Origin of the sequence: Microbacterium sp. LMI13-1-1.1 (genome assembly GCF_040815625.1) — a bacterium.
Lineage (GTDB): Bacteria > Actinomycetota > Actinomycetes > Actinomycetales > Microbacteriaceae > Microbacterium > Microbacterium forte.
Map to the genome: position 1 here is coordinate 112,471 of NZ_JBFPNL010000007.1, position 104,150 is coordinate 216,620.

Sequence of the window (104,150 nt, forward strand, 5' to 3'; positions counted from 1 at the left end):
GTGGCTGGCGTGGAGCGGGCAGCGCCCTCAGCTGAGCCGAGGCACGATCGCGGCGAACGTGGCGCTGGGCGATGCGGACCCGGATGCCGACCGCATCCGCCGGGCACTCGACGATGAGTGCGCGCAGGAACTGGATCCGACGTTCGAACTCGGCGTGCAGGGCAGCGGGCTGTCGGGTGGCCAGGCGCAGCGGGTCGCGGTCGCACGGGCGCTGTATCGGCAGGCCGGTCGCCTCGACGCGGTGCTGGCGCTCGACGAGCCGTCCAGCGCGCTGGATCCTGAGACCGAAGCGCGGCTCTGGGCGTCGCTGCGTGCGCGCGCGGATGCCGGCGCGACGGTGCTGCTCGTCTCGCACCGCCGATCGGCGAGAGACATCTCCGACCACGTCGTGGAGCTGGGGGTGAGCCCGTGAGCGCCGACTCCGCTCGCATCCGCGGCATCCTTCGCCTGGCGCAGCCGCCTGTTCGTCGCTTCCTCCCCGGCCTGATCTGGGGCTTCCTCTCGGCTGGTGCCGCGGTGAGCCTGCTCGCGGTCAGCGGCTGGCTGATCGTCAGCGCATCGATCGTGGACTCGCTCGTGCCGCTGTCGATCGCGGTGGTGGGCGTGCGGTTCTTCGCGGTGTCGCGGGCCGTGACGCGCTACCTCGAGCGTCTGAGCGGACACGATGCGGCGCTGCGTCAGCTCACGTCGACCCGCGCCGACATGGTGCGGCGGCTGACTCCGCTGTCGCCGGCGGGGCTCGGGCGCACCGACCACGGCCGGGTGCTGTCGGCCCTGGTCGACGATGTCGAGAACCTGCAGAACCTGCCGCTGCGGGTGGTGCAGCCGCTGGCCGTGTCGGGGCTCGTGGCGCTCGGCGCCGTCGGATTCCTCGTGTTCGTCTCGGTGCCCGCGGCTCTCACCCTCGCAGCATGTCTGGTCATCGCTGCCGCTGCGGCGATCGGTCTCGGCTGGTTGTTCGGCTCCCGCGCCGAGGCAGCCGTGTCGAGTCGCCGCGGAGATCTGTCCGCCGCGCTCATCGACTACTTCGGCTCGCTCGACGTGCTGCTCGCCTATGGAGCTGAGCCGCAGGCCCGCGAGCGCGTGCGACAGGCGGATGCCGAGCTGCGTCGCGCCGTGAGCACCGCCTCGCTCGCGCAGGCGATCGCCGCCGGGATCGTGTCTGCGGTGGCGGGTGCTGCATCGGTGTGGGCACTGGCGGTGGCCGCGCCGGGTCTGCAGACCGGTGCGATCGACGGGCCCTGGTTGGCTGTCGCTGTGCTGGTGCCCATGGTCGTGTTCGAGGTCTTCGGCGCGGTGCCGATCGCGGCGGCATCCTGGCGGAGCGTGCGGTCGAGCGCCGAGCGCATCGTCGACGTGCTGCCCTCCGAGGTGCCGGGCGAACTACGGTCGGACGACGGCGAGGATGCCGAGATCGTCGGCGTCCCGGCGCTAGGGCTGCGGGGCGTGCGGGCATGGTGGCCTGGTGGGGCGCCGGCGTTGCGTGGAGTGGATCTCGATCTGCATTCGGGCGAGCGCGTGCTCGTGTCGGGGCCGAGTGGGGCGGGCAAGAGCTCTCTGGCTGCCGCGCTCGTCGGATTCCTGCGGGTCGAGGGCGAGTATTCCGTGGGCGGCATGGATGCGGCGGCGCTGTCGGGTCCCGCGCTCCGCCGCACGATCGGGCTGTGCGAGCAGAGTCCGCAGCTGTTCGACGAGGACATCCGGCAGAATCTGCTGTTCGCCCGCGACGATGCGACCGATGATGAGCTGCTCGCCGTGCTCGACCGTGTCGGACTCGGGTCGTGGGTGCGCGAGCGCGGGGGACTGGATGCACGGGTCGGCGACCGGGGCGGCCTCGTGTCGGGCGGTCAGGCGCAGCGCATCGCCCTGGCTCGAGCGCTCCTGCGGGGATTCCCGGTGCTCGTGCTCGACGAGCCGACCGCGGGGGTCGATCCCGACGCATCCGATGCCCTGCTGCGCGACCTGCTGCAGGCGGCGGGGGAGCAGTCGGTGCTGCTGATCTCGCACGTCGCCCCTCCGGCCGGAACCGTCGACCGGGTCGTCAGGTTGGAAGAGGGGCGCACCGTATCGGGGTAGCCGGCGGTCAACTGTGTCCGCGGGGCCGGCCCGCGGGCGCAGCGTCGCATGACGGGCGCGGCGCCGTGGCATCCGTCGTCTCGTGCGGTGTGTCGGTCTCTGCGTCCCAAGGTGTGCTCGCTGGCGCGGTGACGATCTCCGAACCTCGTGTCCGTGTGCAGGACGCAGGCACGGATGCCCTCTCAAGATCGGGGTTCCGATCCTGCAGATGTGCCTCGGTCCTGCGATCGGTACGCGTGGACGGTCCCCGGGGTGGCGGTTCCGGGGGGTGGCCGGTGCGGCTCGGTCGTTGAGCGAGGAGCGCAGCGACGAGACGAAACGCGGTGAGCGTCCCCGTCAGACGCTCAGGTCGGCCCGGGGCTCCATCACGATGCCCTGGGCTTCGAAGACGCGGCGGCGTTCTTCGATGCGGCGGTGCAGCTCGACCTGCGCGTCGTCGACGAGCTGCGGGTCGAGATCGACCGTCGCGGGGTGCGGGTCGCCGTGGTTCGCCTCGATGTAGGCATCGAGCTCGGGGCCGGACGTCCACGACGTGATCAGGGCGTAGCGCGGAGTCGTGCCGCGGTGCCAGACCGCATGCCAGAAGCGCTGCGTGTCGACGATGATGCGCGAGCCCTCGCGCAGCGGCAGGCGGATCTCGGTCGCCGGGTCGAACCGATCGGAGCGCAGGAGCAGCAGCGAGTCGGTGTCGTCGGAGAGGTTGTAGTAGCCGCGCACGACCCAGCCGGTGCCGTCTTCGTTGAGGCGGTTGTTGTCGTCCTGGTGCAGGTTGTACACGGCGTCGGCGTATTCGTTGGGCTGCAGCTCGATGACGCGGCAGCGGCCGACTCCGGCACCGGGTTCGAGGGCGCGGCGCTGCAGGGTCGGCGCGATCGCGACCTGTGACTCGACCCACACGCCGTCTTTATCGGTGCGAGGAGGGGTGTGGTTCCAGAATCCGTTGCATTCGATCGCGCCGGCATAGCTCGCGAGCGGGGCGAAGCGCGTGACGCCCGACGAGCGCCACCCGATGTACTCGAGATCGAGCCACTCGGCGGGGTCGGATGCCTGGTCGTGGTCGTCGAGCACGACGTAGCCGGTCTCTGCCAGCGCCTCTGACCTGATGAAGCCCATTGCGTCCCCTCCGTGCCTGATTCCTTAGGCCATCCTAACCAGGGGACATGGCGGCCGACCGAGGCGCGGCCGGGGAAAACCCCGTCGATTCGCGCCGTGGCCCGGGTTGTCGTAAGCTAGTCCGCGGTGACGTGTCCGAGCGGCCGAAGGTGCAACTCTCGAAAAGTTGTGTAGGGTAACCCCCTACCGTGGGTTCAAATCCCACCGTCACCGCCATTTAGAAAAGCCCCGCTTCCCTTTGTTTCATTGGGAATGCGGGGCTTTCTCGTTGTCCGGATTCAGTGCGTGGACACTTCCGTGGACACATTCAACTTGGAACGGGCTCGATCGGGTGCGACCGCCACTGAGTTGAGGTCGTCGTCGAGGAGATCGGCGTAGGTGTCGAGTGTCATGGCCGCGGACGCGTGGCCGAGCATCCGTTGCACGGCTTTTACGATCGCCCCGGCAGAAACCGCGAGCGATGCAGCAGTGTGACGCAGGCTGTGAGGCCTGACGCGGGGGACTTTGGATCTTCCGCCTGCGCTCGTTTCACCGACGCCGCGAACCATCCGTCGCGAGAGTTCGGATTTCGTAGATGAACGCCTACCTCGCGCTGATCCCGCGAGTGCGCGGATTGCTCTCCGACGACGTGTGACGAGCGCGCGCCGTTCTCAGAGCGCCGGATCGAGGCGTGTCAGCGCAGCATCCATCTGCTCGGCCATGTGCGCGTAGCCGACGTCGGCCGGATGCAGTCCGTCGGACGCCATCCAGCTGTCTTCCGACCCCGCGTGGTGCCCGTCGAGCCAGCGGCTCGCGCCGGGGATCCAGTCCGCGCCGATCTCGGCCGCGGCATCCTCGACCCAGACGATGATCTGTTCGAGGGACGCCGGGCGCTGCTCCGTGTACCAGAACGGCTCGACGACGACGATCCGTGCGGAAGGCAGGGCCTCGCGGATGCGGGTGAGATCGCCGCTGATCGTGTCGCGGATGAGGTCGGCACGACGGTCGTAGCTGAAGGTGTCGTTCAGGCCCATCGTGACGAAGACGATGTCGGGCTTCTGCGCGATGACGAGCGCCGGCAGGTCGTCCTCGCCGAAGTTCTCTCGATGGTTCACGAACCCGAGGCCGTTGACGCTCGGGTTGAACTCCCGCCACCCGCGCTCCTCGCTGATGATCGTCGACCAGCGGAGCGACGGATCGCTCGCCCCGGTGCCGAGCGTGTAGGAGTCTCCGTAGAACGCCACGAGCGGGCCGTTCCCCGCTGATGCCGACGTGTCGGGTAGGGGCGCGGCGCTGCAGGCCGTGAGGCCCAGGGCGAGGGCGACGACGGATGCGAGAGATCGGAAGCGGCGCATACTCTCTGTTCGTTGCCGAGGCGTCGACGGATGGCTGCGGCTCCACGGCAGTCCGACGAATGCGAGGGTCAGGTGCCGCACAACGGGGACGTGGGGTCGGTGCCCGGTCCGCGAGCATGTCGAGTGCGGCCTCGGCGGGCGATGATCATCGCTGATCCGATGACGAGGCAGCGATCTCGGGTCAGCGTGCCAGTGAGAGGGTCGCGATCGCCGATTGGATCGCCACCGCGGCGGCTCCGCGCGCCCAGGCGGTGAACCCGGGCTCGTCGATATAGAGCTCGATGGGATCCGCGAGCGGGTCGCGGTCGGCGGCGATCGCGCGTCGGATGGCGGGTTCAGCGACCGAGAACAGACCGATGCCATCGCCGGCGAGAACCGTGGCGGGCTGCATCGTCAGGTTCGCTGCGAGGGCGATGAATCGGCCGAGCGCTTCGCCTGCTGCATCCGCCACCGCAGTCGCTGCGGGGTCTCCATCTGCGGTGAGCGCCAGGAACTCCTCGTAGTCGACCGCGCGTCGCAGGGCACCGGAGACCTGAGCGGTGATCGATCCCGACGTGAGCATCGCCTGTGCGCACCCGCGGTGTCCTCGGTCGCAGAGGGGCCCGTTGGCTGCGAGCGGGATGTGTCCGCCGAGACCCGCGCCGACTTCGCGCGTGCGCACGACCTCGTTGTGAGCGACGACCGCGTATCCGATGCCCTCACCGATGGTGATCACTGAGAATCCGGGCAGGCCGCGGCCCATGCCGAACCACCTCTCGGCCTCGGCGAGCGCGACGAGGTCGTTCTCGACGGTGACGGGCAGTCCGGTCGCTTCGGCGAGCATCGCCGCGAACGGCACGTCGTGCCAGTCGAGGAACGGCGCGAACTCGACGACGCCGTCGTCGACGGAGCCGCCGAGGCTCACGCCGATGCCGCGGATGTCGCCGTCGAAGTCGTCGATCGCCGCGCGGATGTCCGTGACCACGCTCGACGGGTCGGAAGCGGTGAGGGGGCGTGTGGAGGAGTCGACGAGAGCGGCGCGGACGTCGGTGAGAGCCGCGTGCAAGGTGTCGCCGGTCAGCTTCATACCGACGAAGAATCCCCGGTCGGGGGCGATGTCGAGAGGCCTGGTCGGTCGGCCGACGGAGCCGTCGACGACGTCGTCGAGCTCGATGAGCAGCCCGGTGTCGAGGAACGGCTTCGCCAGTCGGGTCAGGCTCGCTGCCGAGAGTCCGAGTCGACTCGTCAGGGCCGAGCGCGAGATCGGACCGTGGATCAGGACCGCTTCGGCGAGCGCGTTCTCGCTCTCTGTGAGCATGATCACCTCCTCGTTGTTTCCATTGTGGCAGTAAAACGGGCTTCCTCTCCAGAATCGAGGGGTCGAAATCGGGTCTTGGCTCATACTTATTTTCGTGATAGAACTAATCCATGCATTTCAGCAATGAGGCTCTGCAGGAGAGCGTGATGGATGATCTCGAGTCCCCGGCCACCCGCGATCGCGTGATCCACCTTCACCGCGGCGGGACGAGTGTCGTCATCGACCTCGAGTCCGAAGAGGTGCCCGTCATCGTCCACTGGGGTGAGGAGCTCGCCGACTCGACTCCGGAGACGCTGCGCAGCCTCGCCGTCGCCGCGCGTCCGCAGCGGGTGTCCGGCGGTCTCGACCGCACGGCACGTCTCAGCGCGGTCGCCACCGAGGCCTCGGGCTGGCTGGGAACGCCCACAATCGAGGGGCACCGTGGGGGAGTCGGCTTCAGCATCAAGCCCGAAGTCGTCGAGGTGCGCGTCGATCACCATGCGGCCGCGGTCGAGCTGGAGGATGCGGAAGCGGGGATCCGCCTTCGGTGGGACGTCGAAGTCGGCGTCGCAGGGCTTCTCCATCAGCGCATGACGGTGAGCAACACCGGCGACGGCGGCTATTCCCTCGATGCGCTGCAGCTCGCCTTCCCCACCCCGGGGGATGCCACGGAACTGCTCGACACGACCGGTCACCATCTTCGCGAGCGCAGCGCTCAGCGGCACGTCTTCACTCTGGGCACTCACCTGCGCGAGAGCCGGAGGGGGCGTCCGGGGGCAGACGCGACGGTGCTGCTGGCCGCGGGGCGGCCCGGGTTCGGATTCGAGTCCGGTCGGGTGCACGGCATCCACGTCGCGTGGAGCGGAAACCACCGCGTGCTCGCCGAGCGGGTCGTGACGGGCGATGCCTTCCTCGCCGGCGGTGAGCTGTTCGCCCCCGGTGAGGTCGTGATCGCCCCCGGAGCGTCCGTGTCGTCGCCCTGGGTCATCGGCTCGTGGGGCGACGGTCTCGACCGGCTGGCGCAGCGCTTCCATTCCGAGTGGCGCGACCGTCCCCAGCATCCGCGCCGTGCGCGTCCGATCACTCTCAACACGTGGGAGGCCGTCTATTTCGACCACGACTTCGACCGCCTGGCTGCGCTCGCCGATACGGCAGCGGCCGTCGGGATCGAGCGGTTCGTGCTCGACGACGGGTGGTTCACCGGGCGACGCGACGACACCCGAGGGCTCGGCGACTGGGAGGTGGATGCCGAGGTCTGGCCCGAGGGTCTGCATCCTCTCGTCCGCAAGGTCACAGGGCTCGGCATGGAGTTCGGGCTCTGGGTGGAGCCCGAGATGGTGAACCCCGACAGCGACCTCGCCCGCGCGCATCCCGACTGGATCCTTCAAGGCCGGTCGTCGCTGCCGCCGTCCGCACGGCAGCAGCAGGTGCTGGACCTCGCGAATCCCGACGCGTACCGACACATCGCCGATCGGCTTCTCGCCCTCCTGGGCGAGTACCCGATCGCCTACCTCAAGTGGGATCACAACCGGGATCTCGTCGATGCGGGCAGCGGCCCCGGCGGATCCCCGCGGGTGCGCGAACACACCCTCGCGCTCTACCGACTGCTCGATGAGCTGAAGGCGGCCCACCCCGATCTCGAGATCGAGAGCTGCGCATCGGGCGGTGCTCGAGTCGACCTCGGCATCCTCGACCGCACCGACCGCATCTGGACCAGCGACAGCCTCGACCCGATCGAGCGGCTCGAGAACCAGCGCTACACCGGCCTCGTCGTGCCGCCCGAGATGATGGGCATGCACCTCACGAGCCCGGTCGTGCATTCGTCGGGGCGCACGGTCTCGCTCGAGCTGAGCGCCGCTGTCGCCCTGCTCGGACACTTCGGTGTCGAGTGGGACCTCACCTCCGCCGACGAGGAGACCCGGGGGCGTGTCGCCGCCTGGATCGCCCTCGCCAAGCGGCTGCGTCCGCTGATCGCCGACGGCACCGTCGTCCACGTCGACGGTGTCGAGCCGGGCATCGACGTGCGCGGGATCGTCGCCGAGGATGCCGCGCACGCGGTGTTCACCATCACGCAGGTCGCGACGAGCGCCGCCTACCCGGCGGGGCGCGTCCGGTTCCCGGGGCTCGACCCTGCTCGCTCATACGCACTCCGCATCCTCTCGCGTCCCGCGCACGACCCTGCGCAGTCGCCGCTCGCGTGGGCCGAAGAGCCCGTGACGATGACCGGCCACGAGCTCGGGAGCATCGGCGTCCGCCCGCCCGTGCAGTTCCCGCAGCAGGCGACCGTCGTCGAGATCGTTTCACAGCACTGACAACCGAGCAGTTCTTCCGCGCAAGGAGGCGCACGCATGAGAATCAGACATCGAAAGACCGCCAGGGGTGTCGCGATGGCGGCCGCCTTCGGCACCGTCGTGGCGTTGGGAGGGTGCGCGTCGTCGCCGGACGACGGCGTCACCACCCTCAGCTTCTTCCAGTTCAAGGGGGAGGCGCTAGAGGACTTCAACGCGATCATCGCGGATTTCGAGGCCGAGAATCCCGATATCCGCGTCGTGCAGAATCAGGTCGCGGACTCCGAGACCCTCATCCGCACGCTGCTCGTCAAGGACAAGGCGCCAGACGTCATCACCCTGAACGCGAACGGGGGATTCGGGGACCTCGCTCAGGCCGGGGTGTTCTACGACTTCTCCGATGAGCCGGTTCTAGAGACCATCAACCCCGCGGTGCAGGAGATCCTCTCAGATCTCGGCACCAAGCAGGACGAGGTGAACGGACTCGGTTACGTCAACAACGCCAACGGCGTCATCTACAACCAGGACATCTTCGAGGAGCAGGGGCTCGAGGTCCCCGAGACGTGGGACGAGTTCATCGCGGTGTGCGAGGCCCTCGAGGCTGCGGGGATCACCCCGTTCTACGGCACCCTCGCGGACTCGTGGACCGGCATGCCGTCATGGAACGCTCTGGGGGCGTACGCCTCGCAGGGCGGCTTCTTCGACGACCTTCGCGCGGAGGGTGAGGATGTCGGCGCCGATTCGGCCGTCTCGTTCGAGAAGGACTTCCCCGAGGTGATGGCTCAGCAGGCAGAGCTCTTCTCGTACATGCAGGAGGGATACCGCGGCCGCACCTACGACGACGGCAACGCGGCCTTCGCCCGAGGCGAGTCCGCCATGCTGCTGCAGGGCATCTGGGCGCTGAACCCCGTCAAGGCCATCAACCCCGACATCAAGGCGGCGATCTTCCCCTACCCGGCGGCGGACGATCCTGATGATCGTCTGCTGGTCTCCGGTGTCGACGTCGTCGTGACCATGGCGAAGGACACACCTCATCGCGAGGAGGCGCTCCGCTTCATCGAGTACCTGTTCGACGTCGGAGTGATCGAGGAGTTCGCCGCTTCTCAGAACATGATCCCGTCGGTGGAGGGCGCCGAGCTGAGCGACGACCCTGCGCTGCAGTCGGTCAAGCCCTTCTTCGACGAGGGGAAGATCACCGGCTTCATCGATCATCAGGTGCCGCCGAGCATCCCGCTGGTCGCGATCGTGCAGCAGTTCCTGTTCGACGGCGACGCGGATGCGGCGCTGTCGACCCTCGACAGCGAGTGGCGCAAAGTCGCCGCCCGCACCATCCCCGTGACGGGAGACGAAGAATGAGCACCCTGACCAGCGCTGTGCGCGCCACGACACCGGGGCCCGAGGGCACGAAGCGAGCGCGCCGGGTCCGCACCGCGAGCTCCCGCGCGCTGCCCGCCTATTACTGGATGGTCTGGCCCGCCGTCATCGCCTTCGCCGCGTTCCACACCATCCCCGTCATCGTGGGCATCTTCTTCAGCTTCACGAACTACGCCGGCTACGGCGACTGGAACTTCGTCGGCATCTCGAACTACCTCAACCTCTTCAAGGACGACAGAGTCCTGAAGGCCTACGGGTTCTCGTTCCTGTTCGCCATCGTCGCCACGATCCTCACGAACGTGATCTCGCTCTCGATCGCCATGGGGCTCAATGCCAAGATCCGCGCACGGAACTTCTGGCGCGGCGTCTACTTCGTGCCGTACGTGCTCGCGATCCTCGTGATCGGCTACGTCTTCCAGTTCCTGTTCTCGAACTCGCTGCCGAAGATCCTGTCCGGCATCCCGCTGTTCCGCGACAACATCCTCACCAACCCCGACTGGGCGTGGACGGCGATCGTCGCACTGGCGGTCTGGCAGGCCTGCGCGTTCTCGATCATCATCTACCTCTCCGGTCTGCAGACGATCCCGAGCGAGTTGTACGAAGCCGCATCTCTCGACGGTGCATCCTCATGGCGGCAGTTCGGATCCATCACCTTCCCGCTCATCAGCGCGTTCTTCACGATCAACGTCGTGCTGAGCCTCAAGGGCTTCCTGCAGGTCTTCGACCCGATCGTCGCCCTTACGAACGGAGGGCCGGGCACGTCGACCGAATCGGTCACCCTGCTCGTCTTCCGCGGTGGATTCTCCGGCGGAGAGTTCGCCTACCAGACCGCGAACGCCGTGATCTTCTTCATCGTGATCACGATCGTCTCGCTCCTGCAGTTCCGGGTCCTTCAGCGCAGAGAGGCCGATATCTGATGACCACCGCAACCACGATCCTCGCCGAAGCCGAGGCGACGACACCTCGCCCCGGATGGCGCGCCAGGCGCGCCTCCGAGAACGACGACACCCGCAGGACGAACTGGTGGGCGACCGCGCTCATCGCGGTCTGCTCGCTGACCGTGCTCATCCCGCTCTACCTCGCGGTCGCCGTCGCACTGAAGACGCCAGAGCAGCTCGCCGCCGGCAACGGGTTCGAATGGCCGAACCCGATCCGCTGGGAGAACTTCGCCGACGCGTGGGCGAGGACCGCGTTCCCGCAGGCGCTGTTCAACACGGCGCTGATCACGGTCGGAGCGGTCGTCTTCACCCTGCTGACCAGCTCGGTGGTGGCGTACGCGCTCGCCCGCAACAGCCACCGACCGTTCTTCAAGGGGGTGTTCTTCTACTTCCTCGCCGCGCTGTTCATCCCGTTCCCGATCATCATGCTGCCCCTGGTCAAGCAGACGTCGCTCCTCGGTCTGGACAACCAGGTCGGCATGATCGTGCTCTACACGATCTTCGGCATCTCGCTGAACGTCTTCATCTACAGCGCCTACATCCGCTCGATCCCGATCGAGCTCGAAGAGGCGGCGCGCGTCGATGGAGCATCCACGTGGCGGGTGTTCTGGCAGATCGTGTTCCCGCTGCTCACGCCCATGAACGCCACCGTCGGCATCCTCACCTGCGTCTGGGCGTGGAACGACTTCATCATGCCGCTCGTCGTCCTCACCGACCCCGGTGCGCGCACGATCCCGCTGGCGCAGTACGTGTTCCAGGGCCAGTACAACACCGACTACACGACCGCCTTCGCCTCGTATCTGATGGCGATGGCGCCGCTCCTGATCGTCTACATCTTCTCGCAGCGGTGGGTCATCTCCGGGGTCACCCGGGGATCCATCAAGTAGGTGTGATCGGGAGAGATGCCGCACTGCGCCGAGTGACGGGGCGGAGAGGTCACCTCAGACAGGGCCATGCACGCGGGCATCCGCAGTCTGGGAGTTCGGTCGTCGCGGGGGCTCAGGCCGCGAGGCTGTCGATGTGTCGCTGCAGCACCCGGTCGGCCTGACCGGCGGGGTCGTCGGAGGTGTTCCACAGCAGGTGGAGCGCAAGCCCGTCGAGCAAGGCGTGCAGTCGTGCCGTCTCGAGATCGGGATCGAGAGTCGGGTCTGTCACTCCCGACTCTGAGAGCTGTCGCAGCACTGATGAGCACACTCGGCGGACGCCGTCGTGAAGGTCGGCTGCGCTTCCCCTCAGGCTCTCGTCGGTGAGGGCGAGCCGGCTCAGCTGCAGCTGCACGACGAGCTCTGTGCGTCGTGTGTCGTCGAGGGGGAGCAGTTCCCGCATCCACTGCATCGCTCTCTCGCGACCGTCGCCCGTCACGGCACGCAGTCGGGCCGCGACGGACTGTCGGATGCGGTCGAAGCAGAAGCGGCGGAGGGCGTCCTGCGTCGGGAACGCGCGTCGGAGCGACGCCGTGGCGATCTCCGCCTCCTCCGCGACCTTGCGCACCGACAACCCGGCGATGCCATCGCGCACCAGCACGCGGAACGCCGCCGCCCCGATCTCGTCGTTGCGGTCGTCGTGGTCGATGAGGCGGGGCATGACCTCATTCTCGTGCAGTGGCGGGTGATCGCTTGGGCCAGATCGAGTAGCTGACGGCCCACAGCAGATCTATCGCCACGATCATGCCGAGGATCGGGAAGAATCCGAGCAGTTCGGCGGTGCGAGCCGCGTCGCCGACGAGAGCGATGAGGCCCCCGAGGAGCCCCGCTGCGATCGCGGCGGCCAGCATCGTGCGCGCGACGTCCTTCCAGCAGGAGATCGTGTACGCAGAGCCGAACAGACGCGGTCGAGGCGCCGCCCCACGAAAGCGCGAGGCGAACTTCGCATCCGCCCACGCGACCATCCGGTGGCCGTATGCGACCGAGATGCCGATGTAGAGAGCGGCCAGACCGTGGTGCCACGAGGCCGTTCCCCCGCTCATGAGATCGAGGGCGACGAGCGCCAGCAGAACCAGGTCGATGACCGGCGCCGCGAGCAGCAGCATCCGGCCCAGTCTCGGGCGGTCGAAGGCGTAGCGGGCGATGAGGCCGGCTGCGATCGCGATCCAGAAGCCCACCTCGCACGCGATGATCGCAGCAAGGATCATGGACGGTCCTCTCGGTCGACGGTCCGATGATGTTAGCACGACTGTGCTACCACCTGACATGCGGACGCCGCAGGACTTGAGTATGTGGCGACCACAGGGTTTCTACTACGACATGCACTCGACGGAGGAAAGCGTCGCCACGGGCGCCGCCGACGGCCAGAATGAGTCAGAAGACGGCCGCGCAGGAAAGGGACCCTTCATGGCGTGGAGCACGAGAGAGGTCGCTGACCTCGCCGGAACCACGGTGAACACCGTGCGGCACTACCACCAGGTGGGCCTGCTCGAGCAGCCGAGCAGATCCTCGAATGGATACAAGAGCTACGAGGTGAGTCACCTCGTGCAGCTGCTCCGCATCCGTCGTCTGCGCGAACTCGGGGTTCCCCTCGATCAGATCGATCGCGTCTCCGCCGGGGACGATCGTGCCCTCGCGGCGTTGGAAGACATCGACGCCGAGCTCGCCGTCACGATCGAGCGGCTGCAGCAGGCTCGGGTGGAGATCCGCACGATCATCGACGGCGCGACGACGACGGATCTGCCTCGGGGCTTCGAGAACCTCACCGCACGCCTCACCGAGACCGAACGGTCGCTGATGCTCATCTACTCCCAGGTCTACGACGACGAGGCCATGCGGGATCTCCGGGTGATGCTCGAATCCGATCCGGCCGACGTGCGCGCCGACTTCGATGCGCTGCCACCGGATGCCGACGAGCAGACGCGGATCCGCATGGCGGAGAGATATGCGGTCGGACTCGCTCATGATCTGACGACCTATCCGTGGCTGCAGGATCCTCTGGCGCATCACCGAGGGCGCCCGCAGATGACATGGGAGGCGGTCGCGGAGTCGGTCGCCGCGCTCTACAACCCCGCCCAGCTCGATGTGATCGCCCGAGCGCATGTGATCGCGCTGGCGACGATCGCCGCCGGCTGAGCGGGAGCACGACTCCCGGCGCTGTCGATTCACAGACGCGGCAGCACCGTCGCCGCGATCACGGTGTTCATGATGACGGCGTTCATCGTGCGCACCACCGCGCTCGATGCCGCTGCGGCACCCCAGTCGCCGTCCTCGAGCCGCTTCGCCCGCGCGTAGACATCGCTGCCCCAGGGGATCTCCGCGTGGAACTGGGGGAGCGTACCGCTCGCCGACAGGAGGGCGATGCTCGCCGCGGTGCGGGGGTCCGGATCGTCGCCGTCGATGAGCGCGGCTCGCACTCTGCGGATGAGGTCGGAGCGGCGTTCGCCGGCGAGTGTGAGCTTCGTCGTCGGGAAGAGTCCGAGGACCTTGCCTTCCGCGCGGTTCAGATCACCGCGCGCGACGACACGGTCGAGGACCGGGCCGCGCAGCTGGGGACCGATGCCGGCGAGAACGGCCTGCACGTCCTGAGCCTTCTTCGACAGCGATGTCAGTGCCGATGCGAGAAGCGGGTCGGGCGCGTCGCCTTCGCCGACCGCGCGTACCCGGGTGAAGAGTCCGTGCTCCTCGGCTTCGACCCGACCGGCGAGCGCGAGGTCGGCCAGCACGGCGCCGCCGAGCACGTAGAAGAGGATGTTCTCGCCGGCGATGGTGCCCGAATCGGGTTGGAAGAGCAGGAGCAGGGTGTCTTCGACGATCAGGGGTTCTTCCGACATGGGTGCTCCTCGGGTCCTCGGCGTCGCGGCCGCGACCTGTCGTCACGGTCGTCACGAGCGCCTGTAGACGCATAGTCAAGACGGTGTTCCGACCACAGGGTCAAGCGGGTCGGTGATCGGAGAGCTCACGCTTGACCCTGTCCCGGGCACACGGTCTTGACTGCCTTCAGACATCCGCGGTACGCATCGTCCGCGGCATCCGACAGAGAGAGATACGACCGATGGACAACCCCTATCCCTGGTTGCAGGACTTCATCAACCAGGTCCCCGAGATCCTGCAGCCGATCATGGTCGCGCTCGTCGCCGCCATCCCGTACATCGAGGGCGAGGGCGCCGCCGCGTTCGGCATCATCGCCGGAATCAACCCGATCGTCGCTGCGCTCGCCGCCATCACGGGCAATGTGCTCTGCGTGATCGCGGTCGTGCTGCTCGGATCGCGGATCCGCGGCGGGGTCGTCGCGCGCCGCGCGGCGCGATCGGCTGCGGCCTCGCCCTCAGCGGTCGGTGGCTCGGCGCATGTCACGTCGACGGTGGCGACCGCGACGGCATCCGACGCAGGCGGGGTCTCCGGCTCAGCGACAGCCGACGACGATGACACGACGCGGCGCGGGAAGGGGCGCGCGAAGCTGCGGCGCTGGCTGGTCAGGTTCGGTGTCCCCGGCGCCAGCATCCTGGCACCGATCGCTCTTCCGACGATGCTCACCGCGGCCTTCTTCGTCGCATCCGGCGTGCGCAAGGAATGGGTCATCCTGTGGCAGGTCATCGCGATCGTGCTGTGGACGGGAGCTGTCGCGGCCGCTGCCACGGGACTCCTCGCCCTGCTGGGCTGGTGAGGTCCTCATCGCGCCCACCTGTCGGCTGCGATCTTCAGAAGAGGCCATCCTCGCGTCTGACCACGGCTCTCGGCGTCGGACGTTCTGGTGACCGAGGATGCATCCCGTGAGACGCTTCCGCGAGAACGGACTCGGGGCGAGTGCTCCTGAGTGCGTGAGCGGCGAAGCGGTCGGCGACCGGATTCCGAACACGCTCGAGTGAGGTGGGTGTCTCGACCAGATCGAAGAGGCCCATGCTCAGCAGGTGATCCGCGCGCGGCGCGGTGCTGTGACGGTAAGTCCATTCATACATGTCGAAGAGCGGCCACCACGTGTACCCGACCACATCCGTACCCTCGGCGCGAAGCTGCTCGACTGCGCTCACCGAGGCATCCATCCAGGCGATGCGTGTCTCGGCGTCATCGGTCACACAGGTCTCGGCGAGCATGACCGGAGCACCGTAGCGCTCGGCGTAGCCTCGCAGCATCTCCTTCAGACCGTCGACGCCGTCGTCGCGCGTCGGCCGCGGGTCGGCGAATCCGCCACCGTGGTGCACGCCCGCCTCGAACAGTTCGGTCGAGTGTCGGGGGTAGTAGTTCACACCCATCACATCGGGCTGCACGGCGTTGTCGCGGAACCACTGAAGGAGTCCGGGCGATACGCCCCGCGAGCGCAGGAGCGAGCTGAGCGGATGCCGGTCGTCGACCTTGCCGGTGACGAGATCCTCGACCAGGAAGCCCTGATGCGCGTATCGCCGTGCGGTCTCCCAGTGCTCCGGCGCGTCGATGTCGCCGGCGTATCGCATGGACGCGTCGACGTGTACGAACGTGGCACGGTCTCCCAGCACGTCGGCGATCGCACGCTGAGTGAGCACGAACCCCTTCGCGATGGCCGTCGCGATCTCGACCAGACCGGCGGTTCCCTGTCGGTACGGCGGCCAGTAGGCGTACTCGCCGCTGAACAGCGAATGCAGCATCGGCTCGTTCACGGGCGTGTAGTCGGTGGCGACGTCGCGGTAGCGCTCTGCAGCCCTGGCGGCGTACTCCGCGACGTGCTGTGGGTAGTCGGGATGAGCGAACTGGTCGTCGATCCACAGCGGGGTGCCGTAGTGCAGGATGTCGACGATGGGGCGGATGCCGAGCTCGCCGAAGCGGTCCATCACCCGGTCGGTCCACGACCAGTCCCATCGGCCTCGTTCGGGCGAGACGACGTGCCAGGGGATGCCCCAGCGCATGAACTCGGCGCCGACTGAGGCGGCGAGGCCGAGGTCGTCGCTCCACTGGTCGTAGTGCTCGGTGAGGGCGTACTCGTCGATCGCGCGTTCGCCGGGCCGCTCCTGCGGGATGAACGTGTTCTCGATGCCGAGGCCGAAGTGCAGCAGGCCGTCGCGGTACCAGGTCATATCAATGTCACTTCAGTCCGGTGGAGGCGATGCTTTCGACGAAGCGTCGCTGGATGAGCAGGAAGACGATGGCGAGCGGAAGCACGGCGATGAGCGAGCCCGCCATCATGACCCCCTGAGGGATGATGCCGCCGGGGCCGGTCAACAGCGTGAGCCCCGATGTGACGGTGCCCATCTCGGCATCCGTCGTGAACACCAGTGGCCACAGGAGGTCGTTCCAGTTGTTCACGAAGATGTAGATCCCGAGGGTGAGCAGTGCGGGCACCGCGTTCGGCAGCACGACGCTGCGGAAGATGCGGAACTCGCTCGCGCCGTCGATGCGTGCGGCGTTGTCGAGATCGCGGGGCAGCGACAGGAAGAACTGCCGCAGGAAGAAGATGCCGAACGCGTCGGCGGCGCGCGGAGCGATGAGCCCGGCGTAGGAGTTCACCCACCCCAGGTCGGAGACGAGCTGATAGATCGGGATCAGGGTCGCCTGGAACGGGATCATCAGACTCGCGATGATCGCGATGAGCAGCACCTTGCTGCCTCGGAAGTCGAGTCGGGCGAGTGCGTACGCCGCGAGCGAATCGAACACCAGCGCGAACAGGGTGACCCCACCGGCGAACACGAAGCTGTTGGCGATGAGGCGTGCGAACGGCAGCTCCGTGAAGATCCTCGTGAAGTTGTCGAGGGTCCACGCGCCGGGCAGGAGCGTGGGTGGATACGCGTTCACCTCGGACACCGGCTTGAAGGCGGTGAACACGATGATGAGGATCGGCAGCATCACCGCGAGCGTCGCCGCAGCCGCGACGACCAGCAGGGCGGCGGATGCGAGCCGGCGCCGCGTCGCGTGCGGCGACCGACGAGCGATGGTCGGCGAACTGAGCGCGGTCACGAGGCATCCGCCTCTCGGCGCGAGAAGAAGAGGAACTGCACGAGGCTCAGCACCAGCGTGATCAGCAGCAGGACGTAGGAGAGCGCCGACGCGAAGCCGAGCTCGAGCTTGCGGAAGCCCGATTCGTAGATCTCCATGACGATCGTCTGCGTACTGCCGTAGGGGCCACCGCCGGTCATCACGTAGATCTGATCGAACGCCTGCAGTGCCGCGATGAGCGCGACGATGAGCACGAAGCCGAGCGAGCTGCTGAGCATCGGCAGGGTGATGCTGCGGAATCGTTGCCAGGCGCTCGCGCCATCGACGCGGGCGGCCTCGTAGAGACTGCCGGGGATGTCCTGGAGCCCGGCGAGGAAGATCACCATGTAGAACCCGAAGCTCTTCCAGACGGCGACGAGCACCACGGTCGGCATGGCGAGCACAGGGTCCTGCAGGACGTTGCCGAGCTGGATGCCGAAGCCACGGAGCCAGTGGTTGAGGAGGCCGATCTGCGGGTCGAGGAGATACGACCACGCGAACGCGGCGACGGCCAGGGAGACGATGAACGGCAGGAACAGCATCGTGCGGAAGGCACCGCGCCCTGGGAGGAGCCGGTTGTTCAGCAGCAGGGCGAAGACCAGCGCGATCACCACGACGACCGGGGTGAACAGCAGCGAGTACACCGCGGTGTTGCCCATCGCGGTGAGCACGCCGGAGTCGGTGAAGACGTCGACGTAGTTCTGCAGCCCGACCCACTCCTCGTCGCCGAAGCCGCTCGCGTCGGTGAACGACAGCCGGAGAGCGGAGAGCATCGGCCACGCGACGAACACCGTGAGAATGATGATCGCCGGAAGGAGGAACGCGATCACCGTCAGGCGGTACCGGTTGCTGCGACGGAGGGGCGTGCGGCCACCCAGTGGTGCGGGTGGGCGATAGGAACGGCGGGCGGGGGGCGCGGCGGCCTGCGTCGTCATCGGCGCTGCTTTCTCGAAGAAGGACGCGGAAGGGGCGACGTGGGCGCCCCTTCCGCGAGCGGGGTCACTTGATGGCCTGCTGGATCTCGCTCTGGGCGGCGGAGAGCAGCTCGTCGATGTCGCCTCCCGCGACGGCCTTCTGAGTGAGGGTGTCGATGGCAGCGAGCACATCGACGCTGTTGACCACACCGGGAAGCAGTGCGCGGCCGGTCGGTGCGATCTCGGTCAGCGACACGACGACCGGGTTCGACTCGACCGACTCGAGGGGGATGTCGGTGCGCAGCGGGGGCCACCCCGACGCGAGCGACCACTCCGTGGCGACGTCCTCCTGGAAGAAGTAGGAGAAGAACGCCTCGGCGCCCGCGACCTGGGCGTCGTCGGCCTGCTCGGTGATGCCCATGGACACCCCGATGGCGGACGCCGCCTGATCCTCGGGCCCGGCAGGGATCGCCGCGATGCCGTAGTCGATGTCGTTGTCGGCCGAGATGAACGACATCCAGGGCCCGCCGACGTGCATGGCGGCCTTGCCTGAGCTGAAGAGCTCGTCGGCACCGATGCCGTCGAGTCCCGTCGGGGAGATCTTGTCGTTCGTGATGGCGTCGACCCAGTAGGCGATCGACTCGGCGTTCTCGTTCGAGTCGATGACGGCATCCGTCGCCCCGTCGACGATTCCGCCGCCGCCGCTGAGCAGAAGGCTCGGCCACAGCCCGTTCGCGACGGTAGCGTGATCGGGGAGCGCGAGGCCGTACTGCTCGGGGGTGCCGTCGCCGTCCTCATCGACCGTGAGCGCCTTCGCTGCCTCGACCCATTCGTCCCAGGTCGTGGGGAACTCGTCGATGCCCGCGGCGGTGAACAGCGCCTTGTTGTAAAACACCGAGAGCGGCACGAAGCCGGTCGGCACTCCATAGGGCGTGCCGTCGACGGCGACCATGTCGACCGACTGCTCGGCGAGCTCGGCGGTGTTGCTGTCGTCCGAGGCGTAGAAGTCGGTCAGGTCGACGAAGGCTCCACGGTCGGCGTACACCGGCATCCGCTCTGCCGGCATCGCCACGATGTCCGGACCCTCGTCCGACGACAGGGCCGGAAGCAGGGTGTCGTCGATGACCGCCCACGTCTTGGTCTCCGTCTTGATGACGTAGTCGTCTTGCGAATCGTTGAAGTCGGCCACGATCTGGTCGAGGACCTCGCCGTCGGCCTCGGTGTATCCATGCCAGAACGTGAGGGTGGTGGGCCCTTCGGAGTCATCGTCCGCGGGGGCGGAGCAACCGGCGAGGGCGAGCGCTGTCGCGCTCGCCGCGGCGATGGCCATCATGGTTCTTCTCATCATCATCTTCGATGCCCTTCTGTGACTGCGGTGTCAGGTCGGCTCGGGTGCCGTGGTGCTCGGGTTTACAACGATGGAGGTAAACGTTGTAAATGGATGATCGCGCCTTACTCGAGCGATGTCAAGAGGGGGTGCTCGACTAGCGAGTGGCGGCGGTCGACTCGCGCTCGACGAGCGAGAAGTCTGTGAAGACCTCCCGGGGAGGTTCGGCATCCGCTCCGCCGATGCGTGCGACGAGAAGGTCCACTGCGGTGCGGGCGATCTCGGACCGTCCGGGGTTGATCGTCGAGAGGGCCGGGAGGCTGTAGCGTGTCTCGTCGAGGTCGTCGAAGCCGATCACGGCCACGTCTTCCGGAACCCGGACGCCTCGTTCGAGGAGAACCCGCAGAGCACCGAGTGCGAGGGAATCGTTGAAGGCGACGATGCCGTCGAATTGCACCCCGGTGTCGAGCACGGCGCGCATCGCGTCGGCTCCGTCGGCCCGGTGCCAGAGGTCCACCGGAACCACGAGGCTGTCGTCGAGGGGGACTCCCGCGGCAGCGAGTGCATCGGCGTACCCCTGAAGGCGAAGCCCTGGGGAGCCGAACTCCTCACTGGGATGCGAGCCGAGCGCGAGGATGCGTCGGCGGCCCAGTCCGAGCAGATGCGCGGTGGCTGCCTGCGCCCCCTCGGTGTTGCGCATCGTCACGTGATCGCGTGACGACTCGAAGAGCCGTTCGCCCAGGAGCACCATCGGCACGGGAACGCGTTCGAGCAGTGCGGCATCGCCCTGCTCGAGGGTGAGCACCGAATGCAGGATGCCGTCGAGTCCGCGAAGGTGGGCGTCACGCAATGCGGCGAGCTCGCTTTCGCGATCGAGGTCGAACTGCTCGATGAGCACCGAGAAGCCGCGCTCGCGCGCGGCTCTCATGACGTCGTCGGCGAGCTCGGCGAAATAGGGGTTCCGCAGATCGGGCACGATCAGCCCGATCATGTCGGTGCGGCCGGAGCGCAGGCTGCGCGCTGCGCGGTTGGGTTGATAGTGGAGCTGGTCGATCGCCTTCTCGACACGTTCGCGCGTCTCAGGGCGTATGTGGGGATAGCCGTTGATGACGTTCGAGACGGTCTTGATCGACACGCCCGCCGCCCGTGCGACATCGTGCAGAGTCGCCGTCGTCTCTGACCCAGCTTTCATTCTGCGCACTCTACAACGTTTCCCCTGCGGCCTCGGACACCAGGCGATCACGGAACGGATGCTTGACGTCGGCCCGCGTGGACACAAGGGAGACCAAAGATAACCTTATCAAGACGATGAAATTTGATAATGTTATCAACATGCGCGACGCACTCGACAATCCGTTCAGTCCCGGCTCCGACACGATTCCGGACGTATGGGCAGGTCGCACCGAGCAGCTGAGCGACTGGCGTGATGTCGTGCGTCCGCGAAGGCTCGCGGGTCTCCCCGAGCGGGGCAGAACGATCCTCGGAGAACCCGGCCTCGGAAAGTCCACTCTCGTCCGCCGTATCGCTCAGGAAGCATCCCGTGCAGGTGACTGGGTCACACCCCAGCTGCGCATTCCTGCCGGTGCCGATCCGCTGAAGCTCGTCGCAGAGGCGGTGCTGAAGCTCGCGGCCGACGCGGACCTTCCATCCTCGCGTGAGAAGCGGATCGGGGACGCAATCGCACGTGTCCAGGCGGTCGCTGTCTCCGGCATCTCTCTCACGCTCCGTGGCGCAGACGGGCGTGAGCCGTACTCGGCGCTCACCGAGCTGCTCATCGAGGTCGGCCTGGCCGCGATCGCCAGCGGCCGGGTCATGGCGCTCGTCCACGTCGACGAGGTCCAGAACATCACAGACGAGAAGGCGCTCTCGCAGCTGCTCATCGCGCTCGGAGATGCGCTCACCCACGAGGTCGAGGTCGCAGTCCCCGGAGGTGCGCGTGTGAGCCGCTCCCTGCCGATCGCTGTCTACCTCACCGGACTCCCGGACTTCGAGGACATGGCTGGCGCGCGCAAGGGCGCCACCTTCGCCTGCCGTTTCAAGACCACCACGCTGTCGGCCATCGACGAGGAGGACCTCGCCGAGGCGCTGCAGGAGTTCGTTCTCGAGGGGTGGGAAGTCTCGGATGGATCCGGCGGCACCGCCCGTGTGCGGATGGAACCCGACGCTGCGGGTCTCGTCGTCGACGTCTGCCGCGGCGAGCCGTTCCTCTTCCAGCTCGCTGGTGAGCAGGCCTGGTATGCAGGCGCGACCCAGACGATCACCGCGGAGCAGGTCCGCCGAGGATGGCGAGGCGCACAGCGGGAAGCGACCGCACACGTCGAGCGCATCCTCGAGCGTCTTCCGGCACGCGAGCGCCAGATGCTGCAGGCGATGGCCGAGCTGCCCGTCGCCGAGCGCACGGCCACTCGAATCGCAGAGGCGATGGGGTTCTCCAAGGTCACCGAGGTGGGGCCGACGGCTCAACGTCTGGACACTGTGCGCGGCATCATCGACCGCGGCAAGCCCTATACGTTCCGGCACCGCGCGGTCGAGGCGTACTTGACCAGCGATTGGCCGAACGTCTGACGGAGGGCTGGCTCATCGCCGCGCCGGGGAAGCCGACTGTGTCCTGGCGAATGAGCCTCCACCGGATGCGGAACAGCCGGATCTACGTGACAGCCGGGCCCCTCATGTGAGCGCCGAGCCGCGCGATCGTGTCGACGAGCGCGGCCGACTCGAGCACACTCCCTTCGAGCTCGGCCGGCGGTGACTCGATGCACCACCCGACTCATCTGCGGACACGGAGCCGTCCGCCGCACGTCAACCCCGTCGGCCGATCTCCTCTTTCCACACGACACGTGTCACTGTGGACGGATGAGACCAGACGCGCGAAGCTACGACCTCGACGATCTGCGGCAGCGGGTCATGCAGGAGCAGGGCGGAGCGGTGGATGACAGCATCCCCGAGCTGGCCGACGCGGACGCCGATCTGTGTGCTCTGGCGCTGGTGCTGCCGGACGGCACGATCCGCACCAGTGCTCAGTCATCGGTCCCGTTCAGTGTTCAGTCGGCGGTCAAGCCGTTCCTCTTCGCTCTGGCGCTGCTCGACACCGAGGGCGAAGCGCTCGACCTCGTGGGCATCGAACCGACGGGGGAGGCCTTCGACGCGATCAAGCTCGAGAGCGGAACCGGCCGGCCGCCGAACCCGATGGTCAATGCCGGTGCGCTGCTCACGGCATCGCTCGTCGACGGCGCGACCGTGGACGACCGCGGCGAACGGATCCTTCGAGGGCTGTCGGCCTTCGCCGGACGCCGGCTCGAGGTCGACGAGAGCGTCGCGCGGAACGAGCATCTGCTCGGCGACCGCAACCACGCGCTCGCCCACCTCATGCGGGCAGAGGGAACGCTGCATGTCAGCGCCGACGATGCCGTCGCCGTCTACGCGCGGGCGTGCGCCGTGCTCGTCGACGCGGAGGCGCTGGCCGTCATGGGTGCGACCCTCGCCTGTGGCGGGGTGAATCCGGTCTCGGGGGAACGCGTCGTCTCGCAGAGCGTGGCGCGCGACGTCGTCTCTGTCATGGCGACCTGCGGCGTGTACGACGGTTCCGGACGGTGGATGCGCGAGGTCGGCATCCCGGCGAAGTCGAGCGTGTCGGGTGCCATCGTGCTCTCCGCACCCGGACGCCTCGGCGCCGCCGTCGTCAGCCCTCCTCTGGACGAGCTCGGCACGAGCGTGCGTGGAAGAGCGGCATGCGACGCGCTGAGCGTCGAGCTCGACCTGCACGCGTTCGGGACGTCGGCGAACTGAGGAGCGAGCCCCGCCGGTGTCTCAGTCTGCGTCGGGGGAGAAGACGGGACTGAGGAAGCGACGTTCGTAGCGGCGGATGCACTGCGTTCTCCGCGCCAGTTCGAACGCCTCGATGCACTCGGGGTCGGTCTTCGAGGCCGTCCGGTAGATCTCGTACTCAGCCAGGGACGGGAAGGTGAACAGCGCGAACGCCTCGTCGCTGTCGCCTTCGCTCGGCAGGAAGTAGCCGTGGTGGGTTCCTCCGTGCTTGGCCACCAGTCGGATCCATGCGCGCCCGTACTCGGTGAAGTCGTCGAGTTTGTCGGGGTCGATCTCGTAGCGCAGGTGAACGGTGATCATGTCGTTCATCCTCTCAGAGGGTGAACGTCGTCTCGCTCTCAGCCCGCATCCGCAACGCTCCGTTCCTCGTCGGAGTTCGGGGTCCAGCCGAACCATCCGCCGTCGGCGCTCATGACGCTCCAGTCGCCGCACGCGAAGACGGTCTTCGCCGTGTACGGATCGGGAGCGTCATCGAGCACCCAGGCCGGCGCCGAACTCCGTTCCACCTCGGTGCAGTCGTCGCCGAGCGCGGATCCGCTGGAGAGCAGAACGACGGCGTCCGCGGCGTCCTCGATGGTCGACGTGCGCACGGTGATCTCGGTGGCGTCGGCCGGGATCCAGCCGGCGTCGACCTCGGCCCCGTCGTCGAAGGCCTCGACGTCGTCGAAGGTCGATGTGGCCTGCTTGTGGACGATGCTGTCGTAGGCGGAGCATCCGGTGAGAGAGATCAGCCCCACGACGATCAGGGCGGAGGAGGCGAGGGCCGTTCGTGCGTTCATACGTCCAGCCTGGTCGACGCGGGCCGCGTCGACATCGGGCGGACGAGGTAGCGGCATACATCTCGAGGATGATCCCGTGCCGACCCCGCCCCTGAACGCGAAGGTACGCTGAAGGCATGGGTGATCAATCGCCGCTCGCCTCTCGACCCCTGTGGGCGAGCGTGGCCGACGGCTTCTACGTGGGCAGCCGGGACGGGTCCTTTCTCGGCTACGTCGACCGCCAGGCGGATGGCATGTGGCGTGCTTTCGACGCGGTCTCGCGTTCCATCGGCGACTATGCAGACCACCACCGCGCGATGGCCGCGGTGACCACTCGGGGAGAGGATGCCGGATGACCGCCGAGCACGCACTCGTCTCGCTCGTCTACTGCAGCAGCGCGACGCACCCGTTCAGCGAACAGGAGCTCGCCGACCTGCTCGCGGTGAGCCGGGCCCGGAACAGCGCTCGTGACATCACCGGCATGCTGCTCTACCGCGGCGGCGAGTTCGTTCAGATCCTCGAGGGTGCCAGATCGGACGTGGAGAGCCTGATGGAGATCATCGGCCGTGATCCCCGTCACGAGGATGTGCGTGTGCTGATCGAGGAGCCGCTGCATGAGCGGCGCTTCGCCGAGTGGACCATGGGGTATCAGTCTCTGGTCGCTGCGGAGCCGAAGATGCTGTCGGGATATCGCGATTCCTTCGACGACCTCCGCGTGGGCGACCACGACATGATCGGCCGCGCGATCATGGAGCTCACCCTGTGGTTCCGCGTGCGGGAGTCCGCCGCGCGGTAGACGCGGTCCCGCGTGCACGGGCGGCTCGCCCGCCCGCTGTGCCGCGAGCTCGCGCTCTCCGAGCTCGCGCTCTCCGAGCTCGCGCTCTCCGAGCTCGCGCTCACGTCCTCTCGGCGTATAGACCCCGGTACTGCCCTCGTCGCCGTGGTCAGGACTGCAGCCCGATGTGCCCGCGCGCCGTCGTTCGTAGCGTCGAAGGCGAACGAAAGGCGCGACATGATTCGAGTTCAGTCTCTGACGAAGCACTACGGCGAGAGGGTGGCCGTGAACGGCATCGACTTCACCGTCGAACCGGGTACGGTCACCGGATTCCTGGGACCCAACGGGGCCGGAAAATCCACCACCATGAGGATGATCGTCGGCTTGGACCGGCCGACCGCCGGCACCGCGGAGGTCAACGGTCGGGCCTACGCGGATCTGCCCGCACCGCTGCGCGAGGTCGGCGTTCTGCTCGATGCACGCTCGGCGCACAGGCGCCGCACCGCCTACAAGCACCTGCTGGCGATCGCGGCCACTCACGCCATCGGCGCCGCCCGCGTGCGTGAGGTGATCGAGATCGCGGGACTGGATGCTGTGGCAGACAGGCGAGTCGGCGGGTTCTCGCTCGGCATGAACCAGCGGTTGGGGATCGCCGCGGCTCTGCTCGGCGATCCGCAGACGATCATCCTCGACGAGCCGGTGAACGGCCTCGACCCCGACGGCATCCTGTGGATCCGCGGCCTGCTGCGACAGCTCGCGGGGGAGGGGAAGACCGTGTTGCTCTCGTCGCATCTGATGAGCGAGATGACACAGACGGCCGACCATCTGCTGGTCATCGGTCGAGGGACGATTCTGGCAGACGGGCCTCTGCACGACGTGGTCGCGGGTGCGACCCGATCCGTGGTGCGCGTGCGGACCAGAGAGGTCGAGCGACTCATGAGCACCCTCGCGGGCCCCCGGGTCACCATGACGACGCACGCGGATGGCGCGGTCGAGGTCGACGGCCTCGCCGCCGAGGACGTGGCGCGTGCCGCGGCCGACGCGGGCATCGTGCTGTACGAGATCGCCACCGTCGAGGGCTCGCTCGAAGACGCCTACCTCGCCCTCACCGCGCACGACACCGAATACCGCGCGACCGCGCAGGATGCCACCGAAGGAGCCGGACGATGACCCTCACCACGAGTCCCCGACGAGCGGATGCGCGCACTCGCCGCCCCGCGTTCGCCCACGTGCTGCGGTCGGAGTGGATCAAGCTGTTCAGCCTGCCCTCCTCCGTGCTCGCCCTCGCGGCGATCTTCCTCATCGGGGTCGGCGGCAGCCTGTTCCTCGGCGTGACGCTCGAGTCGTCGGGTGCGCCGTCGGTGCTCCTGATCGAGCGCACCATGGCCGACGTCACAGTGCCGACCGTCGTCCTCGGCCAGATCATCGCCGGTATCCTCGGAGTCATGCTGATCGGCGCCGAATACGCATCTGGCTCGATTCAGCCCACGTTCGTCGCGGTGCCCGACCGGTTGCGCGTCCTTCGCGCGAAGGCGGTCGTGGCGTTCACCGTCGTCACCGCGACCGCCCTCGTCACCGTGTTCAGCGCATGGGCGCTCACCACGCCGATCTATGCACAGTTCGGCCTCGCGGCACCGCTCACCGCACCCGGGGTCGTGCTCGCGCTGCTCAGCTCGGCGGGGTATCTCGGGCTCTGCGCACTGTTCGGGGTGGGCATCGGGGCACTCGTGCGATCGACGACAGCGGGAGCGATCATCGTCTTCCTGGCCACGCTGCTGCTCCCCGTCTTGACGTCGCTGCTTCCGTACGGGCTGCTGTCCCGCGCTATGCGCATCACCCAGCTGGGCAATGCGGGCGATGCGATGAGCCGGGTCGGCGCAGAAGGCGGTCCGTTCCTCGACCTGTGGAGCGGTCACATCAGCGTGGGTGCCGGCTGGCTGATCGCCTCGATCTGGGCGGCGATCGCGCTCGCTGCAGGCGCGATCGCCCTGCGCAAGAGAGACGTATGACACCGCGGCGATCCGACCTCGTGGTTCTCGGGTCGTACTCGGCGGTCTCGCTGGCCCTCGGCTACCTGTCGCTCGAGTCGTCACTGACCACACCCGCGTGGGCGCTCGTGGCGTTGTTCGTCGCCGGCATCGCGACGATCCTCGTCTCACGTCGGCATCCTCTCGTGGCCTTCATCGCTGTCGTCGTTATGCTCCCGCTGTCATTCGCCGGCGGGTCAGGCGCCGAAGCGGTGCTCTCGGTCGCGATGCTGCACCGGTGCGGAGTCGACCTCCGGCCGCGGCAGGCCTGGACGGCGTTCGCGACGGCCGCAGTGTCAGGCACACTCGCTGCGCTGGTGCTGGCGATTCGCGTGCGCCTCGGCCCGCCGCTGCTCGGGCTGGCGCCGCGAGTGGACCTGGACGCCTGGCCACTCGACTGGCTCGGCATCGCCACCGTCGTGGTCGCGGTCTCGCTGATGTCCACCCTCGTCGGGCTCAACGTCGGCCACCGGCGGCGCGAGCTCCGCGCACTCGTGGAACGAGCGGAGCAGCTGCGCCGCGAGCGCGACCAGGAGGCGCACATCGCCGCCGTGCTCGAACGCGAGCGGATCGCTCGGGAGATGCACGACGTGATCGCCCACAGCCTCGCCGTGATGGTCGCGGTCGCCGACGGCGCGCAGGCCTCCGCAGCCGCTCGGCCAGAGGAATCCCGCCGGGCGATCGGGCGGGTCGCCGAGACCGGGCGCCGGACTCTCGTCGAGATGCGGCGCCTGCTGACGACGGTCCGCGCCGAGGGCGACTCGGTCGACCGTCAGCCGACGCAGGCGACCATGGAGCGCATCCCGTCTCTCGTCGAAGAGTCGCGGATCGCGGGCCTGCCGGTCCGATTCGAGCAGACGGGCGGCATCGACGCCGATGCCGTGGTGGGGCTGACGGTCTATCGCATCGTGCAGGAGGCACTGACCAACGTCCTGCGGCACGCACGCGACGTGCAGGATGTGCTGGTGAGGATCAGGATCGCAGACGACGAACTGTCGATCCTCGTGGAGGACACGTCTGCTCCGGCTCTCCCTATCGTCGACCCGGGCCGTGGCCTGGTCGGCATCCGCGAGCGCGCCGCGTTCTACGACGGGCACGTCGAGGCCGGGCTCCGGCCGGGCGGAGGCTGGCGCGTGTTCGTACGACTGCAGACGGAGAAACGATGACGACATCCGATGCCCACGCCGCCCGGATCCGGGTGCTGATCGCCGACGATCAGGAGCTGGTCCGCTACGGACTCCGCCTCGTGCTCGAGGCCGAGGACGACATCCAGGTCGTGGGCGAAGCCTCCGACGGGGCGTCTGCCGTGGACGCCGCGATCGCGCTGGGGCCCGACGTGATCCTGATGGATGTGCGCATGCCCGGCAAGGACGGCATCGACGCGACCCGAGACCTCACCGCACGGCTGCCACGAACCCGGGTGCTCGTGCTGACCACCTACGACCTCGACGAGTTCGCCTTCGGGGCGCTGCAGGCCGGAGCCGCAGGGTTCCTGCTCAAGAACACGCGACCGATCGAACTCGTCGCCGCGATCCGCACGGTCGCGACGGGCGATGCCGTGGTCGCTCCGCGGATCACCTCGAAACTCATCGAAGTCGCCCTGCCGCACCTGGCTCCCCGTACTCGGGCTCAGGATCACGCTCTCTCGGTGTTGACGGACCGCGAACGCGACGTCTTCGTTCACGTCGGCCGCGGCCTCACGAACGACGAGATCGCGAGGGCCTTGCACCTGAGCGAATCCACGGTCAAGGCGCACTTCGGCCGCATCCTCATGAAGCTCGACCTGCCGCACCGTGTGCAGGCGGTCATCCTGGCGTACGAGCTCGGCATCGTCAGGCCCACCGGCCAATAGCCCCGCCGCGCAGGGCCGCCCATCCTCGCAGACTCACTGCGGTGTGTCCACCACTGCCGTGCGGCCCTGTTCGTTGCAAGACTCGGCGCATGGTCTTCATCGGTTTTCACGCCTCGCACGAGCAGATCGCACCGAGCGCGCTTCTCGACGCGGTGATCGGCGCCGAACGCGCGGGGTTCGACGGAGCCATGTGCTCCGACCACCTCGCGCCGTGGACCAGAGCCCAGGGCGAGTCCGGCTTCGCGCTGAGCTGGATCGCGGCCGCGCTCGCCTGCACGGAATTCTCGATCGGGATGGTCAATGCCCCCGGGCAGCGCTATCACCCGGTGATGATCGCGCAGGCGTTCGCGACTCTCGAGGAGATGTTCCCCGGTCGCTTCTGGGCGGCGATGGGCAGCGGCGAGGCGGTCAACGAGCACGTGACCGGCGACGCGTGGCCCGAGAAGCAGGTCCGCAACGAGCGACTGCGCGAGAGCGTCGACGTGATCCGCCGACTGATCGAGGGCGAAGAGGTCGACCATGACGGCCTGGTGCGCGTCCACGAAGCGCGAGTGTGGAGCAGGCCGGCCGAACCGCCGCCCCTGTTCGCGACCGCGGTGAGCGCCGAGACCGCCGAGTGGGCGGCCTCGTGGGCGCAGGGTCTCGCGACCGTGATCCAGGAGCCCGCCGCGCTGCAGCGCGTCGTCGACGCCTACCGAGGCGCCGGGGGCTCTGGCCCCTGCATCCTGCAGGTGCACCTCAGCCTCGCGGAGAGCGACGAGGTGGCGTTCGCCATCGCCCGCGAGCAGTGGACCAACGGTCTGCTCTCGCCCCCGCAGACCTGGGATCTCGAGCAGCCCGAGGCCTTCGAGGCGGCGGTGGCCGGCCTCGACAGGAACGAGCTGCGAAAGGCCGTGCTGATCGACCACGACGCCTCGGCGTTGGCCGGCCGTATCGCCGACCTCGCGCAGATCGGATTCGATCGCGTGTATCTGCACCACGTCGGCACCGAGCAGTCGTACTTCCTCGCCGCCGCAGAATCCGAGCTCATCCCCGCACTCAAGGAGAGACTGTGAAGATCACCGATACGAGCGACCTCTGGTGGAAGACCGCGGTCGTCTACTGCCTCGATGTCGAGACCTTCCTCGACTCGAACGGAGACGGGGTCGGCGATCTGCAGGGCCTCGCCCAGCGGATCGACTACCTGTCGCAGCTCGGCGTGACCTGCCTGTGGCTGATGCCGTTCTATCCGAGCCCCGACCGTGACGACGGCTACGACGTCAGCGACTTCTACGGCGTGGACTCGCGCCTCGGCACCCACGGCGACTTCGTCGAGGTCATCCGCACCGCGCGCGATCGGGGGATGCGGGTGATCGTCGACCTGGTCATCAACCACACCTCCGACCGGCATCCGTGGTTCCTCGCGGCCAAGCGCAGCGTGGACTCGCCCTACCGCGACTATTACGTCTGGCGTGACGACGCGCCTCCGAAGGGTCAGAAGAACGAAGTCTTCCCCGGCCAGGCGAACGGCATCTGGGGCAAGGACGAGAAGTCGGGGCAGTGGTATCAGCACAGCTTCTACGAGCACCAGCCCGACCTGAACATCGCCAACCCTCGGGTGCGCGACGAGATCGCGAAGATCATCGGGTTCTGGTTGCAGCTGGGCGTCTCGGGGTTCCGCGTCGATGCCGTGCCGTTCCTCCTCGAGATCCCCGAGGGCGCCGGCATCCCCGAGCCGCACGATCTGCTGCGCGACATCCGCCGGTTCCTGCAGCGCCGGTCGAGCGAGGCGATCCTGCTCGGCGAGGTCAATCTGCCCTACGACGAGCAGGTGCAGTACTTCGGTGGTGACGACGGCGACGAGCTCACGATGCAGTTCGACTTCGTCGGGATGCAGTCGCTGTACCTGTCGTTCGCGCGCAAGGACCCCGCGCCTCTGATCGAAGCGCTGCGGGCCCGACCCGTGCTCGGCTCTGAGGTGCAGTGGGCGAACTTCCTGCGCAACCACGACGAGCTGACCCTCGACAAGCTCAGTGACAGCGAGCGGAACGAGGTGTTCGAGGCGTTCGCGCCCGACGAGCGGCAGCGGGTGTTCGGACGAGGCATCACCCGGCGCCTCCCGCCGATGCTCGACGGCGATCCGCGCCGCATCCGCATGGCCTACAGCCTGCTGTTCACCCTGCCCGGCACGCCTGTGCTCTTCTACGGTGAGGAGATCGGCATGGGCGAGAACATCGAGATCCCTGGCAGGGAGGCCGTGCGGACTCCGATGCAGTGGTCCGACGATCGCAACGGAGGATTCTCGGATGCCGCGCCCAGCCGTCTCGTGGCCCGTCCGCCGTCCGACGGGTATGCGCCGGAGCACGTGAACGTCGCCGCCCAGCTGGCCGACCGCGGCTCACTGCTGTACTTCATCCGCGCTCTCACCTCGAGCTACCGGATCTCGCCGGAACTCGGATGGGGCACGCTCGAGGTCATCGACCAGCCTGCCGAGTCGCTGCTCGTGCACTCGCTCTCGGCGGACGTCGGCCGGATGATCGCCCTCCACAACTTCGCAGAGGTGCCGGTGACCACGTCCTTCCGGCTGTCCGACGAGCCGGAGGGCACGACTCTCGTCGACCTCCTCGAGGCGTCACGCCTGGCACTCGACGCCCAGGGCGGGGTCGAGCTGGAGGTGCCGGCGTACGGCTACCGCTGGCTTCGCGTATCGCGTCCCGGTGATGGCCGAGTGACCTGACCGGCGACGCACCGCGTCGGCTCCCGGGTGCCGCAGATCGTCGCGTCAGTCGCCGGCGTCGCGTGCACCCTGCACCTCGAGCACCACGGCGGGGAGCTCTCCGGCCAGTTCGCGGGCGAGGAACCCGAGGCCCATCCGCTCGGCCAGCCGGTCGCCCGCGCGGGCATGTGCCCAGGCCCCCCACACCGCAGCGCGTTCCGGGTCGAGCCCTCGGGCCGCGAAACCCGTGATGGTGCCTGCGGCCACGTCTCCCGATCCGGCGGTGCCGAGGCCGGGTCCGCCGGCGTCGAGGCGCCACACCGCACCCGACGGTGCGACGACCGCGGAGTAGCAGTGGATCACGGCATCGAGCTCTCGTGCGAGGGGCCGAAGGTCGCTGAAGAGGTCATCGACAGGGCGCCCCAGCAGCAGCTCTGCTTCGTCGAGGTTGGCATTGATGATCAGGGACCGCGGAAGATCGGACCGCGGCACCTCTCTCACGGCTCCGACGGCGAAGGCGTCGACGACGAGGCAGGCGATGTCGTGGCCTGCCAGCCGCCGCAGCCACTCGGCGGCATGCTCCGGATCATCCAACCCCGGCCCGACCAGGACCGCATCGGCCCCGTCGTAGGCCGTGCTCAGGGCATCCGGTGTCGGCTCGTCTGCACCGGGCGACTCGTAGATCCCTGCTTCGGGCACGGTGATGCGCACGACATCGGCGATGGCGGCATCGGTCGTCACGGCGACCTTTCCCGCTCCGACGCGCAGCGCCGCCTCGGCGGCCAGGACGACCGCGCCCGCCGACAGAGGGGAGCCGCCGATGATCATCGCGGTTCCCCGGGAATTCTTCGAGTCGCCGGGGTCGGGGAGTCCCCACTGCTGCAAGAGCCGCGGCGTGACGGTCGTCGGCTCACTCGGGACGGACATCGGGGCTCCCTGGGTGCACGGTGACCGCCGCACCCAGCTGCTCGAGGTGGCTCACATCCGAGAAGTCGATGAGTCGCCACTGCTCGCCGTCGAACCGGAGCCGCGTCACGGAGGCATTGAGGACGGTGTTCGCGGACGCGAACTCCATGAGGCGCTTCTCGTCCATCCCGGTCAGCAGCGCGATCAGCAGCATGACGACCGCATCGTGGGCGACGACCAGTCCCACTCGCGCATCCGCATGGAGTGCATCATGCAGGAACGACCGCAGACGAAGCGCGACGTCGGCCCAGGACTCGCCACCGGGTGGCCGGTGATAGTACTTGCCCAGACGTGCGCGACGAACGGCCTCCTCGGGGTGCCGCGCGGCGACGCCCCACCGCGTCAGCAGATCGAGGATGCCGAGCTCCCTGTCGCGCAGTCGCTCGTCGGTGAGCACCTGCTCGACGGCCGGGGCGTCTTCCATGCTGAGCGCGAACGTCTGCTGTGCACGCAGGTACGGCGACAACCAGGCGACCTGCGGCGAGATGGCGCCGCCGTGCAGTGCGGCCGACAGCGCCCGCGCCTGCTCTGCACCTGTCTCCGACAACGGCACGTCGGCATCTCGGCTCGCGAGCTCGATCATCTCTGCGCGCGCTGCCTCGGCCGCGGTTGCGGCGATGTTACCCACACTCTCTCCGTGCCTGACCAGCCACAGCTCTTCCACGTCACAGCTCCCATTCGTCGAACGGAAGGCTCCACGGGCCGTGGTCCTGCTCGACGTGGTCGTCTTTCTCGACCGAGATCACCACCCGTGTCGTCGCGCGGATGAGCACGCTGATGCTGCGCCCCTCGGCAGACAGGGTCACGAACGCCGGCGGCGAGGACGCAGCCGCTTCGATCTCAGCCATGATCTCGTTCAGGGGCTGATCGTCCTGAAGCACGAAGCTTCTGCCGTCGATCTCAATATGAGTTCTCACGGTTCTCCTTCCCCTCGTGGGCGACGTTAGGCGAGACGGTCGAGTGTGCAGAGGGCCTTGCGCCCGGGGCGCGCAGTGGTTAGCGGTTTCGCCGCCGAGCGCGGGCGGCACTCTCTACGATGGGGTGATGCAGGTCTTGGACACTCTCGCTCTCGTCGGTGAGGTGCTCTCCTGGGTGGGCCTCGGCATCGGTCTGCCGCTGCTTCTGCTGGCGTTCCTCATCCGCACGGTCGAGGGAGCGTGGCTGCCGATCGAGATCGCGGTCATCGAGCGCGAGGGCTCTCTGATCGGCCGCTGGTTCGCCGGCGGCGACTTTCACGAAAGGCCTCTGAGAAGGCACGAGGCCGCCACGGCGGATGATGGCTGGGCCGACGGAGTGGTCAGCGCGAACAACCCCGCCCGTGCGCGGGTGGGCGAACCGCCTCACACACGGCGCGTCATCCTGACCCTGGGGATCGTGTTCGCCGGCGTAGGGTTCGTCGGACTCGTCGTGTCGCTGCTGCCGCTGCTGATGTCCTAGCTCGATAGTGTGACGCTCATGCGGGACTCCGCCGACATCCCCCCGTCCACCCCTCTGGATGACTGGTTGGACGCACTGAGTCGACCGACGGGTTCTCCCGGGGGAGGTGCGGCGTCCGGTGTGATGCTGGCGATCGCCGCCTCGCTGATGAGCATGGTCGGCGGGTATTCCGATGACGATCCGCGAGCGGCGGACATCGTCGACCGCCTCGCCCGGCAGCGGGCCGAGGCTCTGCGGGCGGTCGAGGCGGATGGCGTCGTCTCTTCGAGCTTCGGGGCGGCGCTCGCTCTGCCGAGCGACGACCCCTCCCGCGATGAGCGCGTCCGCAACGCCGCTGTCGAGGCGGCCTGGTCAGCGGCGCAGGTCGGAGTGATCGGCGTGGCCATGCTGCGCGACGTGCGCGTGCTCGTCGAGGCGGGCAACCCGCATATCGTCGTCGATCTCGCGGTGGCGGCGGAGGCGCTCCGTGCCGGATTGTCGGGGGGAGCCATGAACATTCGCGCGAACCTGCAGATCGCGCGTCGTCACGGCGCCGAGACGCTGGCCGATCTCGAGGCCGAGGTCGAGCGCGTCGCGGGTGCGGAGCGAGAGGTCGGAGAGATCATCCGTGAGCTGTCCTCACGCCTGGACTGAGCGAACGCCGGTGCCCGATGCGACCCGGCGATATCCGTCGCCGTGGGGTTCGACCGCGCCGCCCTCGATGAAGCTGTCTATCCAGCCGCGCATCGGCCACTCGCCCCAGCGCTCGGCGAACAGGGCGCCGTTGCGCAGGATGTCGTCGAGGTGGCGCCACGGCGGAGAACCGGCCGGGTGCCACTGGTGGTAGGCGTGCGCGCCGCCGACCCACTGCACTCGCATGCCGAGAGACCGAGCCCGCCGGCCCAGGTCGGTGTCTTCGGCGCCATACCCTTCATACGCCTCGTCGAAGCCGCCGAGACGCGTCCACGTCTCAGCGGTCACTGCGAACGACAGCGACCAGAAGAGATCGAACTCGTCATCGGTCGCCGTCACCACGTCGCCGTCCGGTGGCAGGGGACGAGCCGGATGCGGTCGGGTCATGGTGCCGAGGTCGAGCATCGTCGACGGACGCTGCACGCTGTGCAGGTAGGTCACCGGTCCGCAGAGCAGGTCGTGCGGGTGGTCCTGTGCTGCGTCGACGTATCTCTCGAGCAGGTCCGGACCCGGCAGGCAGTCGACATCGAGGAACACGAGCAGGTCGACATCGTGATCCAGCGCGAGCGCGGCGGCGGCGTTGCGCGCCGCACCGACGCGCATGCCGTCGCGGCCGGGCGGCACATGCACGGACAGGGGTGACGGCACTGCAGGCGGTGCGTCGACGTCGAGCCACGCCTCGACACGCACGACCTCGATGCCCGGCGTGCGCACCTCGGTGAGGAACCGGCGCTGGCGCTGCAGGTGGTCGAGACGGTTCACCGATGCCGGGGTGATGACGGCCACGCGGATGCTCATCGTGCCAGCTCCTCGATCGCGGCCGCGGCTCGTGCGGCAGAACCCGACACCTGCCACACGTCCCAGCGGGGAGCGGTGTCGGCCGCGCGCCGGATGCTGTCGACCACCTCGGCGGGCGACGCGTCAGCCGCGACGGTCTGGGCGAGCCCGTGGGCGGCCAGCACGCGGGCCATCTCCCTCTGCTCGTCGAAGGGTCGCTCCTGGGCGATGACGACAGCTCGGGCATCCGCGGCCGCGAGGTCGGCGATGCTGTTCTGACCCGCCGCGCTCACGACGACCGTGGCCCGGCGCAGCAGCGGCCACACGTCGTCGATGCGATCGTCGCTGCCCGCTCCTGCGTTCTCGACGACCCATCCGTCTGCGCTCAGCAGCTCCCTCGTCTGCGCGAGCCGCACCAGGTCGAGCGCGAGGCCGAGGAACAGCACGCGGCGCACATCGTCGTCTGCGTCTGGGGCGGCGTCGGTGCGAGCGCGGCCGTCGTAGCGCGAGATCGCGCCGACCGATCGCACGCGGTCCTCGCGACCGTCGAGGGCTTTCGCGGGGATCGTGCCCGCAGCCCAGGGCGCCACGATGCGGTCGGCGAGGTCGTACCCGAGACGGTGCGGAGCGTCGGTGCGATCGCCCGGCTGCGCGACCGAAATCGTCGGCAGCCCCAGCAGACGAGCCAGGATCGTGACCTCGACGCTGACGTCGACGACGAATGCGGACGTCGGGTGAATCGCCACCCACTCCGCGATCGCCGCGAGGCGGGCCTGGTGGCCAGGGTGCCCGAGCGGCGCCCAGTGCAGGGTACCCCCGGCTGTGACATCGCCGAGCTCATGCGCCTCGCGTCTCACACCGTCGGGCCCGACGACGGCGTCGGAGTCGGAGGGCAGCTGCACCCAGATGGTCTCCGGCGGCAACGAGGCGGGTTCGGGAAGGCTCGAGAACACCGTCACCTCGCCTCCGAGGTGCGGGCGGATCGCCTGCATCCGGGTCATGTGGCCCCAGCCGTGATGATGCACGTACCAGCCGATCATGCTCCGACCGCCTCTGCGTCGGCGAGCTTGTGCGCAGGCACCGCGCTCTGAGCGGCGACGGTGAGGACCCGCTCGATCTCGCGGTGCCTGTGATCGAGCGAGTGGCGCGCGGAGGCGGCCTCGCGCACGACCCGACGCGACAGCCCCAGCCGCGTCTGCTCGACCAGCGCCGTCGCGGCATGGGCGAGTGCATCGGTGTCGGCGGAGGGCACGATGGCGGTGCCGGGGATTCCGGCCAGCACTTCGCTGGTGCCGCCGGAGTCGAAGGCGGCGACGGGCGTGCCGGTCATGAGCGCCTCGGCCATCACCAGTCCGAAGGGCTCCGACCACACCGGGGTCACGAGAGCGACGGATGCTGCCCCGACGAGGGCCGAGAGCTCGGGCTGACGCAGGGCTCCGACATAGTCGATGCCGTGGCCGAGCAGCGGTCGGACCTCCCGATCGAAGTACGCGGCATCGCCCACGCGGCCGGCGAGCTTCAGGCGCGCGCCTGCCCGCAGCGCGGCGATGATGGCGAGGTGCGGCGCCTTCTCGGGCACGATCCGTCCGAACCACACCCAGTCGCCTCCGCCGGGCCCCAGGCTCCACTGCGCCGTGTCGACGCCGTTGGTGAAGACGAACGCCTCGACGCCCTCGGCCGACCAGGCGCGCGCCGTGTACTGGCTGACCGCGAGGAAGCGGTGCGGCGAGGAGCCGGTGAGCGCGTTCGAGGCGATCACCATGTCGGCGAGGGGCGGCGTGTGCAGCGTGGTGACGACCGGCACCCCGATGTCACGGCTCCAGAGGATCGGATCCCCGTGGAGACTGTGATTGTCGATCACATCGACGCGTGTCGCGGGGGAGTCGAGCTGATCCCGCACGCGCGCGAAAGCATCCGTCATCAGCCGGCGGTGGCCCTCGGGGAAGTCGGTGTCGGACGCATCCCGCGACTGATGCCAGCGGGGGCTCGGCAGGTGCAGATCGATGTCGGCGCCCAGGAAGTCCGACCCTTCGGCCGCACAGAGCTGCACGTCGTGGCCACGGCTGCGCAGCCAGCGCACGCGGTTCCAGACCACGGCCTCCAGGCCGCCGGCGTGCGGCTGTCGGAGGGCATGACGCTCGGGGGCGACGACCATCACCCGCAACCGCTCGCGGCCGATCATGCGCGTGCCTCCGTCGAGATCTCGGCGCGTGCGGTGGCGTAGAGCAGGGCGTGCGCGTCGCGCACGGCCTCCCGTTCGGCCACTCTCTCAGAGCGCCGCCGCTCGACCAGCGACGCACGGGGCGACGAGGCGCGCGCATCGGAGGCGAGAGCCACGGCCTCGACCAGCGTCTGCGGGTCGTCGAGGTCGATGACGAAGAAGTCGTCCGGATGCTGGGACTTGATGTGCCCGACGTCGGTTCCCGCCACGGGAACCCCCAGGTCGTAGCAGAGCTCGACCCACCCGGAGTGCGTGCCGTGCAGGTAGGGCAGGACGAAGAGGTCGAGTCCTCCGATCCACGCGTCGATGCCGGCGTCGCTCAGACGCGGAGTGCGCCGCACTCGCACGGCGGGGTGCTCTTCGGCGACCGCGGACACGCGAGCTGCCGTCGCGTCATCGCGGACGCGCTCGTGCATCAGCAGCTCGAACTCGACGGCTCGCCCTGTCTGTGCGAGCAGCGCGGCAGCATCGACGGCTGCGCGCACCGCACGCTCGGCGGCGATGTTGGGGCGCAGGTCTCGCAGGTGGATTCCGACCCGCAGGGTCTCGTCGACCGCGTGCTCGGACACGGCGGCGGCGTCGAGCAGGGTGGGGTGAGCCAGCACCCGACTGCTGCGGTGCCACCGGCGTTCGATCTCGTCCGCTGCCGTCGAGGTGAGCGTCAGGAGGTGATCGGCTGTCGGGATGATCACGTCGAGCAGTTCACGATAGGGCCGCTGATCGACCAGCTGCGGGTTCTCCAGGTCGTGCACGGTGTAGACGATCGGCCTGCCGACCCGGTGCGCGGTCTCGAGAGCCTCGCGCAGCTCGTCGGGAGAGAACGACTCGAGCCCGAAGTGCACATGCAGCACGTCGAAGTCGGCACCGTGTGACGCGAGCCACTGCGAGGTGAGCGCCACCGGCGGCCACCACACGTCGGCCGGCGCGCCCGGAACAGCAGGGTCGGGCAGCACACGCACACGTCGTGTGTCGGTGATCGCGCGCACGTAGGGGTGGGCGGCCGGGATCGAGGCGACGCGAATGAAGGCGGGTTCGGTGACGATGTGGTTCTCCGTTGGCGGGCTGAGCACCCGACGTGCGTGTATCGCGATGACGGAGAGACCGCGGTGCAATGGGGACGCAAGACTGATGAGATCGAGGGGGTACGTTCGAATCATGAGCCATGATCCCGAACTACGCACGGCCGTTGCGCCGGCTGGCTCCCTGGTGCTAGCGCGCCGCCAACACTACTCGGAGTTCTACGGTCTGGCTCCGCTTCCCGAAAGCTACGGCGTCGTCCTCGGCAACTGCCAGGCCGAATCGCTGCGCATGGTGATGGACGCTCCCGAGCACCGCTTCGTGCGCGTACCCGCCGTGCACGAGATGACCGCCGACGACGCCACGCGCCTGCACGAGATCGTCCGCACCGCCGACGCCGTCGTGAGTCAGCCCATCCGTGACGACTATCGCGATCTGCCTCTGGGCACGCGCCAGATCGCCGCGGCAACGGATGCCCGCGTGCTGACCGTGCCGCCGGTGCGCTTCGCGGGCCTGCATCCGTTCCAAGCCGCGATCCGCGTGCCCGGCGTCGAAGGAGACCCGCCGATCGTGGCCTATCACGACATCCGCACGCTCGCTGCCGCCGCCGGCATCCCGGTCGTCGCCGCGCTCGCACCCGACGAGGTGCGTGCCGTGGGGGAGTCGTCGATCGACACGCTGCGCGTCCGCGAGCAGAGCGCCGACGTGCGGGTCTCCGACCTGTTCGACTCGGTCACGGCCGATCACGCGCGCACCGTCAACCACCCGGGCGACGCGGTGTGGATGCCGCTGGGGGCTCGCCTGCTCGAAGCCCTCGGCCACACCGGCGGCCCGACCGATCCCGGGCGTCCGCTGCTGAATTCGGTGCGGGCGCCGCTGCACCCGGAGGTCGTCGAGGCGTGGGAGCTGACCGACGAGCCGCGCGCGCACTGGATCGTCGACGGCGCACCGATCGATGACGCCGAGGTGCGGGCCGCCCACCTCGAGTGGTACGCCGCCCACCCCGAGTTCGTCGATGCCGCCCTGACGCGCCTCGCCCCTCTGCTCGACGTGTGGCGGACGCGATGAGCGCCGCTCCGCTGCTGCTCGTGCACGCCGGAACCCACGGCGTCGCCATGTACGGGCGTGAGATGGCCTCCGCCGTACGGGCACAGGAGCCGTCGATCCGCACGATCGACGCGGCCGATCTCGATGCGACGCCCGCGGATGCCGCGCTGCACGTGCACTTCACGGATCGTCTGTGGGGTGATTCTCCCGAGCAGGCGTCGCAGGCGTTCACCGCTCTCGCCGCGCGGCGGCCGGTCAGCGTCACCCTGCACGACGTGCCGCAGGCGTCGGACGGCGAGCGCAATCTGCCCCGTCGGCGGGAGGCCTACGCAGCCGTGGCCGCGGCGGCGCGAGGGGTGGCCGTCAACAGCGATCACGAGCGTGCGCTGCTCCGTGAAGAGGGGGTCTGGTCGGGACCGGCGGCGAGCATTCCGCTGCCGGTGGACCTCGAGACCGACGCGGGGCGGATGCCGACGGACGGGTCGGTCGGTGTGCTCGGCTACTTCTATCCCGGCAAGGGACATGACGAGGCGGCTCGCGCGGCCGCGCAGGCGGGCATCGGCAGGATGACGGTTCTCGGCCGCGCCTCGGAGGGGCATGCCGCCGAACTGGAGGACTTCGTGCGCCGGGCGGGTGACCTCGGGGTGGAGGTCGAGGTGACAGGCTGGCTCGACGACGCGGAGATCGCGCGGCGGGGCCGCGCTGTGTCGGTGCCGGTGATCGCGCATCGTCATGTGTCGGCATCCGGCTCCCTGGCGTCGTGGATCGGCTGGGGTCGCCGACCGGTCGCGGTGCGCAACCGCTACATGGACGAGATGGCGACACTGCGCCCCGGGACTCTGCACACGGTCGACGAACCCGAGCTCGCGGTGGCGGTGCGGCGCGCCTTCGAGCACCCGGAGTCGACCTGGCACGGGCTGACGAGGCTGCCGATGTCGTGGCCGGAGGCTGCCGAGGCATATGTGCGCTGGTGGAGAGGGCTGGCCCGGTGACGCGGCGGCCCTGGGTCGTCGGCAACAGGTGGGACACGCTCGACGGCGTCGACCCCGAGACCCTGCCGAGAGTGTCGGTGATCGTGGCCCACTATGAGCAGCCGGCCGAGCTCGCCCGCACGCTGTCCGCCCTGTCGGTGCAGGACTATCCGCACGAGCTTCTCGAGATCGTCGTCGCCGACGACGGCTCCGCCGGCGATGTCCGCGTGCCGGACGGGGTGATCCTCGTGCGCCAGGACGACCGGGGCTTCCGGCTCGCGGCCGCACGCAATCTCGGCGTGCGCGCGAGCAGTGGCGACGTGCTCTGCTTCCTCGATGCCGACACCGCCCCCGAACCCGGGTACGTGCGAGAGCTCACCCGGCTTCCCGCGCTGCTTCCCGAGGCCGTCACCGTCGGACGCCGTCGGCACGCGGACTTCTCGGGCATCGCCCCGGAGACCCCCGTGCTCGAGGCGGTGGTCGACCGTGAGCTCCCCGAGCCGGCGTGGCTCGCGCAGGAGTACGCCCGAAGCCGCGATCTGCTCGACGCCGATGACCGGTCATACCGGTTCGTCATCGGCGCGGTGATCGCCTGCTCGCGCCGCCTGTTCGACGAGACCGGCGGATTCGACGAGTCCTTCTCGGCCTATGGGGGCGAGGACTGGGAGTGGGCGCATCGGATGTGGCAGGCGGGTGCCGTGCTGGCCCACGTGCCCACGGCCGTGGCGTGGCACGACGGCCCCGAGTGGGCCGAGCGCAGCAGTTCGGGGCTCGAGCGGGCGAACGCCCAGAGCATGACGCTCGTCTCATCGATTCCGGTCGGCGGTTCCGCCCCGCGAGGTCTGCTGTCGGACGTGCCCGACCTCGTCGTCAGGCTGCGCGGGACCCACACCCCGGAGGCGCTGTTCATCGCCGTGGATTCGATCCTCGCCGCGTTCCCGCTGGCGCGAGTGGTGGTCGATGCGACGATGACCGCCTTCGCGGGCGACCCGCGCATCACGGTCGACGATGGCCCGCTCGACGCCCGGGTGATCTGGGAGCTCGATCGACCGGTCGTGGTCCTCGAGCGGGACTGGATCACCGAGCGCATCGCGGGTCTCGGCACGGGCGATGTCGGCGGGGTCGATCTCGTCGATGCCGAGGGCTCGTCGCTGGGCGTGCTGCGCTCGCGGCGGGCGATGCGTCGCGCCGTGCGGTGGGGCACGTCAGACGCCTTCGAATCGCACCGTGCCGTCGCGGACGGCATCCACCTCCTGCGCTCAGACCCGAGGGTTGAGGCCTGGGTCGGAGGATGGGGTGCACGCGATCAGTTCTGCTGAGCGTACAGTTCTCCTATGGGGAAACTGGAGTACAACAGCTCGCGGCCGGCGATCGAGATCGAAGAAGTGACCTTAGCGCACGTGAAGATCGTGATCGGCACGAAGCTTCGTCGCAACGAGAGCTTCATGATGACCTGGCTGCCGAAGCCGGAGGCGTCATCGGGCCGCCTGACGATCTGGGTGCACCCCGCCATCCCGCTGGTGTTCGAGTTCGATCTTCCGACCGTGCACGCGATCGACCCCGCGCGGGTCGCTCACATGATGGATCAGCTGAACTCGCGGGGCGAACTGGTGCTCGACCAGCTCTGAGCCCGACGGCCCCGTCGCCCGCGGTCAGAGCAGGTCGTAGTGGCCGCCGTAGGGGAAGTCGACGTCTCCCGTGTCGCGGGCGTCGAAGAGCACGGTCGCCACAGCGATCGAGACCTGCGAGCGGGGCGTGACCAGAAGGCTCACCTGACGATTGCCGACGACGACGAAATCGACGAACCTGCCGGCCGTCGCGATCGCGTCTTCGATGCGGCGCTTGAGCTCGCCGAGGTCCTGATCCTGAGCGAGAAGATACGTCACGCCGTCGGCCAGGATCTCCGTCTGCACCATCGTCTTCTGTTCTGCCATGCAATCCACATTACGAGGCACAAGGGCTTCCTTCGCAAATCGCTACCAGTCGCACTGCACCGGGGCAAGGGGCGGACGGATCAGCAGGAACTGCCCTAGAACGGGACTATGCAGACGATCATCTATGGCGGCGACGCGTATCTGACGGGGGACGACATCGCAAATGCGCTGCTGTCATACGGGCGTGCGCTGGGTGAGGAAGAACGCGCCGAACTCGTGGAGATACCGGTGCAGGAGCCGGACGGCTCGGTCGTCACGGCGAAGTTCCTGATCGGACCCGCCAGCCAGATCGTGGCCAAGCAGGTGCCCGGCAGCGGCCCCGAACTCGAAGCCCCCGAGCTCGTCGACCGGCTGCGCACCCTCACGCGTGGCGTCGAGTCGCCCACGGGTGCTCCGGTGGAGATGCGGGACGACACCCCTTACGACCTCGGCTAAACACGCCGCTGTTGCAGCACCTGCGATGCCTCCCTCGCGTCACTCGTGCTCGGGGAGTATCGGGCTGGACCAACCCGGATCGCGGCCCATCTGCGCCGCACGCGAGACGGAGGTCGCCCCGAACCGGTCGCGCAGGGTGTCGAGCACCGAGTCGAGCCGTTCTTCGTCGCCCCAGTCGATCGGCAGTTCGGGCTGCACGCGGTCTGCCCTGTCGAGGTGCGACAGCGACAGCCCGATCAGCGTGATGCCACGCTCGGTGATCTCCGGCCCGGCGGCGGCGAGCAGCGCTCGAGCCACCGTGAGCAGGATCGCCGTGCGATCGGTCGCCGATCCGAGCGTGCGTGATCGGGTCGCCTTCGTGAAGTCGCCGAAGCGCAGCCGCAGCACCACCGAGCGGCAGACCCGGTCGCCGTCGCGCAGCCGCCGCGCGAGTCGGTCGAGGATCTGCGTCAGAATCAGGTCGAGCTCCTCGGCCGAGCGCGGCCCTCGACCGAGGGCGCGCTGGGAGCCGATGGATCCTCGGCGCCGGGTCGTGTCGACCGGGCGCGGATCCCGCAGGCGGGCGAGGGCGTGCAGGTGCGCACCGACGGCCCTGCCCAGCATCCGCTCGGCGGTGGCGGACTCGAGCTCGGCCAGCTGACCGACGGTGCGGATGCCGTAGCGCTGCAGCTTCTCGGCGGTGACGGCACCCACGCCCCACAGCCGCTCGACCGGCAGAGGGAGCAGGAACTCCTCTTCGCGTTCGGGTTCGACCACGAGCAACCCGTCGGGCTTGCTGACGGCGCTCGCGACCTTGGCGAGGAACTTCGTGCGGGCGACGCCTACCGAGATGGCCAGCCCGACCTCGGTGCGGACCCGTGCGCGCAGGCGCACGGCGACCTCTTCGGGGGTGCCGACGATGCGCCTGAGGCCCCCGACCTCGAGAAAGGCCTCGTCGATCGAGAGTCCCTCGACGAGCGGCGTCGTGTCGCGGAAGATCGCGAACACGTCTTTGCTGGCTGCGGAGTACGCCTCCATGCGCGGGGGGACGACCACGGCATCCGGGCACAGCTGGAGCGCCTGTCGTCCGCCCATCGCCGTGCGCACTCCGCGCGCCTTGGCCTCATAGCTCGCAGCGAGCACGACGCCGCCGCCGACGATGACCGGTCGGCCGCGCAGTTCGGGGGCATCGCGTTGCTCGACCGAGGCGTAGAACGCGTCGAGGTCGGCGTGCAGCACGGTGGCTTCGCCCCGCATCCTGTTCTCCCGTCGACGTGCAGATCGTCGCACGCACCGGGGACATCGGCTCAGCTCGGAAGCAGGGCGACCGCTCGGCGGGCGGCCTCTCGGCCGGGCCTAGGCCCCGAGGCCCACGCGGTCGACCTTGCGGTGGTAGCGCATTCCCGCGAGGCCGCCGAGCACAGCGCCGACGAGGGTGACGACGGCGGCTCCGATCGCAGTGAGGATGCCGGTGATGGTCGCCGTCTCGGCAGTGACCGGAATGCGGGGGAAGCCCTGCAGGTTGCCGAGGATGTCCCACTGCGATCCGGCGATCGCGGCGAAGACGGCCACGACGATCGCGATGGCGATCGCCCAGATCCAGACCGCGATGCCCTGTTTGGCTCCGCTGAAACGAGCCATGCGGCCGGCGACGTATCCGCCGGCGAAGTAGGCGATGAGCAGCACGAGGCCGATGACGATCGCGGCGATGATGGCGCCGCCGCCCACCGCGGCCTCCGCCGCCTCATCGGGTGTGACATCGCCGCCGAGGCCGAGGGCTGCGCCGATCGCCGAGACGAGTGCGGTCAGCAGCACAGTGGCTCCCATCGCGGTCAACCAGCCGAAGAACGCCGATCCGAACTTGAACCCTCCGAACTCGGCCTTCTCGCGGTCGTGGACCTCTCCCCGATGAACGACGTCGTGCTCCGATGCGGGCACGGCGACGCGCTCCGCGGGCACGATGACCTGCTCGGAGCCCTTCGCGGTGACCGGGGTGCCGACCTCGCGGGCCGGACGGGGATCTGGCGTGCTGTTGGTTGCGCTCATGCTGCGACGGTAGGGATTCGCCGCCGTTCGAAGAAGGCGGTTGTTCGCGGGCCGACTTGCGCGTATAAGGCCCAGGCTTACGCCGTAAGCGCGCGTGGTTTACACCGTAAGTCTGATGCGCGCAAGGGACGCGGCGAGATGGCGGGGGAGGGTTTAGACAGGGCGAACCGATCCATCCGATCGGTCCGTGAAAAGGAGCCCCAATGTCGGACAGCTACGAGACGACGAGCCCTCGAGGCTCGGACGTGAACTCCCCGAATTCGTCAGGCACGGTGGATGCTGCGAAGCATGAAGCCGCTGACCTGAAGAACACCGCTTCGGCCCAGGCGCAGGACGTTCTGGGCACGGCCAAGGATGAAGCCGCACACGTCATCGGCGAGGCGAAGACCCAGGCCAAAGACCTCTACGCGCAGACGCAGCGCGAGCTGAAGGAACAGGCCAACACCCAGCAGCAGCGTCTCGCCGGCGGACTCCGCTCGGTCGGCGACGAACTCGGGGCGATGGCTTCGAACTCCTCGGGCACCGGGGTCGCGAGCGACCTCGTCCAGCAGGTCTCAGGCCGCATCTCGGCCGTGTCGACGTGGCTGGGCGACCGCGACCCGAGCTCGGTCCTGGCCGAGGTCAAGGGATACGCCCGACGCAAGCCCGGAACGTTCATCCTGGCGGCCGCCGTCGTCGGCGTCATCGCGGGAAGGCTCACTCGAGCCCTCGCCGCGAACGCCTCAGACGACAAGGATGCCGCCGCGGCCGCCACGTCTGTGCCCGCGCCCGCGCCCACACAGGTGCATCCGGATCCGTCGGTCCCGGTCCCGGTCGGTGCAACCGCAGACGTGCCCGGGGCGACCCCGCTCTACTCGCAGACTGCGTCCGAGCGACCGGACATCCTCGGAGAGGCCGGTCATGACCGACCCCACGCCCTCTGAAGCCAAAGCCGCGTCGACCTCGCTCGGCGACCTGCTCGGCGAGGTGACTCGTGACATCTCGACGCTCATGCGTCAGGAGGTCACGCTCGCCAAGGCGGAGCTGAAGGACTCGGCTGCGAAGTCCGCCAAGGGGGCAGGGCTCATGGGTGCTGCCGGCTACGGCGCGCTGATGGTCGTGTTCTTCCTGTCCGTCGCCCTCTGGTGGGCGCTGGGCACCCTCATCGGCGGCGGCTGGTCAGGCGTCGTCGTCGCAGTGATCTGGGCGATCATCGCCGCGATCCTGTTCGTCGTCGGCCGTGGCCAGTTCTCGCAGGTCGAGGGAGCGCCACAGACGGTCGACACCCTGAAAGAGATACCCGAAACGTTGAGAAGGAATGAGGAGAACCGATGAGCGATTCACCCGATGCCATCCGCGCCGACATCGAGCGCACCCGTGAAGACCTGGGACTGGATGTCGACGCCCTCGCCGACAAGGTCTCGCCCTCGAAGATCGTCGACCGTCAGATGGACCGCGTGCGCGGGGCCTTCGGATCCGTCCGCGAGCGCGTGATGGGTGCCGCAGACGACGCCGGCTCTTCGATCACCGGTGCCGGGTCGCACATGGGAGACATGAAGGACCGCGCGGTCGCCAAGGCCGAGGGCAACCCGATGGCGGTCGGCCTCATCGCCTTCGGCGCCGGCCTCCTGCTCGCGTCGTTGTTCCCCGCGTCGTCGAAGGAGAAGGACCTCGCCGCCGACGTCAAGGATCAGGCGCAGCCGCTGGTCGACGAGGTCACGGATGCGGCGAAGGAGGTCGGCGAGCACCTCAAGGAGCCCGTCAAGGCGTCGGTCGCATCGGTGCAGGAGTCGGCACAGGACTCGGTCTCGGCCGTCAAGGACGAGGCCCAGATCGCTGTCGGCGAAGTGAAGGATCAGGCGCAGCACTCCCGCGAGAACCTCGCGGGCAGCTGACCCACCCGCTCCAGGACGGGCCCGTCGACCGACGGGTCCGTCCTCTCGACGAAGGACCCCGTGATGACCGCTCCCTCGAAGACCGGCGACCGCAAGAACCTCGACCCCGAGGCGGGCGGCAAGCCCGACTCTCCCGACGATCTGCACAAGCGCTCGTGGAAGTACGTGCTGCAGAAGACGATCCGCGAGTTCTCCTCCGATCAGTGCACGGACATCGCCGCAGCACTGACGTACTTCGCGGTGCTCTCGATCTTCCCCGGCCTCATCGCGGTCTTCTCACTCCTCGGCGTGTTCGGGCAGGGGCAGGCCGCCAGCGACGCGGTGCTCGAGATCGTCGAACAGGTCGCTCCCGGTGACACGGCAGACGCGATCCGCGGGCCGATCGAGCAGATCGCGGGTTCCCCGGCCGCCGGATTCGCTCTGGTGACCGGCATCCTGTTGGCGATCTGGTCTGCCTCCGGGTATGTCGCGGCGTTCAGCCGTGCCATGAACCGCATCTACGAGATCGAAGAGGGTCGGCCGTTCTGGAAGCTCAAGCCGACCCAAGTGCTCGTCACGATCATCACGATCGTGCTCCTCGTGGTCGCCGCGGTGATCCTCGTCGTCTCAGGCCCCGTCACCGATGCGGTGGGAGACGCGCTGGGCCTCGGCGACGTGCCGAAGACGATCTGGTCCATCGCCAAGTGGCCGGTGCTCGCCCTGCTCGTCGTGCTGATCGTCGCTATCCTCTACTACGCCACCCCGAACGCCAAGCAGCCGAAGTTCCGCTGGATCAGCATCGGCGCTCTCCTGGCGATCATCGTCCTGGGCCTGGCCACCCTCGGCTTCGGGTTCTACGTCGCGAACTTCTCCAACTACGACCGCACCTACGGCTCTCTCGCCGGGATCATCGTCTTCCTGCTCTGGCTGTGGATCGCCAACCTCGCGCTGCTGTTCGGAGCCGAGTTCGACGCCGAGCTCGAGCGCGGGCGCCAGCTGCAGGCCGGGATCGCGGCCGAGAAGGACATCCAGCTGCCTCCTCGCGACACGCGCAAGAGCGACAAGGCGGCCGAGAAGGAGCAGAAGGACATCGACGAGGGGCGGAGGATCCGCACGGAGTCCGGCGCGGACGACTGATCCGGGCGGCCCTACTGCGTGAGCCGGAGATTCAGGCGATCGAGGAGGGCTTCGAGCGAGATGTCGAACTCCTCGTCGCTTCGCTCCTCACTCAGCAGCGGACGGAGACGCACGACCTCGGGCGCATTCGCCAGATCCTTCTGCCCGTCATGCTCGGGGATGTCCGCTCCGCCCTCGTCCAGTGGCTCGGATGCGGGCCCGGTGTCGGCGCCGCGCACGGCGGACTCCAGAAGCAGGTGTCCCAGGAGCAGGCTGGTGAACGAGCGATACGCGTCGACGGCCTGCTCGTCCGTGAATCCGTAGCCGATCAGCGCGCTCAGGAAGGTGTCGACCACCTCGACGCTCCGCAGGGGTGGTCGCAGCCATGGTGCCGCGGGGTGACGCGTGGCCACGAGCGGGAACGCTCTCGGGTGGGCGATCGCGATGCTGCGGACCTCATGCGCGACGGCCTGAAGAAAACCCTGCCAGTGCTCGGTGAGGGTCGGATCGAGGTTCGCGTTCAGGTTGCCCATGAGCCGGGCGACGACGCCCTCGAGCAGATCTTCGCGGCCATTGACGTACCGGTAGAGCGACATCGCCTCGACACCGAGCTGCTGCGCCAGTGATCGCATCGACAGAGCCTGTGGGCCGATGGTGTCGATCTGCGCCAGAGCGGTGCCGATGATCAGCTCTCGGCTCAGGCCCGCAGGCGCGGGGCGAGCATGCTTCGGCTGAGTTCGTTTCGGCATGCCCCCACGGTACTCGGCTCAGGCGGCGACGAGGCGAGACGAGAAGGCGCCTATGCGCTGCACGAGCGCATCGAAGGTGGCGTCGAAGGCGGCCGGCGTGCCGATGCGGGCAGGGTCGCGGATCGACCAGTGCAGGTCGTCGCGCTGGCCGAGACGCTCGTGGGCGTCGTCGCACACCGTGATCACGAGGTCGCCCTCGGCGAGCACGTCGTCGAGGTGGCGGGGTGGATGGTCGCCGTCGATGACGAGCCCGTGCCGAGCGGCCGCCGCGGTGGCCTCGGGATTCACCATCTCGGCAGGTCGGGTTCCTGCCGAGGCGACGGCCACCGGACTCGTATCGCGCCAGATCGCCTCGGCGAGCTGCGACCGCGCGGAGTTCGCGGTGCAGACGAACAGCACACGGCGAGGCGGGGCGACGCTGGGGGGCGCGAGAGTGGTGAAGACCTCGGGGCGCAGTCCGATGTAGCTGCGCCGTCTGTCGAACTCCGAGCGCGTGCGCGCGATGATCTGGGCCGACTCGAGCACTCCCAGGTGGTGCGCGATGAGGTTCGATCGCAGGTCGAGAGCCGTCCCGATCTCGGAGGACGACAGATCTCCGAGCGTGAGCAGGTCGACGATGCGCAGGCGCGTCTGATCGGCGAGTGCGGCGAAGATGCCGGCGCGGCGTTCGAGATCGATCATCATTCCCATCCCTACCACGAGACGCAGGGTGTGTCCATGCCCATTGACTCAATCTGCGTTGACCCTATTCTGGGCGTCGCGAGTCCGCGAACGCGGCCTCGGAGAGGAATGGACATATGGGTATCGGAAGCGGCATCGCGCTCTTCGTCATCGGAGCGATCCTCGTCTTCGCACTCAACATCGACACCGGCGGCTATGTCGATCTCGACCTGATCGGCTACATCCTCATGGGTGCAGGAGTCGTCGTCTTCCTGATCAGCCTCATTCTCGTGATGCGCAGTCGGCGCACCGAGACCGTCGACCGCACGGCCGTCGACCCCGCGACCGGCGAGCGTGTGACCCGCCGCAGCATCCGCGACAACGAGCCCCTCGCCTGATCTCGGCATGACCGTGGCGCAGCGCGGCACCGGCGCGATCGTCGTCGGTGCCGCAGCGACCCTCGCGTTCGTCGTGCTGCGCGCCGTGGTGGCCCTCGGCGGTCACGAGCCGCTCGCGGTCGACATCTGGTGGCACGACCTCATGGTCGCGCTGAGCAGCGACGCCTGGCTCGTCGTCGCCTGGGTGCCCGCCGTCGTCGGCGGCACGATCGGCATGATGGTGGTCGGAGCGCTGCTGATCGCGGCTCTCCTCTGGCGCGGACGGCGGTGGGATGCGGCGACGCTGGCGATCGCGATGGTCACCGTGGTCGCCATCGGGGCGACCATGGCCGCGGTGATCGGCCGCACGCGCCCGGTCGACTCGCTCGCAGAGAGTGTCGCGACCTCCTTCCCGTCCGGGCACACCGCCGTCGCCACGACCGTGGTGGTGATCCTCGGACTCGTGCTCCGACGCCGGTGGGTCTGGGTCGTCGGTGTCGCGTGGATCGCGCTCATGATGTGGAGCCGCACCTACCTCCACGCCCACTGGCTCAGCGATGTGGTCGCCGGAATGCTCGAGGGCGTCGCCGTCGCCACGTTCGTCTGGGCCTGCGTGGAAGCGACGCGCGCGCGCCGCCTCGCGCGGTCCCGCAGCACGTCAGACATCTCCGAAGAACCGATCGAAAGCCCCGTGAACCCATGAACACTCGCGACTCGGCCGCCTCCACCGCGAGGGCCGCTCAAGACTCCACCGCCTTCCGCGTCCTCGCCCGCGTCGGGTACGTCGTGCTCGGCATCCTGCACATCCTCATCAGCGGGATCGCGATCTCGATCGCCACCGGCGGCGGCGGCGAGAACGCGGATCAGGGCGGTGCCCTGCAGCAGATCCAGGAGTCGCCTGCCGGCGTGTTCCTGCTCTGGCTGATCGTGCTCGGCCTGTTCGCACTGGCGATCTGGCAGATCGCCGAGGCCGTCGTCGAGCGCGATCCCGATACGAAGAAGATGTGGGCGCACCGGGCGAAGTTCGTGGGCACAGCCGTCGCCTACCTGGCGATCGGCGCGACGGCTCTGATCTATGCGCTCGGCGGGCAGTCGCAGTCGTCCGAGTCTTCGCAGTCGTTCAGTGCGAGGCTGCTGGCGGCGCCGGCCGGTGTCGTGCTGCTCGTGCTGGTCGGGCTCGGGGTGGCAGCGGTCGGGATCGCCTTCATCGTGCGCGGAATCACCCGCGCGTTCATGGAGCATCTCTCCGTGCCATCGGCGAAGGCCCGTTCGGGAATCACCGCGTTCGGAGTGGCCGGCTACGTCGCCAAGGGCATCGCGGTCGGCGTCGCCGGCGTGCTCTTCGTCATCGCGGCGCTCACCCACGACCCCGAGACCGCGGGCGGCCTGGACTCGGCGCTGCGTGCTCTGGCCGGGTTGCCCTTCGGCGCTGTCATCCTGTGGGTGGTCGGCGCAGGTCTCGCCCTCTACGGCCTGTTCTGCTTCGCCCGGGCGCGCTACGCCCGCATGTGAGCCGGGCCGATCCGGCTCCGGAGCGCCTATCGAACCGCGACGGGCGGCGCAACCCCGAACCACGGATTCGCGAGCTCGGCGAGGATGGAGCGATGAAGATCGTCTCGTATGCAGGCCAGCAGCTGGTGACCACCGATGACGTGGCAGATTCCCTCGTGACCCTCGCCGCAGCAGTCGCGAAGGAGGGGGAAGCCGACGCGGTCGAGATCCCCATCCTCGTCGGCGGCCGCGAGGACTGCGCCGATCTCGTCATCGGCGTCGGCAACGACCTGCTGGTCGGACCGCACGAGTTCGACGACGACGAGCCGGACTTCACCGAGCACGCGGCGAGGCTGCAGGCGCACCGCCTCTATCCCGACTCCCCGGACGTCGATGACGACTCCGAGCCCGACTGGCACGTCGACGTGGATCTCGACCTCGACAACTCCAGCTCTCTCGCGCACTGAACCCGACTGCTCCCGCGCCCGCGGGAGGACGCGGTGTGCGCCCTCCCGCGTCATCCATGAGGTTCAGTCAGTGGTGAGCAGCACCTTCGTGGCGCGACGCTCGTCCATCGCCTTGTATCCCTCGGCGGCCCGCTCGATCGGAAGCGTCAGGTCGAACACGATGCCCGGGTCGATCTGATCGGTCATGATGAGGTCGATCAGCTCGGGGAGGAACCGGCGCACGGGAGCCGGTCCGCCCAGAAGGCTGACGGTCGAGAAGAAGAGGTCGAGTCCGTCGAGCTCGACGCCATGGCTCACGCCGACGTAGCCGACGTGTCCGCCCGGGCGTGTGGCGTGGATCGCCTGCATCATCGACTCCTGCGTGCCGACGGCCTCGATCGTCGAGTGCGCGCCGTACCCGCCGGTGAGCTCCTTGATCTTCGCGACGCCGGCGTCGCCGCGCTCCTCGACGATGTCGGTGGCCCCGAACTTCGTCGCGAGCGCCTGACGGTCGGCATGACGTGACATGGCGATGATGCGCTCCGCTCCGAGCTGCCTGGCGGCGAGGATGGCGAGCAGGCCGACGGCTCCGTCGCCGACCACCGCGACGGTCTTGCCTGGCCCCGCCTCGGCGGCGACAGCGGCGAACCAGCCCGTGCCGAGAACGTCGGATGCCGCCAGCAGGCTGCGGGTCTGCGCGGGTGTCGGGTCGCCCTCGACCGCGACGAGGGTGCCGTCGGCGAGGGGGATGCGGGCGTAGTCGGACTGCGTGCCGACCCCGCCCATCATGACCTGGTGGATGCAGCGCGACTGGAAGCCGGCCTGGCAGATCTCGCACGTGTTGTCCGAGGCGACGAACGACCCCACGACGAAGTCGCCGACCTTGATGTCGCGGACCTCGTCGCCGATCTCCTCGACCACGCCGATGTACTCGTGCCCCATCGGTGTGGGGTGATCCACCGGCTCGATGCCGCGGTAGGGCCAGAGGTCCGAGCCGCAGATGCAGGCGGCGGTGACGCGGATGACCGCATCCGTCGGCTCTACGACGGCGGCGCGGGGGACCTCCTCGACGCGGACGTCTCCGGGGGCGTGCATGACGACGGCGCGCATGGTGCGTGTGCTGACGGTGTCTGTGTTCATGATGTTCTCCTTCAGTGAGTGAGGGCGGTGGATGAGGTCGTGGGCGGGGAGTGCCGTGCCGCTCGCCCCTGTGCGGTGCCGATCAGCACCAGGGCGACGGCCGCGAGCGCGGTCGTGGTGACGGTGACCACGCCGAGCGGCAGGATGCTCAAGGCGCCGGCGACGCCGACGAGCGGGGCGGCGATGCCCCCGAAGCCGAACCGCACCATTCCGAGAAGCGACGAGGCGGTGCCGGCGATCTGCGGGTATCCGATCAGAGCGAGGGTCGTGGCCGGGGGAGACGAGATGGAGACGCCCGCGGCGAGGGCGAACAGCGACGCGAGCACGACCCACAGCGGCATCGGCACGAGTCCGGCGGCGAGCAGGCCGATGGCGCCGGCGGTCGCGACCGCGACACCCGCGGCGAGCACCGCGTGCACGTGACCTCGTTCGGAGAAGCGGCCGGCCAGGTGACCGAAGACCATGAATCCTGCCGAGTTCGCGCCGAAGGCGAGGGCGTATCCGAGGGGCGACAGGCCGTAGACGTCCTGCAGCACGAACGTCGCGCCGGACAGGTAGGCGAAGAGCGCGGCGTACATCAGCCCCTGGTTCAGGACGGCGCCGACGAAGACGCGGTCTCGGAGGAGCGTCCGATAGTCGCTCAGGGTGCGGGTCAGGCCGCCCGTCGTCCGTGCCTCGATCGGCAGCGTCTCCCTGAACCGTGCCAGCGCGGCGATCAGGATGGCGGTGCCGATGACCGCGAGGAAGACGAAGAGTCCCCGCCAGTCGATGATCGTGTTGAGGAGGCCCCCGAGCAGCGGGCCGACGACCGCCGCGAAGCCGCCGACGACGGTGAGCCGCGCGTAGAAGCGGATCAGCTCTCGGCCGGAGAACACGTCACGGCCGGCCGCCTGTGCGATCACGATGCCGACGCCGCCGGCGAGTCCTTGGACGAACCGGGCGGCGATCAGCAGCTCGACGGTCGGACTGATGGCGCACAGCGTCGACGTGACGATGTACGCCACGATGCCGATGAGCAGGATGCCGCGGCGTCCGTACCGATCCGACGCCGGCCCGGCGATGAGCTGACCGGCCGCGAGACCGATGAGGCAGGCGGTCACGGTGAGCTGCGCGACGGATGTGGCGGCGCCCAGCTCCGCCGTGAGAGCCGGAAGGGCGGGCAGATAGAGGTCCATCGAGATCGGTCCGAACACGGTCAGCAGAAGCAGCAGGGCAGGAAGCACCCTGTCGGCGGAGGGGCGGGCTGCGGATGTCATGCCGTCCACTCTGCGCCTGTCGGGCGCTCTGAGGGAGTCCCTGTCGAGGGGTGTACTGCGAGAGCCTCCCTGCGGAGCGCGGTCGGGGGTAGCGTCCTGAGCATGGACAACAGATCCGAGGTCCGCGAGTTCCTGATGACCCGCCGCGCGCGTGTCGCGCCCGAGTCGGTCGGCATCCCGGCCGGCGGGAACCGACGTGTCGCCGGCCTGCGGCGCAGTGAGGCTGCAGCGCTCGCCGGAGTCAGCGTCGAGTACTACGCGAAGCTCGAGCGCGGCGCGATCGCCGGCGCCTCCGCCGCGGTGCTCGACGCGCTCGCGTCAGCCCTCCGGCTGGACGACGCCGAGCGCGCGCATCTGCTCGACCTCGCCCGCGCGGCCGACGGCATCCCGTCGAGCGGTCGCTCGCGTCGCCGGTCGGCGAAGCCCGGGGTTGCACGACCCAGCCTGCAGTGGGCGCTGTCGTCGATCACCGACGCGATCGCGTTCGTCCGGGACCCCCGCCAGAACCTGGTCGCCACGAACGATCTCGCCCGCGCGTTCTACTCGCCGGTGATCGGCGACGGCGGGCGGACGCCGAATCTCGCTCGCTTCCAGTTCCTCGACCCGGCGGCGCGCGACTTCTATCCGGATTGGGATCTCTTCGCTGAGATGTGCGTCGCGATCATGCGCGCCGAGGCGGGGCGCGACCCGCACGACAAGGGGCTGCAGGATCTCGTCGGCGAGCTGTCGACCCAAAGCGAGACGTTCCGGCGACTGTGGGCCGCCCACGACGTGCGCATCCACGGCGCCGGCACGAAGCGGTTCCGGCATCCGCTCGTGGGCGAGCTGACATTGGCGTACGAAGAGCTCGCGATCACCGCCGAACCCGGCAACGTGCTGCTGGTCTACACGGCTGAACCGGGCTCGCCATCCGCTGAGCGCCTCGCGCTGCTCGCCTCGTGGTCGATGAAGCAGCGCAGCGCCGAACCCGCGAACGACACGAGCCGAGGCTGACGCTCCGCCCCACTCAGAGATGGTTGCTCCCGGTCTACAGTTGCACTTTCGCAACCAATAGGCGTATAGTTGACTCTTATCAACTTTCTACGCAGGAGCTCTCCACTGTGACCAACATCACTCCCACCTCTTCAGCCGAGGCGACGCGTTCGCCTCGCGAGGTCTTCACCGCGATCTCCGGCCTCGTCGTCGGAATGTTCGTCGCCGTGCTCTCGGGCACCGTGGTGTCGACCTCGATGCCCGTCATCATCGCCGACCTCGGCGGCACCCAGTCGCAGTACACCTGGGTCATCACGGCCAGCCTGCTGGCGACCGCCGTCTCGACGCCCATCTGGGGCAAGCTCGCCGACCTCGTCGATCGCAAGATCCTCGTGCAGCTGTCTCTCATCATCTTCACCGTCGGCACCGTGATCGCCGGCTTCTCGACCGACACGAACATGCTCATCGCCGTGCGCGTGATCCAGGGCATCGGCGTGGGTGGTCTGATGTCGCTCGTGATGATCGCGGTCGCCCTCATCATCTCGCCGCGCGAGCGTGGCAAGTACATGGGCGTGGTCGGCGGCATCATGGCGCTCGGCACCATCGGCGGCCCGTTGCTCGGCGGACTCCTCACCGACGTGTGGGGCTGGCGCTCCAACTTCTTCGTCGGCGTTCCCTTCGCGATCCTCGCCCTCGTGCTGCTGCAGTTCACGCTGCACCTGCCCAAGCCACAGCGTGACCGCAAGGTCTCGATCGACTACTTCGGCATCGTCCTGCTCGCCGTCGGCGTCTCGACCCTGCTCATCTGGGTCTCGATGGGCGGCAGCGAGTTCGATTGGGACTCGTCAACCAGCATCACGCTCGCCGTCATCGCCGCCGTCGCGATCGCCGGCTTCATCACCGTCGAGTTCTTCGTCAAGGAACCGATCGTGCCGATGTCGCTGTTCCGCAACCGCACCTTCACGCTGTCGGTCATCGCCTCCATCGCCATCGGCGTCTCGATGTTCGCGACCTCGGTGTTCCTCGCCCAGTACTTCCAGCTCGCGCGCGGCGCCACACCGACCGAATCGGGCCTCATGACGATCCCGATGATCATCGGCCAGATGGGTGCGTCGATCATCATCGGCCAGCTCGTCAGCCGGTTCGGCAAGTGGAAGGGCTGGATGCTCACGGGCTCCATCCTCACCACGGTCGGCGTCAGCCTGATGTCGACGCTGCGCTACGACACCCCGTTCCCGCTGGTCGCCGTCTACATGTTCGTGCTCGGCGCGGGCCTCGGCATGGTCATGCAGAACCTCACCCTCATCGTGCAGAACGACACGGCTCCGCAGCAGCTGGGCGCCGCCTCGTCGAACGTCAACTTCTTCCGCACGATCGCCGGCACCATCGGGGTGACGGTCATGGGCGCGACCCTCTCGACGAGCGTCGCGAACTACATCACCGATGCGCTCGACGGCTTCACGCCGACGACGCCGGACGAGGTCGACGCCCTGAAGCACCTCGCTTCGGGTGACGTGCCGAAGGTCACGCAGCTTCCTGACACGATCCGCACGATCGTCGAGGGAGCCTACGGCCACGGCATCGCCGACGCGTTCATCATCGCCATCCCGCTGGCGCTGATCGCCATCATCGCGATCGCGTTCATCAAGAACAAGCCGCTCTCGACGAAGAACGCCGCCGAGCAGCTGCGCGAGCAGGCCGAGGAATCGGTTCTCGAGGTCTCGGAGGCAGAGGTCGGCGCCACGATGTCGACCGGGACGATCCGACTCTCGGGCGTCGACTCCGCGTCACCGACCACCGGCTCTGTGACGGTGCTCGAACGAGACGACCAGGAGCCGAGGCGCTGACATGGCGACCCCCGTGGCGGTCGAGCCCGCCGACGTCGACACCGCGCTCGGCGACCTGCAGACGCATCTGAACCTGATCTTCGCGAGGACCAGGACGCTCTGGAAGGAGTCGGCTGCGCGCATCGACCCCGAGCTGCAGGTGGGCGGCTACAAGCTGCTGACCTTCATCGAACGGGCCGAGTCGGCGAATGCGCACGAGCTGGCCGAGCGCTTCGAGATGGACAAGTCGGTCATCAGCCGCCAGGTGCGCATGCTCGAGGAGCTGGGGCTGATCGAGTCCCGGCCGGACGAGCGGGACGGCCGGCTGCGGGTTCTGACGCCGACACCGGCCGCCTGCACCGTGCTCGCAGAACTGCGCAGAGATCACGCGTCGCGTCTGCGGACGATCGTGGCCGAGCTCACGCAGGACGAGATCCAGGCAGCGTCCAAGGTCTTCCGTCTGCTTGCCGAGGTCTGACCGCCCCGAGCATCCACCTCGATCGAAGCCCCGCCGTCTCTGAGACGGCGGGGCTTCGCCGTAAGCTGGCGACCATGAGTGCCTCGCCCGACGAACCCGCCCGAGAGGGCGCGCCCGCCGCAGACTCCGCAGGTGCCGAGCCCCTCGATCCGGCCGCCCTCGATCCGGCCGCCCTCGATCCGGCCGAGCTCGACCAGGCGATCTCGAGGGTCGAGCACGAGCTGGGAAGGCTGTTCGCCCGCATCCGGGTGAGCTGGCGCGAAGCGGCGCAGACCGTGCACCCCGACCTGCAGCCCCTCGGATATCAGGTGCTGACCTCGATCGCGACCGGCAAGGCGACCTCGGCCGGGGCGATCATCGAGCGTCTGCAGACCGACAAGTCGGCCGTCAGCCGTCACGTGCGGCAGCTCGAGCAGCTCGGGCTGGTCGAGAGCGTCCCCGATCCCGACGATCGCCGGGCGCGGGTGCTCGTCGCGACCGAGCTGGCGCAGGAGCGGGTCGCTCTGGCCCGCTCGCGCTACGAGGAGCGCCTCGGCGAGCGGCTGCGCCGCTGGTCGGCCGAAGACCTCGATCACTTCGCGGAACTGCTCGCCGCGTTCGGCGACTGACCGAGGTCGGCGGCGTTCTCGTCGCGCAAGGGCTGGACTCGGCGACGAGCCAGGACGAGACTGATCCCACGGCTACAGGAATGAGGAACAGTCATGGCGTACAGGGTCGGATACTTCGTCGGAAGCCTCTCGTCCACCTCGATCAACCGCATCCTCGCGACGGCGCTGATCAGGCTCGCTCCATCCGATCTCGAGTTCTTCGAGATCCCGATCAGAGACCTCCCTCTCTACAGTCAGGACTACGACGCCGACTACCCCGCTGTGGCGGTGGATCTCAAGGAGTCGATCGCTTCGGCGGATGCCGTGCTCTTCGTCACACCCGAGTACAACCGTTCGATCCCCGGGGGACTCAAGAACGCGATCGACTGGGCCTCGCGACCGTGGGGTCAGAACTCGTTCGATCACATCCCGGCCGCCGTCATCGGAGCATCGGTCGGTGCGATCGGCACGGCCGTCGCCCAGCAGAGCCTGCGCGGCGTGCTCAGCTTCTGCAACGCCCGCCAGATGACCGCCCCCGAGGCCTACATCCAGTTCTCGCCCGACACCTTCTCGGATGACGGCACGGTCACGAACGAGGGCACGGCGAAGTTCCTCCGCGACTACCTCGTCGAGTTCCGCGACCACATCGAGCGCGTACTCACCGTGCTGCCGCGCGACACGGATTCGTGAATCGGCCGCCTCGCAGGTCGTCGCGGCCGCTGCGCCACCGCATCCGCGTAGCCTGGAGGACATGACGCTCACGAAAGCCCGCACCGCCGCCGAGGTCGTCGACTGGAGGCGTCGGGTCTTCGCCCTCTACGACGCGGTGCGACGCGCGGACTCCGCCGAAGAGGCGCACGAGCTGTGGCGCATCGAGCGCGACGACCTGATGCTGCATCACGCGGCCACCCCGCTGCTGGCTGACGACCGGCCGCTCTTCGAGGGGCTGCCGATCGCCTCCTACGACCCGCAGTGGCGCTTCGAGCTGCCCATCCTGCCCGCGGAGCCCGGCGGCTTCGACTTCGCGACCGGCACCGACGGCGTGGTGCCGTTCGAGCGCATCGGCAGGGTGGAGATCCCCGACACCGGATCGCTCGACGTCTGGCGGCTGACGACCTACGGCGGTGGGATCTTCGTCCCGGTGCGCGACGCGCTCGCCGGTCGTCCGGGCGGCACGTACGGGGGAGGCCGCTACCTGATCGACACGATCAAGGGTGCGGACCTCGGATCGGATGCCGAGCGCGGCACCATCGTGCTCGACTTCAACTTCGCCTACAACCCGTCCTGTGCGTACGACCCCGCCTGGGCGTGCCCGCTCGCGCAGCCGGGCAATGTGCTGCCGGTGGCGGTCCCCGTGGGCGAGATGTACGGCGGCGCAGCAGGCTGAGCATCCGGCCTGCATATCGCGGCGGGGGAATATCGCACCCCTCGCGCGCCTTACCCCTGAGCGTGACTCTCTTCGAACCGGCCGTCTTCGGCGCCCTCCAGTTGTCCAACCGCGTCGTCATGGCGCCTCTCACCCGCACGCGTGCAGATGACGACGGCGTGCCGACCGAGACGATGGTCGAGTACTACCGCCAGCGGGCGGGTCAGGGCCTCATCATCTCGGAGGGGACGTGGCCGGCCGCCGAGGGCAAGTCGTACTCCGGACAGCCCGGCATCGTCACGACCGAGCAGATCGCCGGCTGGCGGCCCGTCGCCGACGCCGTGCACGAAGCGGGCGGCACCGTCGTCATGCAGCTGATGCACGGCGGGCGCGTCTCGCATCCTGCGATCTCGGGTGAGCCGCGCGTCGTCGCCCCGAGCGCACTCGCCGCTCCCGGCCAGACCCACACGCCTGAGGGCAAGGTCGACATGCCTGTCGCCCACGCCCTGACCCTCGACGAGATCCCGATGGTCGTCGAGCAGTTCGTGCAGGCCGCGCGCAACGCGATCGCCGCGGGCTTCGACGGCGTCGAGGTGCACGGAGCCAACGGCTACCTCGTGCAGGAGTTCCTCTCGCCGGTGTCGAACATCCGCGACGACCAGTACGGCGGATCACCCGAGAACCGCGCCCGCTTCGCCATCGAGGTCACCCGTGCGGTCGCCGAGGCCGTCGGAGCCGATCGCACCGGCATCCGTCTGTCGCCGCAGCACAACATCCAGGGCGTCCTCGAAGAGGATGACGACGACGCGCTCGCCACCTACCTCGCCGTCGCCGAGGGCCTCGCACCGCTCGGTCTCGCCTTCGTCGACATCCTGAACGCCGCCCCGACGAGCGAGCTGGTGCAGCGCATCCGCCGCACTCTCGGAGCGCCCCTCATCATCAACTCCGGCTTCGGTTCTCCCACGACCCGCGACGAGGCAGAGATGCTCGTCTCAGAGGGATGGGCGGATGCCGTGGCCGCCGGCCGACCCGTGATCGCGAACCCCGACCTCGTCGAGCGCTGGCGTGAGGATGCCGAGCTGAACGAGCCTCGTCCCGCGCTGTTCTACGGCCGCACGGCCGAGGGCTACACCGACTACCCGTCGCTGGAGTCCGTGGGCGCCGACGCCTGATCGTCAGGTCCAGGGGCTGAGCGGTTGCAGGCGGCGCAGGCTGCTCGAAATGCCCCTGTCGGAGTGGGATCGCGGAGCGTACAGTGACCGCATGATCACCGACGATCCCACTCTGACGAATCCTGATCACTACCGGACGCTCTGGGAGAACGAGTTCGTCCGCGTGCTCGAGTACACCGATGAGCCAGGTGATCAGACGACTCCGCACGACCACCCGAACAGCGTCATGGTCACCCTGAGTGACTTCTCGCGTCGGCTCTCAGCCGGGGAGCGCACCTTCGACACCTCGCTGACCGCGGGCCAGGCGGTGTGGATCCCGGCCCAGCGCCACTCGGGCGAGAACACGGGAACGACGCCGACGCACACGATCCTCGTCGAGCTGAAAGGGGACGCGGCGGGAGAGGCTGACGCGGGGACGCTCGGACCCCGAGTCTGACACGGCCGACTCGCGGCGGCTCAGCGCCGTACGACCCGCGCCCGCGTCTTCGCGACGCTGGTGAGGGTGGCGCGCACCGGCGTGCCCAGATACAGACCGAGCGAAGCCCCCGAGGCCAATGCGATGCCGATGACCACGGCGTCGACCAGCGACCCTCCGATGCCCACCACGCCCGATGCCGACCCGGCCGAGTGAATCATCTCGAGCAGCCCCTGGAACACCGCGACACCGGGAACGAGCGGCACGATGGCCGCCGTCGTCACCGCGACCGACGGCACATGCAGCTTCACGGCGATCAGCATCCCGATGAAGCTGGCGAGCAGTGCGCCGATCGCGCTCGCCGCCGCCGGGTGCAGGTTCACTCCGACCATGGCGGAGTATCCGGCGATGGTCACGGCGCTGAGCAGCGCGCTGACGAGGATGATGCGGATGCCGGCGCCGTTGAAGACGGCGACGGCGATCGCGATGATGATCGCCCCGAGGAACTGATTCAGCAGCGGACCGAACGGGGCCGGGTCGTCTGGCAGGCCCATCGTGAAGCCGAGCACGCTGCCCACTTCCAGGCCGACGAGGATGCCGATCACGACGCCGAGCGTCTGCATGGTCAGGTCGAGGATGCGCCCGCCCGCGGTGAGCGCGAACCCGTCGATCGCGTCCTGCGCGGCACCGACGACGGTGAGGCCGGCGAGCATGAGCACGATTCCCGAGGCCACGATGATCGAGGGGCGGATGCCGACGAACGGCTCGATGCCCGCAGAGCCCAGCGCCGAGACGGCGACCGCGACCACCGTGGTGACGAAGCCTCCGGCGATCTGGCTGAAGAACAGGGGGACCCTGGCGCGGGCGAGACCCGCCTGGGTCAGTGCCGCGCACAGCGCCGCGACGAAGGTGAGCCCGACGATGAGCGCCGAGGCGCCGAGCATGATGCTGACGCCGACGGCCAGCAGCGCCCTGGCCACGATGACGACAGGCTGCTGGTAGCGGAACGGCACGCGGCGCAGCACGCGGTAGGCGGTGCGCGCCGATTCGAGATCGAGGCCGTCGTCGATGTCGGCGACCAGGGCCTGCACACGCTGCAGCTTGGCGTGGTCGGGCGCCGCCACCCGCACGACGCGCACGAGCGTCTCGGGCCAGACCTCGCCGCTCAGGTGGAACGACACCGTGATCGAGTTGTAGGTCACATCGACCTGCACGTCTCGCATGCCGTACGCGGCGCAGACGCGGGTGATGGCCAGCGTCACCTCGTGAGCGGAGGCGCCGACACCGAACATCGATTCGCCGATGCGGGTGGCGAGATCCAAGACCCGCGGCACGGTGCGTTCGTCGATGACGGGCATCGCCTCGGTGTGGGCGACGGCGGAGGGATCGGTGTGCAGGATGCGCTGCACGGAGGCGAGCAGTCGCCGCGGGGGGTTCGGGGACACCTCCCCATTCTCCCCTTCGTCAGGCGTGCGCGGGAACGTCGAGACGCTCTGCCGGCGGTGCGCTGCCCTCTGCGGGCTCGGGCACGAGGTAGAGACCGCTCGGCGCGCTGGCCGTGAACGCGAGGGCTTCGATCCAGGCGCGGTTGATCGAGGGCTGACGGCTTCCGCTGTACTTGAAGACGAGCGAGCTGCCTGCGTGCACCCAGACGGTCGTGCGGCCGCCGCCGACGCTCATGTCCTCGCGCCAGGTGAAGCTGAAGGGCTCCCCTCGACGCAGCTTGGCCGTGATGACGAGCTGCAGGTGCGTGAGGGCGCGGTCTTCGATGTCGGCCTTGACGCTGCCTTCGTAGACGAGCTTTCCCATCATGATCTCCTCACTGCGCCACGGAACCCATGTCATGAGACGCGATCGGATGATCACCGGGGGCGATACCAGCATCCCATATATCGAGGGCCGGCGGCTGTGCAACCGCCGGCCCGCACATCGTCTTTCAGGACATGCGACCGAAGGTGGCGTCGATGTCGGCCATCTCCATCGCGGCGGTCGCCTCGATCAGCGCACGCAGCTCCTTGTCGGCACCCGGCGAGAACTCCTCGAGCCGCTCGGGAGAGATCGTCATCGGCACGCCGACGGGCGCCTGCTCGCTGGCGTCCAGGGTGGTGCCGTCGTTCGACGGCGAGGCGCCCTGGAAGATCTTGCCCGCTTCGGACTGCGCGGTGAGATCGAACGAGTAGTTCTTGCTCTGCAGACCGAGATCGAGCAGCTTCTTGACCTCGGGGAACTGCTCGGCGTTGGTCTTGGGAATGGGCAGCGACGTGCGCCAGTTGACGCCGAGGGTCTCGAGCGCCTTGGCATACGCGTTCTCATGCGCCTGGTCGCGGACGATCAGGTACGAGATGGTGCTGCGGGCGGTCTTGTTGTCGGTCATCTCGTACAGTCGGCACTTCTGCAGGCGGCCGGTCGACTCGAGCATCAGGTTGTAGAGCAGATCGAGCACGAGGTTGCCCGAGTTGTAGACGTAGCTGCCCGACCACGGGTTGCCGACCGCGTCGACCGGAAGGGCGCCCTGAGCTCCGACCAGGTAGTGGTGGATGTTGCTCGTGTCGAGGGCGATGTTCAGGGGCGTCGCACCGCCGGCACCGGGCTTGTCGACCGGGTCGGTCGGCTTTCCCTGATACTGCGGCGATCCGTCGAGCAGGCGTGAGATCGTCGTGCCGATGAGCTCGACGTGGCTGATCTCCTCGGTGCCGATGCCCTGGATCAGATCCTTGTACGGCTTGCCGTCGGGGCCTCTGAAGTTGATGCTCTGGAACAGGTACTGCATCATCGTGCGCATCTCGCCGAACTGTCCGCCGAGGCCCTCCTGCAGTGCGTTCGCCGCGGCGGGATCCGGCTCGTCCTGAGCGATCTCGTTGATGAACTCCTGAACGTGGAAATACATGTCGGCCTCCGTCGGTCGTTGCTGGGTGTGAGGCCACTGTGCGCCTCTGCGACGGATCGACACCCTCCCTCGACGTGGCGATGGGATGGACGTACTATGCGTGCCGACGGAGCGTGCCGTCGGAGCGCGGCCGGCCCCACACCCGCACCGGGGAATTGTCAAGGCCCGCTGTGCGCGGACGCGACCGGCGTACCTTCGGCATCAGAGCCCGCAGGACATCACAGTGGGCCGTAGCGGAGCTGTTCGTATCGACAGCGGATGACTTCGGAGAAGAGGTCGTCATGGACGCCACCGGCCGGACCATCCGCACTCGCCCACGTGACACCGCGCGCGGCGGAACGAGCGCCTTCACCGGGCTCGCGCAGCAGATACGCGAACGAGGACTGCTGCGGCGCCGATACGGCTACTACTGGACCAAGCTCATCGCGTCTCCACTCGTCGTCGCGGTCGGCCTCGCCGCCTTCGTCTGGATCGGCGACACCTGGTGGCAGCTGTTCACTGCGGCCGTGCTCGCGATCGTCTTCACGCAGATCGCCTTTCTCGGCCACGACGCGGCGCACCGGCAGATCTTCGTGTCGGGGCGGTGGAACGCCTGGACCAGCATCATCCTGGGCGACCTGCTCGTGGGCATGAGCTACGGCTGGTGGCAGCACAAGCACACGCGCCATCATGCGAACCCGAACAAGCTCGGGGCCGACCCCGACATCGAGCTGCCGGTCATCGCCGTCACCCCTGAGACGGCCGCGCGGCGGCACAGCGCGGCGGTCACCTGGTTGCAGGCGCACCAGGGGCTGCTGTTCTTCCCGATCCTGCTCCTCGAGGGGCTGTCGCTGCACGCATCCAGCGTGCGACGAGTCGTCACCCGGGGTCGACTCGAACGGCGATGGGCCGAGATCGCCTTCCTCAGCATCCGGATGATCGGATTCGTGACGCTGGTGTTCATCGTGCTGTCGCCCGGCATCGCGTTCGTGTTCCTCGCGGTGCAGCTGGGCCTGTTCGGGTTCTACATGGGGATCGCATTCGCGCCGAACCACAAGGGCATGCCGGTGGTTCCGAAAGACCTGACCCTGGACTTCCTCCGGAGGCAGGTGCTGATGAGCCGCAACGTGCGGGGGAGTCGCGTGATCGACGTCGTGATGGGCGGCCTGAACTACCAGGTCGAGCACCACCTGTTCCCGTCGATGCCGAGGCCGCACCTGCGCAAGGCGGCGCCGCTCGTCGCTGCCTACTGCGATGCGCACGAGGTGAAGTACACCCAGGTCGGGCTGTTCGCGTCTTACGCGATCGTCGTGCGCTACATCAACAGGGTCGGACTCGGGGAGCGCGACGTGTTCTCCTGCCCGCTCGCCGATCAGCGCGACCATCTGGTCGCCGCATCCCGCTGACCGACCACGAACGGCGAGGTGTCAACCCTCTGTCGCATCGGGTTCGCGGGGCAGAGGGTAGGAGTCTGCATTCGACGAGGAGGACACCATGAAGGCACTCACCTGGCAGGGCACGCGCAACGTGACGGTCGAGGAGGTGCCCGACCCGGTCATCGAGCATGCGACGGATGCGATCGTCCGGATCACCTCTTCGGCGATCTGCGGCTCTGATCTGCACCTGTACGAATTGCTCGGCCCGTTCCTCGACAAGGGCGACATCCTCGGCCACGAGCCGATGGGCGTGGTGGTCGAGGTGGGCAGCGCCGTGCGCGATCTGGCCGTCGGCGATCGCGTCGTGGTGCCGTTCAACATCTCGTGCGGTCACTGCTTCTTCTGTCTGCGGGGCCTGCAGTCGCAGTGCGAGACGACGCAGGTGAAGGAGTACGGAAGCGGCGCCTCGCTGTTCGGCTACACGAAGCTGTACGGGCAGGTCCCCGGGGGTCAGGCCGAGTACCTCCGGGTTCCGTTGGCCGACTACAACCACATCAAGGTCGCCTCCGACCTGCCGGACGAGCGCTACCTCTTCCTCAGCGACATCCTGCCGACCGCCTGGCAGGGCGTCGAATACGCGAACGTGCCGGAGGGCGGAACGCTCGCCGTGATGGGGCTCGGGCCGGTCGGCCAGTTCGTCGCCCGGGTGGGCGCGCATCGCGGCTATCGGGTGCTCGCGGTGGACCCTGTCGCCGAGCGACGCGAGATGGCCGCTCGACACGGTGCGGAGGTCTTCGACCTGACAGACGATGTCGTCGCAGAGCTGCGCGACCTCACAGAGGGGCGAGGGGCGGATGCCGTCGTCGACGCCGTCGGCATGGAGGCGCACGGCAACCCGGGCATCAAGCTCGTGCAGCGCGCCGTCGGCCTGCTGCCTGACCCTGCAGCCAGGCAGGTCTTCGACAAGGCAGGCATCGATCGCCTCGCAGCCCTCTACGCTTCGATCGACGTCGTGCGCCGCGGTGGAACGGTGTCGCTCAGCGGCGTGTATGCGGGAGATGCCGACATCATGCCCATGAAGACGCTGTTCGACAAGCAGGTCAGCATCCGCATGGGCCAGTGCAACGTCAAACGCTGGATCGACGACCTGATGCCGCTGGTCGAGGATCTCAGTGACCCGCTGGGCGTGATGGATCTCACGACCCACACCGCTCCTCTCGAGGATGCCCCGGCGCTCTACGAGACCTTCCAGCGCAAGGACGACGGCTGCATCAAGGTCGTGCTCCAGCCCTCCACCGTCTGACGGTGACCGCCGGCTGTGCAGCCCGTACTGCGCAGCCGGCTCACGTGCCGGTCAGCCCCGCTCGGGCTCCGGACTCAGCCGGCCTTTCCCTCGGCGAGGTATCCCAGCCGGTGCAGGGTCTCGGAATTGCGCCAGCGCAGCAGAGGAGCGGTCAGCACGCTCGGCACGAGGGTGGCGGGGCCACGCACCGGCTCTTCGTCGATGCGGACGAGAGATCCGTCGCCGTGCGAACGCACTCGCAGCGTGACGCGGGCCTCGCCGATCGGCCACCCCTTTGCACGCATGACCATCCGGTGCGGGGGATCCCATTCTTCGACCACCGTCGTGTCGTCGAGCAGGGCGGGCCAGACGCCCACCGAGTGGTGCAGTTCGGCGCCGGGCTGCGGCCAGGTGTCATCGACGTCGCGCATGCGCGACGCGCCGACGACCCACGCCGGGTAGAGCCAGGCGTCGGCCAGCACCCGGAACACGTCATCGGGGCGGCAGTTCATCGTGCGCACGTTCTTGGCCATGTCGGCTCCTTCTGTGACGGTTGCCTTCATGCTCCTGCCTCCGCGTCGATCCACCGAGGGGGTTGACGGGCCGCGTGCGGCGCCGACCGGCCGTACCACAGACCCCGCATCGGCGCCTCCCCCTGGAACAGCGCACGCGTCTCTGCGAACGTCGGGTCATGGCACTCATCGATCTTCCCGTTCGCGCCGCTCGCAGACTCGGCGCTCTCGCGCACGACGACGCACCCGCCCTGCTCACCCGCGGTTACGGCTTCGGTCCACGGATCTGGCGCAGGGTGCGACCTGGTGCGAGGTCGGCGCCGATGCGTCTGCTCGGTGACGACACCGTGTTCGTGCGCGGCGTCGAGGGCGTCGAGCTGTTCTACGACGAGACCCGCATCGCGCGCTCCGGGGCGATGCCGGCCCTCGTGCAGGAGAGCCTGTTCGGCCACGGCTCCGTGCACAGCCTCGACGGTGACGCGCACAAGCACCGCAAGGCGACGTTCATCGACGTCGCCTATGAAGACGAGCAGGTCGAGCGGCTGACGCCATGGCTCGAGCGCGAGTGGCAGAGCGAACGTCGGGCCTGGCTCGACGGCGGCACCCGCAGCGCCTACGACGCGGCGGTCGGTGCGCTGGGCCGAGCGATCATGGGGTGGGCCGGTGTGCCCGGCACGCCCGCAGCGAAGACACGGTGGGCGGCCCGGCTCGCCCAGATCGTCGACGGCTTCGGCTCGCCGTACTCACCGGAGTACCTCGCCGCTCTGGCCAACCGCTGGTGGTCCGACCGCCACTCCGCGCGGCTCATCGAAGCAGTGCGGCACGGTGCGCTCAGCGCCGAGCCGGGAACAGCGCTCGAGCAGTGGGCGCACCACCGCGATCACGATGGCGAGTTGCTGCCCGCGCGCATCGCGGGGGTCGAGCTGCAGAACAGCATCCGTCCGATGATCGCCGTCGCGCGCTTCGTCGCGTTCGCCGCCAAGGCGCTGAACGAGCACCCCGAGTGGCGTGAGCGCATCGCCGCCGAGGCCGCCGAACGGGGCGCCCTGGTCGGTGGACCGCTGTCGATCATGTTCGCGCAGGAGATCAGACGGACGTCCCCGTTCGTGCCGATGCTCCCCGGGTGGGCGATCGCCGACGTCGAGCTCGACGGGCAGAAAGTGGATGCCGGTGGCCGCGTCGTGCTCGACATCCTCGGCACCAACACCGACGACCGCTTCTGGGCGCGTCCCGAGCGGTTCGACCCGGAGCGTTTCCGCGATGTCGGCGCAGACTACGAGGCGCTCGCCGCGTTCATCCCGCATGGCGGGGCCGACGTCGCGACCGGACATCGATGCCCCGGCGAGAAGCTCGCGATCGCGGGCCTCGCCGCAGCGGTCACGGTGCTCAGCGACCTCGGTCTGCGAATCCTCGACGACGGGCTCGACGTCAACCGCCGACGGCTGCCCACGAAGCCCCGCTCCGGGGGCAAGGTCCGCTCGGTGTCGGCACCCGCGTCGGGCGGGTGCCCCTTCCACCGGTAGAGACCGTCATTCCCGGCCGGAGGTGTCCGCTCCGTCCGGGATGCGGTCGCTCGGCACGATGACGATCTCCTGCACCTTCCAGTCGAGGTCCGCGATGCGCTCCGACAGGTCGCTCGTCTGCCGCAGCGACACCTTGCTCTTGTGAGGGACCACGAAGGCCTCGATGTGGAAGACCTGGCCCTGGTCGCGCATCCGGACTCCCGCCTCTTTCACCCAGGGTCGTGAGCGCATGGTCGCGAGCACATCACCGGCGAGCGGATGCGGATGCTTGCTGTCGTAGGTCCTCGCGCGCTGGTCCATGAGGTCGATCACCGCGGTCTTCGTGTTGCGCCATCCGTCCCAGATGATGCCGAGCGAGATGACCAGAGCCGCCGCGCCGTCGAGCCACCACACACCCATGCCGACACCGAGCACGCCGACGATCGAGGCGACCGTGGTCTGCCAGTCGGCCTTCGCCATGTCGGCGTCGGCGTAGAGCAGCTTGTTGTGCAGCACGGGCGCGAGCTTCGACTTGGCGGGGCCGTAGAAGAACACCGGCCCGACGATGACCACGGCCATGACGGCGACCATGAGCCAGCCGAGCCAGATCGTCTGTCCGAAGAGCTGCACGGTGCCGATGGTCGGATGCTCACCGGCGATGAGTCCGCTGACTGCTTCGATCGCCAGGTTGAGTCCCACTGCCAGCAGGGCGACCCCCGCCACGAGGTGGCCGATGCCCATCACCCGATGCAGCCCATAGGGGTGCTTCACGGTCGGACGGCGCCGCACGAACAGCAGCGCGATGAGGAATGCGAACTGGGGGATCAGCGACAGCATGTCCTCGATCCACGCGGTGCGCATCGCCTGCGAGTTGCCGACCACGAGCGCGATCACGGCGATCGTGACCGAGGTGTAGGCGATCGTGAACCACTCCCATCGGATGGCGCGCCGCAGGGCGTCTCGCTGCTCGTCGGGGAGCTCCGTCCGTCCGATCCTCGTCGGCGTCGTCACGAGCCCACCTCCTCGTCGAGGTACCGCTCGAGCTCGCTCAGGAACGCGTTCTCGCCCAGTGGCACGAGCATCACGATCTGGCGGCCTTCGGCTCCGTCGATGCCGGGATACGCGCGAGTCACACCAGCTTTGTCGATCCACGGGGTGCTCGCCGTGAAGCCGCCGATCACGAGGTCGAGGTCGCCGCGCTCGAGCATCCCGACCAGGGTCTCCTCCGACCCGTCCGTCCAGTCGATCTCGGCGTCGATGCTGTCGGCGAACCCGCTCACGAGGTCGGGGAGGCTGCCGGTCGGAGTGGCGCGTTCGACGTCGACGAGCCCGGGCTCCGACGTGACGCCGACCCGCAGCTCCGAGCCGGTCACGGACGACAGCGTGCCGTCGGGGTCGGCGGGGATCGTCAGGCCGCAGCCCGACAGGCCGATCGCGAGCAGGAGCACGGCCGTCGAGAAGACCGCGCTACGGGGAGACCACATCGATGCGTTCACGACGACATGGTGCACCTCGCGCCGACGGCGCAGAATGCGGTTGACGCTCGCGTCAGTGGGGAGTATGCGGCGGCCGGGTGGCTCGTCGCGCGCGGCCGCCGGTACGGTAGGGCACATGTCACAGGCCCTCCGGACGTTCGGGCGCATCATCGCGCGGCACTGGCCTGCGCTCATGGCCTGGTATCTCGGGGGCGAGGCTCTGCACCGCGTGCTCATCGAGTTCGCCGGATTCGTCGGCGGCCACACCACGCTGGGGGGCCTGCTGCTGCTGCCGCTGGCGGTCGCCGCTCGTCTCGTCTCGTACGTCGCGATGTATCTCACGGTGCGGCCGTCGCTGCCGCACAGCCGCCGGGAGGATGCGGGTGGCATCCGCGAGTTCGGCTCGGCCACGCTCGCGGCGATCCTGCCGTTCTTCGCGTTCTACACCGCGTGGGGTCTGCTCGACGCCGACCAGATCGAGTTCTTCCAGATCGCGCTCGCCGTGGCGCTGCCCCAGTCCGGGGAGGGATTCTCGCAGATCGGCGACCGCGGTGGACTGATCTCGATCGGTGTGCTGCCGGTGACGGTGCTCGTGATCGCCCTGGTCGCGCGACTGCTTTTGACCCGGTTCGCCGCCAGGCTGCCGCGCTGGACGATCATCCTCGCCACCTATGCCGAGGTGCTGTGGACATTCATGCTCTTCACGCTCGTCGCGCGATGGTGGACGAGCGTCCTCGACTGGTTCGCCGAGCGCCAGGCGGTCGGCTGGCTGCGAGGATTCGGCGACTGGTTCGCCGTGAACCTCGAGCCCATCGCCGCGGTCTGGGAGGGAACGACCTGGCTCGTCGGGATCCTGGTCGCCGCACTCATCGTCCCCGCTGCCTGGCTCACGGTGGCCGGCGTGATCTTCGGCACGACCTTCGACTCGACCCCGGCGTTCTCGCGGTTCGGTGGGGGAGCGGCCCGCGGTGCGGCGATGAGCATCGCGCGCACCCTGGTGATGCGGCTCGAGGGTCTCTGGGCGGCCGTCACGGTGATCTGGCGCGGCGGACCGCTGCTCTTCGGCGCCTACGCGCTGGCCTATGCGCTGTGGGCGTTCGCCGAGCAGGCGGGAACCCGCGGCGTGCTGCTGCTCATCGGCGGCCATGAACGGTGGTTCTGGGCCGGGGTCTTCCCCCTCATCACCGTCGCGATCGCGGCAGTGGCCGAACCGCTGAGGGTGGCGATCGTCGCGACGGCGTACGACAGCGTCATCGGCCGCCCGCGCTCTGGCCTCGACACCCGCCCCTCAGGGGTCGATGCGGAAGCGAGCGAGGTCGTCGTCGCTCCCCTCGATGTCGAGCAGGAAGGGACCCTCGGCGTCGTCGGGCAGCAGGAACGTCAGCAGGATGCGGTACGACGCCGATTCGGGAAGGCATGAGTTCTCGCCTTCGTCGGAGGGTACGACGAGGTTCTTCCGAGAGCTGAGCCAGGTCCGATCCCTGTCGATCTCGGTGAGTGCGGCCTGCCCGCAGAGTGCGGCATCCGACCCGCCGCTCGACGCCAGTCGGATGCTGAGCACGCGTGTGTCCTCGGGCGTCTCGAACTCACCCCACTCGGTCGGGCCGAGCGTGAGCGTCTGCCCCGCGATATCGACCGTCGACTCGGCCTCGATCACGCGATCGGTCGGCCGGATGCTGGGCACGATGTCAAGCCACACGGTGGCACCGAGCATGGCCACGGCGGCGATCGCCAGCGCGATCAGTGACAGGCGCTGCCTCCTCCACCATGTCACGGCGTGCTCAACTCGGGGTCGTCGAGCTCGACGCTCGGAGTGCGGGGCAGATCATCGAGGTCGAGCGGGATCGTGATCAGGTCGTCGAGCTCGGCGGTGAGATACGACGAGGTGAGACGCAGCTCGGCGCGTCCGGACGTGACATCGGGCGGCAGCTCGAAGGCCAGGGTGCCGACGGTGTCGATACCTAGCCGCAGCGGGGTCGACATCAACGACGCATCCGGTCGCTCGCTCGCCTGGAACACGCGGTCGCCGACGGCCAGCGTCGCCAGATTCATCGCAGCGTCGACTTCTGTGTGCGCGGCCGAGGCGATGACCGTCACGACGAGCCAGTTGCCCTCCGCGCTCCAGTCGGCACCCGGCACCGCGACCTCGTCGGCGAAGGTCGCATCGGTCGCCGCCGCGATCAGTGTGCGCGACTCGACGGGTTCGCCGAAAGATCCGCGCACCTCGGTGGGGCCGATGACGTCCTCGTCGGTGGGGGTCACGGCGGTCACGGCACCGGCGGCGATCACCAGGGCGGCACCGAGCAGCCAGGGCGTCGCGCGCCTCACGGTGCCTCCTGCGCGGTCATGGAGATGCGCGAGCTGGGTGCGGCGGGGCGCCAGCTGACGGCTCGCGACGAGAGGACGACCTGTCCGCGGCGCGTCTCCACCTCGTACACGTCGAGCGACACGGCACCGTCGGGGAACGCATCCTCGGGAATCGTCCAGGCGAAGGTCACCTGGCTGGGGACGCCCGGCTGCAGGACCACCTGCCCCGATGAGCCGTCCGCCCGCCATACGTCGACCGAGTCGGTCGCGGTGACGCCCTTCAGTGCGAGGAGCGGATTCTCGGTGTTGACGAACCCCGTGCTCACTCGGTCGGCGGTGGTGCCGACCCCGATCGGTGAATCCGAGAGGTTCTCCATCCGGGTGCTCATCACGAGGAACTTCTCGCCCGGCTCCGCCTCGAGGTACTCCGATTCGATCTCGGTGGCGAACTCGGCGCCGAGCACGGTGATCGCATACATCGAGGTGCGCGCCTCGTCATCGGGGCCGAGCATGGCCGGCGACGCCTCTGCCCGGGCGAGCCCGCCCATCGCCGCGACGACGATGGCCAGGGCGACCAGGGCGGCAGCCGCCACCCAGATCCAGCGGGGGAGCTCTGCGACGGCGTGCGCCCAGCGCGCGAGTGCCGCCCGAACGACGGTTCCGGCACGCGCGGCAGCAGGCGCGGCGAATGGCGCGGCTGATCGCGACGCGCCGTCGTGATCCCCCGTCTTGCTCACGAGGTCAGCCTACTCAGGGGGTTCGCCCGGCGGCGATCAGGAGCACGTCTCGAACACGTACTCCTCGTGCCCCGGCGTGACGAGGTCGCGATCCCGCAGCACCATCGACCCCGGCGCCTCGTCGTCGGCGCACATCTCGGCGAACGACCGCGGCAGCTCATCGGAGTACTCGATGTCGATCACGGCGTCGCCGTAGACATCCGTGAAGGCTCCGCACTCCTGATAGACGGAGCACTCCTCGACCACGGCGAAGTCGAACCCGGCGCGCTCGCGCAGCAGGGGCGCATCCTCGGCGGCGTTCTTCTGCCCGGCCGCGAGCCCGGAGTCATGTGCGACGTCGACGAGCAGCGCCGCGAGGGCGAGGTTGTCATCGAGGGTGAGCGCGCCGTCAGAGCGGGTGTACGAGTCGAGGTTGTCGAACTCCACCGCCTCGAATCCCGATTCGGCGCACTCCTCGATCCACGGACCGACGATCTCGGCGATGCGCTCGCGGCGGTCGTCGGTCGAGGTGTCGAGCAGAGCCTCGTCCGGCCAGTCGGGGTCGAAAACGGGCGCGCCGCCGCTCTGCAGCACGAGGTCGTCGGGCCAGGTGTCGAGCTCGCCCGGCTGGGTCTGGAAACCGTTCACGTAGCAGATCGAGTACAGCCCCTCGGCGGGGTCATCCGAGCGGTCCCGACCCACGATGCCGACACCGTCGGCGGGTGCATAGGCGCCGCCGAGCTGGTAGTCGGGTGTTGCTCCCGCTGGAGGAGGCAGGAAAGGCGCAGGCGGGTCGGAGATGGTCGTGACGCAGCCCGAGAGGGCGAGGACCAGCGCGGCGACGGCGGTGACCGCGACCGTCGCGCGCCTCAGCTGCCGGCCCCGTACAGAGCGGCGATCTCTTTCGAACCCATCCCTTGATCGTACGTGCCGTGCTGGGGCCATCCGGCCGGGGAGTCCTCCCACTCCTCCTGGCGGCCGTAGGGGAGCAGGTCCACGAGCCCCTGCAGCTGACTCATGCGCTCGGTGCCTCGTCCGTTCGTGTGCCAGGTGCGATACACGGTGTCGCCGTCGCGCAGGAAGACGTTCACGCCGAAGCCCTCGTTCGGACCGGCATCCATGTCGGCGCCGAACGTGCTGTCGGCGCTCGAGAACCACGTCATGCGATTGCCCACCCGGTCGCGGTAGGCCAGTGCCTCATCGATCGGCCCGTTCGTCACGATCACGAAGCGGGCGTCGTAGTACCGCTCGAGGAAGTCGAGCCGCGTGAACTGCGAGGTGAAGCCGGTACACCCTGGGCACTGCCACTCGTTGCCATCGGTCCACATGTGGTTGTAGACGATGAGCTGTCGATGCTCGCCGAAGATCTCCGACAGCGAGACAGGACCGTCGGCCCCGACGAGCGTGTAGTCGGGCAGCTCGACCATCGGCAGCCGCCGTCGCTGGGCCGCGATCGCATCGAGCTCTCGCGTCGCCGCCTTCTCACGTACGCGCAGTGCGTCGAGCTCGCGTCGCCACGTGTCGGCGTCGACGACGGGCGGAAGGGGCGTCTGGGTCGTGCTCACGGTGGACCTCCGGATGCTCGGGAAGACAGTGCCCCCAGTGTGCGCTCGCCCACCGACATCGTCAACCGATCGGCGAAGGGGCACCGTCGACCGCGGGTGCATCGACCTCTTCGGCCGGATTGCGTCGGATGCCGATCCACGACACGACGCCGCCGAGCACGAGCAGCGCGGCCGTGACCCAGGCCGCGTTGTGGAAGCCCGCGAGGTCGAGCGTGCCGCCGATGATGGTCGACAGCATGGCGACGACGAGCAGTCCGGCGACGCGCGAGACCGCGTTGTTCACCGCGGAGGCGATGCCCGAGCGCGACTCGTCGATCGCGCCGAGGATCGCCGAGGTGAGCGGCGCCACGGTGAGCGAGAGCCCGAGACCCAGCACGATCATGGCGGGCAGCACCTGCCACCAGTAGTCGAAGTCCTCGCTGACGACGAGCAGCATGAGGGCGCCGACGGCCATGACGAGCGGACCGACCGTCATGAAGATCCGTGGACCGAAGCGCCCGGCCCATGAGCCTGCGCGCGAGCTGATCAGGATCATCAGGATGGTCATCGGCAGGCTCGCAAGGCCGGCGGCGGTGGCGCTGAGACCGGCGCCCTGCTGCAGGTAGACGCCCACGACGAAGCCGTTCAGCGACAGAGCGGCGTAGACGAAGAGAGTGGCGAGGTTGCCCCAGGCGAAATCGCGCACCCGGAACAGCGAGAGCGGCATGAGGGGAGAGGCCGACCTCTGCTGCCGCACCAGGAACCAGGCGAAGAGCGCAGCTCCGATCAGGCCGGGCAGCCAGATGGCGGGGGACTGCCAGCCGAGGTTCGGCTGCTCGATCAGCGCGAACACGACCGCGCCGAGGCCGATCGCGCACAGGGCTCCGCTGAGCCAGTCGACGCTCACCCCGCTCGGGTGCTCCTTCAGCTTCAGCCGGGAGAGCAGCACGAGGGTGACGGCGATCGGCACGACGTTGATGAGGAACACGAATCGCCACGACAGGAAGTCGACGAAGAGTCCACCGAGCAGCGGGCCGACGAGCTGCGCGGCAGTGGTGAATGCGGTCCACACGCCGATCGCCCGTGACTGCACGTCGGCGCGCATGGTCGCCGTGATCAGCGCGAGCGAGCTCGGCACGAGCAGAGCGCCGGCCGCTCCCTGCGCGGCTCGCGCGATGATCAGGATGAGGGGATCGGGGGCGGCGGCGACCGCGACGGATGCCAGGCCGAAGGCGATGAGGCCGATGCGCATCACGAGCACCCGACCGTAGGCGTCCGACAGCGATCCCGCGAGCAGGATCAGCGCGCTGAGGGTGATGAGGTACGCGTCGACCACCCACTGCTGCGTGGTGATGCCGCCGCCGAGTTCATCGCTGATCGCAGGCAGCGCGACCGTCACGACGGTGCCGTCGAGGAAGGTCACGAAGGATGCGAGGACGGCGATGGAGATCACGAGCCGCTGCAGGGGCGCGAAGCGAGAGGATGCCACACGCTGACACTACTGCCGCCGGGGACATCAGGGGCGGTCAGATGCCAGTCGTGCTCGCGCGATACAGGTCGCGCAGACCCGCTGTGCCGTGCTCGGTATAGGCCCGTCGCTGTCGCTCGGCACCCGTGCCGTCGGTGCGGATGCGAGCGATGCCCTCGGTGACGAAGTCCTCGTCGCCCAGTCGAGCGAGTGCGGGGCGCAGTCTGTCGAGCAGATCTCGCGCGACGTCCCAGAACGACGCGATCCCGCCGCTCGCCGGGTCGACGAGGCGCGCCTCGGTTCCGAATCTCGCTGCCGTCCACAGGGAGGCATCGATCGCGTCGACGCCGATCTCGGGTGCATCATCGATCGCGTCGCTCACCATCAGAGCGCGCGTGAGGGCCACGGCGAGCAGCGTGTCGTCGACCGTCAGTTGCGCGTCGAACACCCTCACCTCGACGGTGGGGAAGCGCTCGGACAGGCGGATGGCCCATGACAGCGAGCCGGCATCCGCGATCGCTGTCATCGCGACGAGTTGCTCGACGTGTGCACGGTAGTCGGCGAGATCGCGGAAGTGCGGCGGGCTCCACGACGACGGCAATCGTCGGATCAGGATGCTGCGCCAGCTGGCGAACCCCGAATCCCTGCCGTGCGCGAATGGCGCGTTGCCGGTGAGAGCCAGCAGAACGGGAAGCCACGGTCGCACACGATTGAGCACGCGGACGCGCTCTTCGTCGTCCACCACCTCGACATGGACGTGCAGCCCGTTCACCTCGTGCTCGCGGGTGATCTCGACGAGCTGCGCGTCCACCGCGTCGTAGTGGGGCGAAGAGACCACCGTCAGGCGCTTCGGTGAGATGAACGGGGTGCCGATGGAGGCGAAGACCGCACCCTGATCGGCGGCGTACGTGCCGATCAGGCTGCGCGTGCGTCGCAGCTGCGCCTCGGCATCCGCCCTGGTGGTCGCGGGCGATGTCGCCGACTCGAGCTGACAGGTGAGGTATTCGGGGGTGAGGCCCGCAGCAGCGTCCTCGGGGATGCGCTCGCGGGTGGCTGGGCTCATGGCCGCGGGTACGAGTGTCTGCTCATCGAGCAGGACGAACTCCTCCTCGACGCCGAACCGGGCCATATACGCGAGCCCTAGTGGTCGCGCAGCGCCGAGATGAGCTCGGCCTTGCGCTGACGGCTGTAACCGGTGAGGCCGATCTCCTTGGCGCGGGCGCGCAGTTCGTCGACGGTCCAGTCCTCGTAGTCGCCGTGTTCGCCGCCTCGGCGCCCGACAGCGCTTCGGCCGTCGCGGGCGGCGGCGTTCGAGATGCGGGCGGCCTTCTCCTTCGAGGCGCCGTCGTCGCGGAGCTCTTCGTAGAGCTCCGGATCCTTCAGCGAGTTGTTCCTGCGTCCTGGCATGTCGTGTGCTCCTCTCGCACGGCGGGAAGGCCCGAGTCAAGGCCCTCGGGGCATGGGATGAGGCGGTCTAGGTTGGGAGACCGTAGATGGGCGCCTCCCCCGCGCCCCGAGAAGGGAAGACCGATGAACATCCTGCTGATCATCATCATCGTCGTCGCCATCATCCTGGCGATCACCGGCGGGCTCGTGCAGTCCCTGCAGTTCCTCCTGTGGGTCGGCCTGGTGCTGCTGGCCATCGCGGTCATCGCCTGGTTGATCCGAGCGATCTCCGGCAACCGCACCCGCTGATCCGCGCAGTGAGGCCCGCTCCGGCGGGCCTCACTCCGTTCGGGATCAGTCCCTGGAGCTGTCGCGCAGGTTGTCGCCGACGTTCTTGGCGGCGTCCTTCACGTTCTCGCCGGCCTGCTTGGCGGAGGCCTTCGCCTGATCGCCGCGGCCCTCGGCTTCGAGCTTCTCGTTGTCGGTCGCCTTTCCGACGCCCTCCTTGATCTTTCCGCCGGCCTTCTCCGCTGCGTTCTTGATGTCGTCTGCTCCACTCATGGGGCTCTTCCTTTCATCAGTCGATCAATGTCCGTCCACCGTCCCACGGGACGAGAATCCTGCACACGGGATTGACAACGACGAGCACTCGTGACAGCGTCCGCCAGGCATCGACGTGGATGCCGCACACGACTAACCTGGCCCCAGGCGGGTGGTCCTGCCCGCTCTCACCTCGGCTGCGGCCGACGAAGGAAGCGGTAGAAAATGGACTCGATGATGATGGGCGCCATGCGCTCGAACATGATGTCGATGCCCGACATGGCGACGATGGACATGTCCGTCTTGCAGGCCTGCATGGACGCGTGTTCGGCGTGCGAGCAGGCGTGCACGGTGTGCTCGACGCAGATGATGGACTGCTCGCCCGCCTGCATGAACTGCGCCGACATGTGCAACACCATGATGCGGTCGATGATGCGGATGCAGGGCATAACCCCCGCGTCGATGATGGCCATGCTCGACGCCTGCATCGCGATGTGCCAGACGTGCATGGACGAGTGCATGCAGCACGCCGATCACAGCGAGGTCTGCAAGATGTGCGCTCAGGCGTGCAAGGACTGCATGGACGCGTGCATGGCCGTCAAGGACATGATGATGGCGACCGCCTGAGCCGCATCCCCTGTCATCGAGCGAGGACGGCTAGGCCGCCCGAGACGACACGCGCTCAGCCGAGCGCGACGTTGAACTGCGCGCGGCCGACGGCCAGCACGCCGTAGCGCACGTGCAGCGCGATCGGCGTGCCCGCGGGTGCCTCGAGCGCAGCACCCGACGCGTTCCACAGCGTGTGCGTGGCGTCGTCGAGCGTGCGCACGGTGAGCTCGCCCGTGGTCGCGTCGGCGTGCTCGACGATCGCGTCCGCCCACTCGCTCGGCGTCGCCGACGCGATGCGCGCCTGAATCAGGTGCAGCGCGTGGCCCGCCTCGAAGGAGGAGCAGGCGAAGCCGTGACGGCACATGCACGCAGAACGCTCACGCACCGAGAGGGGCGAAAGGTGGTTCAGCGGCGTGGACACGGTGGTCTCCTTCGTGAGCGGACGTTCCGGCAAGAGTAGGTCGGTCGCGCGAGAGACGGAACCCGGGCCGACACGCTGTGAAACAAACGGGCGTAGACTCGCCGGGTGCTGTTGTCGAAGAGTGCTCTCCGGATCCCGGATCGAGCGCAGATGGGAGCCGTGGGCGCGTTCAGCGCCACGGACAGAGGCTGACGATCGGCCGGAGGCGGAACACCCCGTCTTCGGAGCCGCGTCGTACCCGGCATCCACTCGGATGACCGCTCCTGTTCCTTCTTCCGCCGCTGTCTGCGGCCCACACGAAAGCACTCTTCTCATGCGTCCCATCGACGAGCGCACCCTGCGCGCCTCCTTCATCAACGCCTCCCGCAAAGAGGTCTCCGACCTCACGCTGCCCGCCGGCTTCCCCGACCTCGACTTCGACAGGCTCGACTACCTGGGATGGGTCGACCCCAGGCTGCCCCGCCGCTCGTATGTCGTCGCGTGGGTCGACGACGTCGTCACCGGGGTGATCCTCCAGCGAGCCGAGCAGCGCGTGATCGCGCGTGCGCAGTGCTCATGGTGCGAAGACGTGACCCTCCGCAACGACGTGCAGCTCTATGCAGCCCGCAAGGCCGGACCCGCGGGGCGCAAGGGAGACACCATCGGCACCCTCGTGTGCACCGAGTTCGGATGCTCGAAGAACGTGCGGGTGCTGCCGCCGCTGGCCTACGACGGCTATGACCGCGAGCTTGCGCGCGAGCTGCGCATCCTCAAGCTGCAGGAGCACGTGAGCGCGTTCATCGCGGCCGTGCGGAGCTGATCCTCACACGATCTCGAGTCGTGCCACCGTCTCCTCGTCGTCGCAGGCGCCCCCGACCCAGAGGCGGATGGCGCCGGGCTCGACCCGCTTGACGCCGTCGAGCCCCGTGAAGGCGAGCCGGTCGATCGGCACGTCGAACTCGACGAGCGCGTCGACGCCGGGCGCGAGCGCGACCCGCCTGAAGTCCAGCAGCTGGGCGAGCGGGCGGGTCACGCTCCCGACCTCGTCGTGCGCATACAGCTGCACGACATCCGTCGCCGCGACCGCGCCGGTGTTGCGCACCCGCACCGTCGCCCGGAAGGTCTCGCCCGCGGCGACCGACTCGGGAACCGTGAGTGCGTCGTGCGCGAAGGTCGTGTAGCTCAGGCCGAAGCCGAAGGGCCGCACCGGAGTCGAATCGGCACTCGTGACATCCGTGCGTCCGCCGAGCACGGGGTGCAGATACGAGTACGGCTGTGCCCCGGCCGACCGCGGCAGCGACACCGGCAGACGCCCGGACGGCGCGACGCGCCCGCTCAGCAGTCGCGCGAGAGCGGGACCGCCCTCCTCGCCGGGGAAGAACGTCTGCAGCACCGCTGCGGGGATCCCCGCAGACACTGCGTTCGCGGAGGCCGACGGGTCGACCGCTCCGAGCCCGGTCATGGTCCCTGCGGCACCTGCGCGAGCCGGCAGCGCCCAGTCGAGCACGTAGGGACGCCCGGTCATCGCGATCAGGATCACCGGAGTGCCGGTCGCGACGACAGCCTCGACCAGCTCTCGCTGGACGCCGGGGAGTTCGAGGTCGTCGACGTCGTTGCCTTCGCCGACCGTGCCTCGTCCGAAGAGGCCGGCGCGGTCGCCCACGACGACGATCGCGACATCGGCCGCAGCGGCGGCTTCGACCGCGGCGGGGATGCCGGAGCGGTCGGAGCCGTCGACCTCGCACCCGATCGTCGAGGTGATCTCGGCTGCAGGGAACTCGTGGCGCAGTGATGCGGTGACCGTCGGCAGATCGATGCCCGCGGGGGTGTCGGGGTGATGGGCGAGCACGTGGTTGACGAACGAGTAGCAGCCCATCAGCGCCTCGGCGCTGTCGGCGTTGGGACCGATCACAGCGATCCGCGAGGTCGTCGTCGGGGCGAGGGGGAGTGCGCCGTCGTTGCTCAGCAGCACGACCGACTCTTCGGCGAGGCGCCGTGCGAGCGCGCGGTGCTCGGCCGGATCGAGATCGATGGCGGTCGGAGGAGTGTCGAAGTCGGCATCCAGCAGCCCGAGCTCCTCCTTCTGCGCGAGCACCCGGCCCACCGCCCTGTCGAGGATCTCCGGTGAGAGCCGGCCGTCACGCACCTGCTCGGCGAGGGTGACGAAGGCGTCGGGCGAGGGCAGCTCGACGTCGATTCCCGCGGTGAGTGCGAGCCGGGCGGCATCAGCCGAGTCGGCGGCCGCGCGGTGCATGCTGTGCAGGAAATCGACGGCGAAATAGTCCGACACGACCACTCCGTCGAATCCCCAGCGGTCGCGCAGGATGCCGGTGAGATAGCGCGCGTCGGCCGTGACGGGCACCCCGTCGATGTCGACGTAGGAGTTCATGACGCTGCGGGCACCGCCCTCGTGGATCGCCATCTCGAACGGCGGGAGCAGCACGTCCTCGATCTCGCGCAGGCCTGCGCTCACGGGGGCATGGTTGCGTCCGGCCTTCGAGGCGGAGTATCCGATGAAGTGCTTGAGGGTCGCGTGCACGCCCTCGGACTGCAGGCCGCGGACATAGGCGGTGCCCACCCGGCCGACGACCAGGGGGTCTTCGGCGATGCACTCGTCGACCCGACCCCAGCGGGGGTCGCGGATCACATCGAGCACCGGAGCCAGACCCTGATGGATGCCGAGGCACCGCATCGACGAGCCGATGGCCCGACCGACCTCCTCGACCAGCTCGGGGTCGAAGGCCGCGCCCCACGCCAGCGGCGTCGGGAAGGTCGCCGCCTTCCACGCGGCGAGGCCCGTCAGGCATTCCTCGTGCACGAGCGCCGGAATGCCCAGTCGCGTCTGCTGCTGCAGTCGGCGCTGCTCGGTCCACAGCCAGGCGGCCCGCTCGACGGGGTCGACGGGGCGGGTGCCGTACACGCGCGTGAGGTGGCCGATGCCGTGTGTGGAGGCATCCTCGTAGCGCGTCGAGCTCTTCTTCTCGCCCGACATCGGGGCGACTACCTCGACGCCCTGGTCGACCCAGAAGCCGACGAGCTGCGCCTGCTTCTCTTCCAGAGTCATGCGGGCAAGGAGCGCCTCGACGCGGGCGGAGTGCGGCGCGGAGCCTGCGGGCTGCAACATCATGTTCTCTTTCTCGTTCTCGTCGACGTGGGGTGTCGCGACGGCGACCGCATCAGCCCTTGACTGCACCGGTCAGCCCTCCCACGATGCGCCGCTCGAACAGGCTGAAGAAGATCAGCGCCGGGATCATCGACAGCGAGGTGAACGCGAGCACCTTCGCGGTGTCCACGGAGTATTGGGATGCGAACGACTGCACGCCGAGGGGCAGCGTGAACGCCGCATCGTCATTGAGGATGAACAGCGGCAGCAGGTAGCCGTTCCAGCTGCCGATGAACGCCAGGATGCCCGTGGTGATGACCCCGGGGAGTGAGAGCGGCAGCACCATCCGCCAGAAGAACCCGATACGACTGCATCCGTCGATGAACGCGGCCTCCTGGATCTCGTCGGGGATGGCGCGCAGGAACGGCACGAGGATGATGATCGTCGTCGGCAGCGCGAACGCGATCTGGGGCAGGATCACTCCGCCGAGCGAGTTCATGAGCCCGAGACTGCGCACCACGATGTACAGCGGGGTGATCGCCACGGTCAGGGGGAACATCAGCCCGGCGGCGAAGAACGCGTAGAGCACCCCGCGGCCGGCGAACCGGTATCTCGCGAGGACGTACGCCGCCATGAGACCCAGGGCCACCGTGCCGACGGTGGTGGCGAGCGCGACGATCGTCGAGTTGCCCACGAGCCGCCAGAACACGCTGCCGGTGAGCACGTCGAGGTAGTTCGACACCACCCACGGCTGCGGGAACCCCGACGGATCGGTCGTGATCTGCGCGTTCGTGCGGAACCCGCCGGTGATGATGTAGGCGATGGGCGCCAGCATCAGACCGACCGCGATCAGCGCGACGAAGTACACGGCGGGGTTGGCCCATGGCAGCCGCGGCTTCGCGACGCGACCCGTGCGGGCCTTGCGCTGGGTGACGAGCACCGAGGTGGCGGTCATCGGACGGACTCCTTCTGTGTGGTGGCGTCGGCAGCCGCGTGGGCGTCTGCGTCGGCCTCCTGCGGCGCGGCGTCCTGCCGCGCACGGGATCGGGTGCTCTTCTTCCGGCCGGAGGCACCGGTGAGGGCGCCGTCGGTGTCCTTGCGCAGCACGGCACGCTGATAGATGAGAGCGACCACGAGCGAGATGAGGAAGAGCACGACCGCGACCGCGTTGCCGTAGCCGTAGTTGCCGGCGTTGCGTCCTTCGGAGACCATGTAGGTCGCCATCGTCGAGGTGCCGGCGGTGGAGGCGATGTACTGCCCCCAGATGATGTAGACGAGGTCGAACAGCTGCAGCGAGCCGATGATCGACAGGAACGCCCAGATGCGCAGAGTGGGTGCGAGCAGCGGCAGCGTGATCCGCCACTGGATCTGCCAGTAGGACGCGCCGTCGATGGCCGCGGCTTCGTTCAGCTCCTCGGGAATGCCCTGCAGGCCGGCGAGGAACAGGATGACCGCGAAGCCGACGTACTTCCAGGTGATGATCGCCATCAGCGTCCAGATCGCGATCCCGGGGTCCGACAGCCAGTCGGTCGCCAGGAAACCCAGACCCATGTTGGTCAGCATCGCGTTGAGCGCGCCGTTGGTCTGCAGCATCAGGCTCCACCCCGTGCCCACGACGACCTCGGAGATCACGTAGGGCACGAAGATCAGCACGCGGATCAGCGACTGACCTCGCATCTTGCGGTTCAGCAGCAGCGCCAGCATGATGGCGACCGGACCCTGGAGCACGAGGGAGAACACCAGGATGAAGCCGTTGTGCGCGAGCGCGTCGTGGAAGAGGGGATCCTGAAGGATCGTGAGGTAGTTCTTCAACCCGACGAAATCGGTGGGCGGGCCGTAGCCCTGCCAGCTGAAGAACCCGTAGTACGCCGCCATCAGCACCGGGAAGATGACGAAGGCGAGGAAGACGAGCAGGGCGGGCCCGGCCAGAAGCATCACTTCCAGCCGGGCACGCGTGTCACGCTTTCGCTGCGGCATCCTGCACAGCCTTGACCAGGTCCTCCGCGCTGCTGTTGCCCGCGAGCAGGTCGACCACCGCGACGTTCAGCGCATTGCCCACGTTCTGGCCGTAGACCGTGTCGAGCCACTGCGTCGCATACGGAGCCGCGTTGTAGGCCTCGAGGATCGTCTGCAGGTAGGGCTCGGTGACGGCCTCCTGAGCGACGGTGTTGACCGGCGGTGCGTTGAAGGCCTTGTAGTACGCCGTCTGCACGGCTGACGTGCCGATGTAGTTCAAGAAGTCCACGCAGGCGTCCGGCGCATCGACCGAGCACGAGTAGCCGTCGACGCCGCCCATCATCGAACCGGGCTCGCCGTCTCCGCCCTCGACCTCGGGGAACGGGAACCAGCTGAGGTCGGCCAGCGGCTTCTGGTCAGGGGTGAGCGAGCCGATGACTCCGGGGTTCCACGCGCCCATGAGCTCCATGGCGGCCTGGTGGTTCGCGATGAGGCCGGCGGAGCTGCCGGCGCCCTGCTGTGCCGGAGTCGTCAGGAAGCCCGAGTTGAAGGGCTCGGTCTCGGCGAACGACTGCAGGTCCTCACCCGCACGCACCCAGCACTCGTCGCTGAAGTCCATCTCGTCTGCGGCCTTGGCGAGCGTGTCCGAGCTGCACTCGCGCAGTGCGAGCCAGTAGTACCAGTGCGCGGCGGGCCAGGCATCCTTGGCGCCCAGCGCGATCGGGTCGATGCCGGCGCCCTTGAGCGCGACCGTGGCCTCTTCGAGCTCGTCGAGGGTGGTCGGGTTCTCGGTGATGCCGGCCTGATCGAAGAGGTCCTGGCTGTAGAACAGGCCGCCGGGCAGCACGGCGACGGGCATGGCGTAGATCTTGCCGTCGAGGCTGTTCGCCGAGTATGAGGCGTCGGGGATCTCGTCGGCGGCAGGACCCGAGATGGCGTCGGTGAGGTCCTTCAGCTGGCCGGCCTTGACCATCGCGGCCATCTTGCCGCCGCCGCGCTGCAGGAAGATGTCGGGGGCGTCTCCCGAGTTGAGGGCGGTCTGCAGCTTTCCGTCGAGATCCTCGTTCTGGATCGACTGGATGTCGATCGTGACGCCCGGGTTGTCCTTCTCGAAATCGGCGACCGTCTGCTCCCAGAACTCCACTCCGGGGCCTGTCGTGGAGTTGTGCCAGAGGGTCATGCTGGTGTCGCCGCCGTCGCCGGTGCCGGACGAGTCTGCGGTGCAGCCCGAGAGCGCGAGCGCTCCGACGGCCATTGCTGCGACCGCGGAGGCGAGGGGGAGCCTTCTGCTGTTCATGTGATCGTTCTCCTCATCGAGTTGCGCGCCGCTTCGCTGCGGGGCGCCTGCGGACGCTCAGTCGAGACCGCAGTGGCATGAGTCTCCAGTCGGAGCACTCGTCCGTCAAACGTTTTCGAAAACAGTTTCCATATATCGCTGTGCCGGACTACGCTGGCGTCTCATGGGGGGCCGAACGACGATCCACGATGTCGCGAAAGCGGCGGGGGTGTCGGTGTCGACCGTCTCGAAGGCGGTGAACGGGCGATACGGGATCGCGGATGCCACGGTGCAGCGCGTCCTCGACGCGGTGAAGCAGCTCGGGTACGAGTCGAGCCTGGTCGCGAGCAGCATGAGGGCACGGCGCACGGGGGTGATCGGCGTTCTCCTGGCGGACTTCGAGCCCTTCAGTGCCGAGATCCTCAAGGGCGTCGGCTCGGCCGTGCACGACACGGCGTTCGACCTCCTCGCCTACAGCGGGTCGCACCTCGGCGCAGGCGACGGCTGGGAGCGGCGATCGCTGAGCAGGCTCTCGGGCACGCTGATCGATGCGGCGATCATGGTCACCCCCACGGTCGTGAGCGCCGGCACCGAGATCCCGGTGGTCGCGATCGATCCCCACACGGGCCGGGCCGACCTGCCCACGGTCGAATCCGACAGCTTCGGCGGCGCTCTCACGGCGACCAGACACCTGATCGAGCTCGGCCATCGCCGGATCGGATTCGTCGCGGGCCGCCCGGATCTCCGATCCGCCGGGCTCCGTGACGCCGGGTACCGCAGGGCCCTGTCCGACGCGGGGATCCCGCTCGATCCGTCACTGGTGGGCATCGGCCGCTACGAGCTCGACGCGACCAGGGAGTCCGCCCGCATCATGCTGAGCGGCGAATCCCGACCGACGGCGATCTTCGCGGCGAACGACCTGTCGGCGATCGCGGTCATCGATGTCGCTCACGAGCTGGGGCTGCGGGTGCCGGATGATCTGTCGGTGATCGGGTTCGACGACGTGCCGGAGGCGACCAGAAGGGCGCTGCCGCTCACGACGATCCAGCAGCCGATGCGCAGACTCGGGGCCGTCGCAGCCGACATGGTGTTCACGCTGCTCTCGGGGCAGGAGATCGACGAGATGCACGTCATCCTGCCCACGCGGCTGGTGGTGCGGGCTACGACCGCCCCGCCCCGGTGACCTGCGCTCTCGTGGCTTCCGCTCCCGTGGCTTCCGCTCCCGTGACTTCGCGCACGCGCTGCCACGCGGCATCCGACAGCTCCGTCGACAGCCTCAGGAACTCGGCGATGCTGTGCCTTCCCGGCCAGTCGGCCGGCAGCATCGAGGGCGGCAGGCCCGGATCGATGTAGGGCAGCACGCGCCAGCGGTCGATCAGCTGCACGTAGGCGGCGAACGGCGCCTCCGGAAGCGTCTCGAGCGACGACTGGAACTCGAGGTGCTCGGCACGCAGGGCGTCGAGGTCCCACCAGTCCGCGGCCGCCTCGGGCAGGGTGCGCGCGGTCGTCGGAGTGCCGGCCTGGAACAGCGTCACCCACTCACTGGCGTCGAGATCGTCGACGATCTCGAGAACCTCGCCCTGCAGATGCCCCGGGCAGATCCACAGGGCGGGAGACACGACACCCGCCCCGATCCACTGCAGGCGACGCCGCAGCTGGTGCCTCGTGGCGCGGGCGCTCTCGGGCATCGAGAAGGAGATGAGGCACCAGCTGTCGGCATCCGTCATCTCGCGCATCTCGAAGATGCGTCGATCGCCCCGCTCGAGCATCGTGGCGGCATCAGGGTTGAGCCGATAGCCGACGGCGTGTCTGCGCTCGGCGAGCAGCAGTCCCTTCTGCTTGAGGCGGGTGACGCCGGTGCGTGCCTGCGCCGTGGGGATCCCGAGATCGCCGGCGAGTGCGACCAGATCGGCCGTCGAGATCCAGTCGCCGAGCGGTCGCAGATACAGCCCCACCAGGGTGCGCAGCAGCGATGCCGTGCTGCCTGGGCGTGCATCGATGTCGTCGAGCACGGGGCCCGCGGCGATCTGCTCTGTGGGCTCAGCGGTCATGCGACTCCAGGGCGTCGCGCACGGCGAGGACGCCGGTGAGCGTCTCGACATATGAGGTGCTGAGCGGCGAGAGCCCCAGGCGGATGCCGTCGGGGAAGCGGAAGTCGGGGATGATGCCGTCGGCCCACAGGCGCTGCGTCACGGCGCGGAAATCAGGGTGGCCGATCGTCACGTGGCTTCCTCGGAGTGCGGCGTCGCGCGTGCTGAGCAGCCGCACGCCGAGCGGGGCGAGCGCCTCGTCATAGGCACGGACGGCGAAGTCGGTGAGCGAGAGGGACTTCTCGCGGATCGCCTCGATCGACGCCTGCTCGATGAGGTCGAGCATGCCCTGCATCGCGAGCATGGAGGTGATCGGGGGAGTGCCGCTGAGCAGCTGCCGGATGTCGCCGGCCGGGACGTACTCCGGCCCCATCGCGAAGATGTCGGCGGCGCTCCACCAGCCCTGGATCGGCTGGCGCAGGACGCCCTGGTGCTCGCGTCGCAGGTAGGCGAACGCGGGGGAGCCGGGGCCGCCGTTGAGGTACTTGTACGTGCATCCGACCGCCATGTCGACGCCCCAGGCGTCGAGCTGCATCGGGATCACGCCGGCCGAGTGGCAGAGGTCCCACATCATGAGGGCTCCGACCTCGTGCACCGCGGTCGTGATGCCTGGCATGTCGGCGAGGGCGCCCGAGCGGTAGTCGACGTGGCTGAGAGAGACGAGCGCCGTGCGCTCGGAGATGGCGGCGACGACGTCGGCGATCTGCACGCCGAGCACCGGGTCGGGCTCGATCCAGCGCACCGTCATGCCGGTCTCAGCCGCGACACCCTCTGCCATGAACCGGTCGGTGGGGAAGTTGCCCGCCTCGATCACGAGCTCCGTGCGAGACGGGTCGGCGGTCGCGCCGGCGCGCATCAGCTTGTAGATCAGCACGCTCGTGGAGTCGGCCACGACGGTCTGGCCCGCGGCGGCGCCGAGCGTGAGGCTGCCGATGCGATCGCCGAGCTCCATCGGCAGCGCCATCCACTGCTCGTCCCACGAGCGGATCAGCCGGGTGCCCCAGTCGTCGCGCACGAACGCCGCGAGCATCTCGGGTGTGTCTTTGAGTGGTCGTCCGAGCGAGTTGCCGTCGAGGTAGGCGCCGACGCCCGGAGCCTCGGCGAACGCCTCGAGGTGGGCGTGCAGCGGGTCGGCGGCGTCGAGGGCGCCGGCGAGATCGAGGAGCGAGCGTTCGATGGTCGCGGCGTCGCGGGTGTCGGTCATGTCAAGCCTTCAGATCGGCGCTGGTCAGCGGGCGGGCGAGTGTCGGGTCGGCATCGGTGCCGGGGAGCCTCAGGAGGAGTGCAGCAGGGTCGAGAGGGTTCTGCGGTGCGAGGGCGCGCAGCAGGTCGATGCCGTCGAGACCCGCGTCGCGGAGGGCGGTCAGTTCGCTCGGGTTCAGCCCGACGGGCGTCGGGCCGTTGCCCATGTCGGTGCCGTAGAGCACGGTGCCGCCGGCGGCATGGAAGCGGCGGACGTTGTCGACCGCTGTGGCGTGCGTGTCACCGTCGTGGATCGCGAGCGTCGACATCCACGAGACGGATGCTGCCTGGGCGGTGACCTCGGCGTCGTCGAGTCGCTCGGTGAACGGGGCGTGTGCGAGGCGCGCGGCGCCGAGGCGGGCTGCTCGCTGCGCTTCTCCCACGCCTTCGGCATGGGCGACGACGGGGAGGCCGCGTGCGGCGGCGGCCTCGACGATCGCGCGGAACAGGAGGTCGCTGAAGACGGGCCCGGCAGTGCTGTTGTTCGCGACCTTGATGCGAGATGCTCCGGCATCCGCCATCTCCGCGACGGCCGCGGTGGCTGCTGCGGTGTCCGCGATCTCGCGGAAGGACCCCGCTGGGGCCCAGTCGCGGTCGCTCGGGTAACCGCCGACGGGCGTGAGGAACGCACCCGCGAACTCGACGGTGACGACACGCGCCGCGCCGTCGGACAGCGCGGCGACCGCCGCAGGGTTCCCGCCGAGGTCGATCACGCGTCCGAGAGTCGAGTCATGCAGCAGTGCGTGATCGACGAGCTGGAGGTGCACGTGGTGGTCGGTGAAGCCGCCGACGATCACGCCGTCGAGCGTCGGCAGACCGGACAGACGCAGATCGGATGCCGGTGACCCGGGGCGCAGCAGCATCCGTCCGTCGATCATCTCGATGGTGCCGTCGCGCCATTCCTCGCCATCGAAGAAGGTCGCAGCGTTCATCAGCCGCCGATCTCGGTGCGCACGGTGTAGAGCTCGGGGAAGAACGTCAGGTCGAGAGCGCGCTGCAGGAAGCCGACACCGCTCGAGCCGCCGGTGCCGACCTTCATTCCGATCGTGCGGGCGACGGTCTTCAGGTGGCGGAAGCGCCAGAACTGGAAGTTGTCTTCGAGGTCGACGAGGTCTTCGCAGGCCTCGTAGAGGTCCCAGTGCTGTTGATGGTTCTGGTAGATCTCGCGGATCGCGGGCACCAGTTCGGGGGTCTCGCGGTAGGGGAGGCGCACGTCGCGCTCGAGGATCTCGGCCGGGATCGGCAGGCCGCGCCGCGAGGCGTAGCGCAGGAACTCGTCGTAGAGCGTGGGCTTGTGCCACTCGGCCGTGAGCAGCGCGAGGTTGGCGGGGTGGTCGGCGAAGACGCTGAGCATCTTCTCGTTCTTGTTGCCGAGGGCGAACTCGACCGCGCGGTACTGCACCGACTGGAAGCCCGAGGAGTTGCCGAGCGCTCCGCGGAACCGCGCGTACTCGGTGGGGGTGAGGGTCGCGAGGATCGCCCACTGCTGCGTCATCACGTCTTGGATGCGCTTGACCCGGGCCACCCGCTTCAGTGCCTCGCGCAGGTCATCGCTCGCGAGCAGTTCGCGGGCGGATGACAGCTCATGCAGCAGCTGCTTCAGCCAGAGCTCGGTGGTCTGGTGCTGGATGATGAACAGCAGCTCATCGTGGTGCTCGGGGACGCTGACCGGATTCTGCGCGGTGAGCAGCTGGTCGAGCGACAGGTACGACCCGTAGGTCATGCGGCCGGACAGATCGGTGACGATGCCGGCCTCGAGCTCGCGCTCGTTGTTCTCGGTGCTCATGGGTCGCTTCCTGTCGTGACGGACAGGTCAAACATATAACAATCGTGGCGAGCGTCACAATAGTGAAATGTCGCGCTGGTGCTGATCGGCGAGTCAGAGCGCGGGCGTCCTCGGCGGCGGGGTGCGGCGTTCGCCCGGTGAGCCGATCGCTTCGAACCCGGCGGCGAGACGCAGCAGCGCCGTGTCGTCGTACGCCCGGCCGACGAACGTGAGTCCGATCGGCATGCCGATGTCGGACATGAGTCCCATCGGCACCGTCACGGTCGGGATGCCGAGGTGGCGCACGGTCAGGTTGCCGTTGGCGATCCAGGTGCCGTTGCGCCATCCGAGGTCGGCGGAGGCCTCATTCACGTCCATGTCGGCGGGGCCCACATCGGCGACGGCCGGGAACGCGACGGCGTCGAGCTCGTGCTCGTCCATCCATTCCTCGAGGTCGAGGCGACGCGTCTCCTCCAGGCCGCGCAGGCCGTCGGCGAGCTCGGGCATGTCCTGGAATCCGATGCCCGGGTTGGCGCGCACCCACTCGGGATATTCGGCGATGTCGTCGTCGAAGCCCGTGTAGCGGTCGGGAAGTGCGCCCTCCGGATGCGGGAAGATCCTCGCTCCGTCGACGGCGGCGAGGGTGTGCAGTCCGGGGTCGCCATTCGCCTGCAGGAAGTCCTCCCACCCCCACGCCGACAGGTCGACGATCTCCCGTCGCAGATACTCGGGCGACACGAGACCGCGCGTCGCGATGGTGGGTGCACCCGGTCGGTCGCCCTCGTAATTCGACACCACGGGGAAGTCGACCTCGATCACGGTCGCGCCGGCGGACTCGAGGTCGCGTCGTGCGGACTCCCAGCGCTCGATCACCGAGGCGCGCGTCTCGATCCGCTGCCCTGTGGGGCCGCCGAGGCCCGGTTCAGCGGCGGTGCCGGCATCCGGGTCCGCGTTGATGTACATGCGGGGGATGCCGATGCGGATGCCGCGCAGGGCTGTCGCCGCCTCGGCGGCCAGGGCGTCGTACGATTCCGGGCGCACCTCTGACGAGAGCGGCAGCGTCACCCACGGCTGCGCGCGCCAGAAGTCACCGCGCGTCTCGGCATCGTCGGCGACGATCACGTCGAGCACCTCGAGCAGGTCGGCCATGGTGCGCGCATGGGGCACGACGACGTCCATGGTCGGCACGAGCGGCCAGTTGCCGCGGGTCGAGATCACGCCGCGCGAGGGCGTGTAGGCGCACAGGGCGTTGTTGGTCGCGGGACCGCGGCCGCTCGACCAGGTCTCCTCGCCCAGGCCGAATGCTCCGAAGCTCGCGGCCGTCGCGGTGCCCGATCCGTTGGACGACCCCGAGGCGAAGGGCGCGGTGAGGAAATCGGCGTTGTACGGACTCTCGGCCCGGCCGTAGACCCCTCGCTGCATGCCGCCGTTCGCCATCGGGGGCATGTTCGTCAGCCCGAGGCAGACCGCACCGCCCGCCCGCAGGCGTTCGATCGTGAACGCATCGCGCTGTGCGACGAGCTCGGTGAAGGCGGGGCTGCCGGCGGCGGCGGTCAGCCCGCGCACCAGGTAGCTGTCCTTCGCGGTGTACGGGATGCCGTCGAGCGGCCCGAGCGTCTCGCCGCGTGCCCGTCGCGCATCCGATGCCGCCGCCTCTGAGCGGGCGTCGGGGTTGCGGACGACGACGGCGTTCAGGGCCGTCTCGGTCTCGGGGCCGTCGTAGGCGTCGATGCGCGCGAGGTAGGCGTCGACGAGCTCGACGGAGGTGACCGCGCCGGTCTGGAGCGCTCGCCGCAGCTCTGCGATGGAGGCTTCGACCACGTCGATCATGCGGGAACCCCCACGCTCGGCTGCTGCTGGGTGATGCAGTGGATGCCGCCGCCGCGGTCGAACAGCGGGCGCGCATCGACCGTGACGACCCGGCGCCCGGGATAGACGTCGGCGAGGATCGCCCGTGCCGCGGCATCGGCCTGCTCGTCGCCGAACCCGCAGGCGACCACGCCATCGTTCGTGACCAGGTGATTGACGTAGCTCCAGTCGACGAAGCCCTCGTCGTCGCGCAGGGTCGCCGGCGCTGGCAGGTCGACGATCTCGAAACGGCGACCAGCGGCATCGGTCTGCTGCTCGAGATGCGCTCGCAGCCGGCGCGTCACCGCGTGGTCCGGGTGCTCGGGGTTCTGCTGCTCGTGCAGCAGCAGTCGGCCGGGGGAGACGATCGTCGCGACGATGTCGACGTGCCCGTTCGTGCCGAAGTCGTCGTAGTCGCGAGTGAGGCCCCGAGGCAGCCACACGGCCTTCGTCGCCCCGAGCGTGCGCGCCATCTCGGCCTCGACGCGCGCCTTGTCGGCGTAGGGGTTGCGGCGCGGGTCGAGCTGCACGGTGTCGGTGAGCAGCACCGTGCCCTCGCCGTCGACGTGGATTCCGCCGCCTTCGTTCACGAGGGTCGAGCTCACGAGCTCGGCGCCGACCGCTCCGGCGATGATGCGGGCGTGCTGCGCCGCCTTCTGCCACTGCGCCCACGCGGGGGCGCCCCAGCCGTTGAAGATCCAGTCGACCGCGCCGAGCACTCCGGGACGCTCGTCGTCGATCACGAAGGTGGGGCCGGAGTCGCGCATCCAGAACTCGTCGACCGGCGCCTCGACGATGTCGATGCTGCTGCTGAGCATCCGCCGAGCGCGGGCGACCTCGGCAGGGTCGACGATCATCGTGACCGGCTCGAACTCGGCGACCGCGTGGGCGACGGCCGTCCAGGTGTCATAGCCCTCGTCGCGCTCGGACGCCGTCTCGCCCAGCGTCGGCCCCTCGGCGGGGAACGCCATCCAGGTGCGATCGTGCGGTGCGGTCTCGGCGGGCATGTGCCAGGCCATGATTGTCTCCCTCGTTGCTGATCGCGACCTCGGGAATGAGGGGCCGTGATCCCTATTGAACACGTGATCAACGAGTGATACGGTAGCCCGTGATGAAGACCACGTCAAGAGCCGCCGCGCCCCGTCGGCTGCCGCCGGAAGAGCGCGAACGCTCCATCGTCGACGCCGCCGTCTCGCTGGCAGGGGAGAGCGGGCTCGAGGCGCTCACCGTGCGTGCGGTCGCGGCCAGGGTCGGCGTCACGCCGGCTCTCGTCGCGCACTACCGGCCCGTGATGGAGTCGTTCGTCGCCGAGGTCTTCACCACGATCGTCGCGGCCGAGCGAGACGAGGTCATCGCCTCGTACGACCCGAGCGTCGACCTGCGCACGAACCTGCTGCGGCTCATCGAGACGCTGCTCGACGACTCGCGAGACGACGTCGCGATGGTGTGGGTGCAGTCATGGGCGCTCGGCGCCCGCAACGAGGCGCTCGGCGCCAGGGTGCGCACCGAGATGGACCTCTGGCACAGCGCCCTCGAAGACCTCATCGCCCGCGCGATCGCCGAAGACCCGGTGCTGGGAGAGAACCCGCTGCAGGTCGACCCGGACTCGTCGGCATGGATGCTGCTCGCCATGGTCGACGGCATGAGCGCCCACTCGCTCGTGCACTGGGCGCCCCGCGATCGAGCCGATCTCGCTCGCCGCACTCTCTCCGCGGTGCTCGACGTTCCGGTGGTCGAGCCCGTACAGCCCGCAGAAACCCTCAGGTAAGGACAGCTCATGGGAGCAGAACGCATGCACGCGGCCTCGGCCGAATCGACGGCGATCGTCGACGCGGTGCTCGACTACTCGAGACGGCGGATGCTCGCGGCCGACGTGCCGCTCGACAAGCCCCAGTCACCGGCCGAGCTCGATCGTCTGGTCGGGACGACGATCACCGACGCCGGTCTCGGTTCGCAGCGCGCGCTCAGCGTGTTCGAGCACATCCTCGCCCCGGCCTGCCTGACGACGAGCCACCCGTCGTATCTCTCGTTCATCCCGACCGCCCCGACGATCGCCTCGATCGCCTTCGACCTCGTGGTCTCGGCATCCGGCCTCTACGGAGGCAGCTGGCTCGAGGGCGCCGGAGCCGTGCACGCCGAGAACGAGGTCCTCTCGTTCCTGGCGGCCGAGTTCGGCCTCCCCGACACCGCCGGCGGGGTGTTCGTGCAGGGTGGCACGATCGGGAACCTGTCGGCGCTCGTCGCCGCACGCGAGGCGGCGAAGGCGAAGCTGCTCGAGGCGGGCAAGGAGCTTCCTCGCCGCTGGAAGATCGTGTGCAGCGTCGAGGCGCACTCCTCGAACAAGTCGGCGGCGAAGGTCATGGATGCCGACGTGCTGCTCGTGCCCGCGGGCGACGACGGCATGCTGAGGGCGGATGCCGTGCGTGAGGCGCTCGCCGAGCACGGCGATGAGATCTGCGCGGTGGTCGCCACCGCCGGCTCGACCAACTTCGGCATCGTCGACGACATCGCCGGCATCGCCGCGCTGAAAGACGAGTTCGACTTCTGGCTGCACATCGACGGCGCCTACGGGCTCACCGCGATGCTGGCGCCCGAGGCCCGTGGCATCTTCGCGGGCGTGGAACGCGCCGACTCGGTGATCGTCGATCCGCACAAGTGGCTGTTCGCCCCGTTCGACTGCTGCGCGCTGCTCTACCGCGACCCCGACACAGGGCGCCGAGCGCACACGCAGCACGCCGAGTACCTCGACACCCTCACGGACGCCGGTGACTTCAGCCCGTCGGACTACTCGATCCAGCTCACTCGGCGCCCTCGGGGGCTGCCGCTGTGGTTCTCGCTCGCGACCTACGGCGTGGCCGCCTATCGCGAGGCGGTGAGCGCGACGCTCGCCCTGACCCAGCGCATCGCCGCAGAGATCGCTGCCCGCCCCGAGCTGAGGCTCGTGCGCGACCCGCAGCTCTCTGTCGTCGTGTTCGAACGCGAGGGCTGGGATCGCGCCGACTACGACCGCTGGTCGGACGAGCTGCTCGACACGCAGCGAGCGTTCGTGGTGCCGAGCTCGCACGGCGGGCGACCGAACACCCGCTTCGCGATCCTCAACCCGCTCACGACGTTCGACGACCTCGTGGGCATCCTCGACACGATGAAGTAGACCGCCCGCAGACCCCCTCAGCGACTGGTGTGGGCGTCGAGGAAGTCGATCGTCTGCTGCAGCGCCGTCTGCGCGTCCGGCATGTCGAGGTGGAACTGGTACTCGTGCGGCAGGGCCGGCTCGTGCGCCGCCGGCCAGAACAGGGTCGTGACGTCGACCCCCAGCTCGTCGAGACGCTTGGCCATCGGGATCGACTGCAGCCAGGTGAGCCCGTCGCCGTTCCCGCCCGAGATATATGTCGTCGGGAAGTCCTCGGTGACCCAGTCGATCGTCGACATCGTCGAGCCCGTCGAGCTCTCCGCCCAGGTCTTGGTTCCCGCATACGCCCACATCGACGTCTTGAGGCCCCAGCCGACGACGCCGTCGAGCGATGCGAGTGCCGCGAGGTCGTACACCCCGCAGTTGAGCACGGTCGCCACGACCTGCTCGGCCTTCAGCGCCGGCGTGATGCCCATGATCTCGGCATAGTCGGGGCTCGTCATGAGCGTCGCCATCTGACTGGCCAGCTGGCCGCCGGCGGAGTCGCCGGCGAGCACGATCTGGTCCGGATCGACATTCAGCTCATCGGCGTGCGCGTCGATGTAGGCGAGCGCGTCGTTGAGCTGGTGCACCGCGAGCGGATACTCCCCTTCGGGCCCGATCGTGTAGTTCACCGCGATGGTGGTGTAGCCCTCGGCCGCGAGGATGCGCATGTAGGGGTCGACGTTCTCCTTCGATCCCGAGATCCAGGCGCCGCCGTGGATCCAGACGACCGTCGGCAGCGGCCCGGTGGCGGATGCCGGTGTGAAGACGTCCATCGTGGTGTCGGCGCCGCCGTCGGCATAGGCGACGTCGAGCTGCTCGGTGAGCGCCGTGTCGGGGACGTGCTTCTCCATCTCGGCGGCGGTCTCGTCGCCGCCCTTCGTGAACACCGAGCGGATGAGCATGGCCGAAGGCCAGGGGGTGAGCGCGCCGATGATCGCCACCACCGCGGTGACGAGGAGGACCAGCCCCACCGCCGCCTTCGTGCGGTGCCACGGGCGTCGAGCCCTCTGCGGGCGGTCGGACTCGTCTTCGTGCGCGGTCGTGGTCATGGAAACCCCTCTCCGCGCATCATCTTGGCAGTATTCCGGTAGTCAGGCATCCGCTCGGGCGCGCGTGCGGTCAGGCGGCCGTGAGCCCGGCGATGATGCGATCCATCGCATAGCCGAACGCCTCGTCGACGTCGCCGCCGAGACGGAACATGCCGGCGAGCTCCATCTGCAGGAACCCTGTCGCCCAGGCGGTGAACAGGCGGGCGGCGTCGAGAGCATGCTCCGGTCCGACGAGGTCGGCGCAGGAGCGCAGCACCGGAGCGGAGGTCCGGTGGAGGGCGTCTTCGGGGGCGGACGCCGTGAACAGCAGACGGAACGCCTCGGGGTGCTCGTGCGCGAAGGAGCGGTAGGCGGCGGCGAGGAGGGGGAGCTCGTCGCCCGCGGTCTCGAGTCGGCTCGTCAGCGCATCGGCGGAGGCCTCGGCGACCGCCGTCAGCAGGGCGTCGCGATCCCGGATCCGTTTGTAGAGAGAAGGTGCCCGCACTCCGACGCGCTCGGCGACGGCCTGCATGGTGAGTCCGGCGGGGCCGGCGGTCTCGAGGATGTCGCGGCCGGCGTCGACGATGGCCGCCAGTGAGGTTCGTTCGGGGGTCGGCATCGGGGCTCCTTCATGGCTATTGACAATAGCTATGATAGCTACGTAATGTAGCCATCATAGACCACCTCGAAAGGGACGACCATGAAGCTCGCACCGCACCTGCATCGACTCGGAAACGACGTCGTCGCCTCCTACCTGGTCGACCTGCCCGAGGGGATCACTCTCGTCGACGCGGGGCTGCCCGGTCACTGGAACGACCTGCAGCGAAAGCTGGCCGAGCTCGGCCGCCCCCTCTCCGACATCCGCGGTCTGGTGCTCACCCACGGCGACGGAGACCACATCGGCTTCGCCGAGCGATTGCGCAGTGAGGCGGGCGTGCCCGTCTTCATCCACAGTGCCGATGCGCATCGGGTGCGCACGGGTGAGAAGCCGAAGACCCCGATGGGGCCCGCGCGCATCGGTCCGACGCTCGGGTTCTTCGCCTACGGCGTGCGCAAGAACGCGCTGCGCACACGGCACGTGTCCGAGGTCGTGACCGTCGCCGACGGCCAGGTGCTCGACCTCCCCGGATGCCCGGTCGTCATCGGCATGCCTGGTCACTCGCCCGGCAGCATCGCGGTGCACATCCCCGAGGCGGACGCGGTCTTCGTCGGCGACGCGCTGACCACGCGCCACGTTCTGACGGGGCGCGTGGGTCCGCAGCCCGCGCCGTTCACGGACGAGCCGGAGGAGGCCGACGCATCTCTCGACCGGCTCGCCGCCGTATCGGCAGCCTGGGTGCTTCCCGGACACGGAGCACCGTGGCGGGGGTCACCCGCCGACATCGCGGCGGCCGTGCGCACTGCGGGCTAGCGCTCCGTCAGCACCGTCGCCGTGTCGCTGACCGTGATCTGCGGCGGGTAGAGCCCCATGATCCGGACCGCAGCGGCGTGGTTCTCGGCCGTCGAGCCGGCGCAGGCGTCTGCGGCGATCGTGACGTGCGCCCCGGCATCCGCTGCGGCGAGGGCGGTCGAGATCACGCAGCAGTCTGTCGAGACTCCCGCCAGCACGACGTGCCCGCCCCGGCCGACGATCTCTTCGATCGCGGAGCCCCACTTGCCGAACGTCGGCAGATCGAGGGTCGGGTGCGGCGACAGGCTGATCGCGTCGGGAACCAGGTCGAACAGGGGATCGCCGGAGGGCTGGTCCGCGAACGGCCAGGCGGCGAAGTACGCGCCCCACGAGGTCGAGCGGTCGGCGGTCGGCATCCAGCGCGTCACGATCACGCGGTCGCCGAAGGCTCCGGCGAGCTCGCGGATGCGGGGCATCACGTCACCGAAGAACGGTGACCCCCAGGCCGAGTCGGGTGAGGCGAAGATCGCCTGCGGATCGATCACGACGAGCCAGGACTCCCTGCTCACGCAGCTGCCTCCTGCGCGCGGATCCGTCCGGCGCGGGCGAACCAGGTGAAGACGAACGACAGCACCAGTGCGAAGAACACCCCGAGGTTCGCGTAGGCCCAGTCGCCGTCGACTCCGCCGACCAGCCCGAGCAGATAGCCCTGCCAGTTGTTCCATGGGGCCGCATCCGCGAAGCCGTTGAGCACGAAGCCCCAGCCGATGACGCTGGCGACGACCATGGTGCCGATCGAGATCCAATCCCAGGCGCCGTAGCGTCCGCGGCTGTCGAACAGGGCCTCGTCGTCGTAGTCCTTCTTGCGTCGGAGGATGTCGGCGATCAGGATGCCGGCCCAGGATGCCAGCGGCACGCCGAGCGTGATGAGGAAGCTCTGGAACGGGCCGAGGAAGTCGGTGGCGAAGAACACCACATAGATCGTGCCGAGGGTGAGGATCACGCCGTCGATCGCCGCGGCGGACGGGCGCGGGATGCGGATGCCGAGGCTCAGCAGCGTGAGGCCCGAGGAGTAGATGCCCAGCACGGCACCCGAGACGAGCGCGAGCACGGCGGTGAGCAGGAACGGCACGAGCACCCAGAGGGGCAGAAGCGTGGCGAGAGCGCCGATCGGGTCGGAGGCGATCGCGGCGCTGAGGTCGTCGTCGGATCCCGCCAGCAGCAGACCGAAGACGACGAGGATCACGGGCGCGACCGAGCCGCCGATCGTGTTCCAGGCGACGATCGCCCCATCGGATGCCGTGCGCTTCTGATAGCGCGACCAGTCGGCGGCGATGTTGATCCAGCCGAGCCCGAAGCCCGTCATCACCATCACGAGTGCGCCGATGACCTGGCCGAGGCCACCATCAGGGCGGGCCATGACGGCGGCGAGATCGATGCTGGGCGCGGCGAGGACGATGTAGAGGATCGTCACCGCGCCGGTGACCCAGGTGAGCACCGACTGCAGCTTCATGATCGTGTGATAGCCGAGCACGGAGGCCACGACGATCAGAGCGGCGACGATCACGGTGGCGGTGATCTTCAGCGCGATGCTGTCGCCGTCGCCGCCGAGCTGCGCGATGACGGTGGCTGTGGCGAGCACGGCCATGATCGCGAGGAAGGTCTCCCAGCCGATCGAGGTCAGCCACGAGACGATGCCGGGCACCTTCTGCCCCTGCACGCCGAAGGCGGCGCGCGAGAGCACCATGGTCGGCGCCGAACCGCGTTTGCCCGCGATGGCGATCAGCCCGCACAGCAGGAACGACACCACGATGCCGATGACCGACACGATCGTCGCCTGCCAGAACGAGATTCCGAAGCCCAGCACGAACGATCCGTACGACATGCCGAACACCGACACGTTGGCCGCGAACCACGGCCAGAACAGGTCGCGAGGCTTCGCCGTGCGCTCGGATTCGGGGATGATCTCGATGCCCGCGCGCTCGATGAGAGCAGGCTTGATGTCCGTCATGCCATCATCCTGGCACTGCGCAGGGCCCGCGGGGGCGCCGGCGGTGATCAGCCGGCGAAGAAAGCCCCCGCGACGCGGGTGAGGTCGTGCAGATCCGAGACGCCGGCGAGCTCACGGGCCGAGTGCATCGACAGGATCGGGATGCCGACGTCGACGGTCCGGATGCCGAGACGCGTCGCCGTGATCGGGCCGATGGTCGATCCGCAGCGCACGTTGTTGTTCGACACGAACTCCTGCGTGACCACGTCGGCGCTGTCGCACCAGTCGCGCCAGGCGGCGGAGCCGATGGCATCCGTCGCGTACCGCTGATTGGCGTTGAGCTTGAGGATCGGACCCGAGCCGAGCACCGGCTGCACCACGGGGTCGTGCTTGTGCACGTAGTTGGGGTGCACCGAGTGGCCCACGTCGCTCGACAGGCACCACGACGCCGAGAGGGCGCGGCGGCGCTCGGAGGCGTCGGCGCCGAGGGCGTCGTACACGCGTCCGAGGATGTCTTCGAGGAACGGGCCGGCCGCGCCGGAGCGGGAGTTGGAGCCGAGCTCCTCGTGGTCGAAGGCTGCCAGGATCGCGATCGGTCCGGATGCCTCAGTGTCGATCGTCTCGAGGGCGACCACGCCGGCGTGCACCGAGGCGAGGTCGTCGAGGCGACCTGAGGCGAAGAACGCGCGGTCCTTGCCGAACACCGCTCCGCGTGCCGTGTCGGCGATCACGACGTCATAGCCGCGGATGTCGGATGCCGAGACTCCGGCCGTCTCGGCCAGCTCGGCGAGGATGTCCTCCTGCGTCGGGTCTCCGAGGCCCCACACGGGCTGCGTCTGGAACTGCTTGTCGAGTGCGAGGCTCGTGTTCGCGTCGCGGTCGAGGTGGATCGCGAGCTGGGGGAGGCGCAGCAGCGCTCCCGTGTCGGCGAGCACCACACGTCCGTCGGCGAGTGCGAGTCGGCCGGCGAGGCTCAGCTCGCGGTCGAGCCAGGAGGTCAGCAGCGGGCCGCCGTAGACCTCCACGGCTGCCTGCAGCCACCCCTTCGATCCGGTGGTCGGCTGCGGCTTGAGCTTGAAGCCGGGGGAGTCGGTGTGAGCACCCAGGATGTACGCCGGCGTGGTGGTGGTGGCGTCCGCCGGCACCGTCCAGGCGATCGCGGCGCCGTCCCTGACGACGACGTAGCGTCCGCCGGGCGTCACCTCCCAGGCCTGTTCCTCTTCGAGACGCGCGAACCCGGTATCCTCGAGCCGCCTGGCCACCTCGGCGGCGGCGTGGTAACTCGAGGGCGAGGCGGCGACGAAGTCGGCGAGATCCTCGGCGTGGGCGAGAGCGTCCGGGGTGACGGGCATGGGGGACCTTCCTGAAGGGGCGGTCCTTCGATCGTAATCGCCGTATCGACGACGACGATCCGGTCGGGTGGAAGGGCGTGCCGTTCACCTCCCGGTCACCCGCGGCGGTTACTGTCGCTCTCGATAGCGCCTAGGGTTCCGGGGTTCGTCCCGTCTGGTCCGAGCGGCGCCACGGTGCTCCTCCGCAGGGGCGCCGTCATCTGACAGGACAAAAGCCCGGAGGACCCTGTTCGTCGCGCCCGCGGTGAACGGAAGGGTCTCTCGTGTCCGCACTCGCTTTCGCTCTCGTCATCGCCGCAGCGATCACCCACGCCGCGTGGAACATCGTCGCCCATGGTGTGAGCCGGGCAGGGATGCCGTTCCTGTGGTGGGGAGCTGTCGGTGGAACGGCCGTGTGGATCGGTGTCATCCCGTTCACCGGCGGGCTCGGCACCGATGACCTGCTGGCCTTTCTGCTGGGTGTCGGCGTGTCCGGTGTGCTCCACGTCGCCTACATGGCGGTGCTGCAGCGCGGATACCGCGAGGGCAATCTCTCCACCGTCTACGCGACGGCACGGGGCACCGGGCCGTTCCTCTCGGTGATCGTCGCCATTCTGCTGTTCGGTGAACGGCCGTCCGTCCTCGCTCTCGTCGGCGTCGCGGCGATCATCGTCGGCGTCGTCGCGATCGGTCTCGTCGATCGGGGGCGCGCCGAGCGTCAGGGCCGCTCGCTCGATCTCGGGCTCGTGTTCGGGCTCCTCACCGGCGTCGCGATCGCGATCTACACGATCTGGGATGCGCATGCCGTGCGCACCTGGAACCTGTCGCCCGTCGCGTTCATGGTCGGGACGATGCTGCTCGAGATCCCGTTCTATTCCTTCGGCGTTCGCGGCCGATGGGCGGCCGTCCGCGCCCTCGGACGCACGCAGTGGCGACGCATCGTGGCATTCAGCATCCTGTCGCCACTGTCGTACATCCTGGTGCTCACCGCCATCCAGATCGCTCCGGTCGCCCTCATCGCTCCGCTGCGCGAGGTCAGTGTCGTGCTCGTCAGCCTCTTCGGGGTGTTCGCGCTCAAGGAGAGCAGGCCGGGGTGGCGTCTGGCTGCGTCCGCGGTCGTCGCCGGCGGGATCGTGCTGCTCGCCCTGTAGCTGTAGCTGTGGCTGTGGCTGTGGTTGTGGTTGTGGCTGCTGCGCGGCTGGGCGTGGTGCTGCTGATGGTTGTATGGATGCTGTGTCAGCGGGATGGAGTCTTCGAGCGAGCGGCCTTTCGGATGCCTCCTGGATGGCCGAGCTCAGGGCCGTCGTGATGAGACCTGACCTCGAGCGTCTCGGCCGATATGACCCCGTGCGCGTGCGGCAGCGCTTCCTCGATGCGTTCGTTCCCGAGAACACCCGCGTGATCGTCGTCGACGGCGATGACGTCGGTCTGGTCGCGGTCAGGCACGAACCGGACGCGCTCTGGATCGAGCACTTCTATCTCGCGCCGGAATCGCAGGGCCGCGGGATCGGGGCAGCCGTGCTCGCCCACCTGCTCGCGGACACCGATGGCACTCTTCCTTTCCGGCTCAACGTGCTGCAGGCCAGCGCAGCACGCCGGCTGTATGAGCGCCACGGCTTCGTTCTGGAGAGCGAGGACGCTGTCGACGTCTTCATGAAAGCGGATGCCTCCCGCGCGTGACGGCGTCTGAGCCACTTCTTTCGTCTCGTCTCTTCTTTCTTCCTTCGGTTCGTTGGTCTGACTCGCTTCTCTTCTTTCGCCTCGTTGGTCTCCCTCTCTTTCTCCCTCCTCTCGTTGGCCTCTCGTTGGCCTCTCTCTTCTTCTCTCGCCTCGTTGGTCTCGCTCGCTTCCTTCTTCTCTCTCGCCTCGTTGGTCTCGCTCGCTTCTCCCTCCTCGCGTTGGCCGCTCTCTTCTCTTCTCTCGCCTCGTCGGTCTCCCGCTCTTCTCCCTCCTCGCGTTGGCCTCTCTCTTCTTCTCTCTCGCCTCGTTGGTCTCGCTCGCTTCCTTCTCCTTCCCCTCGTCGGTCTCCCTCTACGTCCTTCCCTTCTCCTGAGCTCCCGGCGCCCGGGGGTGCGAATCTCACGTGTTGTATTGAGAGATTGGAATATGGCGTTGAACTGGGGTAAATCCGGGCGTTTGGCGGTGCTGAATGTCAGTGGTCGCGGGTTGACTGGGGAGTATGAACAGCACCGCGGAGCTTCTGGATCGGGTCATCGCCGACCTCGATGCGGTGCTGTCCGATGACGCGTTGGCGGGGTTGTCCGATGCGGAGCGGATCGGCGTTCTGGTGGCGGCGGGGGCGGCGTTTCGTCGGGTGGAGGCGGTGGTCGTCGAGACCGTCGCGACGGGCGAAATGGGTGACTTCCCGCACTCCGCAGGCTGCCGGGGCGAGAACGAGCTGCTGCAGCGGACGGTGCTCGTCGATGCGCGGGGTGCGACCCGGGTGGGGAAGGTCATCGACCGGGTGCGGCGGGATGTGAGCCTGGTGTCGGGGGAGAGGCTCCCTGCCCGGTGGCCGGAGTTGCGGACGGCGCTGTTGGACGGGGTGATCGGGATCGACGGGTTCCTCGCCGCGACGGGCCCGATCGAGAAGGTCTGGGACCGGCTCAGCGTCGACCAGCGGTTGGCGGCGGATGTCGCGTTGGCGGGGTGCGCACGCGGGCACGGCCTGAATGTCGACACGGATATGGACCCAGATGTGCCTGGTCCGTCGCCGACGACGGAGGATCTGAAAGCTCTCGCCGAGGATCTCGCATCGATGTTCGACCCCGACGGGGAAGAACCCAAAGACCAGGACGCGAGGCGTCGGCGGGGCGTCACGATCGGGCGATTGAAGGATGGTGTGCACGCGATCCGCGGGTATCTGACCCCGGATGTCGCGGCCCAGTTCCAACTCATCATGGACGCGATCCTCAACCCCAAAGGCGACGGCCCGCCCCGGCCAGGGGTGTTCTTCACCCCGAGCAGCGGCGCGGACTCGGATGCTGGTGCTGGTGCTGATGCTGGTGCTGGAGCTGGTGCTGGTGCTGGTGCTGGTGCTGGTGCTGGTGCTGGTGCTGGTTCTGGCGTCGACGCTGACGCCGATAGGGGGCGCGATCCGGAGGAGATCGATCCGTTCAACTCCGACCC

General features: G+C 68.7%; 113 protein-coding genes and 1 tRNA gene (1 of these 114 running past the window's edge). 55 read left to right on the forward strand and 59 right to left on the reverse strand.

The genetic code is table 11. The annotated features are described in order from the left end of the window. Both cydD and cydC read left to right on the forward strand, forming a co-directional pair. On the forward strand, positions 1–412 hold the 3' portion of the coding sequence (gene cydD, locus MRBLMI13_RS16830; RefSeq protein WP_367824045.1) for a thiol reductant ABC exporter subunit CydD. 1,256 nt of this gene lie to the left of the window's left edge; 412 of the gene's 1,668 nt are visible here — the last part of the coding sequence; its start codon lies beyond the left edge, outside the window; the stop codon is at positions 410–412. Continuing rightward, entirely contained in the window at positions 409–2,076 is a 1,668-nt protein-coding gene (gene cydC, locus MRBLMI13_RS16835; RefSeq protein WP_367824047.1) for a thiol reductant ABC exporter subunit CydC, read from the forward strand. Before cydD ends, cydC begins: the two co-directional genes overlap by 4 nt. A gap of 336 nt (positions 2,077–2,412) precedes the next feature. Here the strand turns inward: cydC and MRBLMI13_RS16840 are convergent, their stop codons facing one another. Beyond that, positions 2,413–3,189 carry a hypothetical protein gene (locus MRBLMI13_RS16840; protein WP_042539944.1) on the reverse strand — a complete coding sequence of 259 codons (777 nt, stop codon included), beginning with the start codon at positions 3,187–3,189 and terminating at the stop codon, positions 2,413–2,415. Between the two features lie 125 nt (positions 3,190–3,314). On the opposite strand from MRBLMI13_RS16840, the gene MRBLMI13_RS16845 reads away from it, so the two are divergent. Next, a tRNA-Ser gene (locus MRBLMI13_RS16845) sits at positions 3,315–3,405 on the forward strand. A gap of 62 nt (positions 3,406–3,467) precedes the next feature. Here the strand turns inward: MRBLMI13_RS16845 and MRBLMI13_RS16850 are convergent. The 3 genes from MRBLMI13_RS16850 to MRBLMI13_RS16860 all read right to left on the reverse strand — a co-directional run bounded on the left by MRBLMI13_RS16850 (position 3,468) and on the right by MRBLMI13_RS16860 (position 5,820). Continuing rightward, the gene (locus tag MRBLMI13_RS16850) at positions 3,468–3,737 is read right to left on the reverse strand and encodes a tyrosine-type recombinase/integrase (protein WP_367824049.1); all 270 of its coding nucleotides are present in this window, start codon (positions 3,735–3,737) and stop codon (positions 3,468–3,470) included. 102 nt (positions 3,738–3,839) lie between these two features. Beyond that, the gene (locus tag MRBLMI13_RS16855) at positions 3,840–4,523 is read right to left on the reverse strand and encodes an SGNH/GDSL hydrolase family protein (protein WP_367824051.1); all 684 of its coding nucleotides are present in this window, start codon (positions 4,521–4,523) and stop codon (positions 3,840–3,842) included. Between the two features lie 181 nt (positions 4,524–4,704). Then, positions 4,705–5,820: an ROK family protein gene (locus MRBLMI13_RS16860; protein ID WP_367824053.1), complete on the reverse strand. Its 1,116-nt coding sequence runs from the start codon at positions 5,818–5,820 to the stop codon at positions 4,705–4,707. A 146-nt stretch (positions 5,821–5,966) separates the two neighbouring features. Here MRBLMI13_RS16860 and MRBLMI13_RS16865 point away from each other — a divergent pair, with 146 nt between their 5' ends. From MRBLMI13_RS16865 to MRBLMI13_RS16880, 4 genes are read left to right on the forward strand one after another with little or no spacing between them, the layout of a single operon-like run. Then, positions 5,967–8,111, forward strand: a complete 2,145-nt coding sequence (locus MRBLMI13_RS16865) for an alpha-galactosidase (protein WP_367825062.1) — start codon at positions 5,967–5,969, stop codon at positions 8,109–8,111. Positions 8,112–8,147: 36 nt separating this feature from the next. After that, on the forward strand, positions 8,148–9,443 hold the full coding sequence (locus tag MRBLMI13_RS16870) for an ABC transporter substrate-binding protein (protein ID WP_367824057.1): 1,296 nt from the start codon (positions 8,148–8,150) through the stop codon (positions 9,441–9,443). Next, positions 9,440–10,378, forward strand: a complete 939-nt coding sequence (locus tag MRBLMI13_RS16875; protein WP_079113516.1) for a carbohydrate ABC transporter permease — start codon at positions 9,440–9,442, stop codon at positions 10,376–10,378. The genes MRBLMI13_RS16870 and MRBLMI13_RS16875 overlap by 4 nt, the downstream gene beginning before the upstream one ends. Then, positions 10,378–11,286 carry a carbohydrate ABC transporter permease gene (locus MRBLMI13_RS16880; protein WP_367824059.1) on the forward strand — a complete coding sequence of 303 codons (909 nt, stop codon included), beginning with the start codon at positions 10,378–10,380 and terminating at the stop codon, positions 11,284–11,286. The genes MRBLMI13_RS16875 and MRBLMI13_RS16880 overlap by 1 nt, the downstream gene beginning before the upstream one ends. Before the next feature lie 112 nt (positions 11,287–11,398). Here MRBLMI13_RS16880 and MRBLMI13_RS16885 read toward each other — a convergent pair whose 3' ends face one another. Continuing rightward, a complete protein-coding gene (locus MRBLMI13_RS16885) occupies positions 11,399–11,983 on the reverse strand; it encodes a TetR/AcrR family transcriptional regulator (RefSeq protein ID WP_367824061.1) in 585 nt (194 codons plus the stop codon). Between the two features lie 4 nt (positions 11,984–11,987). After that, the gene (locus MRBLMI13_RS16890) at positions 11,988–12,530 is read right to left on the reverse strand and encodes a hypothetical protein (RefSeq protein ID WP_367824063.1); all 543 of its coding nucleotides are present in this window, start codon (positions 12,528–12,530) and stop codon (positions 11,988–11,990) included. 82 nt (positions 12,531–12,612) lie between these two features. On the opposite strand from MRBLMI13_RS16890, the gene MRBLMI13_RS16895 reads away from it, so the two are divergent. Next, positions 12,613–13,458: a MerR family transcriptional regulator gene (locus MRBLMI13_RS16895; protein WP_367824065.1), complete on the forward strand. Its 846-nt coding sequence runs from the start codon at positions 12,613–12,615 to the stop codon at positions 13,456–13,458. Positions 13,459–13,487: 29 nt separating this feature from the next. On the opposite strand, the gene MRBLMI13_RS16900 is transcribed toward MRBLMI13_RS16895, so the two are convergent. Beyond that, positions 13,488–14,156, reverse strand: a complete 669-nt coding sequence (locus MRBLMI13_RS16900; protein ID WP_042539961.1) for a GOLPH3/VPS74 family protein — start codon at positions 14,154–14,156, stop codon at positions 13,488–13,490. Positions 14,157–14,377: 221 nt separating this feature from the next. On the opposite strand from MRBLMI13_RS16900, the gene MRBLMI13_RS16905 reads away from it, so the two are divergent. After that, a complete protein-coding gene (locus MRBLMI13_RS16905; protein WP_367824067.1) occupies positions 14,378–14,989 on the forward strand; it encodes a small multidrug efflux protein in 612 nt (203 codons plus the stop codon). A gap of 34 nt (positions 14,990–15,023) precedes the next feature. Here MRBLMI13_RS16905 and MRBLMI13_RS16910 read toward each other — a convergent pair whose 3' ends face one another. From MRBLMI13_RS16910 to MRBLMI13_RS16930, 5 genes are all read right to left on the reverse strand, one after another. Then, positions 15,024–16,370 carry a family 1 glycosylhydrolase gene (locus MRBLMI13_RS16910; RefSeq protein ID WP_309691309.1) on the reverse strand — a complete coding sequence of 449 codons (1,347 nt, stop codon included), beginning with the start codon at positions 16,368–16,370 and terminating at the stop codon, positions 15,024–15,026. 7 nt (positions 16,371–16,377) lie between these two features. Then, positions 16,378–17,247 (reverse strand): carbohydrate ABC transporter permease, encoded by an 870-nt coding sequence (locus tag MRBLMI13_RS16915; RefSeq protein WP_309691308.1) that lies wholly within the window; start codon positions 17,245–17,247, stop codon positions 16,378–16,380. Continuing rightward, complete coding sequence (locus tag MRBLMI13_RS16920; protein WP_367824069.1) at positions 17,244–18,200, reverse strand: carbohydrate ABC transporter permease; 957 nt, start codon at positions 18,198–18,200, stop codon at positions 17,244–17,246. The genes MRBLMI13_RS16915 and MRBLMI13_RS16920 overlap by 4 nt, the downstream gene beginning before the upstream one ends. 64 nt (positions 18,201–18,264) lie before the next feature. After that, positions 18,265–19,512 carry an ABC transporter substrate-binding protein gene (locus tag MRBLMI13_RS16925; protein ID WP_367824071.1) on the reverse strand — a complete coding sequence of 416 codons (1,248 nt, stop codon included), beginning with the start codon at positions 19,510–19,512 and terminating at the stop codon, positions 18,265–18,267. Between the two features lie 151 nt (positions 19,513–19,663). Continuing rightward, the gene (locus MRBLMI13_RS16930) at positions 19,664–20,698 is read right to left on the reverse strand and encodes a LacI family DNA-binding transcriptional regulator (RefSeq protein WP_367824073.1); all 1,035 of its coding nucleotides are present in this window, start codon (positions 20,696–20,698) and stop codon (positions 19,664–19,666) included. Between the two features lie 140 nt (positions 20,699–20,838). Between MRBLMI13_RS16930 and MRBLMI13_RS16935 the strand changes: the two genes are divergently transcribed. Both MRBLMI13_RS16935 and glsA read left to right on the forward strand, forming a co-directional pair. Continuing rightward, the gene (locus MRBLMI13_RS16935) at positions 20,839–22,071 is read left to right on the forward strand and encodes an ATP-binding protein (RefSeq protein WP_367824075.1); all 1,233 of its coding nucleotides are present in this window, start codon (positions 20,839–20,841) and stop codon (positions 22,069–22,071) included. A gap of 288 nt (positions 22,072–22,359) precedes the next feature. Continuing rightward, the gene (gene glsA, locus MRBLMI13_RS16940) at positions 22,360–23,292 is read left to right on the forward strand and encodes a glutaminase A (protein ID WP_367824077.1); all 933 of its coding nucleotides are present in this window, start codon (positions 22,360–22,362) and stop codon (positions 23,290–23,292) included. Between the two features lie 21 nt (positions 23,293–23,313). Here the strand turns inward: glsA and MRBLMI13_RS16945 are convergent, their stop codons facing one another. Together MRBLMI13_RS16945 and MRBLMI13_RS16950 are read right to left on the reverse strand one after the other, a co-directional pair. After that, entirely contained in the window at positions 23,314–23,631 is a 318-nt protein-coding gene (locus MRBLMI13_RS16945; protein ID WP_367824079.1) for an NIPSNAP family protein, read from the reverse strand. Between the two features lie 38 nt (positions 23,632–23,669). After that, the gene (locus tag MRBLMI13_RS16950; protein WP_367824081.1) at positions 23,670–24,110 is read right to left on the reverse strand and encodes a hypothetical protein; all 441 of its coding nucleotides are present in this window, start codon (positions 24,108–24,110) and stop codon (positions 23,670–23,672) included. Positions 24,111–24,226: 116 nt separating this feature from the next. On the opposite strand from MRBLMI13_RS16950, the gene MRBLMI13_RS16955 reads away from it, so the two are divergent. The 8 genes from MRBLMI13_RS16955 (at position 24,227) to MRBLMI13_RS16990 (ending at position 31,459) form a co-directional block, all read left to right on the forward strand. Further along, positions 24,227–24,445, forward strand: coding sequence for a hypothetical protein (locus MRBLMI13_RS16955; RefSeq protein WP_042539970.1), 219 nt, complete (start codon positions 24,227–24,229; stop codon positions 24,443–24,445). Further along, the gene (locus MRBLMI13_RS16960) at positions 24,442–24,885 is read left to right on the forward strand and encodes a BLUF domain-containing protein (protein ID WP_042539972.1); all 444 of its coding nucleotides are present in this window, start codon (positions 24,442–24,444) and stop codon (positions 24,883–24,885) included. The genes MRBLMI13_RS16955 and MRBLMI13_RS16960 overlap by 4 nt, the downstream gene beginning before the upstream one ends. A 216-nt stretch (positions 24,886–25,101) precedes the next feature. Further along, positions 25,102–26,034 (forward strand): ATP-binding cassette domain-containing protein, encoded by a 933-nt coding sequence (locus MRBLMI13_RS16965; protein WP_309691295.1) that lies wholly within the window; start codon positions 25,102–25,104, stop codon positions 26,032–26,034. Beyond that, positions 26,031–26,873, forward strand: a complete 843-nt coding sequence (locus tag MRBLMI13_RS16970; protein WP_367824084.1) for an ABC transporter permease — start codon at positions 26,031–26,033, stop codon at positions 26,871–26,873. The genes MRBLMI13_RS16965 and MRBLMI13_RS16970 overlap by 4 nt, the downstream gene beginning before the upstream one ends. Further along, on the forward strand, positions 26,870–28,057 hold the full coding sequence (locus tag MRBLMI13_RS16975; protein ID WP_367824086.1) for a sensor histidine kinase: 1,188 nt from the start codon (positions 26,870–26,872) through the stop codon (positions 28,055–28,057). Before MRBLMI13_RS16970 ends, MRBLMI13_RS16975 begins: the two co-directional genes overlap by 4 nt. After that, entirely contained in the window at positions 28,054–28,743 is a 690-nt protein-coding gene (locus MRBLMI13_RS16980) for a response regulator (RefSeq protein ID WP_367824088.1), read from the forward strand. Before MRBLMI13_RS16975 ends, MRBLMI13_RS16980 begins: the two co-directional genes overlap by 4 nt. A gap of 89 nt (positions 28,744–28,832) precedes the next feature. After that, on the forward strand, positions 28,833–29,798 hold the full coding sequence (locus tag MRBLMI13_RS16985; protein ID WP_367824090.1) for a TIGR03885 family FMN-dependent LLM class oxidoreductase: 966 nt from the start codon (positions 28,833–28,835) through the stop codon (positions 29,796–29,798). Next, the gene (locus tag MRBLMI13_RS16990; protein ID WP_367824092.1) at positions 29,795–31,459 is read left to right on the forward strand and encodes an alpha-amylase family protein; all 1,665 of its coding nucleotides are present in this window, start codon (positions 29,795–29,797) and stop codon (positions 31,457–31,459) included. Before MRBLMI13_RS16985 ends, MRBLMI13_RS16990 begins: the two co-directional genes overlap by 4 nt. Before the next feature lie 45 nt (positions 31,460–31,504). On the opposite strand, the gene MRBLMI13_RS16995 is transcribed toward MRBLMI13_RS16990, so the two are convergent. Genes MRBLMI13_RS16995 through MRBLMI13_RS17005 form a run of 3 tightly spaced genes read right to left on the reverse strand, consistent with a single transcriptional unit; the run spans position 31,505 to position 33,321 of the window. After that, positions 31,505–32,365, reverse strand: coding sequence for an ADP-dependent NAD(P)H-hydrate dehydratase (locus MRBLMI13_RS16995; protein ID WP_367824094.1), 861 nt, complete (start codon positions 32,363–32,365; stop codon positions 31,505–31,507). Continuing rightward, a complete protein-coding gene (locus MRBLMI13_RS17000) occupies positions 32,349–33,068 on the reverse strand; it encodes a histidine phosphatase family protein (protein ID WP_367824096.1) in 720 nt (239 codons plus the stop codon). Before MRBLMI13_RS17000 ends, MRBLMI13_RS16995 begins: the two co-directional genes overlap by 17 nt. A 1-nt stretch (position 33,069) precedes the next feature. Then, positions 33,070–33,321 carry a hypothetical protein gene (locus MRBLMI13_RS17005; RefSeq protein WP_157549987.1) on the reverse strand — a complete coding sequence of 84 codons (252 nt, stop codon included), beginning with the start codon at positions 33,319–33,321 and terminating at the stop codon, positions 33,070–33,072. Between the two features lie 127 nt (positions 33,322–33,448). On the opposite strand from MRBLMI13_RS17005, the gene MRBLMI13_RS17010 reads away from it, so the two are divergent. Next, positions 33,449–33,841, forward strand: coding sequence for a hypothetical protein (locus MRBLMI13_RS17010; protein ID WP_367824098.1), 393 nt, complete (start codon positions 33,449–33,451; stop codon positions 33,839–33,841). A gap of 18 nt (positions 33,842–33,859) precedes the next feature. Continuing rightward, positions 33,860–34,474 (forward strand): cyclodeaminase/cyclohydrolase family protein, encoded by a 615-nt coding sequence (locus MRBLMI13_RS17015; protein WP_367824100.1) that lies wholly within the window; start codon positions 33,860–33,862, stop codon positions 34,472–34,474. Here the strand turns inward: MRBLMI13_RS17015 and MRBLMI13_RS17020 are convergent. The 4 genes from MRBLMI13_RS17020 to MRBLMI13_RS17035 are packed head-to-tail and all read right to left on the reverse strand — an operon-like array spanning position 34,460 to position 38,581. After that, the gene (locus MRBLMI13_RS17020) at positions 34,460–35,311 is read right to left on the reverse strand and encodes a glycosyltransferase family 2 protein (RefSeq protein ID WP_367824102.1); all 852 of its coding nucleotides are present in this window, start codon (positions 35,309–35,311) and stop codon (positions 34,460–34,462) included. The two genes, MRBLMI13_RS17015 and MRBLMI13_RS17020, sit on opposite strands and share 15 nt — an antisense overlap. Beyond that, positions 35,308–36,330: a glycosyltransferase gene (locus MRBLMI13_RS17025; protein WP_367824104.1), complete on the reverse strand. Its 1,023-nt coding sequence runs from the start codon at positions 36,328–36,330 to the stop codon at positions 35,308–35,310. Before MRBLMI13_RS17025 ends, MRBLMI13_RS17020 begins: the two co-directional genes overlap by 4 nt. Continuing rightward, positions 36,327–37,472 carry a glycosyltransferase gene (locus MRBLMI13_RS17030; protein ID WP_367824106.1) on the reverse strand — a complete coding sequence of 382 codons (1,146 nt, stop codon included), beginning with the start codon at positions 37,470–37,472 and terminating at the stop codon, positions 36,327–36,329. The genes MRBLMI13_RS17025 and MRBLMI13_RS17030 overlap by 4 nt, the downstream gene beginning before the upstream one ends. Then, positions 37,469–38,581: a glycosyltransferase gene (locus tag MRBLMI13_RS17035; RefSeq protein ID WP_367824108.1), complete on the reverse strand. Its 1,113-nt coding sequence runs from the start codon at positions 38,579–38,581 to the stop codon at positions 37,469–37,471. Before MRBLMI13_RS17035 ends, MRBLMI13_RS17030 begins: the two co-directional genes overlap by 4 nt. Before the next feature lie 85 nt (positions 38,582–38,666). On the opposite strand from MRBLMI13_RS17035, the gene MRBLMI13_RS17040 reads away from it, so the two are divergent. From MRBLMI13_RS17040 to MRBLMI13_RS17055, 4 genes are read left to right on the forward strand one after another with little or no spacing between them, the layout of a single operon-like run. Further along, positions 38,667–39,596 carry a WcbI family polysaccharide biosynthesis putative acetyltransferase gene (locus tag MRBLMI13_RS17040; RefSeq protein WP_367824110.1) on the forward strand — a complete coding sequence of 310 codons (930 nt, stop codon included), beginning with the start codon at positions 38,667–38,669 and terminating at the stop codon, positions 39,594–39,596. Continuing rightward, positions 39,593–40,567 (forward strand): hypothetical protein, encoded by a 975-nt coding sequence (locus tag MRBLMI13_RS17045; RefSeq protein WP_367824111.1) that lies wholly within the window; start codon positions 39,593–39,595, stop codon positions 40,565–40,567. Before MRBLMI13_RS17040 ends, MRBLMI13_RS17045 begins: the two co-directional genes overlap by 4 nt. Next, entirely contained in the window at positions 40,564–41,865 is a 1,302-nt protein-coding gene (locus MRBLMI13_RS17050) for a glycosyltransferase family 2 protein (RefSeq protein WP_367824113.1), read from the forward strand. Before MRBLMI13_RS17045 ends, MRBLMI13_RS17050 begins: the two co-directional genes overlap by 4 nt. Before the next feature lie 15 nt (positions 41,866–41,880). Beyond that, on the forward strand, positions 41,881–42,174 hold the full coding sequence (locus MRBLMI13_RS17055) for a hypothetical protein (protein ID WP_042540001.1): 294 nt from the start codon (positions 41,881–41,883) through the stop codon (positions 42,172–42,174). Between the two features lie 24 nt (positions 42,175–42,198). Here MRBLMI13_RS17055 and MRBLMI13_RS17060 read toward each other — a convergent pair whose 3' ends face one another. Beyond that, the gene (locus MRBLMI13_RS17060) at positions 42,199–42,480 is read right to left on the reverse strand and encodes a hypothetical protein (RefSeq protein WP_367824115.1); all 282 of its coding nucleotides are present in this window, start codon (positions 42,478–42,480) and stop codon (positions 42,199–42,201) included. Between the two features lie 108 nt (positions 42,481–42,588). Here MRBLMI13_RS17060 and MRBLMI13_RS17065 point away from each other — a divergent pair, with 108 nt between their 5' ends. After that, on the forward strand, positions 42,589–42,915 hold the full coding sequence (locus MRBLMI13_RS17065) for a hypothetical protein (protein WP_367824117.1): 327 nt from the start codon (positions 42,589–42,591) through the stop codon (positions 42,913–42,915). A 39-nt stretch (positions 42,916–42,954) separates the two neighbouring features. On the opposite strand, the gene dinB is transcribed toward MRBLMI13_RS17065, so the two are convergent. Further along, complete coding sequence (dinB, locus tag MRBLMI13_RS17070) at positions 42,955–44,151, reverse strand: DNA polymerase IV (protein WP_367824119.1); 1,197 nt, start codon at positions 44,149–44,151, stop codon at positions 42,955–42,957. Positions 44,152–44,250: 99 nt separating this feature from the next. Next, the gene (locus MRBLMI13_RS17075) at positions 44,251–44,940 is read right to left on the reverse strand and encodes a hypothetical protein (RefSeq protein ID WP_367824121.1); all 690 of its coding nucleotides are present in this window, start codon (positions 44,938–44,940) and stop codon (positions 44,251–44,253) included. Between the two features lie 203 nt (positions 44,941–45,143). Between MRBLMI13_RS17075 and MRBLMI13_RS17080 the strand changes: the two genes are divergently transcribed. The 4 genes from MRBLMI13_RS17080 (at position 45,144) to MRBLMI13_RS17095 (ending at position 47,930) form a co-directional block, all read left to right on the forward strand. After that, positions 45,144–45,863, forward strand: a complete 720-nt coding sequence (locus MRBLMI13_RS17080) for a hypothetical protein (RefSeq protein ID WP_367824123.1) — start codon at positions 45,144–45,146, stop codon at positions 45,861–45,863. Further along, on the forward strand, positions 45,841–46,254 hold the full coding sequence (locus MRBLMI13_RS17085) for a phage holin family protein (RefSeq protein WP_367824125.1): 414 nt from the start codon (positions 45,841–45,843) through the stop codon (positions 46,252–46,254). Before MRBLMI13_RS17080 ends, MRBLMI13_RS17085 begins: the two co-directional genes overlap by 23 nt. Next, a complete protein-coding gene (locus MRBLMI13_RS17090) occupies positions 46,251–46,814 on the forward strand; it encodes a DUF3618 domain-containing protein (protein ID WP_309691237.1) in 564 nt (187 codons plus the stop codon). The genes MRBLMI13_RS17085 and MRBLMI13_RS17090 overlap by 4 nt, the downstream gene beginning before the upstream one ends. A 63-nt stretch (positions 46,815–46,877) precedes the next feature. Then, positions 46,878–47,930 (forward strand): YihY/virulence factor BrkB family protein, encoded by a 1,053-nt coding sequence (locus tag MRBLMI13_RS17095; protein ID WP_367824127.1) that lies wholly within the window; start codon positions 46,878–46,880, stop codon positions 47,928–47,930. Between the two features lie 11 nt (positions 47,931–47,941). Here MRBLMI13_RS17095 and MRBLMI13_RS17100 read toward each other — a convergent pair whose 3' ends face one another. Both MRBLMI13_RS17100 and MRBLMI13_RS17105 read right to left on the reverse strand, forming a co-directional pair. Beyond that, a complete protein-coding gene (locus MRBLMI13_RS17100; RefSeq protein ID WP_309691232.1) occupies positions 47,942–48,658 on the reverse strand; it encodes a TetR/AcrR family transcriptional regulator in 717 nt (238 codons plus the stop codon). Between the two features lie 18 nt (positions 48,659–48,676). Beyond that, on the reverse strand, positions 48,677–49,339 hold the full coding sequence (locus MRBLMI13_RS17105) for an ArsR family transcriptional regulator (RefSeq protein ID WP_367825065.1): 663 nt from the start codon (positions 49,337–49,339) through the stop codon (positions 48,677–48,679). A gap of 116 nt (positions 49,340–49,455) precedes the next feature. Between MRBLMI13_RS17105 and MRBLMI13_RS17110 the strand changes: the two genes are divergently transcribed. The 4 genes from MRBLMI13_RS17110 to MRBLMI13_RS17125 all read left to right on the forward strand — a co-directional run bounded on the left by MRBLMI13_RS17110 (position 49,456) and on the right by MRBLMI13_RS17125 (position 51,653). Next, complete coding sequence (locus MRBLMI13_RS17110; RefSeq protein WP_042540012.1) at positions 49,456–49,716, forward strand: DUF6458 family protein; 261 nt, start codon at positions 49,456–49,458, stop codon at positions 49,714–49,716. 7 nt (positions 49,717–49,723) lie between these two features. Next, positions 49,724–50,398 carry a phosphatase PAP2 family protein gene (locus MRBLMI13_RS17115; RefSeq protein WP_079113489.1) on the forward strand — a complete coding sequence of 225 codons (675 nt, stop codon included), beginning with the start codon at positions 49,724–49,726 and terminating at the stop codon, positions 50,396–50,398. After that, a complete protein-coding gene (locus tag MRBLMI13_RS17120; protein ID WP_367824131.1) occupies positions 50,395–51,207 on the forward strand; it encodes a DUF1206 domain-containing protein in 813 nt (270 codons plus the stop codon). The genes MRBLMI13_RS17115 and MRBLMI13_RS17120 overlap by 4 nt, the downstream gene beginning before the upstream one ends. A 92-nt stretch (positions 51,208–51,299) precedes the next feature. Continuing rightward, a complete protein-coding gene (locus MRBLMI13_RS17125; RefSeq protein ID WP_367824133.1) occupies positions 51,300–51,653 on the forward strand; it encodes a hypothetical protein in 354 nt (117 codons plus the stop codon). A gap of 63 nt (positions 51,654–51,716) precedes the next feature. On the opposite strand, the gene MRBLMI13_RS17130 is transcribed toward MRBLMI13_RS17125, so the two are convergent. Continuing rightward, the gene (locus tag MRBLMI13_RS17130; RefSeq protein ID WP_367824214.1) at positions 51,717–52,742 is read right to left on the reverse strand and encodes a zinc-dependent alcohol dehydrogenase family protein; all 1,026 of its coding nucleotides are present in this window, start codon (positions 52,740–52,742) and stop codon (positions 51,717–51,719) included. Between the two features lie 41 nt (positions 52,743–52,783). Then, the gene (locus MRBLMI13_RS17135; protein WP_367824135.1) at positions 52,784–54,028 is read right to left on the reverse strand and encodes a multidrug effflux MFS transporter; all 1,245 of its coding nucleotides are present in this window, start codon (positions 54,026–54,028) and stop codon (positions 52,784–52,786) included. Between the two features lie 102 nt (positions 54,029–54,130). Here MRBLMI13_RS17135 and MRBLMI13_RS17140 point away from each other — a divergent pair, with 102 nt between their 5' ends. The 8 genes from MRBLMI13_RS17140 to MRBLMI13_RS17175 all read left to right on the forward strand — a co-directional run bounded on the left by MRBLMI13_RS17140 (position 54,131) and on the right by MRBLMI13_RS17175 (position 60,865). Further along, a complete protein-coding gene (locus tag MRBLMI13_RS17140; RefSeq protein WP_367824137.1) occupies positions 54,131–55,021 on the forward strand; it encodes a helix-turn-helix transcriptional regulator in 891 nt (296 codons plus the stop codon). Positions 55,022–55,128: 107 nt separating this feature from the next. Beyond that, positions 55,129–56,847 (forward strand): MDR family MFS transporter, encoded by a 1,719-nt coding sequence (locus tag MRBLMI13_RS17145; protein WP_367824139.1) that lies wholly within the window; start codon positions 55,129–55,131, stop codon positions 56,845–56,847. A gap of 1 nt (position 56,848) precedes the next feature. Further along, entirely contained in the window at positions 56,849–57,304 is a 456-nt protein-coding gene (locus MRBLMI13_RS17150; protein WP_042540021.1) for a MarR family winged helix-turn-helix transcriptional regulator, read from the forward strand. 74 nt (positions 57,305–57,378) lie between these two features. Further along, positions 57,379–57,912 carry a MarR family winged helix-turn-helix transcriptional regulator gene (locus tag MRBLMI13_RS17155; protein WP_367824142.1) on the forward strand — a complete coding sequence of 178 codons (534 nt, stop codon included), beginning with the start codon at positions 57,379–57,381 and terminating at the stop codon, positions 57,910–57,912. Between the two features lie 93 nt (positions 57,913–58,005). Further along, positions 58,006–58,581 carry an NADPH-dependent FMN reductase gene (locus MRBLMI13_RS17160; protein ID WP_042540025.1) on the forward strand — a complete coding sequence of 192 codons (576 nt, stop codon included), beginning with the start codon at positions 58,006–58,008 and terminating at the stop codon, positions 58,579–58,581. Between the two features lie 61 nt (positions 58,582–58,642). After that, on the forward strand, positions 58,643–59,278 hold the full coding sequence (locus MRBLMI13_RS17165) for a DUF1684 domain-containing protein (protein WP_042540026.1): 636 nt from the start codon (positions 58,643–58,645) through the stop codon (positions 59,276–59,278). A 62-nt stretch (positions 59,279–59,340) separates the two neighbouring features. After that, positions 59,341–60,429 carry an alkene reductase gene (locus MRBLMI13_RS17170; protein WP_367824144.1) on the forward strand — a complete coding sequence of 363 codons (1,089 nt, stop codon included), beginning with the start codon at positions 59,341–59,343 and terminating at the stop codon, positions 60,427–60,429. Between the two features lie 91 nt (positions 60,430–60,520). Beyond that, positions 60,521–60,865: a cupin domain-containing protein gene (locus MRBLMI13_RS17175; protein ID WP_309691203.1), complete on the forward strand. Its 345-nt coding sequence runs from the start codon at positions 60,521–60,523 to the stop codon at positions 60,863–60,865. 20 nt (positions 60,866–60,885) lie between these two features. Here MRBLMI13_RS17175 and MRBLMI13_RS17180 read toward each other — a convergent pair whose 3' ends face one another. From MRBLMI13_RS17180 to MRBLMI13_RS17190, 3 genes are all read right to left on the reverse strand, one after another. After that, positions 60,886–62,289, reverse strand: coding sequence for a threonine/serine ThrE exporter family protein (locus MRBLMI13_RS17180; protein ID WP_042540029.1), 1,404 nt, complete (start codon positions 62,287–62,289; stop codon positions 60,886–60,888). Between the two features lie 19 nt (positions 62,290–62,308). Beyond that, positions 62,309–62,653 (reverse strand): hypothetical protein, encoded by a 345-nt coding sequence (locus tag MRBLMI13_RS17185; protein ID WP_042540154.1) that lies wholly within the window; start codon positions 62,651–62,653, stop codon positions 62,309–62,311. A 127-nt stretch (positions 62,654–62,780) separates the two neighbouring features. Further along, positions 62,781–63,731 (reverse strand): manganese catalase family protein, encoded by a 951-nt coding sequence (locus MRBLMI13_RS17190; RefSeq protein ID WP_042540031.1) that lies wholly within the window; start codon positions 63,729–63,731, stop codon positions 62,781–62,783. Between the two features lie 281 nt (positions 63,732–64,012). On the opposite strand from MRBLMI13_RS17190, the gene MRBLMI13_RS17195 reads away from it, so the two are divergent. Continuing rightward, the gene (locus MRBLMI13_RS17195; protein ID WP_367824147.1) at positions 64,013–65,116 is read left to right on the forward strand and encodes a fatty acid desaturase family protein; all 1,104 of its coding nucleotides are present in this window, start codon (positions 64,013–64,015) and stop codon (positions 65,114–65,116) included. Between the two features lie 88 nt (positions 65,117–65,204). Beyond that, positions 65,205–66,389 (forward strand): zinc-dependent alcohol dehydrogenase, encoded by a 1,185-nt coding sequence (locus tag MRBLMI13_RS17200; protein ID WP_367824149.1) that lies wholly within the window; start codon positions 65,205–65,207, stop codon positions 66,387–66,389. Positions 66,390–66,463: 74 nt separating this feature from the next. Here the strand turns inward: MRBLMI13_RS17200 and MRBLMI13_RS17205 are convergent, their stop codons facing one another. Continuing rightward, positions 66,464–66,901, reverse strand: coding sequence for an SRPBCC family protein (locus MRBLMI13_RS17205; protein WP_309691192.1), 438 nt, complete (start codon positions 66,899–66,901; stop codon positions 66,464–66,466). 158 nt (positions 66,902–67,059) lie between these two features. Between MRBLMI13_RS17205 and MRBLMI13_RS17210 the strand changes: the two genes are divergently transcribed. Then, positions 67,060–68,403 carry a cytochrome P450 gene (locus MRBLMI13_RS17210; RefSeq protein WP_367824152.1) on the forward strand — a complete coding sequence of 448 codons (1,344 nt, stop codon included), beginning with the start codon at positions 67,060–67,062 and terminating at the stop codon, positions 68,401–68,403. Between the two features lie 6 nt (positions 68,404–68,409). Here MRBLMI13_RS17210 and MRBLMI13_RS17215 read toward each other — a convergent pair whose 3' ends face one another. Continuing rightward, on the reverse strand, positions 68,410–69,393 hold the full coding sequence (locus MRBLMI13_RS17215) for a cation transporter (RefSeq protein ID WP_367824154.1): 984 nt from the start codon (positions 69,391–69,393) through the stop codon (positions 68,410–68,412). Next, positions 69,390–69,878, reverse strand: coding sequence for a hypothetical protein (locus tag MRBLMI13_RS17220; protein WP_367824156.1), 489 nt, complete (start codon positions 69,876–69,878; stop codon positions 69,390–69,392). The genes MRBLMI13_RS17215 and MRBLMI13_RS17220 overlap by 4 nt, the downstream gene beginning before the upstream one ends. A gap of 115 nt (positions 69,879–69,993) precedes the next feature. On the opposite strand from MRBLMI13_RS17220, the gene MRBLMI13_RS17225 reads away from it, so the two are divergent. Next, on the forward strand, positions 69,994–71,277 hold the full coding sequence (locus MRBLMI13_RS17225; RefSeq protein ID WP_367824158.1) for a hypothetical protein: 1,284 nt from the start codon (positions 69,994–69,996) through the stop codon (positions 71,275–71,277). A 350-nt stretch (positions 71,278–71,627) separates the two neighbouring features. On the opposite strand, the gene MRBLMI13_RS17230 is transcribed toward MRBLMI13_RS17225, so the two are convergent. The 7 genes from MRBLMI13_RS17230 to MRBLMI13_RS17260 form a co-directional block, all read right to left on the reverse strand. Further along, positions 71,628–72,185 carry a hypothetical protein gene (locus tag MRBLMI13_RS17230; protein ID WP_367824159.1) on the reverse strand — a complete coding sequence of 186 codons (558 nt, stop codon included), beginning with the start codon at positions 72,183–72,185 and terminating at the stop codon, positions 71,628–71,630. Next, a complete protein-coding gene (locus tag MRBLMI13_RS17235) occupies positions 72,182–72,901 on the reverse strand; it encodes a hypothetical protein (protein ID WP_367824161.1) in 720 nt (239 codons plus the stop codon). Before MRBLMI13_RS17235 ends, MRBLMI13_RS17230 begins: the two co-directional genes overlap by 4 nt. A gap of 36 nt (positions 72,902–72,937) precedes the next feature. Beyond that, positions 72,938–73,825: an endo alpha-1,4 polygalactosaminidase gene (locus MRBLMI13_RS17240; RefSeq protein ID WP_367824163.1), complete on the reverse strand. Its 888-nt coding sequence runs from the start codon at positions 73,823–73,825 to the stop codon at positions 72,938–72,940. Then, entirely contained in the window at positions 73,750–74,445 is a 696-nt protein-coding gene (locus MRBLMI13_RS17245; RefSeq protein ID WP_309691176.1) for a DUF899 domain-containing protein, read from the reverse strand. Before MRBLMI13_RS17245 ends, MRBLMI13_RS17240 begins: the two co-directional genes overlap by 76 nt. Positions 74,446–74,506: 61 nt before the next feature. After that, a complete protein-coding gene (locus tag MRBLMI13_RS17250) occupies positions 74,507–75,913 on the reverse strand; it encodes an MFS transporter (protein WP_367824166.1) in 1,407 nt (468 codons plus the stop codon). Positions 75,914–75,950: 37 nt separating this feature from the next. After that, positions 75,951–77,021 carry a carboxylate-amine ligase gene (locus MRBLMI13_RS17255; protein WP_367824168.1) on the reverse strand — a complete coding sequence of 357 codons (1,071 nt, stop codon included), beginning with the start codon at positions 77,019–77,021 and terminating at the stop codon, positions 75,951–75,953. Positions 77,022–77,032: 11 nt separating this feature from the next. Further along, positions 77,033–77,299: a DUF7218 family protein gene (locus MRBLMI13_RS17260; RefSeq protein ID WP_056374055.1), complete on the reverse strand. Its 267-nt coding sequence runs from the start codon at positions 77,297–77,299 to the stop codon at positions 77,033–77,035. A gap of 123 nt (positions 77,300–77,422) precedes the next feature. Here MRBLMI13_RS17260 and MRBLMI13_RS17265 point away from each other — a divergent pair, with 123 nt between their 5' ends. After that, entirely contained in the window at positions 77,423–77,587 is a 165-nt protein-coding gene (locus MRBLMI13_RS17265) for a hypothetical protein (RefSeq protein ID WP_164481676.1), read from the forward strand. A gap of 45 nt (positions 77,588–77,632) precedes the next feature. Here MRBLMI13_RS17265 and MRBLMI13_RS17270 read toward each other — a convergent pair whose 3' ends face one another. The 3 genes from MRBLMI13_RS17270 to MRBLMI13_RS17280 form a co-directional block, all read right to left on the reverse strand. Next, the gene (locus tag MRBLMI13_RS17270; RefSeq protein WP_079113471.1) at positions 77,633–77,839 is read right to left on the reverse strand and encodes a CsbD family protein; all 207 of its coding nucleotides are present in this window, start codon (positions 77,837–77,839) and stop codon (positions 77,633–77,635) included. Positions 77,840–78,006: 167 nt separating this feature from the next. Continuing rightward, positions 78,007–78,291, reverse strand: a complete 285-nt coding sequence (locus tag MRBLMI13_RS17275; protein WP_231567502.1) for a hypothetical protein — start codon at positions 78,289–78,291, stop codon at positions 78,007–78,009. A 209-nt stretch (positions 78,292–78,500) separates the two neighbouring features. Continuing rightward, entirely contained in the window at positions 78,501–78,848 is a 348-nt protein-coding gene (locus tag MRBLMI13_RS17280) for a hypothetical protein (protein ID WP_042540052.1), read from the reverse strand. Between the two features lie 313 nt (positions 78,849–79,161). Between MRBLMI13_RS17280 and MRBLMI13_RS17285 the strand changes: the two genes are divergently transcribed. Continuing rightward, positions 79,162–79,647 (forward strand): FBP domain-containing protein, encoded by a 486-nt coding sequence (locus tag MRBLMI13_RS17285; protein ID WP_367824171.1) that lies wholly within the window; start codon positions 79,162–79,164, stop codon positions 79,645–79,647. A 3-nt stretch (positions 79,648–79,650) separates the two neighbouring features. Here the strand turns inward: MRBLMI13_RS17285 and MRBLMI13_RS17290 are convergent, their stop codons facing one another. Genes MRBLMI13_RS17290 through MRBLMI13_RS17305 form a run of 4 tightly spaced genes read right to left on the reverse strand, consistent with a single transcriptional unit; the run spans position 79,651 to position 85,183 of the window. Beyond that, positions 79,651–81,954 (reverse strand): beta-glucosidase family protein, encoded by a 2,304-nt coding sequence (locus MRBLMI13_RS17290; protein WP_414686000.1) that lies wholly within the window; start codon positions 81,952–81,954, stop codon positions 79,651–79,653. Positions 81,955–82,003: 49 nt separating this feature from the next. Next, positions 82,004–82,885: a carbohydrate ABC transporter permease gene (locus MRBLMI13_RS17295; protein ID WP_153302245.1), complete on the reverse strand. Its 882-nt coding sequence runs from the start codon at positions 82,883–82,885 to the stop codon at positions 82,004–82,006. Beyond that, positions 82,882–83,907, reverse strand: a complete 1,026-nt coding sequence (locus MRBLMI13_RS17300) for a carbohydrate ABC transporter permease (RefSeq protein ID WP_367824173.1) — start codon at positions 83,905–83,907, stop codon at positions 82,882–82,884. The genes MRBLMI13_RS17295 and MRBLMI13_RS17300 overlap by 4 nt, the downstream gene beginning before the upstream one ends. Continuing rightward, entirely contained in the window at positions 83,888–85,183 is a 1,296-nt protein-coding gene (locus MRBLMI13_RS17305) for an ABC transporter substrate-binding protein (protein WP_367824175.1), read from the reverse strand. Before MRBLMI13_RS17305 ends, MRBLMI13_RS17300 begins: the two co-directional genes overlap by 20 nt. A 163-nt stretch (positions 85,184–85,346) precedes the next feature. On the opposite strand from MRBLMI13_RS17305, the gene MRBLMI13_RS17310 reads away from it, so the two are divergent. Then, a complete protein-coding gene (locus MRBLMI13_RS17310; RefSeq protein WP_042540058.1) occupies positions 85,347–86,345 on the forward strand; it encodes a LacI family DNA-binding transcriptional regulator in 999 nt (332 codons plus the stop codon). Here the strand turns inward: MRBLMI13_RS17310 and MRBLMI13_RS17315 are convergent. From MRBLMI13_RS17315 to MRBLMI13_RS17340, 6 genes are all read right to left on the reverse strand, one after another. Further along, the gene (locus MRBLMI13_RS17315) at positions 86,323–87,213 is read right to left on the reverse strand and encodes a PaaX family transcriptional regulator C-terminal domain-containing protein (RefSeq protein ID WP_367824177.1); all 891 of its coding nucleotides are present in this window, start codon (positions 87,211–87,213) and stop codon (positions 86,323–86,325) included. The two genes, MRBLMI13_RS17310 and MRBLMI13_RS17315, sit on opposite strands and share 23 nt — an antisense overlap. Then, positions 87,203–88,456, reverse strand: coding sequence for a kynureninase (locus tag MRBLMI13_RS17320; RefSeq protein ID WP_367824179.1), 1,254 nt, complete (start codon positions 88,454–88,456; stop codon positions 87,203–87,205). Before MRBLMI13_RS17320 ends, MRBLMI13_RS17315 begins: the two co-directional genes overlap by 11 nt. Position 88,457: 1 nt before the next feature. Further along, the gene (locus tag MRBLMI13_RS17325) at positions 88,458–89,426 is read right to left on the reverse strand and encodes a hydrolase (RefSeq protein WP_367824181.1); all 969 of its coding nucleotides are present in this window, start codon (positions 89,424–89,426) and stop codon (positions 88,458–88,460) included. Beyond that, the gene (locus MRBLMI13_RS17330) at positions 89,426–90,280 is read right to left on the reverse strand and encodes a tryptophan 2,3-dioxygenase (protein ID WP_367824183.1); all 855 of its coding nucleotides are present in this window, start codon (positions 90,278–90,280) and stop codon (positions 89,426–89,428) included. The genes MRBLMI13_RS17325 and MRBLMI13_RS17330 overlap by 1 nt, the downstream gene beginning before the upstream one ends. A 93-nt stretch (positions 90,281–90,373) precedes the next feature. Beyond that, positions 90,374–92,089, reverse strand: coding sequence for an amidase (locus MRBLMI13_RS17335; RefSeq protein WP_367824185.1), 1,716 nt, complete (start codon positions 92,087–92,089; stop codon positions 90,374–90,376). Further along, positions 92,086–93,126, reverse strand: coding sequence for an agmatine deiminase family protein (locus tag MRBLMI13_RS17340; protein WP_367824187.1), 1,041 nt, complete (start codon positions 93,124–93,126; stop codon positions 92,086–92,088). The genes MRBLMI13_RS17335 and MRBLMI13_RS17340 overlap by 4 nt, the downstream gene beginning before the upstream one ends. 92 nt (positions 93,127–93,218) lie before the next feature. On the opposite strand from MRBLMI13_RS17340, the gene MRBLMI13_RS17345 reads away from it, so the two are divergent. Together MRBLMI13_RS17345 and MRBLMI13_RS17350 are read left to right on the forward strand one after the other, a co-directional pair. Further along, the gene (locus tag MRBLMI13_RS17345; RefSeq protein ID WP_367824188.1) at positions 93,219–93,875 is read left to right on the forward strand and encodes a TetR/AcrR family transcriptional regulator; all 657 of its coding nucleotides are present in this window, start codon (positions 93,219–93,221) and stop codon (positions 93,873–93,875) included. A 9-nt stretch (positions 93,876–93,884) separates the two neighbouring features. Beyond that, the gene (locus tag MRBLMI13_RS17350) at positions 93,885–95,258 is read left to right on the forward strand and encodes a pyridoxal phosphate-dependent decarboxylase family protein (RefSeq protein WP_042540070.1); all 1,374 of its coding nucleotides are present in this window, start codon (positions 93,885–93,887) and stop codon (positions 95,256–95,258) included. Between the two features lie 17 nt (positions 95,259–95,275). Here MRBLMI13_RS17350 and MRBLMI13_RS17355 read toward each other — a convergent pair whose 3' ends face one another. Together MRBLMI13_RS17355 and MRBLMI13_RS17360 are read right to left on the reverse strand one after the other, a co-directional pair. Next, positions 95,276–96,331 (reverse strand): alpha/beta hydrolase, encoded by a 1,056-nt coding sequence (locus MRBLMI13_RS17355; protein ID WP_367824189.1) that lies wholly within the window; start codon positions 96,329–96,331, stop codon positions 95,276–95,278. A gap of 70 nt (positions 96,332–96,401) precedes the next feature. Next, on the reverse strand, positions 96,402–96,929 hold the full coding sequence (locus MRBLMI13_RS17360; RefSeq protein ID WP_367824191.1) for a TetR/AcrR family transcriptional regulator: 528 nt from the start codon (positions 96,927–96,929) through the stop codon (positions 96,402–96,404). Positions 96,930–97,010: 81 nt separating this feature from the next. Between MRBLMI13_RS17360 and MRBLMI13_RS17365 the strand changes: the two genes are divergently transcribed. Next, positions 97,011–97,721, forward strand: a complete 711-nt coding sequence (locus tag MRBLMI13_RS17365; protein ID WP_367824193.1) for an MBL fold metallo-hydrolase — start codon at positions 97,011–97,013, stop codon at positions 97,719–97,721. On the opposite strand, the gene MRBLMI13_RS17370 is transcribed toward MRBLMI13_RS17365, so the two are convergent. Genes MRBLMI13_RS17370 through MRBLMI13_RS17380 form a run of 3 tightly spaced genes read right to left on the reverse strand, consistent with a single transcriptional unit; the run spans position 97,718 to position 101,042 of the window. Then, positions 97,718–98,269, reverse strand: a complete 552-nt coding sequence (locus MRBLMI13_RS17370; protein ID WP_367824195.1) for a cysteine hydrolase family protein — start codon at positions 98,267–98,269, stop codon at positions 97,718–97,720. The genes MRBLMI13_RS17365 and MRBLMI13_RS17370 overlap by 4 nt on opposite strands. Then, positions 98,266–99,711: a purine-cytosine permease family protein gene (locus MRBLMI13_RS17375; protein ID WP_367824197.1), complete on the reverse strand. Its 1,446-nt coding sequence runs from the start codon at positions 99,709–99,711 to the stop codon at positions 98,266–98,268. Before MRBLMI13_RS17375 ends, MRBLMI13_RS17370 begins: the two co-directional genes overlap by 4 nt. A gap of 47 nt (positions 99,712–99,758) precedes the next feature. Then, positions 99,759–101,042, reverse strand: coding sequence for a M18 family aminopeptidase (locus tag MRBLMI13_RS17380; RefSeq protein WP_367824199.1), 1,284 nt, complete (start codon positions 101,040–101,042; stop codon positions 99,759–99,761). 263 nt (positions 101,043–101,305) lie between these two features. On the opposite strand from MRBLMI13_RS17380, the gene MRBLMI13_RS17385 reads away from it, so the two are divergent. The 3 genes from MRBLMI13_RS17385 to MRBLMI13_RS17395 all read left to right on the forward strand — a co-directional run. Then, entirely contained in the window at positions 101,306–102,172 is an 867-nt protein-coding gene (locus MRBLMI13_RS17385) for an EamA family transporter (RefSeq protein WP_367824201.1), read from the forward strand. Positions 102,173–102,305: 133 nt separating this feature from the next. Next, positions 102,306–102,701, forward strand: a complete 396-nt coding sequence (locus MRBLMI13_RS17390) for a GNAT family N-acetyltransferase (protein WP_367824203.1) — start codon at positions 102,306–102,308, stop codon at positions 102,699–102,701. 499 nt (positions 102,702–103,200) lie between these two features. Further along, positions 103,201–104,150, forward strand: a 950-nt coding sequence (locus MRBLMI13_RS17395; protein ID WP_367824205.1) for a DUF222 domain-containing protein, incomplete at its 3' end; no start/stop codon positions are given.

What these genes read in the sequence shown, in the direction of transcription:
- MRBLMI13_RS16935 (WP_367824075.1), top strand. Translation starts at nt 20,839, where the DNA reads ATGCGCGACGCACTCGACAATCCGTTCAGTCCCGGCTCCGACACGATT.
- MRBLMI13_RS16910 (WP_309691309.1), bottom strand. Translation starts at nt 16,370, where the DNA reads ATGACCTGGTACCGCGACGGCCTGCTGCACTTCGGCCTCGGCATCGAG.
- MRBLMI13_RS17240 (WP_367824163.1), bottom strand. Translation starts at nt 73,825, where the DNA reads ATGGCCCCAGCACGGCACGTACGATCAAGGGATGGGTTCGAAAGAGAT.
- MRBLMI13_RS16955 (WP_042539970.1), top strand. Translation starts at nt 24,227, where the DNA reads ATGGGTGATCAATCGCCGCTCGCCTCTCGACCCCTGTGGGCGAGCGTG.
- MRBLMI13_RS17335 (WP_367824185.1), bottom strand. Translation starts at nt 92,089, where the DNA reads ATGATCGACGTGGTCGAAGCCTCCATCGCAGAGCTGCGGCGAGCGCTC.
- MRBLMI13_RS16980 (WP_367824088.1), top strand. Translation starts at nt 28,054, where the DNA reads ATGACGACATCCGATGCCCACGCCGCCCGGATCCGGGTGCTGATCGCC.
- MRBLMI13_RS16885 (WP_367824061.1), bottom strand. Translation starts at nt 11,983, where the DNA reads ATGCCCCGCCTCATCGACCACGACGACCGCAACGACGAGATCGGGGCG.
- MRBLMI13_RS17380 (WP_367824199.1), bottom strand. Translation starts at nt 101,042, where the DNA reads ATGCCCGTCACCCCGGACGCTCTCGCCCACGCCGAGGATCTCGCCGAC.
- MRBLMI13_RS17085 (WP_367824125.1), top strand. Translation starts at nt 45,841, where the DNA reads ATGACCGACCCCACGCCCTCTGAAGCCAAAGCCGCGTCGACCTCGCTC.
- dinB (WP_367824119.1), bottom strand. Translation starts at nt 44,151, where the DNA reads ATGCGGGGCGAAGCCACCGTGCTGCACGCCGACCTCGACGCGTTCTAC.
- MRBLMI13_RS17355 (WP_367824189.1), bottom strand. Translation starts at nt 96,331, where the DNA reads ATGACCACGACCGCGCACGAAGACGAGTCCGACCGCCCGCAGAGGGCT.
- MRBLMI13_RS16975 (WP_367824086.1), top strand. Translation starts at nt 26,870, where the DNA reads ATGACACCGCGGCGATCCGACCTCGTGGTTCTCGGGTCGTACTCGGCG.
- MRBLMI13_RS16860 (WP_367824053.1), bottom strand. Translation starts at nt 5,820, where the DNA reads ATGCTCACAGAGAGCGAGAACGCGCTCGCCGAAGCGGTCCTGATCCAC.
- MRBLMI13_RS17225 (WP_367824158.1), top strand. Translation starts at nt 69,994, where the DNA reads ATGTCACAGGCCCTCCGGACGTTCGGGCGCATCATCGCGCGGCACTGG.
- MRBLMI13_RS17095 (WP_367824127.1), top strand. Translation starts at nt 46,878, where the DNA reads ATGACCGCTCCCTCGAAGACCGGCGACCGCAAGAACCTCGACCCCGAG.
- MRBLMI13_RS17155 (WP_367824142.1), top strand. Translation starts at nt 57,379, where the DNA reads ATGAGTGCCTCGCCCGACGAACCCGCCCGAGAGGGCGCGCCCGCCGCA.
- MRBLMI13_RS17360 (WP_367824191.1), bottom strand. Translation starts at nt 96,929, where the DNA reads ATGCCGACCCCCGAACGAACCTCACTGGCGGCCATCGTCGACGCCGGC.
- MRBLMI13_RS17030 (WP_367824106.1), bottom strand. Translation starts at nt 37,472, where the DNA reads ATGATCGGCCGCGAGCGGTTGCGGGTGATGGTCGTCGCCCCCGAGCGT.
- MRBLMI13_RS16840 (WP_042539944.1), bottom strand. Translation starts at nt 3,189, where the DNA reads ATGGGCTTCATCAGGTCAGAGGCGCTGGCAGAGACCGGCTACGTCGTG.
- MRBLMI13_RS17150 (WP_042540021.1), top strand. Translation starts at nt 56,849, where the DNA reads ATGGCGACCCCCGTGGCGGTCGAGCCCGCCGACGTCGACACCGCGCTC.
- MRBLMI13_RS16925 (WP_367824071.1), bottom strand. Translation starts at nt 19,512, where the DNA reads ATGATGGCCATCGCCGCGGCGAGCGCGACAGCGCTCGCCCTCGCCGGT.
- MRBLMI13_RS17260 (WP_056374055.1), bottom strand. Translation starts at nt 77,299, where the DNA reads ATGCCAGGACGCAGGAACAACTCGCTGAAGGATCCGGAGCTCTACGAA.
- MRBLMI13_RS17285 (WP_367824171.1), top strand. Translation starts at nt 79,162, where the DNA reads ATGCGTCCCATCGACGAGCGCACCCTGCGCGCCTCCTTCATCAACGCC.
- MRBLMI13_RS17140 (WP_367824137.1), top strand. Translation starts at nt 54,131, where the DNA reads ATGGACAACAGATCCGAGGTCCGCGAGTTCCTGATGACCCGCCGCGCG.
- MRBLMI13_RS17075 (WP_367824121.1), bottom strand. Translation starts at nt 44,940, where the DNA reads ATGAGCGCAACCAACAGCACGCCAGATCCCCGTCCGGCCCGCGAGGTC.
- MRBLMI13_RS17305 (WP_367824175.1), bottom strand. Translation starts at nt 85,183, where the DNA reads ATGAACAGCAGAAGGCTCCCCCTCGCCTCCGCGGTCGCAGCAATGGCC.
- MRBLMI13_RS17325 (WP_367824181.1), bottom strand. Translation starts at nt 89,426, where the DNA reads ATGAACGCTGCGACCTTCTTCGATGGCGAGGAATGGCGCGACGGCACC.
- MRBLMI13_RS16905 (WP_367824067.1), top strand. Translation starts at nt 14,378, where the DNA reads ATGGACAACCCCTATCCCTGGTTGCAGGACTTCATCAACCAGGTCCCC.
- MRBLMI13_RS17330 (WP_367824183.1), bottom strand. Translation starts at nt 90,280, where the DNA reads ATGAGCACCGAGAACAACGAGCGCGAGCTCGAGGCCGGCATCGTCACC.
- MRBLMI13_RS16850 (WP_367824049.1), bottom strand. Translation starts at nt 3,737, where the DNA reads ATGGTTCGCGGCGTCGGTGAAACGAGCGCAGGCGGAAGATCCAAAGTC.
- MRBLMI13_RS17310 (WP_042540058.1), top strand. Translation starts at nt 85,347, where the DNA reads ATGGGGGGCCGAACGACGATCCACGATGTCGCGAAAGCGGCGGGGGTG.
- MRBLMI13_RS16900 (WP_042539961.1), bottom strand. Translation starts at nt 14,156, where the DNA reads ATGTCGGAAGAACCCCTGATCGTCGAAGACACCCTGCTCCTGCTCTTC.
- MRBLMI13_RS17200 (WP_367824149.1), top strand. Translation starts at nt 65,205, where the DNA reads ATGAAGGCACTCACCTGGCAGGGCACGCGCAACGTGACGGTCGAGGAG.
- MRBLMI13_RS17320 (WP_367824179.1), bottom strand. Translation starts at nt 88,456, where the DNA reads ATGACCGACACCCGCGACGCCGCGACCATCGAACGCTCGCTCCTCGAT.
- MRBLMI13_RS16930 (WP_367824073.1), bottom strand. Translation starts at nt 20,698, where the DNA reads ATGAAAGCTGGGTCAGAGACGACGGCGACTCTGCACGATGTCGCACGG.
- MRBLMI13_RS16890 (WP_367824063.1), bottom strand. Translation starts at nt 12,530, where the DNA reads ATGATCCTTGCTGCGATCATCGCGTGCGAGGTGGGCTTCTGGATCGCG.
- MRBLMI13_RS17120 (WP_367824131.1), top strand. Translation starts at nt 50,395, where the DNA reads ATGAACACTCGCGACTCGGCCGCCTCCACCGCGAGGGCCGCTCAAGAC.
- MRBLMI13_RS16880 (WP_367824059.1), top strand. Translation starts at nt 10,378, where the DNA reads ATGACCACCGCAACCACGATCCTCGCCGAAGCCGAGGCGACGACACCT.
- MRBLMI13_RS17350 (WP_042540070.1), top strand. Translation starts at nt 93,885, where the DNA reads ATGGGAGCAGAACGCATGCACGCGGCCTCGGCCGAATCGACGGCGATC.
- MRBLMI13_RS16870 (WP_367824057.1), top strand. Translation starts at nt 8,148, where the DNA reads ATGAGAATCAGACATCGAAAGACCGCCAGGGGTGTCGCGATGGCGGCC.
- MRBLMI13_RS17270 (WP_079113471.1), bottom strand. Translation starts at nt 77,839, where the DNA reads ATGAGTGGAGCAGACGACATCAAGAACGCAGCGGAGAAGGCCGGCGGA.
- MRBLMI13_RS17165 (WP_042540026.1), top strand. Translation starts at nt 58,643, where the DNA reads ATGACGCTCACGAAAGCCCGCACCGCCGCCGAGGTCGTCGACTGGAGG.
- MRBLMI13_RS16995 (WP_367824094.1), bottom strand. Translation starts at nt 32,365, where the DNA reads ATGTCCGTCCCGAGTGAGCCGACGACCGTCACGCCGCGGCTCTTGCAG.
- MRBLMI13_RS17190 (WP_042540031.1), bottom strand. Translation starts at nt 63,731, where the DNA reads ATGTATTTCCACGTTCAGGAGTTCATCAACGAGATCGCTCAGGACGAG.
- MRBLMI13_RS17345 (WP_367824188.1), top strand. Translation starts at nt 93,219, where the DNA reads ATGAAGACCACGTCAAGAGCCGCCGCGCCCCGTCGGCTGCCGCCGGAA.
- MRBLMI13_RS17130 (WP_367824214.1), bottom strand. Translation starts at nt 52,742, where the DNA reads ATGCGCGCCGTCGTCATGCACGCCCCCGGAGACGTCCGCGTCGAGGAG.
- MRBLMI13_RS17125 (WP_367824133.1), top strand. Translation starts at nt 51,300, where the DNA reads ATGAAGATCGTCTCGTATGCAGGCCAGCAGCTGGTGACCACCGATGAC.
- MRBLMI13_RS17295 (WP_153302245.1), bottom strand. Translation starts at nt 82,885, where the DNA reads ATGACCGCCACCTCGGTGCTCGTCACCCAGCGCAAGGCCCGCACGGGT.
- MRBLMI13_RS17025 (WP_367824104.1), bottom strand. Translation starts at nt 36,330, where the DNA reads ATGATCGGCTGGTACGTGCATCATCACGGCTGGGGCCACATGACCCGG.
- MRBLMI13_RS17185 (WP_042540154.1), bottom strand. Translation starts at nt 62,653, where the DNA reads ATGGGAAAGCTCGTCTACGAAGGCAGCGTCAAGGCCGACATCGAAGAC.
- MRBLMI13_RS17020 (WP_367824102.1), bottom strand. Translation starts at nt 35,311, where the DNA reads ATGAGCATCCGCGTGGCCGTCATCACCCCGGCATCGGTGAACCGTCTC.
- MRBLMI13_RS17115 (WP_079113489.1), top strand. Translation starts at nt 49,724, where the DNA reads ATGACCGTGGCGCAGCGCGGCACCGGCGCGATCGTCGTCGGTGCCGCA.
- MRBLMI13_RS16855 (WP_367824051.1), bottom strand. Translation starts at nt 4,523, where the DNA reads ATGCGCCGCTTCCGATCTCTCGCATCCGTCGTCGCCCTCGCCCTGGGC.
- MRBLMI13_RS16985 (WP_367824090.1), top strand. Translation starts at nt 28,833, where the DNA reads ATGGTCTTCATCGGTTTTCACGCCTCGCACGAGCAGATCGCACCGAGC.
- MRBLMI13_RS16875 (WP_079113516.1), top strand. Translation starts at nt 9,440, where the DNA reads ATGAGCACCCTGACCAGCGCTGTGCGCGCCACGACACCGGGGCCCGAG.
- MRBLMI13_RS17340 (WP_367824187.1), bottom strand. Translation starts at nt 93,126, where the DNA reads ATGGCCTGGCACATGCCCGCCGAGACCGCACCGCACGATCGCACCTGG.
- glsA (WP_367824077.1), top strand. Translation starts at nt 22,360, where the DNA reads ATGAGACCAGACGCGCGAAGCTACGACCTCGACGATCTGCGGCAGCGG.
- MRBLMI13_RS17045 (WP_367824111.1), top strand. Translation starts at nt 39,593, where the DNA reads ATGAGCGCCGCTCCGCTGCTGCTCGTGCACGCCGGAACCCACGGCGTC.
- MRBLMI13_RS17090 (WP_309691237.1), top strand. Translation starts at nt 46,251, where the DNA reads ATGAGCGATTCACCCGATGCCATCCGCGCCGACATCGAGCGCACCCGT.
- MRBLMI13_RS17100 (WP_309691232.1), bottom strand. Translation starts at nt 48,658, where the DNA reads ATGCCGAAACGAACTCAGCCGAAGCATGCTCGCCCCGCGCCTGCGGGC.
- MRBLMI13_RS17065 (WP_367824117.1), top strand. Translation starts at nt 42,589, where the DNA reads ATGCAGACGATCATCTATGGCGGCGACGCGTATCTGACGGGGGACGAC.
- MRBLMI13_RS17375 (WP_367824197.1), bottom strand. Translation starts at nt 99,711, where the DNA reads ATGACGGACATCAAGCCTGCTCTCATCGAGCGCGCGGGCATCGAGATC.
- MRBLMI13_RS17040 (WP_367824110.1), top strand. Translation starts at nt 38,667, where the DNA reads ATGAGCCATGATCCCGAACTACGCACGGCCGTTGCGCCGGCTGGCTCC.
- MRBLMI13_RS17080 (WP_367824123.1), top strand. Translation starts at nt 45,144, where the DNA reads ATGTCGGACAGCTACGAGACGACGAGCCCTCGAGGCTCGGACGTGAAC.
- MRBLMI13_RS17290 (WP_414686000.1), bottom strand. Translation starts at nt 81,954, where the DNA reads ATGATGTTGCAGCCCGCAGGCTCCGCGCCGCACTCCGCCCGCGTCGAG.
- MRBLMI13_RS16960 (WP_042539972.1), top strand. Translation starts at nt 24,442, where the DNA reads ATGACCGCCGAGCACGCACTCGTCTCGCTCGTCTACTGCAGCAGCGCG.
- MRBLMI13_RS17205 (WP_309691192.1), bottom strand. Translation starts at nt 66,901, where the DNA reads ATGGCCAAGAACGTGCGCACGATGAACTGCCGCCCCGATGACGTGTTC.
- MRBLMI13_RS16895 (WP_367824065.1), top strand. Translation starts at nt 12,613, where the DNA reads ATGTGGCGACCACAGGGTTTCTACTACGACATGCACTCGACGGAGGAA.
- MRBLMI13_RS17055 (WP_042540001.1), top strand. Translation starts at nt 41,881, where the DNA reads ATGGGGAAACTGGAGTACAACAGCTCGCGGCCGGCGATCGAGATCGAA.
- MRBLMI13_RS16970 (WP_367824084.1), top strand. Translation starts at nt 26,031, where the DNA reads ATGACCCTCACCACGAGTCCCCGACGAGCGGATGCGCGCACTCGCCGC.
- MRBLMI13_RS17365 (WP_367824193.1), top strand. Translation starts at nt 97,011, where the DNA reads ATGAAGCTCGCACCGCACCTGCATCGACTCGGAAACGACGTCGTCGCC.
- MRBLMI13_RS17265 (WP_164481676.1), top strand. Translation starts at nt 77,423, where the DNA reads ATGAACATCCTGCTGATCATCATCATCGTCGTCGCCATCATCCTGGCG.
- MRBLMI13_RS17175 (WP_309691203.1), top strand. Translation starts at nt 60,521, where the DNA reads ATGATCACCGACGATCCCACTCTGACGAATCCTGATCACTACCGGACG.
- MRBLMI13_RS17210 (WP_367824152.1), top strand. Translation starts at nt 67,060, where the DNA reads ATGGCACTCATCGATCTTCCCGTTCGCGCCGCTCGCAGACTCGGCGCT.
- MRBLMI13_RS17390 (WP_367824203.1), top strand. Translation starts at nt 102,306, where the DNA reads ATGGCCGAGCTCAGGGCCGTCGTGATGAGACCTGACCTCGAGCGTCTC.
- MRBLMI13_RS17195 (WP_367824147.1), top strand. Translation starts at nt 64,013, where the DNA reads ATGGACGCCACCGGCCGGACCATCCGCACTCGCCCACGTGACACCGCG.
- MRBLMI13_RS17300 (WP_367824173.1), bottom strand. Translation starts at nt 83,907, where the DNA reads ATGCCGCAGCGAAAGCGTGACACGCGTGCCCGGCTGGAAGTGATGCTT.
- MRBLMI13_RS17105 (WP_367825065.1), bottom strand. Translation starts at nt 49,339, where the DNA reads ATGATCGATCTCGAACGCCGCGCCGGCATCTTCGCCGCACTCGCCGAT.
- MRBLMI13_RS17160 (WP_042540025.1), top strand. Translation starts at nt 58,006, where the DNA reads ATGGCGTACAGGGTCGGATACTTCGTCGGAAGCCTCTCGTCCACCTCG.
- MRBLMI13_RS16945 (WP_367824079.1), bottom strand. Translation starts at nt 23,631, where the DNA reads ATGATCACCGTTCACCTGCGCTACGAGATCGACCCCGACAAACTCGAC.
- MRBLMI13_RS16965 (WP_309691295.1), top strand. Translation starts at nt 25,102, where the DNA reads ATGATTCGAGTTCAGTCTCTGACGAAGCACTACGGCGAGAGGGTGGCC.
- MRBLMI13_RS17135 (WP_367824135.1), bottom strand. Translation starts at nt 54,028, where the DNA reads ATGACATCCGCAGCCCGCCCCTCCGCCGACAGGGTGCTTCCTGCCCTG.
- MRBLMI13_RS17315 (WP_367824177.1), bottom strand. Translation starts at nt 87,213, where the DNA reads ATGACCGCTGAGCCCACAGAGCAGATCGCCGCGGGCCCCGTGCTCGAC.
- MRBLMI13_RS17060 (WP_367824115.1), bottom strand. Translation starts at nt 42,480, where the DNA reads ATGGCAGAACAGAAGACGATGGTGCAGACGGAGATCCTGGCCGACGGC.
- MRBLMI13_RS16865 (WP_367825062.1), top strand. Translation starts at nt 5,967, where the DNA reads ATGGATGATCTCGAGTCCCCGGCCACCCGCGATCGCGTGATCCACCTT.
- MRBLMI13_RS16950 (WP_367824081.1), bottom strand. Translation starts at nt 24,110, where the DNA reads ATGAACGCACGAACGGCCCTCGCCTCCTCCGCCCTGATCGTCGTGGGG.
- MRBLMI13_RS17255 (WP_367824168.1), bottom strand. Translation starts at nt 77,021, where the DNA reads ATGGCCCGGTTCGGCGTCGAGGAGGAGTTCGTCCTGCTCGATGAGCAG.
- MRBLMI13_RS17015 (WP_367824100.1), top strand. Translation starts at nt 33,860, where the DNA reads ATGCGGGACTCCGCCGACATCCCCCCGTCCACCCCTCTGGATGACTGG.
- MRBLMI13_RS16920 (WP_367824069.1), bottom strand. Translation starts at nt 18,200, where the DNA reads ATGACGACGCAGGCCGCCGCGCCCCCCGCCCGCCGTTCCTATCGCCCA.
- MRBLMI13_RS17110 (WP_042540012.1), top strand. Translation starts at nt 49,456, where the DNA reads ATGGGTATCGGAAGCGGCATCGCGCTCTTCGTCATCGGAGCGATCCTC.
- MRBLMI13_RS17275 (WP_231567502.1), bottom strand. Translation starts at nt 78,291, where the DNA reads ATGGCCATCATCGACGCGGGGGTTATGCCCTGCATCCGCATCATCGAC.
- MRBLMI13_RS17010 (WP_367824098.1), top strand. Translation starts at nt 33,449, where the DNA reads ATGCAGGTCTTGGACACTCTCGCTCTCGTCGGTGAGGTGCTCTCCTGG.